Consider the following 88,841-nt stretch of genomic DNA (forward strand, 5'->3'; position numbering starts at 1 on the left):
CAGATGCCACTACCAACGCCGAGGCCACCACCCCCACATGCGGTTGCAGTACTAAGCACCTGGCCATCGCCGTCTCGACCACCACGGGCCCCAAAGCCCCCGACGGCCACACCGCCCAGACGATCACCCAGCGAATCGCCGCCGCCCTGGTCCCGGACCACCCGATTCCCGACTTCGGCTGAGCCGCACCTCATGGCCTCCGTCACTGCATGAAGTAGTGGCCGATGCAGCGACAGCAGCTGCCGCTCCATAAGAAAGACGATCCGGCCGGTCGACCCTTCGAACCGCTCATCCACTTTCCTGACTCGAGTGAGCCTCCCACCCCTGGCCGGGGCGGGAGGCTCACTCGCGGTTGGCGATCCTGTGACGGTCCGGAGGCCTGCGCTGATCAAAAAGCGGCAACATGCGCCAGGGCGGCGTGTGGTGCCCCACGTAGCGGGCCCGCCTTGATCCGGAGGACATACTCTGGGCCCGTGCCGGCCGGTGCCGGCCCCAACCCAGCCAGGAAGGCACGCCATGTTCGACCCCGCCCGGAAGTACCCGTTTCCCGATGCCTTGGGACCGGACGAAGCGCCGGCGCCACACGCACTGCTCGCCCCGGTGAGCGGGCTGCTGGGGACCTGGGCCGGCCGGGGCCGCGGCGGGTATCCCACGATCGGCGAGGAGTTCGAGTACGCGCAGGAGGTCACCTTCAGCCATGACGGGCGGCCCTTCCTCCACTACGAGTCGCGTGCCTGGCTGCTCGACGCGGACGGCGCCCCGCTGCGTCCGTCAGCCCGGGAGAGCGGGTGGTGGCGCATCCAGCCCGAGGGGCGCGTCGAGGCGCTGATCACCCAGCCCACCGGCATCGCGGAGATCTCGGTCGGCAGCGCGGCCGCAGGTGTGATCGACCTCGCCAGCGATCAGGTGGCCCTCGCCCCCACCGCCAAGAAGGTCACCGCCACCCGCCGTCGCTACACCCTGGTCGACGAGGACACCCTCGACTTCGTCCACGACCTCGCGGCGGTCGGCCAACCGCTCCAGCACCACCTCGCGGCCCGGCTCCGTCGCGAGCGCGCCGAGTAGCCCCGAGACCGCCAGCGATCCCGCAGCACCGCCGCCGCTCTCACGGCCTTGCTGTACCTGTGACGGTCCGTCATCAACGCAGCGCTGCACGGCAATTCGCGCGTTCGCGGCGCGGTACCGGCCCGACGAGGGGCTGGTGCTTTCGGCGATCGGCCTGCGCCCCGGGGCGGGATCGGCCAGGATACTCACGGGTTCGACGGCGCCGACGAACCGGGGGGTGGGGGCGATGACTGCTGCACGGCCAGGCCTGGCCGTGTTCCTCGCCGCGAAGGCGGCGTCGGACACCGGGTACGCGCTGGACTTCGTCTGCCTGTCGGTGTTCGTCTGGGAGCGGACCGGCTCCGCGCTGGCCACCGGGTTGGTCAGCGTCGCGCTCTACGCCGGGGCGATCCTCGGCGGACAGGCGGGCAACCGCTACGGGCGCGCCTGGAACCGGCGCGGGGTGATGATCGGCGCGGACGCCGTCCGGATGGCGGTCCTGGTGCTGCTCGCCGTGCTGCCGGCCGGGGCGCAGTTGGCGTGGCTGTACCCGGTGGTGTTCTTCCTGGGGGTCGGCCGCTCGGTCTTCGAGGCCACGTTGTCGGCGGCGACGCCGGTGCTGGCCGGCGATCGGGTGCAAACCGTCAACAGCGTGCTGGCCGGGCTCAAGGGGATCGCGTTCGTGGTGGGGATGGGCGCGGCCACGGTCGTCGTGCCGGTCCTCGGCTTCCGGGGCGTGTTCGCGCTCGACGCGGGCACGTATGCGCTGTCCGGGGTCGTGCTCATCGCGTTGCGGCTGCCGCTGCGGGAGGCGGCCGCCGTGCCGGTGCCGGCCGGCGCCGGGGCGGCGGGCCGGGATGTCGGTCGGCCGACGTGGCCGCTGTTGGTGCTGACCGGGGTGGCGTCGCTGGTGGTGCTGCGCGGGTTCGACGCGTTCGGCAGCGCCTCGCAGCAGGTGGGCCTGCCCATTCTGGGCAGCCGGTTGCGGCCGGACGAGCCGGCGCTGTTCGCCGGCACGATGTGGAGCGTCTGGGCGATCGGGCTGTTCGTGGCCGGGTTCCTGCTGCGGCCGATGGCCACCCAGATCGTGGCGCGGGCTCCCGCGCTGGTGTTCTGCCTGTCGACCATCGTGATGTCGCTCGGGTTCATCGGGGTGTTCTGGCTGCCGGGTTGGTGGCCGCGGCTGCTGGCGGCGCTGGTCGCCGGGGTGGGCGACGCGTTCAGCGAGATCACCTTCAAACAGGCCCTGCAGCAGCTGCCGGACGAGGAGCGAGGGCAGGCGTTCGGGTTCTGCCAGATCGTCGTCAACGGCGGTCTGATGGCGGGGCTGGCGGTGACGAGCGTGGTCCTGACCCCCGACCTGGCGGCCCGCTGGGTGCTGCTGCTGCACGGCCTGCCGATCGTGCTGGCCGGCTGGCTCGTGCTGACCTCCCGGCGGTCGCGCCGGGTTCAGGAGCAGCCCACATGACCGCCGCCGACGGGCGTGACCAGGCGCCGCGCGCCTACCTCGACCACGCCGGGCTCGGCCGGGTCCGCGCTCCGGCCGCCGACGCGATGCGCAGCGCCCTGTACGAGGTCTATCCGCACGGCAGCGCCCGGATGGGGCGGATCTTCCCGGCCCGGGCCGCGGCCCGGGCGACCGCGGCCGCTCTGTTGGAGTGCTCCCCGGACGAGGTGGCTCTGGTGCCCAACACCTCCACCGGCCTGCATCTGGTGGCCGATGGGCTGCGCTGGGCGCCCGGCGACGAGGTCGTGGTCTTCGATCGGGACTTCCCGGCCAATGTGCACCCCTGGCGGGCCCTGGAGGAGCGTTGGGGAGTGCGGTTGCGGTGGGTGGCGATGCGCCACGGCGGCTATGAGCCGGACGACATCGCCGCCGCGATCGGGCCGTCGACCCGGCTGATCGCGGCCAGCCACGTGAACTTCGCGACCGGTTTCCGGCTCGACCTCGACCTGCTGTGTGCTCTGGCCGCCCCGGTGGGCGCGCTGGTCTGTGTGGACGCGGTGCAGGGGTTGGGCGCGCTGCCGCTGTCGACGGCCCGTACCCCGGTGGATTTCGTCGCCGCCGGGGCGCACAAGTGGCTGGGCGGCCCGCCGGGCACCGGCCTGTTCTACTGCCGGGCCGGGCGGCTGCCACTGTTGCGCTCGGTTCCCGCGGGCTGGTTCGGCTACGACGGGGCCAACGACATGCTCAGCAAGGGCCCCGGTCACTTCCGGTACGACCTGCCGCTGCGGTCCGGCGCCGGCCGCGTGGAGGGGGGCATGTACGACGTGCTGGGCATGGTGGGGCTGTCGGCCGCACTGGACGAACTGGCGGCGGTGGGCGCCCGAGCGGTGGCGGAGCGGATCGAGTCGCTGACGGGGCGGTTGCGCGAGGGGCTGGCCGCAGGGGGCTATCGGGTCGAGTCCCCGGCGGGCGCGGGCGCGTGGTCGGGCATCGTCAGCTTCACCGATCCGCGAAGGGACGGTGGGCGGTTGGTTCAGGAGCTGGTGGCGCGCGGCATCCATGTGTCGTACCCGGACGGCATGATCCGGGTCTCGCCGCACTACTGGACGGACGGGGCCGAGGTCGAGCTGTTGCTCGACGCCTTGGCCGGACCCATGGCGGGCTCCGATGCCCGCCTCTGAAGGGGCAATCGGCGTGGCAGCAACTGCCCAATGTCTTGCGGCCGTTGGCTCGCCGTGCGACAAAGGACGCGTACCCGCACAGACATGTGCGGGTCTTGCTGCGACGGAGGGGATTCCCGATGGAAAAGGAATACGAGAGCTGGGAGCAGCTCGAGGACGAGGTCGAGATCACGACCGGTGCCGCTGACTGCTGGACCTGTCTGATCGACAGCGGCGCCTGACCGTCGCCCCGCACACCACGCTCCCCGCGGTCGCGCCCTGTGCGCGGCCGCGGGGAGACCTTTTCTCACCCGGGAGCTGCGGATGGAACGGTGGCGGTTCAGCCACGGCGTGGTCGGTGTCAACGCCCCCAGCTGGTTGACGTTCGAGGTGCACCGGCCGTATCTCGACGGCGCCGATTCGCCGTTGGCCGAGATCCAGGCCCGCGCCCCGCTGCTGGCCGCCCGCCGGTTCGACCAGCGCGCAGCGACCGCCCTGCGGTTCGGGATGAACATGCCCACCAGCTACCGCCGGCTGCTGATCGAGGAGTCGCGGCTGCGCGAATACCGGGCCGTGGTCCCCACCGACCTCCCGGCGCACTTGGCTTCGGCGTCCTGGACCCGGCTGACGCAGGCGTACATCCGCCGCGCGGAGCTCGACCCCGTCGACCGGGCCACGTTGGCCCAGTGGCTGGTGGCGGTGTGCCTGCCGGCGGCGGTGCTGGAGGTCGTGCCGGACGATCTGGACCGGTTGCGCTGCCGCGACGAGGTCGAGGCCACCGCGCAGGCCGCACGGGCCGCCGCGCTGTTCCAGGCCGAGGGGCTGTCCGCGCGCACCGCCGCGGCCTTTCAGGTTCTGGTCGAGGACCCGCCGGACACCTTGTGCCACGCCCAGGCCGCCGGTTCCTGGGGCTACCTGCTGGCCCGGCACGCCGGCGACGACGCGGCAGCACCCGATCTGGCCCGCCAGGCCCGGGAGCTGCTGGCGCGAGCGGCCGGCGGGCGCACCGCGTTCGAGTGCGCGATCGCGGCGGTCCGGCTGGACCTGCGCGAGGTCATGCGCGCCGAGCGCGAGGAGGACTTCGACGGCGCCGCGACGCTGCTGGCCGCGGCGGCCGCTTCGCTGGAGCCGCTCACCCCGGCCGGCCCGGATGACGAGTTGCTCCTGCTGGAGGCACGGCGGCGGCTGATCGACCGCCGGCTGGAGATCGCGGTGCGCCGCGAGGACGCCGCAGGCGAGCAGCAAGCGCTGGCCGAAGGCATCGCCCTGGACCCCTACTCGGTCAAGATCCGGATGCAGGCCGCGCAGGCGCAGCAGCGGCTGGGCCGGCCCGATCGGGCACTGGCCGGCTATCTGCACGCCGCCCGGCTCGGTCCGCTCGGCACCGGTTTCGCGCTGGTGGCAGCCGCCGAGTGCGCCCGGCAGGCCGGCCACGAGGAGTTCGCGTTGCTGCTCGCGGAGCGGGCCTTTCGGGCCGCGCCGCGCTCAGCCAGGACCAAACAGCTGCTCGTCGACGGCTACGCCCGGGTCGGTGAGGAGGCGCTGGCGAAGGTGGCGCGCCGGGCCGGCCGCCGCACGTGCCGGCCGCCCGGGTACGAGAACAACTGGCACTACCAGATGTACGCGTCCTACTTCAATCTGGGCCGGTCCCGGTCACCGAACCTGTACGCCGAACTGCCCACGCTCGCCTACCGGCACGCAGCGGCGGGCACCGCCCCGGAGATCACCTACCAGCGCCTGATGCCACCGGCCTTCCGCGGCAACCTGGTGCGCGAGTCCGGGCTCGCGGAGTTCGCCGTCGCGCATCCGGCGGAGCTGCCCCAGCACCTGCGCACCCCCGCCTGGGAGCACCTGTGCGAGTGGGTCGACGGCTTCGAGAAGGCGGACCCGGACCGGCAGCTGCTCACCTCCGCGCTGCTGTTCCGGCTCGGCTTCGGCCGGCTGGTGCTCGACCTCATCCCGCAGCGCCCCGCCGCTGAACTGTCCGGTCCGGCCGAGTTACGGCTGCACCACTGGCGCGACCTGGTGCGCTATGTGGGTTCGGTCGGCGGCGGCCGGCAGCAGGTGGCCGCCCCCACCACCTCCTTCGACGTCGCCCGGCACCCCGACTGCCCACTGCGGCTGCGGTTCGTGATCGCGGTGTTCGCCGTGGTCTTCCACGCTCGGGAGACGAAGTCGCTGGACGAGGCGCTGGCCTGGCGGGCCATAGCCGAGCAGGCGCTGACCGAACTGCTCGCGGACCCCGACTGCACACCGCTGGACCGGCTGATGCTGGAGAGCCGGTTCTACCGCAGCGTCACCTACGTGCCGTTCCTGCAGCGCGACGAGGCGCGGTTGACCGCCGAGATGGACCGGGCCGAGGAACTGGCCAGGGCGATCACGTCGGCCACCCCGTACGAGGAGTTCCTGCGGCGGGAGAACCTGCGCGCCTGTTTGGAGAGCCGCTCCAAGGAGGCGCTGGGGTTCGGCCGCGAAGACCTCGCCCACCGGCGGATCACGGAAGTGATCGCCCTCGACCCGTACGAGCCCAAGAGCCATATCGAGCTCGCCGAGTCCCTGGTGCGCCAGGGCCTGCACCGGGAGGCCGCCGACGCCTACCTGCGCGCCGCCCGGCTCGGGCCCACCTCGACCGCGATGAGCTACGGCCTGGCCGGCGAGTGCCTGGCCAAGGCCGGACTGCCGGAACTGGCCGAGGACTGCTTCATCCAGTCCCTGCGCATCGACCCGTACGCCGTCTCGTCCGCCCGCGGTTGGGCCAGAACCGGCCGCGATGACGGCATGGGGGCGCTGGGCCGGGAGTACCGCGACGGTCTGGAGGCGTGGGCCGCGACGCGACGCGCGGCCAGGACCGAGGCCCGCAAGGGGACGACGGCGGGCGGGGGTACCGCGGCGCACGCGGTGACGGCGGACGGGGGCGCCACTGCGCACGAGGTGACTGCGGTCGGCGCCACGGGATCGGCGGACGCGGGCCAGGGGAACCGGTCCTGATGCGCTGGTCGCTCGCGGAGAAGTCCCGGCCCGGCACCGACGCGGTGGTCGTGCCCGCTTTCACGGACCGGCCGGGGCAGGTGCCCTCCGCCGGGTTCGTGGCGGCCTGCGGCTTCACCGGGCGGCCCGGTGAAGTGCTCCGGCTGCCCGGAGAGGCGGGCGGTCCGGCGCAGGTGCTGCTCGGCTTCGGGGCCGGCGCCACCCTGGACGACGACACGGTCCGGTCCGCGGTCGCCGAACTGGCCCGGGCGGTAAGCGGGTTCGGACGGCTGGGCCTACCGCTGCCCGCGCCCGGCGGACGGGCGCCCGGCCCGTCGGCGGTGCGCGCCGCCGTCGAGGGGTTCCTGCTCGGCGGCTACCGCTTCACCCGCCACAAGTCCGCCGCGAGCGGCTCGTGCGGGCCCGACCACGTCGACCTGCTCCTGCCGGGCGGCGGCGGGGCGGCCGAGCGCACCGCACTGGACGAGGGCCAGCGGCTGGCCGCCGCCACCCTGCTGGCCCGGGACCTGGTCAACGAGCCCGGCCAGGACCTGACGCCCGCACTGTTCGCCGAGCAGGCGGCGAAGGTCGCGGCCGACAGCGGGCTGCGATGCGAGGTGTGGGACGAGGAGCGCATCGCCGCCGAACGCCTCGGCGGCCTGCTCGCGGTCGGCCGCGGCTCGCTGCGCCCGCCCCGCCTGGTCCGGCTGACCTACCGGCCGGACCGGCCGGTGGGCCGGTACGCGCTGATCGGCAAGGGCGTCACCTTCGACGCTGGCGGACTGTCCCTCAAGCCCAGCGCCGAGATGCTCACCATGAAGGCCGACATGGCGGGAGCCGCGGCCGTGCTCGGCGCGATGTCGGTACTGACCGGGCTGGGGTGCGGCACGCAGGTCGACGCCTGGCTGCCCCTGACGGAGAACATGCCCAACGGCGACCCGGTACGCATCGGCGATGTGCTGCGGATGCGCGGCGGCCGCACGGTCGAGGTGCGCAACGCCGACGCCGAGGGACGGCTCATCCTGGCCGATGCCCTGACCCTGGCCGGCGAGTGCGCGCCGGACGCGATGATCGACGTGGCCACCTTGACGGACGCCGCCCCCATCGCCCTGGGCCGGAAGATCGCCGCTGTGATGGGCACCGACGACGTCCTGGTGGACCGCATCCGACAGGCCGCCGGGCGGGCCGGCGAGCCGGTCTGGCCGCTGCCGCTGTCCGACCGCTACCGCTGGCAGTTGGAGTCACCGGTCGCCGACCTGGTCAACTACACCATCGGCAACCGGCACGGCACCGCGCTGCTGGCCGGCCTGTTCCTGCGGGAGTTCGTCCCTGCCGGCGTCCCCTGGGCCCACCTGGACATCCAGGGCACCGCGTTGTGCGACGCCGAGGACGGCGAGTGGGTGCACGGCGCCACCGGCTTCGGCGTGCGCACCCTGGCCGCGCTGGTCCGCGAACCGCCGGCGACCTGACACCCACGTTCCGGCACCACCGTGGGCAGCACCGGCCGGACTGGCGGCGCGCCGTCGTCACCGGTCCTCTGATCCGTCGCTCCGGCACGGTACCCGCCGCGCCCGGTAGCAGTTCCGCACGGCGTGCGGGGCCTCTCCGAGCGGCGGGGAGCAGAACGGAGAGGCCCTCGATCCTCCTCAGTGACCGAAGTCGAACCAGTTGACATCGACGTAGTCGGCCGGCTGGCCGCTGGTGAAGGTGAGATACACGTTGTGCGTGCCCGTCACGGCGGAGATGTTCGCCGGCACCGTCTTCCAGGCCTGCCGGCCGCCGGAGTTGGCGACGGACAAGCTGCCGATCGGGGCGGCGGTCTGGCTGTCCAGCCGGACTTCGACCAGGCCGCTGACGCCGCCGGCCGCGCCGCTGGCGACCCGCGCCCGTCAGTCGACGGGCCCCCTCTGCCGGGGTATCCGCGCGGGAATGCCGTACGAGATGAACAGGTCGATGACCGTCGTCGCCCGTTCCCGCGCAGCATCCGCGTCGAGGCCGTCGCTGTCGGGATGGAAGCGCCAGATACCGGGAGCCGGGACGCTGACGGCCCCGGTGGCCGCGATGGTGGCCAACGCCGTGAGCACCATGCCGTCCGTCAGGTTCGTGTGCCGAGCCACCCACTCCCGGTCGGGGATGGGGAACTCCCCCTCCACCAGACCCGCGGGCCGCGGCCCGCTCATGATCCACTCACAGAGCGCCTCATGTACCCGGTCCACGTTCGCCAGCACGATGTCAAAGAGCTGCTCGCGTTCACGGCCGATTCCGAACGGACTCACGCAGATCCCCCCTCCGAGTCCGCGGGCGCGGGCCTCCACCAGTTGCAATGCGGTGGCCCACCCCTTCCGTTGCAGCCCGCGCGACTTCAGGCCGAAATGGCTGCCGGAGCCTCCCCCGTCACCCGCTCGCGGGCGGCTGCGTCACCGTCTTCCCGCCCCACTCCTCCGGCGCCACATCGGCCAGCGTCTGCGAGAACGTCCATTGATGCCCCGCTGGGTCCTCCACCGCGTACTGCCGCTCCCCGTACTCGAAGTCCGTCGGCTCCATGACGATCCGCGCCCCCGCCGCGCGAGCCCGCTCGCAATGCGCCCGGACGTCCTCCACCCGCACCATCACCGCGTGCGTCACTTCTCCCGCCCGCGGCGGCCGGCGATCCTGGCGCACGTCGCCGACGATCACGGCTCCCTCCCCGAAAGCCAGCTGCGCCCGGTGGTCCTCACCGATACGGACGCGCTCCACGAACCCGAAAGCCGCACCGAGCCACCCGACGGCCGCACGGACATCGGGATAGATCAGGACGGGGACCACCGTGGCCGCGGGAATGGAACGGTTGGCCTTCATACCGGGCTCCAGACGTTCAACTGGCCTCGCTCGAACCGCCACACTAAACGCAAACAGGTGCCGCCACCGCTCACCCTCGCCGCGTCAGGGGGCGTCGATTTCACGGACACCGCACGTGGGAGCCCGGCCCCCTTCGGGCGCCGCAAGGTGGGAGACGATCAGCCGAAGCGGCGGAAGAGCTCCTCAAGGTAGTCCTCCAGCCTGCTGGCGAGCAGGTCCGGAGTCAGGTCATCGCGTCCCACTTCCCGCCAGGGCACCGCGACCTTCTCGGCGTCCGGCGCGAAGGCGAGCGCATCCAGGACGCGCCAGTACAGGTGAGCTGCCGGGTCCTCGTCCAGCGTGCCTCCGGATGCCAGATACCGATCGGCCAGCCGCATTCCCTTCTGGGCGCCGTGCAGGAGAGCCAGGGCCGTGGAACAGTGCGCCACGTCCAGATCGGCAGGGCCCCAGGACGTCTCCACCCAGTCGACGACGCCGGTGATCTCCAAACGGGCGCCCTGCCCGGTGAAGAGCACGTTGCCGGGGTGGAAATCCCGGTGCAGGAAACAGGGCCGGTAGTCAGGGGGATCGCGCCGGATGACGTCCACAGCGCGCTGCCACAACTCCAGCCGCTCGGTGGATTCGGGCAGCCGCACCCGATCGGGCGACGTCCAGGCCTGGTACACGCGCGGTCGGGACGCGACCGGGAGCCGTACCTGGTGAATGGCGACGAGTTGGCGGGCCAGGAGCTCGGACCGCAGCCCCGCTTCTTCCCCACCCAACCGCACACTGCCGGGCAGCAGCGACATCAGCAACGACGGGTGGTCGCAGTACGCCGCCGTCGCGTCGACCCCGTGGAATTCCGCCACTGGCACATCGGTATCGCTGAGCAGGCGCAGGATGTCCGCTTCGCGAGTGAGCAACCCCTCGGCGTGCTGCACGAAGAACGGCTTCACGAACGACCCCAGCACCAGCCACTGCGGCTCTCCCGTTCCGCTGATGCGCACCCCGCCGCATTTCCGAAGTCCATCCGCCACGCAACCGTTCGGCGGCGTCGACGCGGCACCCCGCGCCGACACGCTCTTCCACCCAGGCCCGCGTGGCGGACCATCCCTGGTCATCAACATCCGCCCCTGCAAAGGCCTCACCCTCTTTCGCGACCATGCGAACAACCTACCGATCACCGCAGGCGCGGTCCCCGTCGACTCGATGTGGGGCTCGTCATGCCATAGGGCGTTCCGCGGTGACCGTGAAGTAGTCGAGGGTGCCTTCGTGGAAGGCATGCAGGAAGTTGCGCGGCCAAGTGCCCGGCTCCCAGGTTCGCGCCAGCCAGCGGTCCCAACCGGGCCACACCGACGCCCCGATCGAGGCGACACGCACCTCGGCCAGGCCGGCCCCTTCAAGGCTGCCGACCAGCAACGGGATGGTGTGCGCGACATCCAGACCGTTCGCGAACGTTTCGAGCAACTCGGCCAGCCGACCGGCGCCGGCGGGATCGGCGCCGGGGACGAAGAAGCTGGCGACGACGACGCGGCCACCGGGCCTCAGCACGCGTGCGGTCTCTCGGGCGAACGCGCCGAGGTCGCGGAAGTGCTGGGCGGCTTCGACGCTGTACAGGCAGTCGAACTCGCCATCACCGAACGGCATCTCCTCGGCCGCGCCCTGTGCGAAGCGCAGCTGCTCGGGGTCACGGGCCAGCAGATCGGCGTTGACCCGCCCGGCGCGCTCGAGCTGCTGTGGATGGATGTCCATACCGGTGACATGCGCCAAGCCGCACTCCTCGAGCGCCACCCCAGCACCGACCCCCAGCCCACAGCCCACCTCCAGAGCCCGTAGTCCCTCCGTGGGCGCCAAGGTACTGAGCACATGGCGGTACAGGGCCTGCTGACTGCTGATCCGGTCGTGTTCGGTCAGCGGCCGGTCCAGGTCGATGCCCTGCCAGTAACCGAAATTGATGAACCCTCCGCCGAACAGCGACAGCGAACTGAGATCGGCCGGACCGTACGTCTCCTGGACCGCGGGCGGGATCGAGGGCTGCGTCGCCCCGGAACGCTGCGTCATCTGCGCCACCTCCATGCTGAAGAGCACCCCGCCCCTCGGCGGACCGCACCCTCAGGTATCGGCGCATTCCGGTGCCGGCACAACCCCCGTGGCGGGTGATGTTGCCATCCTCGCCGATCGGCAACGCAGCGGGCCGCCTCCTGATGGGGCCGTCGCAGGGGCAGCCTTGGGCTCCCGCAAGTCCACCGGGAATGCGTCACCGCTGTGGGGTCACCGCGGCCGGGGAGTTGGCGTCGTGGATGAGGAGGCGGGGGGCGCCGCTGCCGTCGGCGGGGGCGGACCAGACGTCCCAGCCTCCTCCGTGGCGGGGCAGTCCGTACATCACGGTGTGGTCGTCGAGCCAGGCGGCCTGGTCGTCGACGCTGTGCTCCTCCGCCAGCGGGGTCTCCTTCATGGTGGCCAGGTCCAGGACGTAGAGGCGCCAGGGCCTGTTGGCGCTGGCGTTGACCCGCTTCTTGAACACGATGCGGGTGTTGTCGGGCGACAGGGAGGGGCATTCGACGTTGGTGCGCAGGGTGTGGGCGGTCCACTTCCGGAGGTCGCCCTGGATCAGGTAGGTGCGGCCCGAGGTGCGTGCCGTGGCGTAGAAGGTGTTGTCGTCGGAGGCGAAGGTGACGCCCCAGTAGTTCAGGTCCGCGGCGTGGTACGGCTTTCCGTCGAGGGTCAGCGAGATCTGCTCGATGCTGTTGACCAGGTGTCCGGTCCTGGTGTCGAGGATCGAGGTACGGGTCGAGAAGTCGTCCCGGAGGTAGGAGTCGCCCTGGACGAAGGTCGTCCAGGAGAGCATGGCTCCGCTGGCCGAGACCCGGGCCCGGTTGGGGAAACCCTCGGTCTTGACCTGCCGTACCTGGTGCAGGTCGCGGTCGAGCACCGTGACGTGGGTGGAGGGGACCGGGCCCTTGCGCTGCATGCAGATGCCGGTGCCGTGGGCGGCGTAGAGCCGGTCGCACAGCACGGTGCCGGTGGTCCGTGCCGCGTCGGGGCGGTCGCGGGGTACCGAGGCGATCCGGCCGAACGAGGCGCCCGGCGAGGTGTCGCGGAAGAGGATCTGCCCGGACATGTCCAGCCGTACGATCCCGCTCGCACCGCCGGCGGCGCTGTCGGCACGCGACCGGAGCACGTACCCGGTGACGGTGGTGGCCGCGACCAGGGCCGTCACCAACAGGATCAGAAGCCGGTTCCTGCCACTCATGCCGTGCTCTCCTCACGCAGGGGAAGGGTCATCAGGGCCGCGGCGATCGCGACGGCCAGGACGGTGAGGGCCACCGCGAGTGCGGTGTGCAGGCCCCACGCCGACCAGGCGGCGCCGAACAGCACCGAGGACGCCAGCGTGGCCAGTGACTGGCCGGTCTGGATCAGCGACATCCCGGCGGCCCGCAGGTGTTCGGGCACCATCGGACCGATGGCCGCCATGAGAACCCCGTCGGTGGCCGCGTAGAACAGCCCGTGCAGCACGAGAGTGGTGATCACCAGCACGGGGCCGCCCACCGGGCCGAACAGCGCCAGGTAGGCGAGGAGCAGTGCCCCGTAGCCGGCGACGAACACGCGCAAACGCCCCAGCCGGTCGGCGAGTTGCCCGAGCGGCATCGCCATCAGCAGGTACACGCCGGTGGTGCCCAGGGGCAGCAGTGGGAAGTACTCGGCGGAGATGTCCAGGCGCTGCTGGATGAGGAGGTAGACGAACGAGTCGCTGAGCGTCACCGCGCCGAGCAGCAGCACGCCGATGCCCACCCGGCGGAATCCGGGCCGGAGCAGCAGGCCGAGCACGTCGCGTACGGTCGCCCGCTCGTGCTGTTCCAGCGGCTGTCGCCGGTCGCGGACGAACAGTGCCAGGATCACGCACGCGAACGCGGCGATGCAGAAGCTGGCCACGAACACCGTGTCGTACCGGCCTGGCGTCGCCAGCAGCAGTGCGAAGGCCGCCAGCGGTCCGAGGAAGGCGCCGGTGGTGTCCAGCGCCCGGTGCGCGCCGAAGGAGCGGCCCAGTGTCTCCGGGGTGCTGCTCAGCGAGATCAGCGCGTCGCGGGGGCCGGTGCGCAGGCCCTTGCCCGTACGGTCGGCCGCGATGACCGCGCCGAGCGCCGGTACGGAGGAGCCGGCCGCGAGCAGGCCCAGCTTGCACAGTGCCGACAGCGCATACCCGCTGCCCGCCACCAGCTTGCGGCGCTGCCAGCGGTCCGCGGCGTGACCTCCGGCGACGCGGACCAGGGCGGTCACCCCGAAGTACATGCCGTTGAGCGCACCGAACTGCAGGGGGCTGAGACCGAGGGTGAAGATGACGTACATCGGCAGCACCGCGGTGATCATCTCGGAGGAGATGTCCGTGACCAGGCTGACCGATCCGAGCGCGAGCACATTGGAGTCCACGCCGGCCCACGCCCGGCGCCGGCCGGAGGTGACAGGGGCGGCAGGGACAACAGGAGCGGCAGGAGCGGCAGGAGCCTCGGAGGATGGAGGACGCGCGGCCCGGCTCGTCGAGATGTACATGACTGTCCTCTCTTGCAGGAGCCTTCACGGGGCGGGGGGCCGCCGGCCGGACCGTTCCGGCCGGCGGGCCCGTGAGCAGGAGATGGATCAGTCGTTGATCGTGTACGGGTCGCCGTAGACCTTCCACTGCAGCGGCGGATTCAGGTTGAGGTTGCCGTTGTTGAGGAAGACCCGCTGTTCGGTGTCGACCCGGCTGGTGTCGCTGTGCGCCTCCTCGGTCTTCATCGCCGCCGCGCGGGCGTCGAGGAAGGCATTCAGGTAGGTGGTCTCGTTGCCGCCCTGGGCCGGGGTCTTGGCCTTCTTCATGGCGGTCTTGCGGATCCCGCCGAAGCTGGTCGCGTCGTCGCCGGGGCCGTGCATCACGATGGCGTCGTAGTAGGCGAACTGGCCGAGTGCGTGCAGGCCGTCGGTCATGGCCTGGCTGACGGCCGGGTTGAAGTACACCCGGTCGCGTTCGTCGTTCTGCGCCCGCTGGAACACGGTGTCCTTGGCCGCGGTGTGCCAGGCGGCCTCGAAGTTCGGGTCGAGTCCGGTGTGCGAGGCGCTGCCGTTGACCTTCTCCAGCGCGGGGAGGTACGCGGCCAGGACGTTCCCGGGCTTGAGGTCGGTGTAGTGCCGGACCAGGTCGAGCATGTCCCCGGTGCCGGAGCAGAAGCCGACGATCCCGGCGGTGTAGCCGCGGCCGTCACCGATGTCCTCGATGTACGTGTACTGCGACTTCCAGTCCAGCGAGGAGTTCTCCGCGCTGGAGACGAGCTCCATCGCGATTTCCTTCTTGTGCGGGTCCGTCAGATCGGCGCTCGACCCCCCGGGCGGGGTGGTGGGAGGTGTGGTCGGCGGCGTGGTAGGAGGAGTCGTGGGCGGCGTCGTCGGGGGCGCGGTGGTGCTCCCGGCGCCGTACACCTCGAACTCGTACAGCGAGTAGCCGTAGGCGGTGCCGCGCTGGCTGGCGGACATCCGCACGTAGCGGCCGTGACCGCTGATGGCCAGGTCGTCGGTGCCACCGTTGCCGGTGGTCGTGGAGTAGGCCGTCGTCCAGGTGCTGCCGTCCGTCGAGGTCTGGATCTTGTACGACTTCCCGTACGCCGATTCCCAGGTCAACTTGACGCGGCTGAGCGCGGTGTCGGCGCCGAGGTCCACCGATATCCACTGCGCGTCGGAGCCCTCCTTGCTGGCCCATCGCGTGGTGGCGCTGCCGTCCACGGCCTTGGCGCCGGAGTACGACGTGCTCTCGGTGGACGAGGTGCTGGTCGGCTTCCCCCGAGCCAGGTTCACCGACCCGGAGGGCGGTGTGGTGGGCGGGGTGGTGGGAGGAGTCGTGGGCGGGGTGGTGGGCGGCGTGCCCGTCACGTCCCAGATGTCGGTGATCGGCTTCGCCGTTGCCGCGCTGCCCAGGGCGGGCAGCCCGTACATGTCCTCCAGCGTGCGCAGGATCGAGTAGTGGTTGTACTTGGTGCTGGAGGTGACGCCCTTCTTGACGTTCGCACCGACGACCATGGTGGCGATCTTGTTGTCGGAGTCGTCGCCGTCGTCCTCGTCCCAGGTCAGGATGAGTGCGCTGTTGTGCGTCTTGGCCCACTGGACGTAGCCGTCGAAGTTCTTCTTCAGCCAGGCGTCGCCCTGCTTGACGGTGCCGTCGTGCATGTCGTTGTCGAGGTTCGGCGTCACGAACGACACGTCGGGGAGCTTGCTGTAGTCCGTGGGGAAGCGGCTGTAGCGCAGGTTCGAGGTCGCCGGGACGTTGGTGAAGTTGACCCAGCCGTTGTGCTTGCGGGCGTAGCCGTTGCTTCCGTCGTCGCCGCAGTCCTTCGATCCGTCGGCCGGCAGGTCCTCGGAGTAGCCGACGAAGGAGTGCCCGCTCGTCAGGAGCTGGTTGCCGAGGTTGTCCGACGTGTAGTCGTGCGGACAGTCGTCGTCGTTGACGCCGTGCGTGGAACCCGAGAAGAGCGCGATGTAGTTGCCCTGGCTGGGGTGCGTCGTCCCGTGCATGTTGGAGAACGACGCGCCCTGAGCGGCAAGGGAGTTGATGTACGGGGCGTTGGAGCTGCCGACGACGTCCTCGTAGAACTTGTTCTCCTCCGTCACGACCACGACGTGGTCGAACTGGGGGATCCCGTTGGCGGTCACAGCCGCCGGGGACGCCGTCGCGCCCTTCGTGCCGGCGGAGGACGCCATGGCCGTCGCGGTCAGACCGAGCAGGCCCACAGCCACACTCATGCCGGCGGCGATGAGGGCGCGCCGCGACCGCTCGCCGCGCCGCGCGTGTGCCCCGTGCCCCCCGGGTGGGGGTTCGGTGCGCCGGGAGCGCAGGGGAGGGTAGGGAGGCGTCATGCTGATCTCCTTGAACAGGCGGAAGTGCTGTCGGTGCGATGGACCGACCTGAGCAGCGCCTGGGCGACATCCGGCAGGGCGGCGAGCCGGCACGCGCGGCATGGTGAACGCGTGCGGGACAGACGGCACTGCGGCAACAGGCATGGCGGGATACGACCGCGACGGCCGGGTCAGCTGCATGTCCACGCATGCAGGTGAGCGCGTCAAGTTCGGAACGTCCGCGCCGAGCCGCTGACCGGATTCTTACGCGGCTCGACGATGCCCTGTCAAGCGGTCCGGTTCGACTTGGCGCAGCCTCTTGACGAGGTATCGCAAGCGCTGATAATTCTTCCGGATAGGAAAGTTAACTAACAGATGTCTCCCGAGGGGAACCACGGAACACGGCGAGGTCAGGGCACGCGGCGACCGTGACCCCGGCCGCGCACACCCCCCGGAGCGACCGAAAACCGGCATGCCCGACCGCGGTGGCGAGGTGCTCCAGCCCGCAGCATCGGCGCCTCCCCTGGGCAGGCCGAGTTCGCCGTGGAACAGGTCGTATTCGCCGTGGGGCGGGCCGTGTTCGCCGTGTTCACCGAAGCCGATCCGGCGGCCGGGGACCGGAAGCAAGCCCGTTCCGTAACTCACCCGCACCGTTCGCAGCCCGCTCAGCCCCTGGACGCCGGCATGCCCGAAGCTTCGCCGGGAGCGCGAGCGCGCTTCCCCCTGCCCGACTCCTGAAAAGAGACCGGCCACCTTGCGTACACACTGGCACACACAAGCCCGCAACACCGCCGCCGCCCTGACCGTCCTCGGGCTCGCCCTTGGCCTGTCCGGCGCGCCGGCCTCGGCGCAAGCCCAGTCCACGGTCCGCATCAACGAGGTCGAGTCCAACGGCGGCAGCCCCGGCGACTGGATCGAACTCGTCAACACCGGCACCGCCGCGGTCGACGTGTCCAAGTGGATCGTCAAGGACAACGACAACTCCCACTCCTACAAGATCCCCTCCGGCACATCACTGGCCCCGCATGCTTACCTCGCGCTGAACGTCGAGTCGTCGTTCGGCCTGGGCAGCTCGGATGCGGCACGGCTGTTCAAGGCGGACGGCTCCACCGTGGTGGACTCCTACACGTGGACCTCCCACGCCACCACCACCTACGGACGCTGTCCGGACGGCACCGGCGCGTTCACCACCACCACCGCCCCGACCAAGGGCGCGGCGAACGCCTGCGGCGGGGGCGGACAGCCGTCCGACACCGTGTGGCCGGGCGGCGCGGGGGTCACCATCGCCGACACCTCGAACGCCTTCGGGGAGAACCTCAGCGGTCTGTCCTTCGAAAGCCCCGGTGTGCTGTGGGCGGTGAACAACGGCCCGGGCAAGCTCTACCGACTGGTCCCCAACGGCACGACGTGGCGTCCCGACACGGCCGGCGGCTGGTCCTCGGGCAAAGCCCTGCACTACGCGGGCGGCAGCGGTGACCCCGACGCCGAGGGCGTGGTCGTCACCCCCGACGGAATCTTCGTCGCCACCGAACGCGACGGCAGCCACGATTCCACCAGCCTGCCGAAGATCCTGCGCTTCGACGCCTCCTCCACCGCGTCCTCACTGAACGCGACCGCCGAGTGGAACCTCACTTCCGACCTGCCCTCCCTGCCGGCCAACTCCGGCCCCGAGGGCATCTCCTGGATCCCGGACACCTTCCTGACCGCGCACGGCTTCCACGACGAACAGGCTGGCGCCACCTACAACCCGGCCGCCTACCCCGGCCACGGCAGCGGCCTGTTCTTCGCCGGCGTCGAGGACAACGGCACCGCCTACGCCTACGCCCTGAACCTGTCAGGCGGCGGTTACACCCGCATCGCCACCTTCGCCAGCGGCTTCCCGAGCGTGATGGACCTGGAGTTCGAGCCCGCCACCGGACACCTGTGGGCGGCCTGCGACGACACGTGCCAGGGCCGCACCTCGACCCTCGACATCAACGCCCAGGGCAAGTTCGCCGTCACCCACACCTACAACCGCCCCACGGGAATGGCCAACTACAACAACGAAGGCTTCGCCATCGCCCCCCAGACGACCTGCACCGCCGGCCACAAGCCGGTCCTCTGGTCCGACGACAGCAACGACGGCGGCCACGCACTGCGCGCCGGCACCCTGAACTGCACCCCCTGACACCCACCGGACGGGACGGGGCGGCCGTCAACCGCCCCGCCCCGGTGCCGGAGGTGCCGGAGGTGCCGGAGCTCCGACGGAGGCCGTGATCCACAAGGACCACGGCCTTCGTGATGTCCCCCAAGACGCTGCTCCCCCATCTGCTGTCGGCGGATTGGCATCGGCGGCGCGAACGCGGGGGTCGTCGAGGACGTGACCCGGGCCCGCCACAGCGCGGGCCGGCCAGGGCATACGGAGTCGCGGCCTCCATCGGAGCGGTCTTCCGGTTGCGTTCGGCTGGTCTCATCGTGGGTCCGGATCGGCATACCCGGCTCCTGTCTTCCCGAAGGGACGTCCGCTCCGGAGACTGGAACGCGGGCGACAGCCACGCCATCACCCCCAAGGCGCTCTTCATCAGCAGCGGCTGGATCTGCCAGAACACCACGACCCAGGCCGCGATCCAGAGCTACGGCTTCCTCCCGTCGGCCTCCTGCGGCGTCTTCTGACGGGAGCGCGCGACCGGCGAACAAGGTGAAGGACTCCCCCGAACTCGCCACGCTCAGGCGCGACTTGCGGTTCGGTTTCCGAGCCGGAGTTTCAGCTGCTGACCAAGGTGCGGTCGAGGAGGGCGAGCAGGCCGTCCCAGTGGCGCTGCAAGGCGGAGGGGTTGAAGGCGTCGGTGTCGGACATGGTGAAGCCGTGGACGGTGCCGGGGTGGATCTCGGAGGTGTAGCCGAGACCCGCGGCATTCAGCGTCTGGTCGAGCTCGCTGATGGCCTCGGACGTCATGTCGTGCTCGGCGTGGCCGAGGTGGACCTGGGCGGCGATCTTGGGGACGAGGCGGTGCGGACTGTCGGGCGCGGCAGTGACCAGGTTGCCGCAGTGGAACCCGGCGACGGCGGCCACCTGGTCGGGGCGGGCCGCTGCGGTGCGCAGCGCCAGGACGCCGCCCATGCAGTAGCCGATCACGCCGACCGGTCTGGCACTGACCTCGGGCCGGCTGGTGAGGAACGCGAGGTAGGCGTCGGCGTCGCGCAGAGCACGTTCGGTGGTGTGCGCCTCGACCAGGGGCATCAGCTGGGCGACGACGGCGGGCCGGATCTCGTGTCCGATGTGCGCGGGGAGTTCCATCACCGGTGCCGGGCCGTGCCGGTAGTAGAGGTTGGGGACGAGCACGTAGTACCCGTGCCGGGCCAGTTCGCGGGCCCTCTCCTCCAGCTCGGGCCGCACGCCGAAGACGTCCGTGTACAACAGCACCCCTGGGTGCCGCTCGCCATGGTCGGGGAAGGCGGCGAAAGCGTCGGCCTGGCCGTCCGGGGTGGGAATCCGCAGTGTTCTGGTGGGCAAAATCTTCCGTCCTTGGAGTTCACTCAGACAACGTTTGTTGCACTAACGGTTGTGGCGCGAATGAACGTATATCGCTAGTCGAACTAACGCAACGGGTAGGATGGGCGCCATGAGCAACGCCGAAACAGCCGACATGCCCGACGACGGCGCGCCCAAGACGCCCGACAGGCTGCGTCGACGGGCGAGCCGACTGTTGTCGCAGCTGTCCACGCGGTCGGACCGGCTGATAACCGAGGGACTGGCCCAGGCCGACGCCCGCAAGTGGCACTACGCCGCGCTCGCTTCACTGCAGGAGTACGGGCCGGCCAGCCAAGCGGCGCTGAGCAGGCGCACCGGCATCTTCAGCAGCGACATGGTCGGCGTGCTCAACGAACTGGTCGAGCGTGACCTCGTCGAGCGGGGGCCGGACCCCGACGACCGGCGCCGCAACATCATCACGATCTCCGCCCAGGGGCGCCTTCACCTGCTGCGCCTCGACAAGGTCCTGGACGGCCTCCACGACGAACTGCTCGCGCCGCTGAGTCCGGCCGAACGCGACCAGTTCGTGGAACTTCTCAACCGCTTGCTGGACCACCACACCCGGAGCTCCTGACCCCGAGGGGCCTCCGACTCCCCTCCCCGCACACCGGCCGGACGAGCGCGGCATGCGGACGTCGGCTCCGCGACGACATTTGTACAAGACGGGTGGTCCGCGGCCCATGCATCATCCGTTGCATGAGTCAGGACGACGTTGAGTACAACGCGCACGGAATGCATGTGGTCCACAACGGCCCGCGGCACGCGCCGCCGCTGTTGCTCATCCACGGATCAGGCGCCTCGGGCGCCTCGTGGAGTCCCTTGGTCCCGGCACTGGCCAGCCACCATCACGTCATCCGGGTCGACCTCCCCGGGTGCGGCCAGTCCCCGCCCGCATCGTCATACGACGTGCCCGTGCAGGCGAGCCGGGTTGCGGCGCTGCTCGACGATTCCGGTCTTCGTCGCGTCAATGTGGTCGGGCACTCCAGCGGCGGCTACGTCGCCACCGCGCTCGCGGAGCAGCGCCCCGATCTGGTGGGGTCGCTCGCGCTGATCAGCACCGGCCCGAGCATCGATGCGTTCCTTCCGCAGCCGCTCATCCTGCGGGTCATGTTGACCCCGCCCTTCGGGCCGTTCGTGTGGTCGCGGCGTTCGGACGCGATGATCCGCAAAGGGATCAACTCGACGCTCGCCCGCCCGGTCGACATCCCGGACGCTGTGGTCGCCGACCTACAAGGCATCACGTACCGAGCGTTCAGGACGGTGCTGCGCCGGAACCTCGCGTACATCACCGAACGGAACGTACCCGAGCGTCTGACCACCCTCGATGTCCCCGTGCTGGCGGTCTTCGGCGCCGCCGATCCCCGCTGGGAGCCGTCCTCGGCCCATCAGTACGACGCGGTGCCGACCGCGCGGGTCGAGCTGCTGCCGGGCGTCGGCCACATACCCATGTGGGAGGCGCCCGAGACGACCGGCCGACTGCTGCTGGGCTTCGCTGCGGAGGGCGCCGACACCCCCTCCGCGATCCCCTCAAAGGATTAGGCTGGTTGCGTGTTATCGACCGGGGTTGCCTTCGACTGGGCGAGCGTGGACGTCACGGTCCCCCGCCCCTCTGATCGGCTGCCGGGAATCAGCATGGCCGGCTTCGGCCAGCGTGTCCCCACCTTCGTGGACATCGCCATGGTCGCGCACCCGTCCGTCACCCTGCTCGTCGATCTCAGCGAGGGAGACGGCCTCGTCTACGGCACCGCTGGTCGGCATGGGCGCGGCAGTGTCATCGTGGGGCTCCTCCCCGGAGATCTTCGGGCCTCCGGCCGGGTGGGCGAGTGCCTCCAGATCCGGCTGGACCCGGTCGCGGCGGCCGCGGTGCTCGGCTCGTCGACGGAGTTCTGCGGGACGGTGGAGTCCCTCAGGGATGTCTGGGGCCACGACGCCGAGCGGGCCGAGGACCGACTGCGCGCCGCCGCCTCGTGGGACGAGCGCTTCGCGATCGCGGTGGAATTCCTCGGCCGACGGATGACGGACCGCCGCCCATCGGTCGATGCGGAGGTCGCCCACACCTGGCGGCGGACGCTCACCAGCCGGGGGCGTATGCGGGTGGACGGCCTGGCGGACGAGGCCGGCTGGAGCCGCAAGCGCCTGTCGGCCCGCTTCCGGTCCCAGCTCGGCATCACACCCAAGCGAGCCGCCCGGCTGGTCCGGTTCGACCATGCCGCTCACCTCCTCGCGGCGGGCTTCGCCCCTGCGAGCGTCGCCTCCGCCAGCGGCTACGTCGACCAGTCCCACCTCCACCACGAGGTCAAGGCCTTCACCGGGCTCACCCCCACAGCCGTGGCCGCCGCACCGTGGCTCGCCATCGACGACGTCGCATGGCCGGGGTCATCGCCGACCAATCAACGCAGTACGGCCGCCCTCTACGGCTGTGGCCCGGAACGGCGGGTACCGGAAGCCGGGACCGAACGTGGCGGCCGCGGGGCCGGAGCGCGGTGACGTCCACGTGCCGCGGCAGGGGCCGGTGGTGCCCAACGTTGCTACGCCCGCCCCCGGGGCACGTCACCCGCCCGCGGCATCCTCGGCCTCCCAGCGCAGCAGGTCGCCCGGCTGGCACTTGAGCACTTCGCAGAGCGCGGCGAGCGTGGCGAAGCGTACCGCCCTGGCGCGGCCGTTCTTGAGTACCGCCAGGTTGGCGGGAGTGATCCCTACGCGCTCCGCGAGCTCGCCCACGGACATCTTCCGCCTGGCCAGCATCACGTCGATGTCGACGGTGATCGGCATCAGATCACCTCGTCCAGCTCGGCCTGCATCTGCGCCGCTTCGACGTCGCGCACCACGGCCTGGGCGAGCAGCATTCGCAGCACGAGCACGATGAGCGCGACCCCCAGGATGGCCACGCCGATCCCGGCCATGATCACGGTGACACCTGGGTCCTCCCGCTGGCCCGGCGCGTTGATGGCCGTGACCGCGAACCACACGAGGGCAGCCCCCACGATCGCGCCGATCACGCCGTCCACGTAGCGGAAGGCGGCGTGGGAGAACACGGTTCCGCGTCGCACCATCGCCACCAGCCGCCATACACAGACCAGGGCGACCTGGGCCGACACCATCCCCAGGATCGTGATCACGCGCAGTGGGGTCAGCGGGATCGATCCGTCCTCCGGGTCGTTCCCGCTGATCAACGTCCACAGCATCAACACCTGTACGAGCGCGGTGCCGGTGATCACCACCACGAGCACGGCGCGCAGCGCACCCACTGCCAGCTTTCCCATGACCCATCCATCCATCGAGCTACGATGGGAATCTATCGATTTTCGATAGGTCAGGCAAGTCCTGGACCGGAGGTCGGGCGGCGGTTTCACCTCGCGGCGGGAGCCGACCGTTCCGCCACCCGCGCCGACCGGCCACCTACGCCCATCTCATGGCGGCAAGGACGAGAGAGGCGACGGCCCCAGAAAAGTAGGCGCATCGCCCTCGCTCCCGAATCCGCCGCCCGCCTATACGCCCGCCCCGGCGTCACCTACCGACCCGTCAGCGGCGTCAGCCCGAGTCAGGTCGGCGTCGCTTGGGCACCCGCCGACGACACCAATCCCGTCATCCAGGACTTCGTCCACTGCTGCCTGGACACCAGACCCCCAACGACGTGAAAGTGCCCAGCCCCTTTCCCGCTCAACGGGCCGGCTTCGCGGCACTGGCCTCGCGCCACTAGAACGGGCGGGCGTACGGCTGCGCGCTCACGTCGTCGTAGATCCGGTGCAACCAGGGCTGACGGACGACGGGCAGCCGGGCCAGCGTGCTGCGGAAGACTCCCGAGTCGGGCCGGAACGGCCCCCATGGGTGGAGCGGCAGGGGATCATCGCGCAAGACACCGTCGGGCAGTCGACCACTCGCGGGAACCAGCAACTGTTCGCTGTGGAAAGCCAGATACGCCCACACCTCGGCGGCCAATGGCACGGTATCCGCGGTGCCGGACGGCTGCCATGCCCTCCCCGTCTGCGGATGCCGCGGAACCAGGACGATGGCGGCGGCGGGGTCCGGGGCCTGCAGGCCCGGTCCGGCCAGGACGGCTGTCTTCGCCGTCGGCCCGGACGGAAGCAGCGCGTCGAGCGAACGTCGGAAGATGTCCGCGACAGGGCCGTCGGGGACGGACACCGCTGTGCCCGCCGAGGCCGCCACCAGGTGGGCCAGCGCCGTGCCGACCGCCGCCGCCCATCGAGGGCTCCAGACCCCGGACGGCTCGACCGGCGGTGTGCCCTCCCGGTCGTTCGCCAGTGCCTCCCAACCGATCCACTGGGTCTCGGGGCCGTCAGTGGGAAGCCGGTGTACTGCCTTCGGGTCGAGCCACACCGCCTGCCAGCGCGAGCAGTCGTCGATGCGGGTCGCCACCGCCCGCCCGCACCCCTCGCATGCCAGATTCGGGCCGTCCCTCCCGTCCAGCCCGCAGCAGCCGCCATCACACTGCTCGAGCATCAGGACGGTACCGCGGGTGTCACCGGGGCTGACGAGGATCGCTCCGGGCGCCCCGAGGGACAGGGCAGAGACCGGCGCGAACACACCGCGGGTCTCCGCCTCCCCCTCACCGACCTCGTCCCACAACCGCCACGGTGGCCCGGAGGGCTCCGGATCGACGGCGTACGTCCCCGGGTCCATCAGCACGGGGAACAGCCCGTATCCATAACTCTGGTGAGCATGGTCGGGAAGCGCCACCCGCGACAGAGGAGCAGTCAGCACGGCGCCGCACCCCACACACGCGAACACTCCGGCCATACGCACTCCCCCGCCCCTGGAAAGCCGGATTATCCCGGCCCGACGATCGACCGCCAACACCTTTTGTGACCGCGCGGGGCTCAGGACGGGGCCGGCACCCGCCGACCAGATGATCGGGGGTCGGCCCGGGCCCTGTGCTCCCCCACGAGCCGCACCCTTCCCGATCACGGCAGATGCCCCCTCCCCCCGCCCGATCGAGCTGGCCGGCGCGGACCGTTCAGCTGTGCGCGAGTTCGGCCAGGGCATCGAGACGAGTGGGCGTCCAGCCGAGCTCGCGTTGGGCGCGGGCGCCGGTGAGTTGCTGGTCGAGTGCGAACACCTCGGCGATCGGACCCATCTGCTGCAGAGCCTCGTCCAAGGTCAGCGACCGGACGCTGCCGGGGCATCCGGCGGCGCGGACGGTCCGGAGATGGCTCCGGGCGTTGCGCGGTGCCACCCGCGAAGACAGCCGCAACCGGGAGGTCAGTGGTCGTGGGGGACCGAGCGGTGGACGGGTCCGTGGGAGTCGTCGCAGTGCGGGTCCTCGTCACCGCCGGGCGGCGTGGTGATCTGCAACAGGTCCGAATTGTCCTCCTCGCCGACGTGGTCGACCTGCAGGGTCGCGTGCTCGATGCGGTACTCGTCCTGGAGCAACTGCCGCAGCGTGCGGCGTACGGCGTGGCAGTCCTTGCCGGGCTGGACCAGCACGTGGGCGGACAGGGCGTTCTGGCCGGAGGTGATCTGCCAGACGTGCAGGTCGTGGATCTCCACGACGGTGTCCTGCGCGGCGAGGCGGTCGCCGAGGGCGTCGGGGTCCACTCCGACGGGCGCGGCTTCGAGGAAGATCCGCGCCGAGTCACGGATCAGTCCGTACCCGGCCTTGAGCATCAGCGCGACGACGAGAAGGGAGGCGATGGCGTCCGCGCGCTCGAACCCGGTGGTCAGCACGATCGCTCCGGCGACCGCGGTCGCGATGAAGCCGAACAGGTCGGTGAGGATGTGCTGGTAGGCGCCCTCGACGTTCAGCGAGGTGCGGTTGGCCTTGGAGATCGACCAGGTCGCGACGAGGTTGACCGCCACGCCGACCAGGGCGGTGATCAGGACGAGGCCGCCGGTGACGGCGGGCGGCGAGATCAGCCGCTGGACGGCCTCGTAGGCCAGCCACACCGACAGGAGCAGCAGCGTCAAGCCGTTGGCCTGTGCGGAAAGGATCTCCACGCGCTTGAGACCGTAGGTGTAGTGCCCCTTCGCCGGCCTGGCCGCCAGGCGCATCGCGACCAGTGCCAGCACGATCGAGACGACGTCCGTGAGCATGTGCGCGGCGTCCGAGATCAGCGCGAGGGAGTTCGCGGCCACCCCGACGACAACCTCGGCGCACATGAACACGCCGATCAGCACCAGGGCGATCGTCAGCCACCGCCGGTCCGCATCCGCGGCCACCCCGTGCGAGTGCCCCGCATGACCGCCCCCACCGCCGTCGGGTCCGGCGGCGTGATCATGCCCGTGGTCACTCACAAGGACCTCCAAGGTGTGCGGACGGATGCGGCTGGGGTCAAGTGAACCGCAGCAACGCCGCTTCCACCAAAGGTTGTAATGGGGACCGTTACCACTGTCACCTGCGGCGATGTGGCAGTACTCGCGGCGCACCGGCCGGCTCGACGGGTTTCGCCCGGGTGGCCGCGACGGAGCGGGCACCCGGGACGGACCTTCGCCGTCCGTCGCCCACGTCCGTTGTCATTGCGCCGCCGCCTCTCCCACAGGGAGCGTGGGCAAGTGGCGTAGGTGGTCGTCAGGGTCCAGGTCGCGGCCCTGCTGGAAGGCGGTGGCGAACGCGTCCATGCCCAGGGCCTCGGTCGCGCGCGCGGTGGCGCGGGCGACGTCGCCGCGTTCGGCCGGGGGAAGCGGGGTGCCGACCGACTCCCGGAGGGCGGCGGCCGTGCCGAGCAGGCCGGCGGCGGGGGTGGATCGGCTCGCCAGTGCCTGAGCGCCGGCCAGCCCTTCGAGTGCGAGCGCGACCGCCCGGGGATCGCCTGTCCTGCGTGCCGCGGTCAAGCCCTCCAGGTGCAGTACGTACGCCTGCTGGGCGTCGCCGCGCTGCTCGGCGACGAAGCCGAGCTGCGCGAGGATCAGCGCCATTCCGGAATGCACACCCATCCTGCGGTTCCAGTCCAGCCAGGGCCGCAGGTGCTTCTCCGCCGCATCGAGGTCGCCCTGCCGACGGGCTCCGAGGGCGAGTCCGGTCTCAGCGAACTGCTCGGCGGGTCGGTGGGACTGCTCGGCGGCCAGCCGTCGGGCCCGTTCGTGGAGCTCTGCGGCGGACCCGTACTCCGCGGTGAGCAGTGCGATCCTGCCCAATCTGGACAACCGGAACGAGACATCCGTCCACAGCTGGAGTTCCTCCGCGATGCGCACGCCGTCGCGGTGCAGACGCGCGGCCTCGTCGTAGTCGCCGGCGATCTCGGCCAGGATCCCCAGTTGTTCGGCGGACTGCAGTTGGCCCCATCGGTCGCCGAGTTCGGCGAACCGGGCCGCACTGTCGACGGCGTGCTCTCTGAGGGCTGTCAGGTCGCCCCGGTAGATGGCTTCCGTGGCGCGGGTGCTGTGCGCCGCCGCGATACCCCAGGAGTCGCCGGCGGCGTGGAACTCGGCCAGCAGTTCTGCCGTCGGAACCCCATCGGACGGAACCCCATCCGACGGAACCCCATCCGACGGGATCTCATCGGACGGACCGGCGAAGCCGCACCGGGCGTGGGCCAGGAACCATCGCGCCCTGGGGTCGGCCGCGTCGTACTCCCCGCCGTTCGGCTGCTTCGGTTGCGCGTGGTCGCCGGCCAGCAGCTCGAACCCGGCCTGCCGCGCCAGCGCGCTGCTGCGGCCCGCGGAACCCCGGTCGAGGGCAGGGACGTCGTCACCGAGGGCGCCGCAGCCCCCGCAACCCAGTGCCAGGTCGAACGATCGCCTGGCCTCACCCATGCGGCCGCGCAGGAACCAGTACCAGGCCAGCGCGTTGACCTGCCGCACCGCCAGATCCGCATCCCCGTCGGCGCCCCCGTCCGGCCTGGACCCGGATGTGGCATCGGCCAGCGCGCTGCGCAGATTGGCGCTGTCGCTGTCGAGCCGACGCAGCCAGCGGCGCTGGTCGGGGCCGTACAGCCACGGTTCGGCGCGTTCGGCCAGCTCGGTGTAGTGGATCCGGTGCCGTCGGCGGGCGGGCCGGGTCTCACCGGCCTCGTCGAGCCGTTCAAGACTGTAGGCGGCGATCGACTCCAGCATCCGGTAGCGGGGGCCGTCCTCGCTGTTCAGCACGGTGACCAGCGAGCGGTCCACCAGCCGGGTCACGACGTCGAGGACGTCGTCGGCGGGTACGTCCTGCGCGGCGCAGACCTCTTCGGCTGCGGGCAGCGTGCATCCACCGGCGAAGACCGCCAGGCGGCTCAGAACGGAGCGCTCGGAGTTCGTCAGCAGCCCCCAGCTCCAGTCGATGACCGCGCGCAGGGTCTGGTGGCGCGCCGGTGCGTCGCGGCGCCCCGCGTTCAGCAGGCGGAAGCGGTCTCTCAGGCGCTCGGCCAGCTCGTGGACGCCCAGGGCGCGCACCCGGGCGGCCGCGAGTTCCAGCGCCAGGGGCATGCCGTCGAGACGCTCGCAGACCAGTGCCACCGCGTCGGCGTTGGCAGGGCCGAGGGCGAATCCCGGGGCGGCAGCCGCCGCCCGTGCAGCGAACAGCTGCACGGCGTCGGACTCCCGCAGCGGCTCGACCGCGTGCAGTGTCTCGCCGGAGATCGCCAGCGGCTCCCGGCTGGTGGCCAGGATGCGCAGTCCGGGAGCGTGCCGCAGCAGGGACTCGGCCAGGTCGGCGACCGGCTGGACCAGGTGTTCGCAGTTGTCCAGGACGAGCAGGAGGCGTCGGGTGCCGAGCGCGTGGGCGAGCCGGTCTTCGGTCCGCGAGGACGGCGGGTCACCGGCGGCGTGATCGCGGATGCCCAGCACGTCGGCCACGGCAGTGGCCACGTCGGCGGTACCTCCGGTCCGTACGGTCTCGGCCGCGAGTTCGATCAGCCAGGTCCCGTCGGGAAAGGCGTCGCGGGCCGCTTCAGCGGCCGCCAGTGCGAGCCGGGTCTTGCCGACGCCACCGGGCCCGGTCAGGGTGACCAGGCGACCCGAGGCGAGCAACCCGCGCACCTGGACGACATCCTGGCCTCGTCCGATCAGGTCGGTCGATGCGGCTGGCAGGTTGGTGCGGGGCGCAGCGTCGGCGACGTCCGGGCCGGGCATCCGAGCCGCGTGGACGGAGGGGGCAGTAGGAGTCGGGTCGGGCACCAGGTCCGGGTCCTGCCGCAGGATCGCCCCGTGGAGGGCGACCAACTCGGGGCCGGGATCGAGCCCCAGCTCATCGGCCAGGTGTTCCGTCAACTCGCGATAGCTCTCCAGTGCCTCGGCCTGCCGGCCCGAGCGGTACAGCGACTGCATGTGGACGGCCCGCAGCCTGTCCCGTAGCGGATGCTCACGGACGAGGTCGCCCAACTCATCGGCCAGCGAACGGTGTTCGCCGAGCTCCAGGCGTATCCCGGCCAGCTCCTCCACCGCCGTCAGCCGTTGCTCGTCCAGCCTGATGGCGGCCGGCTGCGCGAAGGCGTGGTCGCGGAACTCCGCGAACGCCGGCCCGCGCCACAGCGCCAGAGCCTCCCGCAGCAGCGGCACCCGGCCGTGCGCGTCCGGCATCCGGCGGGCCTGCAGCGTGAGCGCGGCGAACCGACCGGAATCCAGCGCGCCGTCCGGTATCTGCAGCAGGTAGCCGGCCGGCCGGTGGACGACCAGCTCCCGGCCGCCGGGCTCGGCGAGCTCCAGCGCGCGCCGCAGTTGCGAGACCGACTTCGGGTACGACGCCGCCATCGACTACCGCGCGGGCTCGCTGGAGGAACAACTCGCCCAGGCCGCCCCGGAAGGGATCGACGTCTACCTCGACAGTGTCGGCGGTGACCACCTGCGGGCAGCCATCGGCGCGATGCGCACCGGCGGCCGGATCGCCCTGGTCGGCGCGATCAGCCAGTACAACGCCACCATGCCGGCCGCCGGTCCCGACAATCTGTTCCAGGCGGCAGCCAAGGAGCTGACCCTGCGCGGCATGCTGGTCAGCAGCTACTTCGACCTCTTCCCCGAGTGGATCGGGCGCGCCGCGGGGTGGCTGGCCGACGGCACCCTGCGCACCGAGGAGACCGTGTTCGAGGGCATCGACCAGGCCCCGGCCGCCTTCCTCGGCATGATGCGCGGCGCCAACACCGGCAAGATGCTCGTCCGGCTGGACGGCTGACGGCCATGACACAACACGCCCTGCTGGTGCTCGCCCACCCGCGCAGTGACTCCCTCACCGCGCAGATCGCCCACCGCACCCGCGAACGCCTGATCGCCGACGGATACACCGTCGACCTGCTCGACCTGTACGCCGAGGGCTTCGATCCCCGCACCGGCCCTGAGGACGAGCCGGACTGGGCAGACCGTGACAAGCACTACTCCCCCGAGGTCCGGGCCCACATGGCACGGATCGACACCGCCGACGTCATCGTCGTGGTCTTCCCGCTCTGGTGGTTCGCCCTCCCCGCCATTCTCAAGGGCTGGATCGACCGGGTGTGGAACTACGGCTTCGCGTACGGCCGCAGCCGTCCTCGTCTGGGCGCCAAAAGAATGCTCTGGATCGGGCTCTCCAGCTACCCGCGCGAACAGTTCACGGAGCGCGGCTGGGACTCCGTCATCGACCGCCAACCCCGGTTGGGCATATCCGAGTTCTGCGGCATCAAGGACGCCACGGTGGAGTTCGTCCACGACTCCCTGAGCGCCGGCCCCCTCGCGCTCACCGCGGCCGACGCCGCCCTCACCGCCTTCCTCGGCGCGCCTGCCCATGCTGTCGAACCTGTCGCACCTGTTCAATGACCGTGCGGGCGACGCCAGGACACCTGACGACACGTACCACCACCGCGGCACCGCCGCACAACCCACAATCGAAGGAGCCACCACACATGAGCGACAACCGCACCCTCACCAACCCTGCCGGACTGCACGATCCCACCCCGTTCGGATACAGCCATGCCGCCTCCGCACCCGGCGAGTCGGTGTTCATCGGCGGTCAGTACGCCTCCGACGAAAGCGGCCAGGTCGTTCCCGGCGACTTCGCCGCCCAGGTCGAACGCTCCGTCGCCAACCTGCGCATCGCGCTCGCCGGCGTCGGTCTCGGCCTGGAACATGTCGTACGACTCGGCTCGTACATCGTCGACCACGACCTGGAGAAGCTGGAGATCCTCGGCAAGGCGCTGCACGGCGCCTGGGCCGACCGGCTGCCCGCCCAGACACTCGTCGGGGTCGCCGCGCTCGCGCTGCCCGGGATGCTCTTCGAGATCGACGCGGTCGCGGTCCGCCCGATCGAGAAGACCGACGCCTGATCCGGGACGGGATCCTGATGGACGGGCACGTCAGTCGGTGACGACCGCCGTGTTCTGGCCGACGGTCAGCAGCCAGCGGCCGTCGGCCTGCCGGGAGACGACGTACAGCGGAGCGCCCTCGCTCTCCTCCCCCGCGGCCAGGTAACGCTGACGGACCTTGACCGCCGCGACATCGGGGCGGATGAAGAACACGTGGATCACCTCGTAGGTGACCTTGCCGTCCCAGTTCGCCGCAGGGAGCACCTCGCGGGTGAACTCCGAGATCGCGTCGAGTCCGATGAGGACCTTGCCGTGGGCCGTCGTCCATACCGCGTCCGGGTGGAAGAGGCCGAGGAACTCCTCGGGGTCCTTGTTCCGCTGGGAGCGCTCGACGGTGGCGACGAGTTCGGTGATTGCTTCGATGGCTGCCGCGTGGGCCGTGGATTCCGTGGTCATGTGGATCATCGTTGTACTTCAAGTGGGGTTCAAGTCAAGCGGGTGATCGCATCGCAATGCGAGCACCGGACGGCATGGGCAGGTCTTCGAACCGCCCAGCGCACTCGCCGCGTTCCGCCCGCTCAATGGCCGCCGTTGTTCGAATCCGGCCGGAGCTGTGGCAAGATTGTTGTCTTACGACAACAGATCACTTGGAGCGACCGTGGAATCCATGTTCGCCCCCGTTCCACGGGGCGCCCGCCTGACGGTTTCCCTCACCCTGGGCGAACCCAGTGTCGTCACGGTCGCCGGAGAAGTCGACCTCGACGGGGTCGGTCCCGTGCGGGACGCGGTGGATCGCGCCCTGGACCATCACCCGCATCTGGTCTTCGACCTGGCCGGCGTGAGCTTCGGCGACTCCACCTTCCTCAGCACCCTTCTGCAGGCCCGCCTCCACGCGCTGGAGCGCTCCGGGAGCGTGATCCTGCTGGCTCCCAGCACCCCGGTTCTGCGTGTCCTGACCATCACCGGCGCCCTGGAGTTGTTCCCGGTCATGAACCAGGAAGAACGCCGACAGGCGGAACCCCGCCGGGACCTCGGCGTCAGCTAGCCGGGTGCGCTTGTCGCCGCGCGTGTTCGATCTCGTTGATGTGATTCTCCGTCCACTCGCGGAGCGCACTGATGGGCTCGGCCAGGCTGCGGCCGAGCGATGTGAGGTCGTAGTCGACCCGGGGCGGGATGGTGGGATGGATCGTGCGGGTGACGAACCCGTCGGCCTCGAGACTGCGCAGGGTTTGGGTCAGCATCTTCTGCGAGACGCCCTCGATGCGTCGACTCAGGTCGGTGTGTCGCATGGTGCCCCCAATGAGGGCGTCCACGACCAGGATCGTCCACTTGCCTGCGATGTGGTCGAGCACCTGGCGGGTCGGGCACTTCGCCGAGAAGGCGTCGGCCGGCAGTCCTGAGGACTCCACGATGGTCTTCATGAAGGGAGAGTAGGGCACTAATTAGTGCCCTCTTCCCGTTGGAGAGCCGCTCTCCAATAGTGACTCACATGACGCATCCCACCATGTCCGTTGCCGAAGCGATCCTCACCCGCCGCACCGTCCGCCACTACCGGCCCGATCCGGTCCCTGCCGCCGCCCTCGACCGACTGGTTGCTCTCGCCATAGAAGCGCCCACCAGTTGGAACCTTCAGGATCGATCGATCGTCGCCGTCACCAGCGACGAGGTCCGCAAGGGTCTGGCCCTGGCCACCGGCGGTCAGCCCCAACCGCAGGAGGCGCCACTCCTGCTGGTCTTCGTGGCCGAGCCCGCGTCCTGGCGCGACGACCACAGCGATGTCCATGAACAGGCGCTCCGCAATGGAGCGTGGAGCGCTGAGTTCGCCACGATGTTCGCCGGGGCATCACACGCATTCCAGGAGGACCTCGAGGAACGTGGCCTGCTGCGTGAGTACGCGGTCAAGGACGCCATGATCGCAGCCACCTACGTCATGCTCGCCGCCACAGAGATGGGACTGGCCACCTCCCCGATGAACGGCTGGGACGAGCTCCAGGTGAAGCAGGCGATCGGCATCGGTGATCGCGACGACCTGGCGATCGCGCTGCTCGTATCCGTCGGATATCCGGCGGAGGAACGACGCCACCCCGGCCGCCGTGGCCGGGAACGCAACGTCTTCCACGAGTCGTACGGATCGCCCAGGGAAACCGCGCGGGCCGAATAGCACCGCGTCCCGGGGCGAGCTTCAGATCCGGCCTGGCCCCGCGAAGTGCGGGGCCAGGCCGGAGGGTTCATCGGCGCCATGCGGTGGTCACCGTCGTGCGGTCACCGCACAGGGACGGGTGCTCTTCGTCCGGCACGCACTGCCCGGTGAGAGATGGCGACGTGAGCAGGCGCGCACGGCGGGTCGTCGGTCGGGGTACCAGGGCGGTGGGGCGGGGCCAGTGTCTTCTACCCCACGACGCATGCGGCGCGCACCACCCCGCCGCGCCGTACATGCTGCCCCGGGCGGCGGCGCACTTCGACGCGGTGACCGCCAACGACTACCTCGGGATGAACCTGCCGACCGGCCTGGTCACGCCGGCGGGGTGTCGTAGCCGGTCCACGCGTGGAGCTTGTCCAGGTTCACCACCAGCCACACGTGCGTGATCAGACCGTCGCACACCTCCAGGGCGAGGACCGCGACGGTGGTACCGGCCACGCGCACCGCCACGCCGGGAGTGCCGTTCACCTCGTCCTCGACGAGATCGACTTCAGGTTCCTTGCGCATGAGACCGAGGAAGAGGCGGGCCACCTTGTCCCGGCCGACGACCGGGCGCAGAGCCGCCCGGACCTTGCCGCCGCCATCGCTGCGCGACTCGACATCGGGATCGAGCAGGGCGACGAGGGTGTCGAGGTCGCCGGTCTCGCACGCCTCGCGGAACGCGGAGACGACCTGGCGGTGTTCCCGCGCCGTGCTGGGGCCGGGTCGTCGCTCGGCAAGCCGTCGGCGGGCGGACGAGGCGAGCTGGCGGCAGGCCGCAGGGGTGCGGCCCACCGTCTCGGCGATCTCGGCGAACGGCATGCCGAAGACGTCGTGGAGGACGAACGCGACGCGTTCCGCGGGCGTCACCGAGTCCAGGACCACCAGCATCCCCATGCCGACCGATTCGTCGAGCGTGATCCGGTCCGCCGGATCGTCCGCCCCCGCTCCCCCGGTGCTGGTCCAGGTGGCGCTGTGCCGGACGGGCTCGGGCAGCCATTCACCCGTGTAGCGCTCACGGCGGACCCGCGCCGAGGCGAGCTGGTCGAGGCAGATCCGCGAGGCGACCCGGGTCATCCAGGCCAGCGGTACCGCGATCGCCCGCTGCTCCTCCTCGGACAGGGCGTACCAGCGGGCGTACGTCTCCTGCACGACGTCCTCGGCGTCCTGCACGGAACCGAGCATCCGGTAGCCGAGGTTCAGCAGCCCGCGCCGCTCGGCCATGAGGGAGCCGAGCGTGGGGTTCTGGACCGAACCGGGTGGGGTGGGCACGGCGTCGTCATCCTTCCTGGGTGACGTACTGGGTGAGCCATTCGTCGAAGGTCCGAGTGCCCCGAGGGCCCGGCCCGTTCGGCAGCTGACCGCCCCCGGTCATGGCCGCACCGGTGGCACCGGGCATCTTCACCGGCAGCAGCAGACGCCGCTGATTCCTGGCTCGCAGCAGCCTGCGCGCCATGTCGACGAGCTGCTCGACGCGCGGCCCGGCGAGATCGGGGGCCATACCCTGCGCCGGGGCCAGAGTGAGTTGCACGAGGTGCTGTGCCACTTCCCGGGCCGCGACCGGCTGGGTCTGCATCCGGGGCACCACCGCGAAGGGGCCCGGAACCCGATCGAGAATCTGCCCCGCGAACTCGTGGAACTGCGTGGCCCGCAGCACCGTCCACGGCGTCGACCCCTCCTTCAACACCTCCTCCTGACGGAGTTTGCCCTGGTAGTAGCCGAGGCCGACCCGGTCGATGCCGACGATCGACAGCACCACGTGGTGCCGTACGCCGGCCCGTACGCCCGCGTCCAGGAGGTTGCGGCCGACGGTGTCGAAGAACGCGACCGCCTTCTTGGCACTCGTGGTCGTCACGTTGCTCACGTCGACGACCGCCTCCACCCCTTCCAGCACGGCGTCGAGCCCCGCCCCGCCCGCGAAAAGGTCCACACCTCGTGACCGGGCCAGCACCACAGGATCGTGCCCTGCCGCGGTCAGCTCCTCGACCACGTACCGTCCGACGAGTCCCGTTCCGCCTGCCACTGCCACTCGCATGCCGGGCCCCTTCTTCGCGCTCACGCTTCCGTCGTTCATCGTGCATCACCCTGCCGCGCGGGGAGGATCGGTACCAGCAGCAGCAGCGCCGCCGACAAAACCAGCGCGGCCAGGAAGACGACATTGAGTACCTGGTCCCGCGTCCCGTACATGTCGAGGTGCTGTACCTGATAGCTGAAGTGCAGCACGTTGAAGACCAGCCACGCCGCACCCGCCGTCTGCACCAGCCGGTTGTTCCGCACCTGGCCCAGCGCGATGAGCGTCAGCACGGACAGCGCCAGGAACATGGCCCCGCGTCCTTGGCGAGGTGCTCGTTGTACGGGCCCAGCTGCGGCAGCCAGCTCAGCCCGAAGCCGGGGAAGTTCCTGTACCACCCGGTCGGGGAGCAATAGGCCCAGACCCCTGTGTACAGGCCGACCACGGCCAGGAGGCCGAGACTGGCGTACCGGAATTTTGTGTTCATACCTCTATGACGGCACAGCCCCCGCCGATGTGAGGTGAGCCGCCCGCGACGGTGGGAAGCCGGCCGCGTCTCGCCCCCGGACCCCGGTGTCGACCTGCCCGGGAGCCCGGCCCCCCGTTCGGCCACCGCACCAGCAGTTCGTCCTCGCCCGCGACACGGGAAGCAACGCCGTTCCTCCTGCGCGTCCGCCTGGTGCCGACCGGGGCCGGCGGTCGGTGGGGAGACCCGGACTACTGGGGAGGAAGCCCACCCCACTGCGGCGACGGTGCGATGCCGGGCACCCCCAGGCCGTACGGTCGGGTCATGCGCATCGTCTCCCTGCTCCCCGCGGCCACCGACATCGTGGCCGAACTCGGTCTGGCCGCGGAACTCGTGGGCCGCACGCACGAGTGCGACTGGCCGCCGGCACAGATCTCGTCCGTGCCGGTCGTCACCTCGGCCGGATTCTCCTCCGAGGAACTGAGCAGTCGGGAGATCTCGGCCGCCGTCGGCGGGAGCGCGCACAGCGGGTCCTCGCTCTACACCCTCGACGTCGACGCGCTGGCCGCCGTGGCTCCCGACGTCGTACTCACCCAGGACCTCTGCGACGTGTGCGCGGTGTCGTACAGCAGCGTGGTCGAAGCGGTGCGGGTGCTGAACGGGGACGAGGGCGGGGACGGGCCCAAGGTCCTGAGTCTGGAACCCCGCACGCTGGACGACGTATTGGACTGTCTCGTACGCGTGGGGGATCTGCTGGGCGTCCGCGGGATCGCTCTGGAACGCCGGGCCGAGCTGCGGGGACGCCTCGCCACCGTGCGGTCACTGGTGGCGGGACGACCCCGGCCGCGCACGGTCGCCATCGAATGGCTGGACCCGCTGTGGCCCGCCGGCCACTGGGTTCCTGAGCAGATCACCAGTGCGGGAGGCGAACCGCTCCTCGCGTCGCCGGGCGAGCACACCAAGCCGATGGAGTGGCAGGCGGTGCGCGCCGCACAGCCCGAAGTCCTTCTGCTGCTGCCGTGCGGCTTCCACCCGGACCGCACCGAACGCGAGCGCGAGCTGCTCACCGGGCTGCCGGGCTGGGACGAACTGCCCGCCGTACGCAGCGGCCAGGTGTGGGTCCTGGACGGTCCGGCGTACTTCAACCGGCCGGGCCCGCGTGTCGTCCGCGGTGTGGAGGTGCTCGCACATGTCCTTCATGGCGTGCCGGCGGGGGAACCGGTAGGGGCACACGAGGCGAGGCGCCTGAGCTGAGAGGTGGCTCGAACCCAGCGAGCCCCTTTCGGACGACGGCCGAAGAGAGGCAGACACGTGCCGCGTGCGGAGCATGTCACCAGGGGCCGTGGTAGGCCAGGTTCACCGTCAGGGCTGCCACCGCGGTGACGAAGAAGACGGCCCATCCTTGGAGCTGACGGGAGCCCACCCGCAGGTGGGCGATGAGTGCGCCGGTGAAGTACAGCACGAGGCCGGTTGCGGCGAGCGTGCCCAGCAGTGGCACCGCGAACCCGGCGAGCAGCCCCAAGGATCCCATCGCCAGCAACGTGCCCAACCGTGGTACCCAGGACCGGGGCACACGCTTCATGTCCGCCTGGGCCTTGGGGTAGTCGTGGCCGATCAGGTAAGTGACGGCGGCTATGCCGTTGAAGACCGCGCCGAGGATGGTGACCGTGACGTAGGCGGCGAACATGAACTCTCCTTGTCCGTGGGGATCATGCGGGTGAATGCTCGCTCGACGACGGGTCAGCCGTGGGACTCCGATGCCGCGGTCGAGGCGAGGAATTCCAGGATCCGGGTGTCCACTTCTTCCGCCTCGGTCATCGGGAGGCCGTGGTGGGAGACCCCGGGAATGATGGCCACCGTGGCGTTGCCCAGCAGCATGCGGGCAACGGCGGCCGCCTTGTGACTGTCGTGCGCGCGGCTGTTCTCCGCGAACAGGGCCAGGGTCGGTACGTCGAGCGCCCGTAGCCCGGCGGGCTGGGGGCGGCCGCCGGTGACGATGCGGCCGCGCGGGAATTCTGCGGCCCGGCCGTACAGCTGGAGCCACGCGTCGCTGAATGCGGCACCGCCGGTCTCCCATGCGAGGAACGCGCGGGCGCGCCGTGCCGTGGGCCGCGCGAGCATCGGGAGTGCGTGGAGGAGGTAGCCGGGCTTGAACCCGGCGAAGCTCTGCGTCGGGTCGAGCAGTATCAGGCGGCGCACTCGCTCAGGGGATTGGAGGGCGTGGTTGAGCGCGATCCAGGCCCCGTACGAGTGCCCGCAGACGTCGGTGCGTTCCAGGCCGAGGCCGTCGAGGGTTGCGTCGAGCCAGTCGCACAGGTCCGTCGTGGTGCGGATGCTCTGCCCGCCGCGCACGCTGAGTCCGGGCTCGCCGATCCGGTCGATGGCGTACAGGCGCCGGGTGCGGCTCAGTCGGGCCGCATTCGCGTACCAGCTCGCGGCCGTCGTCCCGCCTCCGTGGAGCAGCACCAGAGGTTCGCCGTCCTGCGGTCCGCAGGTGTTCACGTGGGTGACGCCGTACGGGGAGGTGAGCGCGAGCGGTTCGACCAGCATTCCCCAGTCGGCAAGAACCGCATGGTACGCAGCGTCGAACCGCGCGCTGTCGCCGCGCGTCGGGCTGCCTGTCATCGGACCTCCTCCAGCACACCCCAAACGTCTCTCGTTCGACGAGATACTCGTTTGGCGAGATACTATGCACCGACGTCGATCAGGGGAAGGCCGGTGGCATGGGCGAGGCAGACGACCCCCGGATGCAGACGGTGCATCTGCTGCGCGCGATCACCGTTGAACTGCATTTGTCCGCCGGTGGGTTCGCCGAACGCAATGGCCTGCACCCCACGGACCTGCGGGCGTTGATCTCCCTGCTGGACGCCGCGCGCGCGGGCACGCCGGCGACTCCGGGGTGGCTGGGCGCCCAACTGGGCCTCAACTCGGCCGGAACGACGGCACTGGTCGACCGACTGGAGCGGCTGGGACATGTGCGGCGCACGCGGGACGGGCAGGACCGACGACGCGTGCTGATCGAGGTATCCGATGCGGCGGCCGCCCTCGGGCGGTCGTTCTTCGGACCGCTGATCGAAAACGTGCTGGGCGTGGCCGATGCGTTCGATGCCACCGAACTCGCCACCATCGACCGCTTCCTGCGCGGCGTCACGGAAGCGGTGGCCTCGCCGAGGACCCGTGGGTAGTCGGACCGAGGCCTGTTTGCATGTGTTCGCAATTTCGGTCGGTTGTGTTGACAGGTGTTCAGGTCCTCCCCTTTGCTGGGCCTCGACCCCGCCGCCCTGGTCACGTCTGACAACGTTGTCAATGGGTTGTGGACGGCAGAGCGACCACGAAGCGAAGCGCCTCATGAACTCCTCCTCCCCCACTGAAGGAAGTCAACGATGAGACACCTGTGGAGACTCGCACCCCTGTGGGTGCTGGCGCTGCTGGCCACCGTGCTGGCCGTGAGCAGTGAGCCGGCGCAGGCCGCGACCACGTCGATCAGCGTGGACGGCAGCCAGGGCGGGCGGACCTTCGACGGCATCGGCGCGATCAGCGGAGGCGGCGGCAACTCACGGCTGCTGACCGACTATCCGGCCGCGCAGCAGTCGCAGATCCTGGACTACATGTTCAAGCCGGGCTACGGCGCGAACCTGCAGTTGCTGAAAGTGGAGATCGGCGGGGACGCGAACTCCACCGACGGGTCGGAACCGTCGATCGAGCACTCCCGCGGCACCGTCAACTGCAACGCCGGGTACGAGTTCTGGCTGGCCGAGCAGGCCAAGGCTCGCAACCCCGACATCGGGCTGTACGGTCTGGCCTGGGCCGCACCGGGGTGGATCAACGGCGGTTTCTGGTCCACCGACACCGTCAACTATCTGATCTCCTGGCTGGACTGCGCCAAGCAGCACAACCTGACCATCAAGTACCTCGGCGGCTGGAACGAGCGCGGGCATGACGCCAACTGGTTCGTCCAGCTGCGCTCCGCGCTCAACTCGCACGGCTACAGCGGCGTCCAGCTGGTCGCCGACGACAGCGGCTGGGGCGTCGCCGACGACATGGCGAACAACTCCGCGTTCAACAACGCCGTCTCGATCATCGGCGCGCACTACTCGTGCGAGGGCGGTGACGGCGGCAACGCCCACACCTGCTCCAGCACCACGGCGGCGAAGAACAACGGTAAGCCGCTGTGGGACAGCGAGAACGGCTCGCAGGACATGAACACCGGGGCCCCGGCCCTCATCCGTTCCATCACCCGCGGCTACATCGACGCGAAGATGACCAGCTACTTCAACTGGCCGCTGATCGCCGCGATCTACCCCAACCTGCCCTACAACACCGTCGGGCTGGCCACCGCCGGCTCCCCCTGGTCGGGCAACTACACCATCGGGGCCAGCACCTGGGCCACCGCGCAGGTCACCCAGTTCACCAAGCCTGGCTGGAAGTTCATCGACTCCGCGTCGGGGTACCTCGGCGGCACCGAGTCCAACGGCACCTACGTGACCGTCAAGTCCAACACGAGCGCGGACTACTCGACCATCCTGGAGACCACGACCTCCGGCTCCTCGCAGACCGCGAACTTCACCGTCAAGGGCGGCCTGTCCACGGGCACCGTCCACGTGTGGGCCACCGACGTCAACAGCCCCAGCAGCGCGTCGTCGTTCGTGCACACCCAGGACATCACACCGAACAACGGGTCGTATTCGCTGACCATGCAGCCGGGCTATGTCTACACGGTGAGCACCCTGGGCGGCCAGGGCAAGGGCACCGCGACCGCGCCGGCCGCCCATGCCCTGGCGCTGCCGTACAGCGACACCTTCGACGGCAACGGCAGTGGCACCGAGGCGAAGTACCTCTCGGACATGCAGGGCTCCTTCGAGGTCCAGCCCTGCACCGGCCGATCCGGCCAGTGCGTGCAGCAGATGGCTCCGGTCAAGCCGATCGAGTGGCAGGACGACTCCGACTCCTACGCGCTGATCGGCGATCCCACCTGGTCGAACTACACCGTCAGCTCCGATGTCTACCTGCGCGGCGCGGGAACGACCGAACTGCTGGGGCGCGCCAACACCCAGCAGCGGCCGCAGTCGCACATGAACGCGTACTACCTGCGGATCCGTGACACCGGCCGGTGGTGGATCGAGAAGATGTACACCGACGGATCCAACCACACCCTGGCCACCGGGACGACGACCGCGCTGGGCACCGGGCAGTGGCACAACCTGTCGTTCACCTTCCAGGGCTCGCAGATCAGCGCCAAGCTCGACGGCAACCAGTTCGGGTCGGTGACCGACTCCTCCTTCCAGACCGGACAGGCCGGTCTCGGTATCCAGGGCTACCGCACCGACCAGTTCGACAACCTGTCCATCACCCCCGGCACCGGAGGCAGCACCGGAACCGGCCAGGTCAGCTCGGTGCTCAATGCCGCCAAGTGCCTGGACGACTACACCGCCTCGACCACCCCGGGCGCCGTCGTCGACCTCTGGGACTGCAACAGCTCCTCCGCCCAGCAGTGGACCATCAGCAACGGATCCGTGCGCGCCGCCGGCCTGTGCCTCGACGTGATCGGCGGGGCCACCGCCAACGGATCGCTCGTGAACCTATGGACCTGCAACGGCGGCGCAAACCAGCAATGGACGGTCAGCAACGGCACGCTGGTCAACCCCGCGAGCGGCCGCTGCCTCGACATCCCCGGCTTCACCACCACCAACGGCACCCAGCTCGAGATCTGGGACTGCAACAACGGATCCAACCAGAAGTGGAACCTGCCTCTGTGATCCGGCCGTGACGCGACTCGGGCGGGGGCCGGCGACGGTTCCCGCCCGAGCTGCTCTCCGACCCCGTGTCCGTGGCGTGCACTCTGCCGGGAAATACTCCGGGCACGGATGAGCGAGCGCGGGTGGACGGAGCGCGGACCGCGCCCTACCTCGCGCCGCACCATCAGGGCCGGGGCCTTGGATCGGCCGTCCTGCACGCGGTATTCGCCCGCACCGACGCTCAGGGTACGACCGTCCGCCTGAACGTCCTGCAGGGCAGCGCCGCCCGACGGTTGTACGAACGCCACGGATTCGTGGTGGAAGCCCAGGACCCGATCGATGTCTTCATGGTGCGCCTCCCGGAGGCGGGCACCGACCTGTCCGGCTGACCGGCACCGACCTGAGGGCCGGCAGCCGCGCCGTCGGGCCCCGGACCCGCGGGCGGAGTGCTTCCGCGAGCGGATCCGGGGCCCGACCGTAGCGAGGAAAGGCATCCGCGAGGGCGTGAACGGGGGTGTCAGCCGTCGCGCGGGCCGGTTACGGCCACGGGTTCGGATTGTCCGGGCATTCCTTCCAGGCGAGGCGATAGATGGTGTTGACGCTGCCGTCCGTCGAGTCCATCGTCATGAAACTCGTGGTCTTCTTGTCCGAGCTCCCGAGATTGACCCGCAACTCCGTGTTGATGTTGAAGTTGCGAATCTCCCCGCAGGGGGCCCAGACCAGCGCGCCGACGTCGGTCACGTCCGAGGTCTGCCAGTTGTCGCTGTACGGGCCGCGGAACGAGTGGACCTTGCGGTCCGTCTGCGACGAGCCCTGGAAGTAGTAGCCGGCCCGTTCCTCGCTGCTGGCCCCTCGCTCCAGGGACGCGAAGCCGCGGTAATCGGCCTGGGCAATCGCGTAGGTGAAGCCCTGGGGCACGAAGACCCGCAGGTTGAGCTGGCAGTTCTTGCGGAAGTCGGTCGGCAGGGCCCCGGCGCCCACCTGAGCGAGGTAATCGCTGTAGGTGACGGTGAAGGCGGTGTTGTCGGGAGAGACGGCGATGGCGGCCGTCCCTTCACGACAGCCGGAGCCGTTGACGGTCGCGACCTTGATCACGATCTTGTCGGGCGGCGGTTCCGCTGCCGACGCCTGCTGGGGGGAGACGGTCGCGGCCATGAGGGCCACGATGGCTCCGCCTGCGGCAAGGAATCCGGACATGAATTCTCCAATCGGCCGTGTTCACGTCGTGGAGGCTGGGTGAGCCTCCAGTGAAGGCCGTGTACATGCCAGCACCTCGGGGGCCTTGCTGAACAGAGCGAGAACCGGCCGCGGATAGCCGCCCGGAATTCGACCGCAGAGATACCGGCCACAATCGCTTCGACCGGAAAGAGCATTGCTGCGGGCGACCGGACGGAATCGAATTCACGTGCCCGACGGAAATCAGAAATCGGAAACCACCCGGCGGGGCGCTGCCGGCAGGTGTTCGTCCCCTCGGCCCGGCCACCCGGACGGACCACGGGTGCCCGCCTGGCCGACGGCGGCGCCGCCCGGGGTGTTGCTCCGCACTCCGGACGGCTGGCGGATCGAGCGCCTCATCCAACATCGCAGCTGGGAGTACGGCAACAAGACCTCGGTTGCCGAAGCGATCGCCCGCTCGGAGCGGGTCTGAGAACATCAACTGCCGGGTTGGCACCGCCGCCGAGCAGCGACCCGCCCCGAGGCCCTGGGGATGCACTCAATGAGGCAGCAGGACGAGCTCCATCTCGTATGCCGTGATCACGAGTTGAACCCGGTCCCGGGCGCCCAGTTTGGCCATCAGTCGTGATACGTGCGACTTGGCGGTGGCCACCGTGATGAAGAGATCGTCCGCGATCTCGTGGTTCGTCCGGCCGAGTCCGATGAGGGTCAGGACCTCCCGTTCCCGCTCGGTGATGCCCTCGACGGGTCGTGGGGAGCGCTTCGGGGCGGTACCGGGGCGCCCGACGAAGTCGGCGATCAGTCGGCGTGTCACACCTGGCGCGATCAGCGCATCGCCGGCGGCGACCACGCGGATCGCCGCGAGGATGTCGTTCAGCGCCATGTCCTTCACCACGAAGCCGCTCGCGCCGGCCCGGAGCGCGCCGTAGACGAGGTCGTCCTCGTCGAAGGTGGTCAGGACGAGGACCCGGGTCGTTGCCGGGCCGGCGGTGATCAGGCGAGTGGCCTCGATGCCGTCCATGCCCGGCATCCGGATGTCCATCACCACGACGTCGGGGCTGATGTCCCGCACCAGTTGGACCGCCTCGATGCCGGTGGCGGCTTCGCCGACGACCGCCAGGTCGGGATGATCGGCCATGATCATGCGCAGACCGGACCGCACCAGCGGCTGGTCGTCGGCGAGTACGACGCGAACGGTCATCGGGCCTCCACGGGGGCGGCGACAAGTTCGGGCAGCGGCAGCCGGGCCGTCACCCGGAAGCCGCCTTCGGGACGCGGCCCGGCGCTGAGGTGACCGCGCAGCAGGCCGGCCCGCTCCCGCATGCCCACGATGCCGAAGCCGTGGGCCGAGCCGTTCGTAGCGGTGCCGCGCCCGTCGTCGACGACCTCCACGGACAGCTCCTCGTCCCCGTAGTCGATGAGCACCCGGCAACGTCCGATGCCCGCGTGGCGGACCACGTTGGTCAGCGACTCCTGGACGATACGGTAGGCGGACAGGTCGATGTCAGCCGGCAAGGAACGCTGTGCCCCACTGCGGTGCACGTCGACACGCACCCCCGCCTCGGCTGTGGCCGCTGCCAGCCGTTCGATGTCTGCCAGACCCTGTGAGGGCGCGAGCGGTGCCTGCCCCGAGGCCGCCGCGTCGAGGTCGGCCTGACGGAGCGCCACCAGGGTGCGCCGCAGGCCCGACAAGGTCTCTCTGCTGGTGGCCTCGATGGCCCGCAGCGCCTCACCGGCCTCCGCGGGCCGGGTCTGGACGACCTGGCTTCCCGCGCCGGCCTGGATGGCGATGATGGCGATGCTGTGTGCGACCATGTCGTGCAGTTCCCGTGCAATCCGCAGCCGTTCGGCGGTCACGGCCTCGGCCACTTCCTGCGAACGCAGCGCCACCGCGTGCTCGCGGCGCTCGCGACTGAGCAGACCGACCGTGCAGGCTGCGGCCATCGCCAGGAGGGCGATCACGACGTTGACGGTCACGTTGTCGCCGTGAGCGAAGCCGCCGATGACCAGGAGCTGCACGGCGAACGACACGGCCACGCCTGCGATCGCAGCTCGCCGGGTGCAGGTGGCGACGATGAAGCCCAGGACGAGGTCCACCGCCAGATACGACAGGAACTGGCCCTGGTATCCCACGGCCCGGTTCACATGGACGGAGCTCGGAGTGCCCACCACCACGGCGGTGGATCCGACGAGCGCCATGGCCAGAGCCGGCAGCGGCATCCGTCGCAGCACCCCGACGAGCAGGCTCACGGCCAGCATCGCACCGACAGCGTGGAGCGTGCCCGAAGCCTGGCTCGCACCCCCGATCAGCAGACCCACCACCAGGACGTAGAGGACGCCCCCCACCCAGGCCATGGCCTTCGTTCTCGTCATCGGCGGTGTGCTCGGTCGACAGGGAGACCGCGATGCGCAAGGCACACGGACAACAGGGTGGTCGGTATGGCGTCCATGCCGCGACATTAACCTGTCGCCGCCCGCCCGGCATTGGCCCGTGGACGTACGTCCCTGGGTGGAACCGGCCGTGCGATTGCCGTCCCTGGCCGCATGACCGGGGGTGGGTGTCCCGGCAGGGTTGCTCCTGTGATCGAAGTCAACGAACTCACCAAGCGCTACGGCGGCAAGACCGCCGTCGACCAACTGTCCTTCGCCGTGCGGCCTGGTCAGGTGACCGGGTTTCTCGGCCCCAACGGAGCGGGCAAGACCACCACCCTGCGGATCATCCTCGGCCTGGACGCGCCGACCGGCGGCACCGCCACCGTCAGCGGCGTCCCCTTCCGCAGCCACTCGCGCGGACTGCGGCACGTCGGTGCCCTCCTCGACGCCGGCCAGGTCCACGGTGGACGCAGCGCGGTGGCCCACCTGTCCGCCATCGCCCGCAGCAACGGCATCCCGCTGCGCCGGGTGGACAACGTGCTGCAGGAAGTGGGGCTGGCCGACGTGGCGACCCGCCGCATCGGCGGGTTCTCGCTCGGCATGAAGCAGCGACTGGGGATCGCCACCGCCCTCCTCGGCGACCCACCGGTGTTGATGTTCGACGAGCCGGTCAACGGTATGGACCCGGAGGGCGTGCTCTGGATGCGCCGCCTCTTCCGGCGCCTGGCCGCCGAAGGCCGCACGGTCTTCCTCTCCAGCCACCTGATGTCGGAGATGGAGAACACCGCCGACCAACTCGTCGTCGTCGGCCGGGGCCGGCTCATCGCTGCCGAGTCGGTACGGGACTTCGCGGCCCGCAGCACCCGCCTCAGCGTCGTGGTGAGCACCCCGCGCACCGCCGAGCTGGCGGCGGTACTGACCGCCGCAGGCGCGTCGGTCGAGGTGGAGGGCGCACCGGACGCCGACAAGCTCGCCGTGACCGGGTTGCCGGCGGACCGGATCGGGGCACTCGCCTTCGACAACCGGATCCTGCTGAACGAGCTGACCACCCGGACCGCCTCGCTGGAGGAGGCCTTCATGGAACTCACCGCCGACAGCGTCGAATACCTGGCAGGACAGCCCCGATGACCACACTCACCACCGTCCCCCCGACCACCTCGGCCGCACCCCTCGCCGAGCCGCCCGCCCACTTCCGCGACCTGCTCGCCTCCGAGTGGATCAAAATACGGTCCCTGCGCTCGACCCCGTGGACGCTCGCACTCACCACCCTGTTCGTCATCGGGTCCGCCGCCGTCGCCGCCCTGGCGGAGAACAACACCCTGAAGAAAATGAGCCCGGCGGCCAGGACCGACCAGGGGTTCATGGTGTTCGACGCGTTCCCGCCGGCCGGCTACATGACGCTGATGCTCGTCGCCGGAAGCATCGGTGCCCTCACCGTCGTGAGCGAATACAGCAGCGGCCTCATCCGCACCACCACCATGGCCGTACCGGCCCGCGGCACGGTGGTGCTGGCCAAGACGGTCGTCACCGCCGCGCTCTGGACCGCGGTCGGTACGGTCATCTCCACCGGTGGTTTCCTGGTCTCCCAAGCCATCCTGAACACGAACCACGCCGGGGTCCCCCTCACTCACCCGGGTGTATTCCGGGCGCTGGCCGCATCCGCGCTGCTGGCCCCGGTCTGCGCACTGATCGGCCTCGGCTTCGGCGCCCTGATCCGGCACAGCGCCGCCACCGTGGTCACCAGCGTCTTCACGCTCCTGATGCTGCCTCCGATCTTCTCGCAGAGCGCCCACTGGTCCGCCGCCGTCAGCCACGCGATGCCGGTCACCGCCTGGAAGCGCCTGGTCCAGAACTGGCCCCCGGATCCGCACTCCCTCGCCTACAGCGCCACAGTCCCCGGTTCCTGGACCGTGTACGCGCTCTGGCCGCTGATCGCAGTCGTCCTCGCGGTGACCGCCGTGCGACACCGCGACGTGTGACCGTACCGCCGGGGCACGCGGACCGGCCGGTGGGGCAGGGTCCCGGTGCCACAGGACCCGAGTGGCGCAGGGGCCCCAGTGGCACAGGGGCAAGGCCTCGAAGCTCTCCGCAGGCGGCTCCCCGCGCACAAAGAGCTACTCTTCGCATGCATGGCGTAACTTCATCTTGCAGTGTCATTGAGCAGAGAGGAGAGCAACGATGCACGCCTCAAAAGGGGACCGCCTCGTCATGCACGGGCGCGTCGTAGGCCAGCACGACCGAGTCGTCGAGATCGTCGAGGTACTCGGCCCGGACGGAACGCCGCCCTACCGGGTGAGGGCCGAGAACGGCCATGAAACCATCATGACCCCCGGGCCCGACACCATGGTCGACCATCAAGAGTCGTCCGACTGAGCCTGCCCGATTCACGCCGCACCACCCCGAGGGGCCCGTCACCGGCGGGCCCTTTCTCGCATGTCCCCGAGCGCTCACGGATGGCCGCCGCCCATGCCCGAGGGTCAGTACATGCAGCGGCTCACCCCGGCCCATCCACGCGAGCTAGAAAAGATCGGCCGGCGATGTCGAGATCCTGTGTCCGGCTCCGTCCCCGCGGTGAAGGCGACCACAATGGTCGCACCAGTACCGAGGAGAACCACGATGGCCAAGTACCTGCTGCTGAAGCACTACCGAGGCGCCCCGGCGTCGGTCAACGACGTGCCCATGGACCAGTGGACGCCCGAGGAGATCTCGGCACACGTGCAGTACATGAAGGACTTCGCGGCTCGGCTGGTGAAGACCGGCGAGTTCGTCGACAGCCAGGCGCTCGCCCCCGAGGGAGCGTGGGTCCGCTACGACGGCGAGGGGCGCCCGCCGGTCACCGACGGCCCGTTCGCCGAGACGAAGGACCTCATCGCGGGGTGGATGGTGATCGACGTCGACAGCTACGAGCGCGCCGTCGAGCTGGCCGGGGAACTGTCGGCCGAGCCTGGCGCGGGCGGGAAGCCGATCCACGAGTGGCTGGAACTGCGCCCGTTCATGAGCGCCGAGCAGCACACCATCACGGAGTGACCACAACGATGGACGAGGCCCTGCTCCGGAGCCTCACACCGAGCGTGCTCGGGATCCTCGTCCGCCGCGGAGCAGATTTCGCGGCGGCCGAGGACGCCGTGCAGGACGCGCTGGTCAAGGCCATGAGCGTCTGGCCGGCCGACCCGCCGCGGGACCCGAAGGGCTGGCTGATCACCGCGGCCTGGCACCGGTTCCTCGACGCGACGCGGGCGGACGCCGCCCGCCGGCGGCGTGAGGACGTCGTCGACGAGGAACCGGCGCCGGGACCCGCACCCGCGGTGGACGACACGCTCCAGCTCTACTTCCTGTGCGCCCACCCCTCGCTCACGCCGTCGTCGGCGGTCGCGCTCACGCTGCGCGCCGTCGGCGGGCTGACCACCCGCCAGATCGCCCAGGCCTACCTGGTGCCCGAGGCGACCATGGCTCAGCGCATCAGCCGGGCCAAGCGCACCGTCTCCGGCGTGCGGTTCGACCAGCCCGGCGACGTCGCCACCGTGCTGCGCGTCCTCTACCTGGTCTTCAACGAGGGCTACTCCGGCGACGTCGACCTCGCCGCGGAAGCCATCCGGCTCACCCGGCAGCTCGCCGCCGCGATCGACCACCCCGAGGTGGCGGGACTGCTCGCCCTCATGTTGCTCCACCACGCCCGGAGCGCCGCCCGGACCGCGCCCGACGGCAGCCTGGTACCGCTCGCCGAGCAGGACCGCGGCCGGTGGGACACCCGGTCGATCGCCGAAGGCGTCGCGATCCTGCAGGCGGCCCTCGTCCGCGACCGGCTGGGCGAGTTCCAGGCCCAGGCGGCCATCGCGGCGCTCCACGCCGACGCGCCCACCGCCGAGGAGACCGACTGGGTGCAGATCGTCGAGTGGTACGACGAACTCGCGCGCCTGACCGACAGCCCGATCGTCCGGCTCAACCGCGCGGTGGCCGTCGGCGAGGCCGACGGACCGCGCGCCGGCCTGGCGGCGCTCGTCGCACTGGACGACTCCCTGCCCCGCCACACCGCGGTGGCGGCCTACCTCCATGAGCGCGACGGCGATCTGACAACCGCGGCACGGCTGTACGCCGAGGCGGCCCTCAAGGCACCCAACCTCGCCGAGCGGGACCATCTGACGCGCCAGGCCGCCCGGCTCAACACCCACCGGCGGGACTGACGGGTCGGCCTCGGATTCGCCCCGCCGGCCCGGGCAGCGCTGCGCCTACGTCGCCGGCTCGGGGGATCACGTGCAGCCGGTCGGCCGCCGCGTCGTACGCGATCGGGTCGCCAGGCTGCTGGAAGTGGACGGCAAGTCCGCCGCCCATCCGATAGGCGTCGAGGCCGGCCCGGCAGTAGGCCACCATCGGCGCCGCCAGGGCATCGAACGGGTACCAGTCCATCGCGTCGCACACGGCGGGTTCCCTGACCCGGGGTGTTCCCTGCCAGCGCCGGACTTCGAAGAAGAGGCCGATGCGGGCGCTCCCGCCGGGGCTGCGGTGGTGCACGGTGACGGTGGCGCGGACGTCGACAGGATCGATGAGTACACCGGTCTCCTCCTCCGACTCGCGGATCAGCGCGGTGACGACGTCCTCGTGCGGTCCGTCCAGGTGGCCTGACGGGAGGTGCCAGAGTCCGGCCGCGTACACCGTCCCGGCCCTGCGGGACAGCAGCACCTCCGGCCCGCCCTCTCTGTCGCGGCGCAGGATCAGGTGGACGTCGAGTGGCTCGGTGTGCCGCTCCCCCGCGCTCACTTCTCACCTCCGGGCAGGCAGTCCCGCTTCGCGAAGCGTTCCACAGCCTTGATCGACCGCGCTGGCGTTCGTCACCTCTGTCACCCTTCCAGCAGCGGACGCAGCTGGGCATAGGCCCAACCGTTGAGCTGGGTGGGGGTCGTGGTGACCAGGTCGCGGGGCTGCTCCGGCACCAGGTCGCGTGATCCGGCGGCCATCCCCACGATGCCCTCCACCGCCGACGGAGGCAGGCCGGCCGAGCGCATCGCGTCCCGCGCCGCGTCGTCGGTGACGGGGTTGATGTGGACCGGGTGCCCGAGCGCCTCGGTGAGGATCTGTGCGACCTGGTTGAAGGTGAGGTCCTCCGGCCCGTGAACGGCCTGCACCACCCGGCCCTGCCATGTGTCGGTGAGCAGCCGGGCCGCGATCACGTCGCCGATGTCGCGCGGATCGACCCACGGCATCGGGTGGTCGGGGTCGAACGCCGTGGTCAGAACGCCCTTCGAGAGCCCTTCGAGGTCGAGCAGCAGGTTGGTGAAGAAGTACGCGCACCGCAGATGCAGTACATCCGCTCCGGTGGCATCGAGTTGTTCCTCGATCGCGGCCAGGGCGTCGATGTGTCCGGCCCCGTGCCGCTTCTCCGCCCCGATACTGCTCAGCAGCACCACCCGCGCCACATCACCCACCTGGGCGGCCTCCACCAACGGCGTCGCGGTGCGCACCGAGACCTCGATCGGATCCTCCACCGCGTGAGGAGTGGGATCCACCCACAACACCGAACGCGCGCCCGCCACCGCCTCACGGACGAACCCGGCGTCCGTCAGATCACCCTGGCGCACGTCGACCCGCGCTCGGGTCTCCTCATCCAGGCGGGCAGGGTCACGGACCAGAACGCGCGGACGAACGCCCGCCTGCAGCAGTAACCGCACCACGCGCGATCCCACGTGTCCGGTCGGTGTGGTGACCACGATGCTCATCGAAATGCCCCTTTCCTGCACAAAAAATTGCGATCGATACACTCAGCTCCGTGTGACCGCAGTCGCCTCACGGGGCAAGCCCGCACCCGCGAACCGGCCCCTTGCGCACACGGACCTCCAGCGGTGGGAGCCTGCCCGCCAGACGCGCATCCATGACCGGCGTTCGGAACCTCGGGGCGAAAGTGCGGCCATACGCGCCCAACCGGGCTCGGCTGATAGGACGCGGGTGACGGCCCTTGTTCAGGGCCGGTTCGGGTCAGGGTGCAGCACCACGAAGAGCGACCAGGCGGGCGCGGTCGGGTCGTCCGGGCGGCCGGCGAACTCGTCGAGGAGTGCGTGGAGCCGGGCCTGGAACTGCTCCATCTCCGCCGGCGGCAGGCGCAGCCCCAGCCGGGTGCTGTCGACGTCGGCCGCGGGGGCCAGGGCCAGCTCCTCCAGGAACGCGTCGAGCATCGACCCGTCCTGCGCGGCCGCATCGAGCCGCCAGGACTTCTGCGTCGCCAGATACGGGATCTCCCGCGCGCCGCGCGCGCCGCGCCGCTCCTCCTGGGCCTCCAGGAAACCGGTGCGCACCAACGTCCTGGTGTGGTGCAGCACGCTGGCGGGATCGCGGCCGAGAATCGCCGCGATCTCCTTGTTGGTGCGCGCCCCGCCGAGGCAGATGCGCAGGATGCGCAGGCGGAGGGCGGAAGCGAGCGCCTTCGCCTCCTCGTCGGTGGCCGGCCGGCGTTCGGTCATGGTCGACATCCTACTGAGACGCCGGAAGAATAAGTGATTGACAAACCTCAATCACTTCTTTCAAGGTGGTCCCCATGACCGCTCCCGAGACCAGTCCCGGCCGGCCGCCCAACCGGGGCGGACTGTGGCGGCACGCCGACTTCCGCCGGCTGTGGGCCGGCGAGACCGTCAGTCAGTTCGGGACGATGGTCAGCCAGTTGGCCCTTCCGTTGGTCGCCATCCTGGCGCTGCACGCCAGCACCTGGCAGGTCGGGGTGCTGACGGCGTGCGAGACCGCGGCGTTCGTCGTGGTGGGCCTGCCGGCCGGCGCGTGGGTGGAGCGGATGCGCTTCCGCTCGGTACTGATCGTCAACGACCTGCTCCGGGCCGCCGTCCTGGCCTGGGTCCCGGTGGCACAGCTCCTCGGGGTGCTGACGATCGAGCAGCTGTACGTGGTCGCGCTCACCACCGGGGTCTGCACGGTCTTCTTCGACGTGGCCTACCAGTCCTACCTGCCCCAACTGGTCGACCGGGAGCTGCTGGTCGAGGGCAACGCGAAGCTCCAGGCCAGCGAATCGGTCAGTCACATCGCAGGCCCGAGCCTCGGCGGCGCGCTGATCCAGGCGCTCACAGCGCCGTACGCGGTACTCGTCGACGCGGTGAGCTTTCTGTGGTCGGCCGCGTGGGTGACCCGGATCAAGGTCCGGCCACCGCGCCCCGAGCGCAGCCCCGACGCCCACTTGCTCCGCGAGATCCGCGACGGCCTGCGGTTCGTGCTCAGCAACCGGATGCTCCGCGCCATCGCCATGTGCACCAGCTCGGCCAACCTGTTCGGCTCGGTGATCTCCGCCGCCTTCTACGTGTTCCTCGCCCGCCAACTGCGGCTCTCGCCGGGAGTCATCGGCCTGCTCACCTCGACCGCGGCGGTCGGCGGCCTGATCGGCGCGCTGGTGGCCGGACGGTTCGCCGCGAAGGTCGGCCAGGGCCCGGCCATCTGGATCGCGAGCACGGTCGCCGGACCCTGCGCGCTGGTCACCCCGTTCGTACAGCGTGACTGGACGGTGGGGCTGCTCGCGGTCGCGCAGATCGCGATGTGGATGGGCATCGTGGTCTACAACATCAACCAGGTCAGCTTCCGGCAAGCGCTGTGCCCGCCGGGGCTGCTCGGCCGGATGAACGCGACGATGCGGTTCCTGGTCTGGGGCACGATGCCCTTCGGGGCGCTGCTCGGCGGCCTGCTCGGCTCGACGATCGGCGTCCGCGGCACGCTGCTGGCCGGAGCGATCGGCCAGTCGCTCACCTTCCTGCCCGTCTTCCTGTCACCGCTGCGCCGCATGCGCGAACTGCCGTCCTACGGGGAGGAGCCGGCGACCGAGGGTGGCACTGCCGCCGGCTCGTTGGTGCCGAGCAAGCCCTGAGGAGAAGGTGAGTACCTGTCTCGGCACCACCAGCGCGGCCGCCGCCCGGTGCGCCGATGACCTGTGGTCGCCCTCCGGTATCCACGGCGCCAGGATGTGAGAGCTGGCGAACGTCGAGCTGTCCTCGACGACGTCCATCACCGGGACCGGGTCGATCTCCGTTCAGCAGCACGAGCCGCCGAATATCCGGTCCGGCGCGGCCGCTCCTCCGGGGAACATTTCCTTCGGCCGAAATGCCCATAACCCGTAGCCCGTACTGGCTGTGGACGGAGGAACGGCACGCCCTGAGATCCGTCCAGGTCAGCCGACGCGCTCGATCCGGGCCTTACGGATGAGGAACTTGCCGGGCTCGCGGACCTGCTCGAAGGCCGCGTTGTTGAGCAGGGCGCAACTGCCGGACGTGGAAGCGACCTTGATGGTCGTCGACTTCTGGTTGTCGAGGTTGGTCACCTTGAGCGTGGTGCCGACCGGGAACTGATTGCTGGATGCGGCGGGGACGCCACCCTCACCGGAGAGGGTCACCGTCGATCCGACGCAGACGACGTCACCCACGTTGGTCTGGTCACCACCGGCCTGGTCAGCGCCGGAAGGCTGTTCCTCGGCGGGCGGCTCTTCCGCGGCCGGAGGCTGCGCCTCCGCCGGCGGCTGCTCCTGGGCCGGCGGCGCGGCAGCTTCGCCGCCTCCTGTGACCTCGCACCCGGAAGCCGCCTGCATGCGGTTGATCTGCTGGATGACGGCCTGCCGGTTGGCGATGCGCGCCTCGGACTGGGCATCGGGTTGGGCGCGCTGACCTGCGATGAACTGCTCGTTGTTCTGGAGGGCGGTGGTCAGCCCGTCGCAGACACCCGATGCCTGGCTGGTGCCGGTCATCACCACTGCCGTACCGCCGATCGCTACGGCGGTCCCGATGAGCAGAGCGATCTTCTTCTTCGTGGTGAGCGTCTTCTTGCGTGACACGTGGGACTCCTGTGGGGTCGGTTCCGTGTGACGCTAAGTACGAGTAGCGGTTCCGGTTCTTCTCAGCCGACTCACCACAACTTCCTTAACTTTCCTTAAGGTTGTGGTGCCCCCGATGCGAATGCGCTCACACAACGGCGCGCCCCTACGACCTTCGGGCGGCGAGGCCGCTGGCTTCCTCCCGGTTCCTCGGTCAGTTCTCGGGGAGCGGCGGTTGCACGGGTTTCAGTCCGTCCAGGGTGAGGTCGAGGAGGCGTTCGGCCTGCTCTCGCTGCTCGGGCCTGGCCGAGGTGAGGGCGATGCCGGCGAGGGCAGCGAACATGTCGGTCGGGCTGATGTCGGCCCGGATCGCTCCGGCAGCAGTGCCGGCGTCCATGAGGGCGGTCAGGGCGGCTTGCATCATCTCGTGACTGTCGGCACAGGGATTGGTTCCCGAGGCGACGACGGCTCGCAGGGCGTCCGCCATGCCGAACTTGGCAGTCGCGTAGTCGATGAAGCGGCGGGTCCACGCACGCAGAGCCTCGGGCGGCGACATCTCCGAGAGGCGACCAGGGACGGCGTCGCACAGCCGGGCCACTTCATTGCGGTACGCCGCCTCGATCAGTGCCTCCCGGGTCGGGAAGTTGCGGTAGAGGGTGCCGGTTCCCACGGCGACAAGTTCGAGTGCTGCCGGAGCGTGCGTGCGCAGGAGGTCGGGGGCCCAACGGGAGACGTCACCGATGTTGTAGCCCGTCAGAGCGCGATTGTTCTTCCACAGCCCCAGGATCGGCAGGTTCAGGTCGGAGTGGCGAGCGGCTTCACCGTAGACGGCGACGCGACCGAAGGGAGCCAGTGTGTCCAGGCTGGCCAGGCTGGCCAGGCGCGTGGGTCCGCCGACCGGATCGAGAATCACGTCCACGCCCCGCCCGCCGGTCGTGTCCCGCACCGCGTCGGGAAAGCCGTCGCGCCGGAACACCGCGTCGTAGCCGCGACGCTTCGCGTACTCGGCCTTGTCGATGCTGCTGACCGTGCCGTACACCGTGGCCGCGCCGAGGGCACGTGCGATCTGGGCGGCGACGGAACCCACGCCTCCTGCCGCCGCACGGACCAGGACGGAGTCGCCGGCGCGGAGCCGCGCCGCCTCGGCGAGAATGCCGTAGGCCGTGGGCAGGACGAGTGCGGCTCCGCCTGCGGTCTTCAGGTCGATCTCGCTCCCGCAGGCGTGCTCAGCGGAAAGGCGAAGCGGGCTGGGGCGACCGCGTATTCGGCGTAGCCCCCGCCTTCGGGAAGGTACACGGCGACGGGGTCCCCGACGGCGAGTCCGGTGACACCCGCGCCGACCGCGGCTATGTGCCCGGACGCCTCCATACCGGGGATGTCGAGCGGGTCGGCGGGCCGAAGTCACCGAGGCGGTGCTGCACTTCGGCGTAGTTCACTCCTGCGTAGGCCACGCGGACGAGCACTTCTCAAGGGCCGGCTTCCGGGGTCGGCACCTCGATGGTGCGCAGAACCTCGGGCCCGCCGTTGACTTCGCATCCGATTGCCCGCACGGCATGTCCTCCTGTGATCGTCCTGCCCGTGGCAACCCGGGCTCGGATCTCCGGTTTTCCCACGGTTACCGCTGCTCCCGCGGGTCTTGCTGTGGAGGTTCAGGGAGATCCGTTGAGCTGTCCGGCCGGAGGCGGCCGGCCGCCACGTGCCGTTGGAGTCTCTGACTGATGAGCAAGCGGCGGCGTGCTGACGGCACCTGGAGGAGTCGACGGGGCCTGGGGAGCAGATGGGGAGCACAAACATCTGCGGTTCGCGCTCATGACGCCCGCAATACGATGATCCTGGCGGGGAACGATCCTGGTAGGAACCGAGAGATCTGGTAGGGGCATGGGCACGATGCACGCGGACGAAGCGGAGACCGACGCCGACCTGGTTCGGCGCCTGCTGCGTGCGCAGTTCCCCCAGTGGGCGGACCTGCCGATCACCCGACTCGCCTCCGGAGGCACCGTCAATGCCATCTACCGGCTCGGTGAGGACCTGACCGTACGGCTGCCACTGCGCCCCGGCGGCGGCGAGGCCATCGCGATGGAGGCGCGGCTACTCCCCCGGCTGGCACCGCTGCTGCCACTGCCGATCCCGGAAGTAGTGGCGACCGGCACCCCGGGCGAGGGATACCCCCTGCCCTGGGCGGTACACCGGTGGATCGACGGCCGTAACCCGGCCGAAGGTGACCTGGCCGAGCCCGAGCTCGTGGCCCGCTCCCTCGCGGAGTTCGCAGTCGCCATTCGCACGATCGATCTCCCCGACGGCCCGCCCGCGCACCGGGGCGAACCGCTGATCGCCGAAGACCAAGAGATGCGGGCGGCGATCGAGGCGCTGCGCCGCACCGACGAACCCTTCGACGCCGACGAGATCGCCGCGGCCTGGGAGAAGGCACTCGCGGCACCGCTGTGGACTGGCGCGGCCTGCTGGACGCACTCCGACCTCATGCCGAGCAATCTGCTGCTCGCCGGCGACCGCGTCTCGGCAGTCATCGACTTCGGCACCGTGGGCATGGGCGAACCGGCCACCGACCTCATCCCCGCCTGGAACCTGCTGCCCGCCTCCGCGCGGCGGGTGTATCGCGAAACGGTGGACGTGGACGACGCGACCTGGGCTCGCAGCCGGGGCTGGGCGCTCTCCATGGCAGTCATCCAACTGCCCTACTACCGGACGACCAATCCGATCATTTCAGCCAACGCCCGACACGTCATCCGGGAGATCCTCGCGACCTCCGCATAGCCGCCGACCACCTTCCCGCGCACGACATCGCTGCCCTCAGCGCGCCCCGACGCCGTCTGCACCGCACCGTCGCATTCTCCAACGAACCACGCTGTCGCCGGGATCTCCGGGAGCAGCCAAATCCCCGTGCACGATGCCCTGCCCGGGTCTCACACTGCGAGCATGGATGCAGATGCTCTCAGCCCCTCCGTCGTCCCGCCTTCTCTTCAGTCGAGTGAGTTGCTGGGGTTTCCGCCTGATGCCCGACTGCTGATCGTCAACTGCGATGACTTCGGGATGTACCCCGAAATCAACACCGCGGTCGTCGAGTCGATCGAGCAGGGAATCGCCAGTTCCTGCAGTCTGATGGCCCTGTGCCCGTCGGCACCGCACGCCATGCAACTTCTCGGCCGACGACCCGGGATGGCATTCGGCATCCACCTCACCTTGGTCTGCGAGGTGACCCACTCCCGGTGGGCACCGATCACCGCGCGAGAGAAGGTGCCCTCCCTGCTGAACAAGGAAGGGGAGCTGTTCGCACCGACGCCCGCCGGACGGGCGACCCTGCTCGGCCAAGCCCGGCTTGACGAAGTCGAACTCGAGTTCCGCGCACAGATCAATGCCGTCGCCGACCGAGGACTCACGCCGACCCATCTCGATTTCCATTGCCTGGCCGACGGAGGTCGCGATGACATTCTCGACCTGACCGTAGGACTGGCTGCCGAGTACGGCCTTGCGGTGCGGGTCTGGCTTGCTCCCGGGCGTCGGACGGTACGGAGCCTAGGCCGGCCGGTGATCGACAACGACTTTCTGGACAGCTTTTCCCTCGACATCGCGGGAAAGGCCGCCCGATACGAACAGTTGCTGCACGATCTGCCGGCCGGCCTCAATGAATGGGCGGTGCATCCCGGCCTCGGCGGCCAGGAGTCACAAGCGGTGGATGACGGCTGGCTGGTGCGCCGAACGGATCATGAGTTCCTGACATCGCCACAGGCCTATGAAGTTCTCCGCGAGGAGGGAATTGTGGTGATCGACTACAGAGCGATCCAGCAGGTCTGGTCCCGGAACACCGGCCCTTGATGCGCTGACTCGCTCTGCCGCCCGGGAGGACGGGCCCATGGAAGTGAGTGCGGTTCACTTGGTCCCTTTCTGAGGCAGCGTCAGCCCTGGGACCGGGGATGTTGCGCCGCCCGTGGAGTGTCGCCGGGCCGCTCGTGCGCGCTGTGCAGTTCTGCTCCCGTGGTCATTGGTTCGGCCACGTTCCGAGTGCGTGGGCGAGCAGGTCGCCCTGGTCTCGGTTTCTGAGCGGCATTGCGGATTCCGAAGTCAGGATTCCGAAGGAGGAGAAGTGCTCTCGGACGAGGGCCGGAAACAGCTCGCCCGCGATCTACGTAGCCGCTGACCCGGCAAATTCGGCGGCCTCATCCGATGCCGGGTGTGAGCCTGCCGGCGACCTGCTCCGCCGTACGGATCGACGTGGACGGCAGGTGCTTTTGTCCCACTCTGGCGGACAGAAGGGCAATCGCCGAGCCCAGTGTGAGCCTCGTCATATGACGCACGCCACATACGACTCCGGATAGTGGTCGATTCTTCCAGTACGCCTGGCGAGGATATGGCGGGAATCGGTTGCGGTTTCAGCGGCCAACGATGCCGATTAGTAGCAAGGGTGGTTGCTGAGTCGTTTTACCTGACGCTAGACATCTCCCCCAACCGAAGAGTGCGCCCGCAGAACTTCCGTCCCATTTCTGCCCGTTGAGGCCACTCGCACACCCGGAGAGATGGGGTCAGTCATGGGCAAACACGCCCGGAAACGACCGAATCGGACTCGCGTTGCCGTCGTTGCCACCGCGTCGGCTGCCGCTGTGACGGCGACCATCGCCTGCACCGTGCTGCCAGGAACTCCGGAGGCCGATGCGCAGAACGCGTCCGCTTCGGATGCCGCGCTCGGGCGCGACCTGGTGCCCGCGAACCACGTCATGGCTCAGCAGGCCGGCATCGCCCGGCAGAATCTGCAGACGGCCGAGAACGAAGCCAGGGCCCGCTCGCAGGCGCAGGCGGCCGCACGGTCGCAGGCTGAGGGCCGCAAGAAGGCCGAGGCCATCAGAAAGGCCGAGGGCGCCAGAAAAGCGGAGGCCCGGGCCAAGGCCGAGGCTCGCAAGCGTGCCGAGGAGGCCGCGCAGAAGCGTCAGGACTCCGCAGAGCGCGCCGCGCGATCGCAGACGCCGAAGCCCACTGCCAGTGCGAAGCCGACCGCCGGCGCGTCGGCCACACCCTCGGCCGGCAACTACACCGACGACCTCGACGGCTGGATCAAGGAATCGCTGGCCGTCATGGCCGCCCACGGCATACCCGGCACCTACGACGGCATCTACCGCAACATCATCCGCGAGTCCTCGGGCAACCCGCAGGCCATCAACCTGACCGACTCCAACGCCGCGGCCGGCACCCCGTCCAAGGGCCTGCTCCAGGTCATCGACCCGACCTTCCAGGCCTACCACGTCGAGGGAACCTCGATGGACATCTACGACCCGGTCGCCAACATCACCGCCGCGTGCAACTACGCGGCCGCCAACTACGGCTCGATCGACAACGTCGACTCGGCGTACTGAGCCCGGCGCATTCGCACCCCCCGGGCTCGGGCCGCACGGCGGTTGCTGTGTGGCCCGGGGTCGTACGGGATGGGGCGCCCTGGCGCTTCATGCGGGACTGCCCGGCCATGGGATCCGGGTCAGGCGGCGGACCAGGAACCTTCGTCGTCAAGGGCCCGGTTGGAGGCTTCCGTGAAGGTGCGGAAGGCGGTGTGGAATCCGGTTTCGATCGACGCGTAGTCCGAGGTCCGGAGCGACTGCCGCGAGACGCCGGCGATCCGTAGGGGCATCTCCATCCAGATGTGGACGCGGTCACCGACGGCTTCGGCCGCCGCGATGACGTCGTCGGGGCCTTCGATCGATATGACCGAGCGGGCGCGCAGTAGCTGAGCATGCGCGGCGGCGGCCTCGCCGTGAATGAGGGCGAGGGCCGCTCGCGTGTCGCCCGTCTCGGCGATCTCATGGATGCGAGCCACGATCTCCATGAAGGTGTAGAAGCACGCGGCGTACGCCGCGTACGCACCCCTGCGGGAGTCCCGGCGGACCCGCACGTGGTCCGCGAGTCCTTGCTGTTCGAACTGCGCCCGCTGCTGCTGCAGTTGGGTCAGCACGCCACGGAGGCTCAAGCGCACCGTGACGAGGGCCGCCGCGGCAGCACCCGCCGCACCGATGACCGCGCCGACGAGTGCGGCGACCCCCTGATCCATGCAGGCAGTCTGACCCACCGGGCATTGCTCCGTCAGGGGCATCGAGGAGAAGCCCGACATCCGCTCCGCCCCACCACTCTCGCAGTGAAACCCCCTCGACCTGATGGCCTCCTTGACGAGACCCTGGGGCATGGAGTTCTTCTGCTACCACCGCGACCGGCCCGACTCCGTAGCGCTGCGCGACGAGCTGCTGGAAGAGCACTGGTCCTATATGGACCGGTACGCGAAGGAGCTGATCGCCCGCGGCCCGACTCTCGACGGCGACGGCGACACACCCACCGGCAGCATGCACATCGTCGACCTTCCCGATCCCGCCGCCGCCCGCGCGTTCGCCTTCGACGAGCCCGGCTACCAGGCGGGCGTGTACCGGGATGTGCTGCTGCGACGGTGGCGCAACGCGCTGGGGCGCACCATGTGGGACTTCCCCGGCGGCCGGACCGGTGGCAACCGGTACCTGGTGCTCGGTCTTGGCACGGGGCCTGCCGCCGACCTCGCCGTACCGACCGACCAGGACGAGCTGATCGCCTACGGGCCACTGCTGTCCGACGACGGCGACACCTGGTTGGGCACGGCGGCATTGGTCCGGGCACCGGACCCGGACACGGCCCGCGCCGTCCTGACCCAGGACCGGTACGCCGATATCGAGGTGCACAACTGGCAGTTCGGCGGACGGTCGTCCTGACCCGGGGACGGCCAAGGGCGCCGGGTGTGTTCAGTGACCGCTGAAAGGTGTTAGTGATTCAGCTTCGAGAACACCAGGTTGAAGCGAATTCCCGTATCCGTACGTGGTTGGGGTTTCCTGCACCGTCGGCCGTGCCCGTCAACGGTGCTCGAGCCACGGTCGTGTCCGCGACCGGATCCGGGAAGACCTACACGGCCGCGGCTGCCGCACTGGACTGCTTCCGGGACGGCCGGATCCTGGTCATGGTCCCCACGCTGGACCTGCTGGTGCAGACCGCCGCCGCGTGGCGCACCATCGGCCACCGCGGCCCGATGGTCGCGGTGTGCTCGCTGGAGTCGGACGAGGTTCTGGAGCGGCTCGGGGTGCGCGGCACCACGAATCCGGTCCGGCTGGCCTTGTGGGTGGGATCCGGTCCTGTCGTCGTGTTCGCCACGTACGCGTCCCTGGTGGACCGGGAGAGCCCGACGGACCCCGAGGGCCTTCGGAAGGCGCGAGGGCCCTGGAGCTGGAACTGGCGCTGGCAGGTGGCGAGTTGTTGTACGGGCAGGCCATGGCCCCCTTCGACCTCACGGTCGTCGACGAGGCCCACGGAACCGCGGGGGATCTGGGGCGGCCGCGGGCGGCGATCCATGACCAGAGCCGTATCCCGGCCGACTTCCGTCTCTACCTGATGGGCATAGCCGGGGACAAGCCAGCTCTCGTCCGTCCCGAACCGAAGGTCCCGCTCAGCTGGGCGCCCAGCTGGACGATCAACCGAGGATGAGCGGAAGTCTCGCGGCCAGCTCGCCCAGTTCGGCCTTCTCCTCGTCGGTCGGGGCACGCCGTCCGGTGCCGACCAGCAGCGCGTCCGTGTCGCAGAACGACGCGGGGAACGCGGCCCCGGCGATCTTCTCCAGCATCTCGCGGGACCGTGCGAGCCCCTCCGCGGGCGGTTCCGCCGCGTCAGAGAGGTGCGCGACGAGGTCGAGATGGTGCACCGTCCATTCCAGGACGTAGACGGAAAGGTAGTCCGCCACGGTGAGGACCTGGTCGCGGGTCGCGACCCGAAGGCCCAGGTCGGCGAGTTCCGCGGCGCGGCCGGCGGCGGAGCCGACGTCGTCGAGATGGAACTTGAGCAGCCACGGCTCCCCGTACGCGGCGGCCAGCCGCACGGTCAGCGCGTCGAGCGGGTCGTCGCCGGTCGGCGGGGTATCGGCGACGTCCCAGTAGGTCACCGCGTCGCGGGTCGGCTCTGTTTCGGCGGGGGTGACGAGGGTGATCAGAACGTCCTGGGCGTCGATGACCAGATGGCACACCAGGTCCTGTACGAGCCAGCCGGTACAACCGGACGGCAGTGCGAACGCCTCGTCCGGGAGTTCGGCGACCGCCGTGCGCAACGCCGCCCAGGAGCGTGAGAAGAGATCCACATAGGCACGGTAGTGGGGTGCCGCAGTGGCGGACAAGGGCATTTCTGCCTGTCGTCGCCGCGTGGAATGGGTGGTGCGTTTCACGCGCTATCCGTCGCCGGTGCCGAGGAGCCGACAGTGACCTCGGATGGTCGGCCCGCGGTGGGCAACGGCAAGGACCGGCTTGACCCTGACGTGCGGGTCAGGGGTTAGCGTCACCGCGCCCCGGCTGCGGACGCTTCACGTTCCGCTGCCCCGACCTGCCCACGGAGCTCGACCATGACCGCATCCCTCCCCCGCACCGCTCGCGAAGTCCGCCTCGCCGCCGTCCCTGAGGGACTGCCCACGCGAGAACACTTCACCGTCGCCACGACGCCGCTGTCCCAGCCCGGTCCGGACCAAGTCCTCGTCAGGAACCGGCACTTCCTGGTCTTCCCGGGCCTGCGCACCCTCATCGGCGCAGACGGTGACGACCTGCCCCTCCCGCCGCTGCGCAGCGGAGACACGCTCTTCGGTCCCGCCGTTGGCGAGGTGGTGGCCGCTCCGGCCGACAGCCCGCTGCGCACCGGCGATGCCGTTGTCCATATGCTCGGTTGGCGGGATTACGCGCTGGTGAGCGCAACCGACTGCACCCCTGTGGACGACACGCTTCCCGATCCCGTCGCGTACCTCTCCCCCGGATCGGCCGCCTACGGAGCACTGACCCGGCTCGCCGACGTCCGCGCGGGGGACATCGTCCTCGTCACCGGAGCAGCTGGGGCACCGGCTCGACCCCGACCTTCTTCGGCCCTGGCACGGGCACCGACTACCTGACCATCGTCGACAACGCCGCGCCGACCGTGAGTCTGCTGGTCTACCGGGCGGCCACCGGAGAACCGGTCTGCTCGGTGCCCGTGCTCAAGGCGGGCGGCAGCGGCAGCGAGAACTCCCCCATCGCCGCCGGCAACTCCGTCTTCGTCGCCGGCACCTACGGCTACCCCTACCCGAAACTCCCCGCCGACGCGGGCGCCGGCGTGCCCGCCTCCGACACCTTCTACGGCGGCTTCTCCCGCGTCGACGTCCGGGCGGACGGCTCGGGCTGCGACCTCACATGGGACAACAAGGTGCGCTCAGCAGCGGTGCCGCGCCTGTCGACCAGCGACGGGATGATCCACACGGTCATCCGGAACCCCGTCATCCCCGGTACCAACGGAACCTCGATCCTCGACCCCTACTACTACGGCGAGATCGACCCGGAAACCGGCAAGGTGGTGCGCACCAAGTACCTGGGCGCAGGCTTCATCTTCGACACCCTCCAGATGGCCGGAACCATCGCACCGGGCCGGGTGGTGCTCCAGGGGACGACCACAGGGGTGCTGCGGATCACTGCGCAGTAGAGCGTCGCGAAGCGTCCGCCGGCAGGCAACCGGAGCGGCGCCGGCCGTTGATGTCCATGCCCACGATCAGCCGCGGTCGAAGCAGTGCGATTGGCCGATGGCCGTGAAGCCGTGGCGCTCGTACCAATGACGCGGCCAGTCCACCGCGTCGGCGGTCAGGAACCGCGTATCGCAGTCCGCGTCGGCGGCCCGGCGCAGGGCGGTGGCCAGGACCGCGTTCGCGTATCCGCGCCCGAGGTGGGCTTCCGAGGAGATCAGGTCCTCGATCTGGGCGACGCCTGATGCCGGATCCAGATAGAGATCTGCCCAGGAGGCGACCTCTCCTCCCTCCATGCGGGCACCGATGAACTGCACGACGTCGGCGCCACGGCGGCGGGCCTCGCGTCGGTCGACGAGGTGGCGGATGACCTCGTCGTCGACGTCCGGCAGGAAGCCCCGCCAGCGCCGGGTGAGCGGCAGGCGAAGTGCGTCGAGGTCCACCTCCTCCGCCCGGCCGTCGGCCGGCACCGAGCCGGTGTGCAGCATGACCAGATGGGTGGACTGGGTGTATCCGGCCCGGAGCAGCGGCTCTGCGCACGCTGTCCCGACCGCGTCGTCGAGCACGGAGATCATGCGGTGCGGCAGATGCGCCAGCGCCTCGTCGGCGATGGCGGGCAGCGCCTCGGGGTCGACCGACGACTGGTCGATGACGACCTGGTTGTTCGCGCGGGAGTGTGCGAAAGCGTCGTCCAGTACGGCGAAGCCTCCCGGGAGGGAGACGGTGCGCGCAGCCTGACGCCGGGCGAAGTCCGACAAAAAGGCGTTGATCCGCCGTAGTTCTGAGCTTGCCATGGGGGGAGCCTACGCAGCCGGGGTCCATGACCACCTCCGAATTATCTCGGCCGGCGGGCTCCCGCCCCACCCGAGCCCCCTGGCCCAGGCCGACTGCGAGGCGACGGAAGGCCGCTGGACGCTGGTCTTCACCCGCGACCTGCGCCACCCCACCGAGAAGGTGTGGGCCGCGCTGACCGAGCCCGGGCAACTCGCCGCCTGGGCGCCCTACACCGCCGACCGCGATCTCTCGGAGACGGGCGGCGCCACGATCACGATGATCGACGACGAGAATCCGCAGGACATGGCGGCCGAGGTCGTGCGCGCCGAACCGCCGGCGCTGCTGGAGTAGACCCTCGGCGCCGAGCCAGCAGCAGGGCGCAGGCAACAGTGCCGAGCGCCACCGTGGCGAGTCCTGAGCCGCCGAGCGTCGCTCGCGGGCCCAGCGCTGTCGTGAGCGGTCCGCCGAGTGCTGTGCCGAGCGGCGATGCGGTGAGCAGCGCCGCGCTCCGGGCCGCGAGCATCGCGGTGAGGTTCTGCGGGGGCGACTTCTCCTGCATGAGCGTCACCGAGAGGGCCACGAACGGTCCGTAGACAGCGCCGCCGAGCGTGAAGCACGCGACGGTGACGGCCGTCGGCACGTCGAACCCGAACGGCAGCAGGCAGAGCCCCCAGGCCACCACGATAGACACGGTCACAGGCCACAGTGGTAGCCGGCGCAGCGCGCCGACCGTGAGCCCGCCGAGCAGCGCGCCGATGCCGAACAGCATCCAGTAGAGGCCGAGGAGCGTTCCCGGTGCGTGCAGGTCGGCAGTGACGTGGAGCGGCAGGGCGACCTCGACGGGACCGTACAGGAGGTTGAAGAACCAGGTGAGCGTCAGCAGCCCGAGCAGTTCGGGGTACGACCGCAGCACCGCGAGCCCACCGCGGGCGGCCGCCTGGTCGACGGGGGAAACGTGCCCCGACGGCGGCAGCCGGGTGCGGACGACGAGCACGGCGAGGAACACGTAGGTGAGAGCGTCCAGGCCGAGCACGAGCGCGGAGCTGACGTACGCCACCAGCACACCGGCGATCGCCGGCCCGGCGATCGTGGCGGCGAAGCCGAGCGAGCTGACGAGGGTGTTCGCGGCGAGTCGCTGCTCGTCGGGGAGCAGCTCGGCCAGCAGGGTGTACTTTCCCGCGCTCCCCCACGCGTGCAGCAGCGACGAGACGGCGAGCAGCCCGAGGTAGAGCGGCAGCGTCAGCAGCCCGGCGAGCCACGCCAGCGGTACGGCGCCGAGGAACACACCGCGCACCACGTTGTCGGCGAGCAGCAGCCGTTTGGCCGGCATCCGGCGCAGACGGCGACCGAACGCCAGGGCGCCGATCACGCCGGGCAGGGTGTAGGCGGCCACCGCGCCGCCGACCCACAGCCCCGCGGTCGCCTGCGGCGCGAGTTCGATGGCGAGCCACGCGACCGCGACGAAGCTCATCCCGTCCCCGAGATACGAGACCGCGAAGCCGAGGATCAGTCGCCGGAACACCTGGTGGGCGAGGACCGGCCGGTAGGCGTGGGGGACGAGGCGTCGGAGCGCCAGGGGCACCTTGTGAGGTCGCACCGGAGATCGGTCTCGTCTCAGCGGATCTCGTTGATGCGGATCAGGTTGCCCGCGGGATCGCGGACGGCGCAGTCGCGCACCCCGTACGGCTGCTCGGTCGGCTCCTGGACGACTTCGGCATCGGCCTGCAGCCGTTCGAAGGTGGCGTCGAGGTCGGCGGTGGCCAGGGTGATGATGGCGTAGGTGCCCTTGGCCATCATCTCGGTGATGGTGCGCCGCTCGTCGTCGGTGACCCCGGGGTCCGCGGCCGGCGGGTGCAGGACGATGGACGTGCCGGGCTGGTCGGCGGGCCCGACGGTGATCCAGCGCAATCCGCCGTATCCGACGTCGTTGCGGACCTCGAAGCCGAGGATGTCGCGATAGAACGCCAGGGCGGCGTCCGGGTCGTCGTGCGGGAGGAACGTCGAGTGAATGGTGATGTCCATGACGCTCACGCTAGTTGCGGTCCGGTGGGCGGCGCTTCTCGATTCCTGATCGGTCCGGTCGCCCGATCCGACCACAACCGTCCACGGTTGCTGAGCAGTTGTCCTGCCCCGTAATCGGGCCGCATCGCATGTGTGGTGCGCGGCCCGGGTCAGGCCGATGCGGCATCCCATGCGAAGCCGTCCGGGTCGGTGAAAGGCTCGCCATCGGTGCCGATCATGAGCCGGTGCGAGCCGGTGCCGTCCACGGGGACGCCCGCGTCCTTGGCGAGGGCACGGCGCCCGTACAGCGCGAGCTTGACGGGACTCGACGGGGTGGCGAACTCGACGTACTTGCGGCCGAAGCTCTTCGCCACGGTCAGGCCGCGGTCGAGGTAGAACCGCTTGCTCGCGACCATGTCCGTGACTCCCAGCAGGAGCACGATGTCGTCGATCTCCCGGGTGGCCGGGCCGGTGTCCTTCTTCGCCGAGGTGGCGACCTTCCAGATCGTCCCGTCCGGGGCCCGTACGACGCCGCCGTGGCCCCAGAGGGACTTCGTGACCGGCTTCAGCGGCGTGGCACCGGCTTCGACGGCGGCGTCGATGAGGCTGTTGACGTTGGCCGGCTGGGACACGGTGAGCGACAGTGTGAACCCGCGGAAGCCGGTCGTGGGTGCCTCCGAGGCCCGCAGGCGCACCTGGGTGTCCAGGCCGAAGGCGGCGGTGTAGAAGTGGGTGGCGGCCTTGGGGTCGGCCACGTCAAGGGTGATGGATTCGATGGAGGACATGGCTTCACGCTAGGCGTGGCGGTGCGGCCGGCGCTTCTCGATTCCTGACCGGTTCCGTCACCTGCGCCGCCGTGCACGGCGACGCCCCCAGCGCGGCGCCCGTCGGCCAGGGGGTGCAGTTGTGGGCGACGGTGTCGGCGAAGGTGCGGGCCAGCGGGCTCAGGGCGTCCCAGCGGCGCACGGCCCATCCGGCGGACAGGGCGCGTAGTACGGGGATCGGGATGAGCCGGAGTCCGGGGTGGCTGGGCCCGCTCCAGCCGGGAAGGGCGGGCACGACGGCATGGCCGAGCCCCAGTTCCGCGAGGAGGATCGCGGTGTCCCAGTCGGCGACACTGGTGTCGGACGCCAGCTGGATCCCCAACTCGGCGAAGCAGGTGTCGAGATGGGCGCGCGAGGTCGAGTTCTCGGGGAGCCGGATGAGCTGGACGGACGCCAGATCGGCGGGCTCGATGCGGTTCTTGGCTGCCAGCGGATCGTCGGCTTTGACGGCCAGCACCCAGGGCAGTTCGACGACGGGACGTTGTTCGATGCCGCGGACGGTGGCACCGATGGTGATCCAGGCAAGGTCCAGGTCGTTGGCGGCGAGTGCGTCGAAGCAACTGCGGCTGGAGGTCTCGGTCTGGAATTCCAGGCTCACCTGGGGAAAGCGCTGCCTGAAAGCGACGACGGCCTCGGACATGAAGTGCCGGACGGTCGTGGCACCGGTCGTGATCCGTACTGATCCGCCGTCCCCACGTGCAAGGTCCCGCAGTCGGCGCAGTGCCAGGTCGATGCCGCCGATTCCGTCGCAGGCCGCCTCGTGGAGGATGCGTCCGGCAGCGGTGGGTGCGACACCTCGGGGATGCCGTTCCAGCAGGCTGAGGCCCAGTTCCCGTTCCAGTCGCCTGACGTGCTGGCTCACCGCCGACTGCGTGCACGAAAGGTCCCGGGCGACGGCGCTGAGATTGCCTGTTCTGCACACCGCGACGAAGACACGGAGGTCGTCAAGAGTCACGCGATTCAAGGTATCGCTTGGGGAGTTGCAAGCAAATCAGAGGATTGACTTGGGTCTTGTCGCGGACGACGATCGCTTCCGGTACCAGGGCGGCAACCCGCCCAGCGGTTGGGCGAGGGTCCGGACCCTCGCCCGGGCGCTGGAAGGGTGCCGACCCGACCGTCCGAAGGGAGCTGTCGATGGAGAACGCAGCATCAGCGCCGACCGGACACGGTCCGGCGCGGGACAACGCCGTAAGTGATGCCGTCGCATTCATGCGCACCTTGGGTGCGGCAGAGATCGAGCATCCCGGAGGGACGCTGCTGAAGCATCTCCTACGGGTCAGCCGGCTGCTGAAGGCATGGGGCGCCCGGCGCGATCTGCAACTGGCCGGCCTGTGCCACGCCTTCTACGGAACCGACGGATTCGCAACGGCGTTGTTGCCGCTGGAGTCCCGAGGCGAGTTGGTCCGACGCATCGGAGCGGGCGCGGAGGAGCTCGTGTACTTCTACGCCAGCTGCGACCGGAAGGCCTCCTACCGCACCCTCACCAGCGAGAGCGGGACGTTCCGCGACAGGTTCACCGGGCGCACCTTCCTCCCTGGCCCGCACCAACGGCGGGACTTCGCCGAACTCACCGCGGCGAACGAACTGGACCTTGCCGCCATCAACCCGGCCTTCCCCGCAGAATCGGGAGACGACCTGCTGGGTCTGCTCACCCGGCTGCGGCCGCTACTGAGCGACCACGCCTGGGAACACACCCAAAAGGTCCTGACCTGACCTGACGTCCGCTCCGAAGTGGGCCGGCCCGGGCCGGCAAGGCCTTGACCGGGTCCCGCACCTGGAACAGGTGGTCGCCGAGCCCACCCGGAAGGGCGTTCCCATCAGGCCGCGTGACGCGCTCAGGCGGGAAGGAAGAACCCGGTCACGTCGGCGAGGCGGTCATTACGGTGCACCGCGCTGCTCACGCCTGACATGAAAGCCCCGCCGTCCGGTCCGATCTGGGTCCAGCGGGCCAGCGACCGGTCGTGGTGGTCGAAGACCTCGTCGATGCGGAAGCGATGTCCGGGGAACGCCCCGGCGAAGCCGTTCATGTAGGCGTCCAGTTCGGCCAGACCGCCGACCTCGGTTCCCGGGTCCCGGTAGGCGACGTCGTCCACCGCGACCGCGCCGAGCGCGGTGAGCCGTATCGCGGGGTCGGCCGACCAGCACGCGGCGTAGTCGTTCCAGAGCTGCTGTTGATCACTCATCGTTGTTCCTCATTCTTGATGCGCTGGCTTGCTGGGGTGCCTTGGCCTGCCCGGCGCCGATCGAGGCCAGGGCCCCGTCGGTGATGGCGTGCAGTTTGGCGGCGGCCGTACCGGAGCGGACGAGGACCAGGAGGCCTTGGTAGAGGGTCAGGAGCTGGACGGCCGACACCTCGACGTCGAGTTCCGCCGGCAGGAGCTGCTGGGCGCGGGCGCGCGTCAGTGCGTCGGCGAAACCCGACTCGATCGTCTCCAGCCCCCGGCGTACGCCTTCCGAGGCCTGCGGAACGGTGTAGGACTCCACCGCGGTGTTGGTGAGCAGGCACCCCGGATCGGGTTCCGGGCCGGGGTTCGCGTCGAACGCCGAGGTGAAGAACGAGCGGATGCCGGCCACCGGGTCCTGCGTGTCGAGCAGGTGGACGCGGACTCTGCCCTCGACCACCTGATCGTTGTAGGCGTCCAGTGCGGCACTGAACAACCCCTCCTTGCTCTGGAACGCGCGGTACAAGCTGCCCGGGTGCATCCCGGTCGCTTCTTCGAGGTCGCGCAGCGAGGCGCCGAGGTATCCACGACGACGGAACAGCCCCATGGCGGAGGCCAGTACCTCCCCCCGGTCCCACACTTGTTGACGACCCATCACCGCTCCTCGTAGTTGAACGATCGCTCACAAAATAGCATGCGCGACGCCGCGACCGACGCAGAAGCTGTCGTCAGACCCTCCGTCTGAGCGCTCACACCTCGGATAACATCCCATACCCGAGGCGACAAACCGGATATGACGCCCTGTCGGACCGGCGCCCGTGACCGAGGGGAACCGCTGCACGTGACCGAGCCCGCCGAGTCTGCCGAGCCCGCAGAACCCGAGCGCACCCTGCACTACGCCGACGACATCTCCGCCGCCGACGTGGACGCCCTGGCCGCCTTCCTCGACGACCGGCTCAAGGCCCTGGCCAGCCGGCACCGGGGCCAGCCCGAGGAGCAGCGCGCCACCCTGGGGCTGGTCAACGTGACGCACCATCTGATGTCGTCGCTGCGTCACCATCTGGAGCAGCGTTCGGCCCGGCCCGGCGAGGCGGCCGCCGAGGCCCTCGACCGCAGCCTGGACATTCAGCGGGACTGGAACCTGCTGTGCGAAGCGGTGTCCCCCTGGCGCGATGCCGAGGGCTACGACACCGCGCGCTGGCACCACCTGCAGCACCTGGACGCCGCGGCCCGTACCCGGTCCAGCCACTGCTGAATCGGGCACGACGGGCACGACGGGCACGCCGAGCCCGATGACGCGGCTAGCGCGGCGCGGTGTCGTCGGACGTGAACGGGCCACCATGGCCGGGCACGATCAGGTCCGCGGCGGCCAGGACCCTGAGCCGGGAGGCGCGCAGTACGTCGCGGTCCGGGGCCACCGGGTCGTCCGCCGGGCCTTCCGAGTGCCACCACAGGTCGCCCGCGAACGCCACCACTCCCGAATCCGTGCCCGCCAGCAGCGTGATGTCCTCGGGGCTGTGTCCCGGCGTGCGGATCAGCCGCAGCGACGGGGTGAGTTCGTAGCCCTCCGCGTCCCGGTTCGTCCACTGGTCACCCAGGTACTCCACCTTGTGGTCATGGACCCGGGCTCGTCCGAACAGGCCCACGTTCATGGTGTTGTCCGGGTGGTGGTGGCTGAGCACCACGTCGGTGATGTCGTCCGGGCCGAGGCCCAGCTCCGCGAGCGGGTCGAGGATACGGTCGCGGCTCGCCACCATGCCCGGGTCGAAGATCACATGCCGTTCGCCGTCGGTGATGTAGGAGACGGTGGCGGCGACTCCGGGGCCCGTGGAGCCGACGTAGCCGGTGGTCAGGATCGTGTACACGGCGCTGCGGCCGAGCGGTGCGTCTGTCATGCCCCCAATCCTTCCGGGCCGGCCGGCCGCTCACGAGTGGCACTGCTGCCCCTGATCACAGGATTCGTGCCACAGATGCGACACTGCTCCTGTGCCGCCTTTCGTGACTGTCGCCGCGTACGTCCCGCCGGGTGTCGGCATGCTCGCCCTCGGCATCGTCACGGAGGTGTTCGGCCCGCACGGGGAGGGGCTGCCCGGCTTCGACTTCGCCCTGTGCAGCGACCGGCCGGGGCCGGTTCCCACCGACCTCCGCGTGCCGCTCCTGATCGAGCACGGCCTGGACCGCCTGGCCGCGGCCGATCTCGTCATCGCCCTGCCGTGGGCCGGTTTCCGCACGCCGCTCGAACCCGCGGTGCTCGACGCGCTGTCGGCCGCGCACGAGAACGGCGCGCTGGTCGCGGCCCACTGCGTCGGCACGTTCGCGCTCGCCGCCGCCGGACTGCTCGACGGCCGACGGGCCACCACGCACTGGCGGTTCGCCGAACTGCTGGCCCGCCGCTACCCGGATGTCGCCGTCGAACCCGACGCCCTGTACATCGACGAAGAGCGGATCACCACGGGTGCGGGAGCGGCCGCGGGCTTCGACCTGTGCCTGCATCTACTGCGGCGGGAGTACGGGGCCGCGATGGCCAACGCCGTCGCGCGGGACATGGTGCTGCCCTCCCACCGGGACGGCGGGCAGGCCCAGTACCTGGCAGCCCCCGTCCCCGAGGACTGCCAGGACGAACGCCTCACCGAGGTGATCGCCTGGGCCCGCGAACACCTCCACGAGCCGCTTCCCGTCGCGGAACTGGCCCGGCGCGCCGTGATGAGCAAACGATCCTTCGCCCGCCGCTTCGCCGCCGCGACCGGTACCACCCCGCACGCCTGGCTGCGGAGCCTGCGACTGAGCAGCGCCGAGGAGCTCCTGGAGACCACGGACCTGCCGGTCGAGGAGATCGCCCACCGGGTCGGTTACGGCAGCGCCGCCGTACTGCGTGAACAGTTCGTGCGCCGCCGGGGTGTGCCACCCCGCTCCTACCGCCGCTCCTTCACCCGCGTGCCGTAGCGAACAGCCCGCGGTCGCCGCTCGCGGACTCCCCCGACGCCGAGCTCCTCACGCACCACACGTTGCGGCAGCGGACTGCGGGACGCAGTCGAGGACCACGTGGCCGAGTGGTGTCGTGCGGACGCCCGCGACATGCAGCCCGCTGCCGGCCGCCAGGGCCGAGTACTCGTCGACGCTCCGCTCCCGGCCGCCCGCGAACACCAGCATGCGCAGGTCCATCTCCGCGAAGCCCGCCGGATCGTCGCCGGACGTACCGTGCCCCTCGATGACGACGACCCGGCCGCGCTCCCCGGCCGCCTCCGCGCACCTGCGCAGGACGGCGCGGGCCCGCGCGTCGTCCCAGTCGTGCACCACCCGTCGAAGGACGTAGACATCGGAACCGGCCGGCAGCGGGTCGAAGAAGCTCTGCCCGACGACCTCGCACCGGTCCGTCAGCCCGCGCGTGGCGAGGAACTCCCGGCCCCGCTCGGCGGTCGCCGGAAGGTCGACCAGAGTGGCCCGCAAGTCCGGGTGGGTTTCGAGCAGCTCGGCGAGCAGGGCGCCGGTGCCCCCGCCGACATCGGTCACATGCCGGACCGCGGACCAGTCGTAGCCTCCCGCCTCGTCCGTCACGAAAGCGGCGCTGGACGACATGTTGGCGTCGAAGGAGGCGCCCATCCGCGGATTGGCCGCCAGATAAGGCCAGAACGGGGCGCCGAAGACCGTCTCCCAGGCAGGCTCCCCGGTGCGGACGGTGTGCAGCAGGCCGACGAACGCCAGATCCATCGTGCCGCCGAAACCGTCGAGGTCGAGCCCGCGCCGCAGTTCCGCCGGATGCCCGGAGCGCAACAGCTCCGCGATCTCGTTGACCGCGAAGTGCCCTGGCTCCGGCTCGGTGAAGACGCCATGGCACACCAGGTGCCGCAGCATCCGGCCGAGCGCGTCCGGATCGGCCTCCGAGCGCCGGGCGAGTTCGTCGATCTGCCCGGAGCCGTCGGCGATCAGGTCGGCGAGGCGCAGCGTGGCGGCTGCCCGCAGGGCCATGGGGGTGATCAGATCCATCAGCGGCGCGATGGTCCGCCAGGCGCGCAGCACGCTGTCACCCTCGTCCGCGTCCTCCGGGGCCGTCCGGTCCATGGTCGTCTCCCTGCGTCGGGCGGCCCGCCGGTGCTCGCGGTGGGCCGCGATGCGTTGTCCGCGGAACCGGACTTCGTTGCCCGTATCAGACCAGACGGAAGCCGGCTGCTCCAGCCAACAGGCGCACCACGGACCAGGACCAGCCGACCGTCACCGAGTTCATGGGCTTCAGCCGCTGTTTCCAGGGAACCGGGCGATGAATCCCCAGGTCAGGAGCCCCAAGGAGATCCTCGCGACACGTCACCGGCCCCGCGTGACCGCAGCGCCGCCCGCCCCGGAGGAGGGGCCCTCACCCTCGTCGGACACCCACTGTCGCAGAGCGGCTCATACCGTTGATCGGTAGTGTCGGAAGGGATCGCCGCTCGCTTCCCACGCCCGGAGCGCGGACCGGGGCGGCCGAGCGGAGGGAGGCAGGCTGTCATGACCGTGATCTCCCTGAAGTCCGCCGTGGTGCGGGGAGGCGTCACCCTGCCCTACGCCGAGGCGGGCTATCCCGGTGGCACACCGGTGGTCTTCGTGCACGGGCTCTCCGACTCCTGGTGGTCCTTCGAGCCCCTGCTGCAACGCCTCCCGGCGTCCCTGCACGGTTACGCGCCGACCCAGCGCGGCCACGGCGACGCCGACCGTCCCCCCGACGGATACACACCGGAGGATTTCGCGTCGGACCTGGTGTCCTTCCTCGACACCGTAGGCATCGAGCGCACTCTTCTCGTCGGATCCTCGACCGGCGGGGTCACCGCCCGGATCGTCGCCGGCAGCCACCCCGACCGGATTTCCGGACTGGTCCTCATCGGCGTCCCGGCCACGCTCGCGGACAAACCCACCACGGCCGAAATGAACGAGACGGTCCAAAGCCTCTCCGACCCTGTCCCCCGCGCATTCGTCGAGACCCCCCTGTCCGGCATCATGGCCCGCCCCGTTGCCAGAGGACTCATCGAGACCATGATCGACGAGCGTCTCAAGGTCCCCGCCCGCGTCTGGAAGGACACCCTGCACGGACTGCTCGAAGCCGACCTCGCCGCGACCCTCGCAGGCATCCTGGTGCCGACGCTCGTCATCTGGGGCGACCAGGACGACTTTCTCCCGCGCAGCGACCAGCAGGCCATCCTGGACGCCATCCACGGCACACGTCTGCTCACCTACGAAGGCGCGGGCAACGTCGTCCACTGGGAACAGCCCGGGCGCGTCGTCGCCGACATCGCCGCATTCGCCACCGGCCTCGCGCGCCCCGGCGGTTCCAACACACCGTGAGTTCCGGGCCGGCGCCGGTCGGACCGGACGTCCGGCCCGAGTTGGCCGGACGTCCGGCGCCCTGAAGGGTGGTGCTCCGTGGGGTGGGCGCGGATCCTGTGTGGATGGCTGACACGCGAACCGTGGTGTTCCGCTGGCAGGCGCCGTACAAGAAGCCGTGGGTCTTCGAGGAAGGAGCCGTCACCGTCTGCGTGTTGCTCCCGCTGACGGTGTTGTTCTCGTTCGTCCTGCCGGTGGTGGCCTTCCTGCTCGTGCTCTGCGTCATCTACGGGATCGGGTGTTCGGGACGCGAATGGGTGCGTACCTGGAGGTCGGTGGTCGATGTGTGGGTGGAGACGGGTGCCCGGCGACGGCTGTTGCTGCGGCAGCGGTACGGGCGCACCCGCTCCTACCCGCTGGACGCGGTGACTACGGTGCGGCAGGTGGGAAGCGTCTCAAGGGTCATGGTGGACGCGGGAGAGGACGACGAGCGGGAGGAGACCGACGAGATGGCGCTGCTCCTGGAGGTGGGCAAGGTGTCCCACACCACGTACAAGGCACCCCACCTCTCCACGGCCACCATGTGGCCGTTGGTGGAGGAACTGCGACGCGGGTGCCCTCACATCGTCGTGGCGCCGACCGAGTACCGGATGCGCTACTTCGTCGACGTGGAACGGGGCATGTCCCCCGGCTGAGCGCGGCATGCCTACCGCTTCGTTGCGCGAGTGCCTGACGATGGTGACACCTTCGCTACTGGCGAGTAGGGTCAGGCTCCGACGAATGGAGTTCCCATGGCCCGCACGTTCACCGTGTCGCGCAGCATCCTGATCGAGGCCGCCGCGTCGACCGTGTACGAACAGGTCAGCCGGCCCGCGCAGATGGGACGGTGGAGCCCCGAGAACCTCGGCGCGACCCTCTCCGGCGAGGACGAGTGCGCGCCGGTCGGTCTCGTCTTCGACGGGCACAACAAGCGCGGCCCGTTCCGCTGGACCACCCGCTGCACGGTGACCGCCTCCGATCCCGGCCGCCGTTTCGCCTTTCGCGTCCATGCGATCGGGCTGCGCCGTCCCCGTCTGTCCGCCCCCATCGCCTCCTGGGAGTACCGCCTGGAGGACTCCGGAACCGGCACCAAGGTGACGGAGACCTGGACGGACGACCGCCGCTCGTGGCCCACCTTCGTGGCCAACGCCTTCGACCGCGTCGCCACCGGCGGCCACACCTTCGCCGCGTTCCAGGTCCGCAACATCGACAGGACGCTCCGCAACCTGAAGCGCGATCTGGACGCCTCGACGAACGCCTGACCACGGTCGGCTCTGTCGTCGGGGCGCGGTAAGCACCCACGTCGGCAAAGAGCGCGCCTCAAGGGATCGGCACGATGGGCTCCCGTTCCCGGTGGACGAATCCGGTCACACCCTCTGACGCGTTCCGGTCTTCTTCCTGTGGTCTTCGGCGGGAGAACGCTGGTCCTGGAACGGCTCCACGTGGCGAGGCCCGGGGCCGGAACCGTCCCCTGGTGAACCTGCCGCGCGACCGCTCCGCGAGGGGTATCCGACGTGCACCACTCCGGGACGTCTGGATCCGGTCAGCCGGCCGCATCACAGCACGCCGGTTGCCGAGCACCCATTGCTCCGCGATGAGCAGGAGTCGACCTTCGTCCTCGACCACACCCCACCCCCACAACCGCCCCCGGGTTGGCTGCTGCGGTCCTGGTTCTTCCCGGACACCGGCACCTTCCACTGCTCGCAGGAGGCGGCCCCGTCGGGTCGTCTGCGGGTACGGACCCCGCGCACCGCGGACCGAGAGCGGGCAGCGGCGCTCCTGTCGGCCTGGCGGGCAGTGACCGCCGAACTGGACGCCCAGCCCGGTCTGACGCCCGACGCCCTGACCGTCCCGCCCCGCGCCTTCGTCTTCGCCCACCGCTCCCCGGTCCGCGACTGACCACCGGCAGGTCCGGAACGTGGCGCATGGCTTCTGAAGGCCACAGCCCCTGGCCGCCGCGCTTCACCGACGTTTCTTCGCGCCCTTCGGACGGTACTTCCGGACCTATCGGCCGACCAGCGGCAGCGCTGGGAAGGTGTGGTCCTGCCAGATCAGGCGGGAGGTCTCCTCCGGGTAGGCGGTGACGGCCGGGCTTGTGTCGAAGAGCTGCACGAGGCGTTGCTCGGTGTCGTACGCGGGCCAGCCGGGGTCGCCGTGGGTGGCGAATGCCGTCCACGCGGCGCGCATGTGGGCGGACAGCGCCTCTGCCTCCGGGGACGGGCTCTCGCCGATCAGCAGGGCGGGCTGGCCGCGGTCCAGGTTGCCGAAGACGAGCGGCACGTCGAGTCCGTGGCAGGCGCCGAACGCACCGCCCATGCCCGGGGCGGACCAGGTCAGCTCGTAGACGTGGGCACGGCCGCCGCCGGCGGTCTGGGCCTGGGCCAGATGGAGGGTCGGCATACGGAACAGCCAGTCGGAGTGGACCAGTTCGTACAGCTCGTCCGGGCCGGCCGCCGGGAACCCGTCACGGTATCGGCGTGCGCCGTCCCCGTCCGGGGCGAAGATCTGCAGGGCAGCGGCCGCCTGATCCGGCGTCACCTGGCCGAGCAGGCCTTCGAGCGCGGTGAGCAGCCGCTGCTCGTCGCGGGTGTGGCCGACGAGGAGTTCGATGTCCCGGGCGGCGCCGGCGGCCAGGGCCTGCCATGGCGTGACCGGCAGCGTGTCTCCGTCGACGACCGGCGAATACGGGATCGACCGGTGCGCGACCTGACCCCAGCGTTCCACCCACTGGGCCATCTTGGCGCCGACCGCATCGCCGGCGGCGGACAGCCGGGCCGGGGCCACCGTGGACAGATCCGCCACCGTGGGCCGCAGCCCCAGTTCGGTGGCGCAGGCGGTGGCGATGTCGGCGGCGAGCTCCGGCGAGAAGAACGTGCCCGGCACGCTCTGCGCGACGGCCCGGTCGAAGAGCCCGGCCGCACGCGGCATCGCCAGGAGCGCGGCGACGGATCCGCCGCCGGCCGACTCGCCGAAGACGGTGACGCGGTCCGGGTCGCCGCCGAAGGCCCGAATGTTGTCGCGCACCCACTCCAGAGCGGCGACCTGGTCCAGCAGGCCCCGGTTGGCGGGCGCCCCTTCGATCTGGCCGAACCCTTCAAGGCCCACACGGTAGTTGAACGTCACCACGACAACGGCACCGTCACGCGCCAGGCGGCCGCCGTCGTACTCGGGAAGACCGGACATGCCGACCGTGTAGGCGCCGCCCTGGATCCACACCATCACCGGCAGCCCCGCACCGGGGCCCGGCTCCGGTGACCAGACGTTGACCGTCAGCCAGTCGTCGCCCACCGCGTCCCGCGCCAGCGCGGCCATGCCCAAAGCGCCGCCCTGAGGGGGCGGCGGGCCGTACGACACAGCCGGCCGCACGCCGTCCCATCCCGGCACGGGCCGCGGCGCCGCGAACCGCAGCGAGCCGACCGGCGGCTCGGCGAACGGGATCCCGCGGAAGACCGCGACGCCCTCTTCCCGGCTGCCGCGCAGCGCCCCGGCCGCAGCGCGGACTTCGGGCTGGGACCCGGACGGCTCGGACGCGACAACATTCATCACAATTCCCTCGCTGGGCAGGTGGGGCGCGATCACAGCGGTTCGCCTCGGCCCGGGCACCAGGAATTCGCGTCGGCCCGGACACTCGGATCATCCCGCTGCACCACGATGCCCGCCAGCCATTTACGGACGGCCCGGACTTCCGGACCGGTCGACAGGGCTGCCATGCCGTAGAGGAATATCTGCGAGGCCACCCTGTCCGGACGGCGCTGTCGCCAGGCGGTCGTCGCCAGTGCGCGGTGCGCGGCCAGGTGATGCGCCAGGACGTCGTGACGACGTTGTGGGCCTGGCCGAAGTGCCGGTAGGCCGAGCGGAAGTCCCGCGCGGTCAGGGCCTGGTGCCCCTGCCGCATCGCGGACTCGTAGTTCGATTCGGACATGATTCCCCGTATTCCCCGTATTCCCCGTATTCCCCGTATTCCCCGTTTCTCCTGTGAACGCAGGGGATGACGGACCGCCGGACCGGGTCGGGTCACAGCCCCGCGATGAGCATGTCGAAGGCCTCGTCGAGAAGGTCGTCCAGATCGCGCGGGTCCACCCGGCCGTGGTTCTCCGCTGCCTGCAGTGCGGCGAAGGCCGCGCCGATCAGCAGCGAGGGGTACATGCCGGCGGACGGTGGCGGGCCGACGCGCTCGGCCACCTCCGCGGCCAGGGCCGCGATGGTGGCGTCCACCTGGTCCAGCCGCATCCGGGAGAACAGCTCCGGATGACGCCGGTAGAGCTCCTGCAGCAGCTCCCACTCCTCGGCCAGGTGCGCGAAGTCCGCCGCGCGCACCACCGCCTTGACGGTCTCGCGCACCGACACGGCCACTGCAAATCGGTATGGGTCCGCGCGGACCGACACTGACGGGCCGACGCATCACCCCGGCTCTCCGATGCGGGTTCCGGCGCCGGTCCGGCTGCTCCATGTAGCGAGCCGCGCACGAATCGGCTAACTTTCCTGCTAGTAGTCGTGGATCCGAAGTCTCAGCGCCCGCGGTTCGCACCGTGGGCGTCGTGCTGTGCGGCAATGTCCGAGGACCAGGGCGATCACCTCAACACGGGGGCACTGACAAGACAGTGCCCCGAGATCCTGGACAAGGGGACAAACATGGCCACCGGTATCGTGAAGTGGTTCAACGCGGAAAAGGGCTTCGGCTTCATCGAGCAGGACGGCGGCGGCCCGGACGTCTTCGCCCACTACTCCAACATCGCCGCCCAGGGCTTCCGTGAGCTCTTCGAGGGCCAGAAGGTCCAGTTCGACGTCACTCAGGGCCAGAAGGGCCCGCAGGCGGAGAACATCGTAGGAATCTGACCCACGTCTCGGCGCCCCGCACCGGTTCTCCTTTCCGGTGCGGGGCGCCCTGCCCCACCGATCCGGTGGGCAGCGCGCTGGGCAAGATCATGCGCGTGCTCCCGGAGCTGGTCGCCAACCCGGCGCAGGCCGTAAGAACGGTCACCGCGCTGGGCCCGGACTCCCAACCGGGCGGCCCCCAGCCCCGAAACCACGGCCGCGCTCGTCGAGTCCCGCGCCGCGCACCGCAGGCTGCGGCTCGGCTACCGGATGGGCCCCGACCGGGAACGGGTCATGGACGTCGACCCGTGGGCGGTCGTCGTGCGCCATGGCCGCTGGTATCTGCTGTGCTGGTCACACACGAAGAACGCGCGACGGGTCCTCCGCGTGGACCGGATCATCACCGTCGACGCCCTCGGCTCCGCCGGCGCCCCTCCGGACGGCCTCGACCCGGCGGAGGCGCTCGAGGAACATCTGGCCGAGGGCTGGAAGTACGAGGCGGAGCCGGGACCCAGCACGCCGCGCAGCTGCGCGGCTTCCTGCGGCGAGGCGACCACACCATGGCACCCGGCCCGGTCGGCCAGCCCTGTAGAAACGGCACTGGTCGCCCAGCCGGTCGACGATCTCCTCAGCTGCTCGGCGGCTGTCGAAATCCAGGGCAACGATGATCGGGTCGCTTGGCTGCACCGCGCCATTGTCGCCGGTCGCGCCGGTCGTCCCGCAGTCGGTCGTCTGCCGTGGGTCTCGTGCCCTGGATCTCGGCCGCGTGGGCCTGGACCTCCCGCCGTCAGCCCCTGGCGGGAGGTCCGTCATGCGCTGCCTGTCGTGTCAGGGCTGGGACGGCTTGCCCGCCGTACCGATCCACGTGTGGAACAACCTGTCCAGGTTCTTGCCGGACTGCCGCTCCGCGAGACGGATGAACCGCGCGGTGGTTCCGTGACCGTCGCGGTTGTCGGTTGCCCAGGTACGCAGGATCCGGAGGAACGTCTTGTCACCGACCGCATGGCGCAGCTTCTGCAGCGCCATGGCGCCGCGCGAGTACACGGGTGCTTCGAAGATGTGCTCCCCGCTGCCGGGGTCGGCGGGCGGGAACGACCACAGTTCGTCGTCCGCGGGAGTGGCGTACAGGTCGTCGAAGGTCTTCTGCGCGCTCTGGCCGCCGTGCTGCTCGTCGTAGAGCCATTCGGCGTAGGTCGCAAAGCCCTCGTTGAGCCAGATGTCCTTCCACGTGGTGAGGGAGACGGAGTCACCGAACCACTGGTGCGCGCTCTCATGGACCAGGGTGCTCAGGTCCGGCGCCCGGTCGTACACCGGCCGGGTCTGGGTCTCCAGCGCGTATCCGACCTTCGGCGCGTGGTCCACGATGGCTCCGGCGGCCCGGAAGGGATAGGGGCCGAAGACCTTGCTCTCCCAGTCCAGAACCGACGGAAGCTTCTTGAGTACGGGTGCCGAGGCGGCCGCCTCACGAGGGTCGACGGCGTTGTAGACCTTGAGGCCGCCCGGGGTGGTGTACTGCTCGACCTTGAACGTGCCCACGGTCGCGGTGGCCAGGTACGCGGCCATCGGCTCCGACTGCCGCCAGCGGAACGTGGTGCGTCCGCCGGAGGTCGTCTGCCCGAGGAAGACACCGTTGGCGACAGCGCTGCGCCCCTGAGGGACGGTGACGGTGAAGTCGTAGCTCGCCTTGTCCTTCGGGTGGTTGTTGGCGGGGAACCACGTCATGGCGCCCTGCGGCTCCCCGGCGACGAACGCTCCGTCGTCCGTGGGGATCCACCCGTCCAGGGAACCGTCCGGGTCGGTGACCGGCTCGGGTATGCCGGCGTACGTGACGACGGCACGGAACTCCCGGTCCTTGGCGATGGACTTCCTCGGGGTGACCACGAGTTCCTGTCCGTCACGGGAGAAGGCCGCGGTGGCCTGATCGACCGTGATGCTCGTGACCTTCAACCCGTTCAGATCCAGATTGAAGCGGCTCAGCTGTTGGGTGGAACGCGCGGTGATGACTGCCCGCCCGTCGAGATGGCGGGTCCCGGGGTCGTAGCCGAGGGTGAGGTCGTAGTGCTTCACGTGGTAGCCCCCGTTGCCCGCCAACGGGAAGTACGGGTCGTTCACACCGGGCGAGCCGGCGGTGCCGGCCGCCGCGGGCCCGGCAGCGGAGGCAAGGAGCGCCACGACGGCGATGGGGAGGCCTGCCGCGACAAGGGCTCCTCTCCGGCTGATGGCCGAGCGCCTGGTGGGCTGCTGCAGGGATGGCGTCACAAGTGCTCCTCTGAACGTGCCGGGATGACGGCGGTGTGCGGTGGCGAACCTCGTCTGGCCGTTACTGCGTTTGCTTCGTTCCGCAGGTGTCGCCACCTGTTAGTGATCAGTGTTGAGGGAAAGTCCCACGGGCACCAGCGAGCCCAGCAGACTGGCCCGCCCCCGGCCCCTCGACCCTGGCCCTGGCCCTGGCTCCGCCCGCCAAGGAACCACCCCTTGGCCGGTGTTCCGTCCGGCTCCCCAGCACTCCACCTGGCCATCGCCGAGGTGCGTGTGCCTGGTCGCTGGTCCCTTCGGGTGAGGCAACCCCCAACACGGCGCCTCCCACCACGCCTGCGGCAGCTCCTATCGGCCCCCGGTTCCTCGTCGATTCCCCGTAGGCCACGTGAGGGAACGCGCCCCGGCCCAGGGTGGGAGCCAACTCCCGGCGAGGGTTTCGCGGCCGCTATGCGTGCACCGGGAAGGACGCTTGGAAGGCGAATCGGCCGTCGGCGCCGTTGCCGATGTCCTCCAGCAGCCCTTCAAGCGCGAGGTACTCGTCCCAGCGCGGGCTGCCGGTTGCTCGGACCAGCCGCGAGATGATGAGGTCTTCGAGGTCTGGGACGCGCTTGTTCTTCCAGACCTTGTCGGCTGCGCTCACCAACAGGTCCTCGAGCGTGATATCGGGATCCGACCATGCCGCGTGCGTGCCGGCGAAGCGGGCTCGCTCCGGGACGAACCCGTGCGCCAAGAGCAGTTCCCTCCCCGCCTCTTCGTGCGACGAGCCGGGCCCGGACAGCTCAGCTATGTGCACCGTTTTGCCGATGTCATGCGTCGCCGCCCCGAAGAGAACAGCTTCGCGGTCGAGGGCGAGGCCGGGGCAGCGATGAACCACCCACTCGACCAGCTGACCTGCGACATCGTGGACAGCACGCAAATGGGCAGCCAACCGCGGCGGAGCGTTCAGGGACAGAAGCAGGTCTGCCACCGGCGGCGGGAGCGGTCGCAGTGGCGGGTCGGCAGAGTCGTGAAGAGTTCGGGAGAGGATGTCTGATGGTGCCATCGGGGCAGACTACTGAGATTCGAACGGACGGCGCCCCGTCCACAGGTCATATCCGGTTGACGGTGATCAGGGTGGTTGCTGTACTTCGCTGCTGTACCGACGACCGGAGCGGAGGGGTTCATGAGCGGCGGACTGCCCGAAAGCGTGGACCACGACATCGCCGAGGGCCGAACCATCGTCGCCATCAAGGGAATCTGCGACTCCCTGGGATGCTCCATCCGTGAGGCCGTGGACATCTACGCGGCAAGGCACGAGGAACTTCTGCGCGACCGCCCGACGATTTCACCGTCGGACCGGACGAACAGCTCACCCTGCCCGGAGTCTTCTCACCGACCGAACGCGAACAACTCGTCGCGGCAGCGGTCGACCGGATCGTGACGCCGTAACCCCTCGCCGGGAATGCGTCGGCCCGCCGGACTTGGTCCGGCGGGCCGAGGGTCGGGAACTCATCCCCGCGAGTGGCCTCTCCTCCTGGAGAGGCCACTCGCGGGTTCTGTTACTCCGGGGCTGTCACGTCCGATACCGCTTGGACGAGGCTCAAGGCCAGGGCGTCGAAGTTCTCCCGATGGAAACTCAACTTCACGTGGAAGTTCTCCGCCGCGAAGTATGTCCTGTCGATGAGGAAGACGGTGGCTGCCGCCGTGAGTGCCGCATGGATGGCGTGCAGCTCCCGCAGATCCAGGACGTAGTCGCGGGTGGCCTTGTGATCACCCGCGAGCCTGGTCGGCACCCTCACCGGAACGGCACCCGCGGACGGCGCCGCCGCCGACCGCCTGGCCCGGGCGCTTCGGCCGTCGTCCCCGTCCTCGCACACGTGAGACCGCCCTCCGCACCGCCGACCAGCACGACGTTCCCGAGTAACCTTGCGCCGTGACGATGCACAGAACTGCCGACGCGAGTGTTGAAGCGATGCTCGAGGACCTCAGGACACTCGTCGAAATCGAGTCTCCATCGCGCGACCTCAACGCCCTGACGGCATCGGCCAAAGCTGTCGCCGCCGTCATCGAGAGCCGCCTCGGCGGGGCGGCCGTCCTTGTCGAGAGCGAAGCGGGACCGCACGTCCACTGGTCGGCCGGCGGGGATCCCAAAGTGCTGATCCTCGGTCACCATGACACGGTGTTTCCGCTCGGCACCCTTGAACGCCGCCCGTTCAGGGTCGAAGACGGACACGCGACCGGCCCCGGAGTCTTCGACATGCTGGGCGGTCTGGTGCAGGCCGTTCACGGCCTGGCGACGCTCGATGACCGTTCAGGCGTCGAGATCCTGATGACCGCCGACGAAGAGGTCGGCTCCCGCTCCTCGCGCGCCCTCCTCGAAGAACGAGCCATCGCCTGCGGCGCCGTGCTGGTGCTCGAGGGCGCCGCTGACGGCGGCGCTCTGAAGACCGGCCGCAAAGGCTGCGGCACGTTCCACGTCACCATCACGGGACGGGCGTCGCACGCGGGCCTTGAGCCCGAAGCCGGCGTCAACGCCCTGATCGAAGCCTCCCACCAGGTCCTGGACATCGCGGCGCTCGGCCGACCCGGCATCGGCACGACCGTCACCCCGACCGTCGCTTCCGCGGGAACCCAGGACAACGTCGTTCCCGCGGAAGCGACCGTCCTCGTCGACGTCCGCGTCGAGTCGGCCGATGAGAAGGAACGCATCGAATCCGCCTTCGCGGCCCTCGCTCCGCATCTCGAAGGGGCCCGGATCACCGTTCAGGGAGCCGTCGGCCGACCCCCGATGCCCGAGTCGGCATCGACGCAGCTCTTCGCGCTGGCACAGCAGCTGCTTCCCGACCTCGTAGGCACGGCGGTCGGCGGCGGAAGCGACGGCAACTTCACCGCGGCCCTGGGCGTGCCGACACTCGACGGCCTCGGAGCAGTCGGCGGCGGCGCCCACGCCGACCACGAGTACCTGGTGATCGAAGCGATGGCCGAGCGGGCGCATCTTGTCGCCGGCCTGGTGAACGCGATCCAGAACGCGTAGAGGGGCATGCGGAGTGCGCGACCTGCCGCGGATCACGCGATCCGCGCGGGTCGCCGCTCGGAAGCATGAGGCGCGCTCACCCCCGCGGCAGCGGAACTGGGCGGCGCGGCCAGCGGCCTGCTCACCGCCGGCCCCGTCGCGCGCCATCTTCATGAGCTCGCCACCGCACTCCGCAACGCACCATGACGCCACGTTGACTCCCGTGACTGCCGTGACTCCCGATCGCCGGGCGAGTGCCGCATTCCAGAGATCGGGCCCATGGCCATGAATTGAAACGATATCGGCGGAGTGTGTCGACACGGTGGAGTACGCCCGATCGCACGGAAGCAAGCGCAGGCGAACGGTGGCAGTTGGGCCGCGTTCCGAGAACAGGGCCGGCAGGCGCAGGTCTCTGGACAACAACAACCATCTAGATTACGGGTGTTGACCCTGCCGATCGACCCGTAGGGATCAGGCCACCAGCCCATTCGACCCCGGGTTGCCGGGCTCAGGTCCCGCCGTGAGAGCGGCTGTCGAATCCCTGGACGGCATGGGGGTGGACGCCGTAGCATCCCGCCGAATGAATCGATTCATTCCTACGTGGGAGTAGCCATGCCGCTGGACGAGCCGTCCCCCTCCGGGCACGACCGACGCATGATTCTGAAATGGGGGCTCGGCGGAGCCGCACTCGCCGCGGCGGGATTCCCCGCTCTGACGGCCGCCTCCGCGAGCGCCGCACCGGCCGCAGGAACCGTGCTGCCCGTCGCCCTCACCGGTGCGCACTGGGTGTGGTTCCCGGAGGGCAGCCCGGCGAGTTCCGCCCCGACCGGTGACCGGTACTTCCGCCGGACGTTCACCATCCCGGCGGGCCCTGTCACCGAGGCGCAGTTCGTCGTCACCGGCGACGACACCGTGGACGTCTGGCTCAACGGCACTCCCCTGGCCTCCTCTCCCCGGGCCGCCGACTCCTGGGCCCAGGCGCTGTACGTCGACCTCCAGTCCGCACTGCTCCCGGGGGCGAACACCCTCGCGGTCGTGGCCCGCAACACCTCCACCGGTCCGGCCGGCCTCATCGGGCGGGTGCACGTCGTGGCCGGTGGCACCGGCGTCGACCTCGTCACGGACGGGGCCTGGAAGGCGTCGCAGACCCCGGCGGGTGACTGGGAGCAGCCCGGGTTCAACGACGCGTCCTGGCCTGCCGCCGCCGACCTCGGGGCCTATGGGTCGGGTCCGTGGGGAAGCCGCGTCACCGCGCCCGACCCGGCGGCCGCCTCACCGCTGGGCGTCGCCTCGGCCACCACCGAGCGCCGCACCGACCCGCTCGGACTGGACGCCGCGCGGCCCAGGTTCGGTTGGAAACTCACCGGGGCCGGTGGGCAGGCGCAGGGCGCCTACCAGGTCATCGTCGCCACTTCCGGTGCGTTGGCCGATGCCGGTACCGGCGACGTCTGGGACAGCGGCCGCGCACCGAGCGGGCAGTCCGTCGACGTCGTGTACGGCGGCCCGACGCTGGCCTCGCGGACCCGCTACTACTGGCGGGTCAAGATATGGGACACCCAGGGACGCGTCAGCGCGTGGGGTGCCGTCCGGACCTTCGAGACCGGTCTGCTCGCCCCGGCCGCCGAGTGGAAGGGCGCTTTCATCGGGCAGCCGCTGTCCACCGCCGGGCTCAGCGGCGCCACCTGGATCTGGTACCCGGAGGGCGACCCGGCCTCCGGTGTCCCGGCCGGGACCCGCTACTTCCGCAGGACCGTCAGCTTCACGGCCGCCCCGTCGTCCGCCACCCTCGTCGTCTCCGGCGACGACACCGCCACCGTGTGGGTCAACGGCACCCAGGTCAGTTCCGCCACCGCGTGGCAGCAGGCCTCCGTCGTCGACGTCACGAGCCGGCTGCACGCCGGATCCAACACCATCGCGGTGTCGACGCAGAACACCAGCCAGTCGCCGGCGGGCATGATCGCCCAACTGACCGCGACCGGCAGCCCGGTCGTCAACACCGACGCCACCTGGAAGGCCGCGCAGACGGGACCGGCCGGCTGGGAGCAGCCCGGCTTCAACGACTCCGCCTGGGTGCAGGCGAAAGCGGTGGCGGTGTATGGGGGCGGGCCCTGGGGATCCGGTGTGGCGATACCGCAGGCCAAGCCGTCCCCGCTGCTTCGCAAGGCGTTCACGGTCTCCAAGCCGGTGGCCACGGCGCGGCTGTTCACGACGGCCCTGGGCCTGCACGAGACGCGGCTCAACGGTGCCAAGGTCGGCAACGACGCGCTCGCACCCGGTTGGACGGACTACTCCAAGCGCGTGCAGTACAAGGAGTACGACGTGACCGCCCAGATCGCGCAGGGCGCCAACGCGCTCGGCGCGTGGCTGGGCAACGGCTGGTACACCGGCCATATCGGCTGGCACGGGCCCCAGTTCTACGGTGCGCAGCCCTGGTACTCGGCGCAACTGCACCTGACCTACACCGACGGAACGACCTCGCTGGTGGCCACCGACAGCAGTTGGAAGTACGCGCCCGGCCCGATCCGGGTCGACGACCTGCAGATGGGTGAGGAGTACGACGCCCGGGCGGCCGTGGCGGGTTGGGACGGCGCCGGGTTCAACGACGCGGCCTGGAGCGCCGTCACGGTGCGCTCGGGTGCGCTCCCGAACCTGGTGTCGCAGGTCGACGAGGGGGTCCGGGTGCAGTACGACCGCGTCCCTGTCGCCCTCACCCAGCCGAAACCCGGTGTGTGGATCTTCGATCTCGGGCAGAACGCCACGGGCTGGGACCGGTTGCGGGTGTCGGGGCCCGCGGGCACCGTCGTGACGCTGCGGCACGGCGAGATCCTCAACGCGGACGGCACGCTCTACACCGACAACCTGCGGGTGGCGGGCCTGGGAACCGACCGGTACACCCTCGCGGGCACCGGGACGGAGACCTACGAGCCGCGGTTCACCCTGCACGGGTACCGGTACGTCGAAGTGACCGGCTTCCCCGGCACCCCGACGACGTCCGCCCTCACCGGTCGCACCGCCTGGACGTCCGCCGCTCAACTGGGCACTCTGACCACGTCCAACGCGCTGCTCAACCAGGTGCAGCAGGCGATCGTATGGGGACAGCGGTCCAACATGCTCGCGGTCCCCACCGACTGCCCGAGCCGTAACGAACGGCTCGGCTGGACCGGTGACATCGCGGCCTTCGTCGATACCTCGACGTACAACATCGACATGTCGTCGTTCCTCAACAAGTACACCGACGACCTGACGGACGCCCAGCACGCCGACGGATCGTTCACGAACACCGCACCGGACACCCAGGACGGCTCGGGCGTCGCCGGCTGGGGGGACGCGGGCGTCATCGTCCCGTACACCCTGTGGCAGCGCACGGGTGATGTACGCGTCGTCGACGAGCACTTCGCCGCGATGGTCCGGTGGGTGGAGTACCTCCGGTCGACCGCCGACGCGAATCTGATCCGTGACCAGGGCGGTTTCGGGGACTGGCTCAACGTCAACGACGACACCGCCCGCAACGTCATCTCCACGGCGTTCTTCGCCTGGGCGGCTCGGCTGGTGTCGAGGATGGCGCGGGCCACCGGGCGCACCGCGGAGGCCACCACCTACGGCACCCTCGCGGACCAGGTCGCCGCCGCTTTCACCAACTACTTCGTCGCGGCCAACGGAACGGTGTCCGGCAACACCCAGACCGGGTACGTGCTGGCGCTGGCCTTCGGACTGGTCCCGGAGAACCGGGTGCAGTCGCTGGTCGACCGGCTGGTCTCGAAGGTCGCCGCTTCCGGCGGGCATCTGTCCGTCGGATTCCTCGGGGTCAAGGACCTGCTGCCGGTCCTCACCGACCGCGGCCGCGCCGACATCGCTTACCAGATCCTGCTCCAGCCCGGGTACCCCGGCTGGGGGTACATGATCAGCAGGGGCGCGACCACCATCTGGGAGCGCTGGGACGGCATCCGGACCGACGGCAGCCTCCAGGACGCCGGGATGAACTCGTTCAACCACTACGGGCTCGGCTCGGTCGGCGACTTCCTCTACCGCCAGGTCGGCGGCCTCGGCCCGGCGTCCCCCGGCTACCGGGCGCTGCTCGTCGCACCCCGGCCCGGCGGAGGGCTGACCTCTGCACGTGCCGCGTACGAGACGCCGTACGGTCAGGCGGTCAGGCGGTCAGCGACTGGTCCGTCTCCGGCGGGGTGTTCACCCTCAAGGTCACCGTGCCCGCCGGTACGTCGGCGACCGTCCGGGTGCCGGCCGGCTCGGCAGCCGCGGTGACCGCACCCGCCCAGGCGGTGCCTTTCGGCTACGCCCAGGGCGCCGCGGCCTTCCGGCTTCCCGCCGGGAACCACACCTTCACCGCTCCGGCCTGAGTCCTGGTGTGAAGTCCTGGCACGAGCCCGGGCCTGAGCGCCGACGCGATGGGCGGAGGGACCTGTCCGGCGGCGCCTAGTGCTGAATTCCTCAACTTATGGGTATACACGGTGTGTTGAGGAGTGCGCTGG

At 70.2% G+C, this 88,841-nt stretch carries 90 protein-coding genes and 10 pseudogenes; 49 read left to right on the plus strand and 51 right to left on the minus strand.

Going from position 1 to position 88,841, the window contains the following annotated elements; translation table 11 throughout:
* The 6 genes and pseudogenes from C6N31_RS44365 to C6N31_RS31870 all read left to right on the plus strand — a co-directional run.
* Positions 1-182, plus strand: a pseudogene (locus tag C6N31_RS44365) (hypothetical protein); the annotation flags it as partial.
* 334 nt (positions 183-516) lie between these two features.
* Positions 517-1,065: a nitrobindin family protein gene (locus C6N31_RS31850; protein ID WP_164293170.1), complete on the plus strand. Its 549-nt coding sequence runs from the start codon at positions 517-519 to the stop codon at positions 1,063-1,065.
* A gap of 226 nt (positions 1,066-1,291) precedes the next feature.
* Positions 1,292-2,512, plus strand: a complete 1,221-nt coding sequence (locus C6N31_RS31855) for an MFS transporter (protein ID WP_138352003.1) — start codon at positions 1,292-1,294, stop codon at positions 2,510-2,512.
* Positions 2,509-3,672 carry an aminotransferase class V-fold PLP-dependent enzyme gene (locus C6N31_RS31860; protein ID WP_138352004.1) on the plus strand — a complete coding sequence of 388 codons (1,164 nt, stop codon included), beginning with the start codon at positions 2,509-2,511 and terminating at the stop codon, positions 3,670-3,672. Before C6N31_RS31855 ends, C6N31_RS31860 begins: the two co-directional genes overlap by 4 nt.
* A 303-nt stretch (positions 3,673-3,975) precedes the next feature.
* The gene (locus tag C6N31_RS31865) at positions 3,976-6,639 is read left to right on the plus strand and encodes a tetratricopeptide repeat protein (RefSeq protein ID WP_198358770.1); all 2,664 of its coding nucleotides are present in this window, start codon (positions 3,976-3,978) and stop codon (positions 6,637-6,639) included.
* On the plus strand, positions 6,639-8,087 hold the full coding sequence (locus C6N31_RS31870; RefSeq protein ID WP_198358772.1) for a leucyl aminopeptidase: 1,449 nt from the start codon (positions 6,639-6,641) through the stop codon (positions 8,085-8,087). The genes C6N31_RS31865 and C6N31_RS31870 overlap by 1 nt, the downstream gene beginning before the upstream one ends.
* 177 nt (positions 8,088-8,264) lie before the next feature.
* On the opposite strand, the pseudogene C6N31_RS31875 reads toward C6N31_RS31870, so the two are convergent.
* The 9 genes and pseudogenes from C6N31_RS31875 to C6N31_RS44375 form a co-directional block, all read right to left on the minus strand.
* Positions 8,265-8,504: pseudogene (locus tag C6N31_RS31875) on the minus strand (carbohydrate-binding protein); the annotation flags it as partial.
* Positions 8,505-8,507: 3 nt separating this feature from the next.
* Positions 8,508-8,894 (minus strand): hypothetical protein, encoded by a 387-nt coding sequence (locus tag C6N31_RS31880; RefSeq protein WP_198358774.1) that lies wholly within the window; start codon positions 8,892-8,894, stop codon positions 8,508-8,510.
* Positions 8,895-9,012: 118 nt separating this feature from the next.
* Entirely contained in the window at positions 9,013-9,456 is a 444-nt protein-coding gene (locus C6N31_RS31885; protein WP_198358776.1) for a VOC family protein, read from the minus strand.
* Positions 9,457-9,614: 158 nt separating this feature from the next.
* Positions 9,615-10,599 (minus strand): annotated as a pseudogene (locus C6N31_RS31890) (phosphotransferase family protein).
* A 57-nt stretch (positions 10,600-10,656) separates the two neighbouring features.
* Positions 10,657-11,511 (minus strand): class I SAM-dependent methyltransferase, encoded by an 855-nt coding sequence (locus tag C6N31_RS31895; protein ID WP_232485909.1) that lies wholly within the window; start codon positions 11,509-11,511, stop codon positions 10,657-10,659.
* 181 nt (positions 11,512-11,692) lie between these two features.
* Positions 11,693-12,688, minus strand: coding sequence for a TolB family protein (locus C6N31_RS31900; protein ID WP_198358778.1), 996 nt, complete (start codon positions 12,686-12,688; stop codon positions 11,693-11,695).
* Positions 12,685-13,863 (minus strand): MFS transporter, encoded by a 1,179-nt coding sequence (locus C6N31_RS31905; RefSeq protein WP_307811566.1) that lies wholly within the window; start codon positions 13,861-13,863, stop codon positions 12,685-12,687. The genes C6N31_RS31900 and C6N31_RS31905 overlap by 4 nt, the downstream gene beginning before the upstream one ends.
* A gap of 207 nt (positions 13,864-14,070) precedes the next feature.
* Positions 14,071-14,886 carry a chitosanase gene (locus tag C6N31_RS44370; protein WP_381586653.1) on the minus strand — a complete coding sequence of 272 codons (816 nt, stop codon included), beginning with the start codon at positions 14,884-14,886 and terminating at the stop codon, positions 14,071-14,073.
* Between the two features lie 66 nt (positions 14,887-14,952).
* Positions 14,953-16,494, minus strand: a pseudogene (locus tag C6N31_RS44375) (alkaline phosphatase family protein); the annotation flags it as partial.
* Between the two features lie 553 nt (positions 16,495-17,047).
* Between C6N31_RS44375 and C6N31_RS31915 the strand changes: the two are divergent.
* On the plus strand, positions 17,048-18,460 hold the full coding sequence (locus tag C6N31_RS31915; protein ID WP_232485910.1) for a lamin tail domain-containing protein: 1,413 nt from the start codon (positions 17,048-17,050) through the stop codon (positions 18,458-18,460).
* Between the two features lie 287 nt (positions 18,461-18,747).
* Positions 18,748-18,945: a hypothetical protein gene (locus tag C6N31_RS31920; protein WP_138352010.1), complete on the plus strand. Its 198-nt coding sequence runs from the start codon at positions 18,748-18,750 to the stop codon at positions 18,943-18,945.
* A gap of 91 nt (positions 18,946-19,036) precedes the next feature.
* Here C6N31_RS31920 and C6N31_RS31925 read toward each other — a convergent pair whose 3' ends face one another.
* Positions 19,037-19,786 (minus strand): dienelactone hydrolase family protein, encoded by a 750-nt coding sequence (locus C6N31_RS31925; RefSeq protein WP_138352011.1) that lies wholly within the window; start codon positions 19,784-19,786, stop codon positions 19,037-19,039.
* 109 nt (positions 19,787-19,895) lie between these two features.
* Between C6N31_RS31925 and C6N31_RS31930 the strand changes: the two genes are divergently transcribed.
* From C6N31_RS31930 to C6N31_RS31940, 3 genes are all read left to right on the plus strand, one after another.
* On the plus strand, positions 19,896-20,378 hold the full coding sequence (locus C6N31_RS31930; RefSeq protein ID WP_138352012.1) for a MarR family winged helix-turn-helix transcriptional regulator: 483 nt from the start codon (positions 19,896-19,898) through the stop codon (positions 20,376-20,378).
* A 122-nt stretch (positions 20,379-20,500) separates the two neighbouring features.
* Positions 20,501-21,343 (plus strand): alpha/beta fold hydrolase, encoded by an 843-nt coding sequence (locus C6N31_RS31935; RefSeq protein ID WP_198358783.1) that lies wholly within the window; start codon positions 20,501-20,503, stop codon positions 21,341-21,343.
* 93 nt (positions 21,344-21,436) lie between these two features.
* Positions 21,437-22,291, plus strand: a complete 855-nt coding sequence (locus C6N31_RS31940; protein WP_138352097.1) for a helix-turn-helix domain-containing protein — start codon at positions 21,437-21,439, stop codon at positions 22,289-22,291.
* A 63-nt stretch (positions 22,292-22,354) separates the two neighbouring features.
* Here C6N31_RS31940 and C6N31_RS31945 read toward each other — a convergent pair whose 3' ends face one another.
* The 6 genes from C6N31_RS31945 to C6N31_RS31970 form a co-directional block, all read right to left on the minus strand.
* Positions 22,355-22,576: a helix-turn-helix domain-containing protein gene (locus C6N31_RS31945; protein WP_138352014.1), complete on the minus strand. Its 222-nt coding sequence runs from the start codon at positions 22,574-22,576 to the stop codon at positions 22,355-22,357.
* A complete protein-coding gene (locus C6N31_RS31950; RefSeq protein ID WP_138352015.1) occupies positions 22,576-23,067 on the minus strand; it encodes a DUF2975 domain-containing protein in 492 nt (163 codons plus the stop codon). The genes C6N31_RS31945 and C6N31_RS31950 overlap by 1 nt, the downstream gene beginning before the upstream one ends.
* Positions 23,068-23,500: 433 nt before the next feature.
* Positions 23,501-24,526, minus strand: coding sequence for a hypothetical protein (locus C6N31_RS31955; RefSeq protein ID WP_307811567.1), 1,026 nt, complete (start codon positions 24,524-24,526; stop codon positions 23,501-23,503).
* Positions 24,527-24,779: 253 nt separating this feature from the next.
* Positions 24,780-24,920, minus strand: a complete 141-nt coding sequence (locus C6N31_RS31960; protein WP_187145181.1) for a hypothetical protein — start codon at positions 24,918-24,920, stop codon at positions 24,780-24,782.
* A 104-nt stretch (positions 24,921-25,024) separates the two neighbouring features.
* Positions 25,025-26,056 carry a cation diffusion facilitator family transporter gene (locus C6N31_RS31965; RefSeq protein ID WP_187145180.1) on the minus strand — a complete coding sequence of 344 codons (1,032 nt, stop codon included), beginning with the start codon at positions 26,054-26,056 and terminating at the stop codon, positions 25,025-25,027.
* A gap of 219 nt (positions 26,057-26,275) precedes the next feature.
* Positions 26,276-29,431: an ATP-binding protein gene (locus C6N31_RS31970; protein ID WP_138352017.1), complete on the minus strand. Its 3,156-nt coding sequence runs from the start codon at positions 29,429-29,431 to the stop codon at positions 26,276-26,278.
* Here C6N31_RS31970 and C6N31_RS31975 point away from each other — a divergent pair.
* The 3 genes from C6N31_RS31975 (at position 29,430) to C6N31_RS31985 (ending at position 30,972) form a co-directional block, all read left to right on the plus strand.
* Positions 29,430-29,849, plus strand: coding sequence for a zinc-binding dehydrogenase (locus C6N31_RS31975; RefSeq protein WP_244809931.1), 420 nt, complete (start codon positions 29,430-29,432; stop codon positions 29,847-29,849). The two genes, C6N31_RS31970 and C6N31_RS31975, sit on opposite strands and share 2 nt — an antisense overlap.
* A gap of 5 nt (positions 29,850-29,854) precedes the next feature.
* Positions 29,855-30,466: an NAD(P)H oxidoreductase gene (locus C6N31_RS31980; RefSeq protein ID WP_138352018.1), complete on the plus strand. Its 612-nt coding sequence runs from the start codon at positions 29,855-29,857 to the stop codon at positions 30,464-30,466.
* A gap of 86 nt (positions 30,467-30,552) precedes the next feature.
* On the plus strand, positions 30,553-30,972 hold the full coding sequence (locus tag C6N31_RS31985; RefSeq protein ID WP_138352019.1) for a RidA family protein: 420 nt from the start codon (positions 30,553-30,555) through the stop codon (positions 30,970-30,972).
* 30 nt (positions 30,973-31,002) lie between these two features.
* Here the strand turns inward: C6N31_RS31985 and C6N31_RS31990 are convergent, their stop codons facing one another.
* Complete coding sequence (locus C6N31_RS31990) at positions 31,003-31,416, minus strand: SgcJ/EcaC family oxidoreductase (RefSeq protein WP_187145179.1); 414 nt, start codon at positions 31,414-31,416, stop codon at positions 31,003-31,005.
* Positions 31,417-31,618: 202 nt separating this feature from the next.
* Here C6N31_RS31990 and C6N31_RS31995 point away from each other — a divergent pair, with 202 nt between their 5' ends.
* Positions 31,619-31,996, plus strand: coding sequence for an STAS domain-containing protein (locus tag C6N31_RS31995; RefSeq protein ID WP_138352021.1), 378 nt, complete (start codon positions 31,619-31,621; stop codon positions 31,994-31,996).
* On the opposite strand, the gene C6N31_RS32000 is transcribed toward C6N31_RS31995, so the two are convergent.
* Positions 31,989-32,372 carry a winged helix-turn-helix transcriptional regulator gene (locus C6N31_RS32000; RefSeq protein ID WP_138352022.1) on the minus strand — a complete coding sequence of 128 codons (384 nt, stop codon included), beginning with the start codon at positions 32,370-32,372 and terminating at the stop codon, positions 31,989-31,991. The two genes, C6N31_RS31995 and C6N31_RS32000, sit on opposite strands and share 8 nt — an antisense overlap.
* Positions 32,373-32,440: 68 nt before the next feature.
* On the opposite strand from C6N31_RS32000, the gene C6N31_RS32005 reads away from it, so the two are divergent.
* Positions 32,441-33,112, plus strand: coding sequence for a nitroreductase family protein (locus C6N31_RS32005; RefSeq protein WP_187145178.1), 672 nt, complete (start codon positions 32,441-32,443; stop codon positions 33,110-33,112).
* 351 nt (positions 33,113-33,463) lie between these two features.
* Here C6N31_RS32005 and sigJ read toward each other — a convergent pair whose 3' ends face one another.
* Genes sigJ through C6N31_RS44390 form a run of 4 tightly spaced genes read right to left on the minus strand, consistent with a single transcriptional unit; the run spans position 33,464 to position 35,628 of the window.
* A complete protein-coding gene (gene sigJ, locus C6N31_RS32010; protein ID WP_138352101.1) occupies positions 33,464-34,354 on the minus strand; it encodes an RNA polymerase sigma factor SigJ in 891 nt (296 codons plus the stop codon).
* Between the two features lie 55 nt (positions 34,355-34,409).
* Positions 34,410-35,204, minus strand: a complete 795-nt coding sequence (locus tag C6N31_RS32015) for an SDR family oxidoreductase (protein WP_232485911.1) — start codon at positions 35,202-35,204, stop codon at positions 34,410-34,412.
* Positions 35,201-35,452 (minus strand): hypothetical protein, encoded by a 252-nt coding sequence (locus C6N31_RS44385; RefSeq protein WP_232485912.1) that lies wholly within the window; start codon positions 35,450-35,452, stop codon positions 35,201-35,203. The genes C6N31_RS32015 and C6N31_RS44385 overlap by 4 nt, the downstream gene beginning before the upstream one ends.
* The gene (locus C6N31_RS44390; protein WP_232485913.1) at positions 35,428-35,628 is read right to left on the minus strand and encodes a hypothetical protein; all 201 of its coding nucleotides are present in this window, start codon (positions 35,626-35,628) and stop codon (positions 35,428-35,430) included. The genes C6N31_RS44385 and C6N31_RS44390 overlap by 25 nt, the downstream gene beginning before the upstream one ends.
* Positions 35,629-35,931: 303 nt before the next feature.
* Between C6N31_RS44390 and C6N31_RS32025 the strand changes: the two genes are divergently transcribed.
* Complete coding sequence (locus C6N31_RS32025; RefSeq protein WP_138352025.1) at positions 35,932-36,861, plus strand: cobalamin-binding protein; 930 nt, start codon at positions 35,932-35,934, stop codon at positions 36,859-36,861.
* A gap of 76 nt (positions 36,862-36,937) precedes the next feature.
* Here C6N31_RS32025 and C6N31_RS32030 read toward each other — a convergent pair whose 3' ends face one another.
* Together C6N31_RS32030 and C6N31_RS32035 are read right to left on the minus strand one after the other, a co-directional pair.
* Entirely contained in the window at positions 36,938-37,294 is a 357-nt protein-coding gene (locus C6N31_RS32030) for a DoxX family protein (protein ID WP_138352026.1), read from the minus strand.
* Between the two features lie 53 nt (positions 37,295-37,347).
* Positions 37,348-38,232, minus strand: coding sequence for an alpha/beta fold hydrolase (locus tag C6N31_RS32035; protein WP_138352027.1), 885 nt, complete (start codon positions 38,230-38,232; stop codon positions 37,348-37,350).
* A 98-nt stretch (positions 38,233-38,330) separates the two neighbouring features.
* Here C6N31_RS32035 and C6N31_RS32040 point away from each other — a divergent pair, with 98 nt between their 5' ends.
* From C6N31_RS32040 to C6N31_RS32050, 3 genes and pseudogenes are all read left to right on the plus strand, one after another.
* A complete protein-coding gene (locus tag C6N31_RS32040; RefSeq protein ID WP_232485914.1) occupies positions 38,331-38,792 on the plus strand; it encodes a MarR family winged helix-turn-helix transcriptional regulator in 462 nt (153 codons plus the stop codon).
* 198 nt (positions 38,793-38,990) lie between these two features.
* Positions 38,991-41,363 (plus strand): RICIN domain-containing protein, encoded by a 2,373-nt coding sequence (locus C6N31_RS32045; RefSeq protein ID WP_138352028.1) that lies wholly within the window; start codon positions 38,991-38,993, stop codon positions 41,361-41,363.
* 146 nt (positions 41,364-41,509) lie between these two features.
* Positions 41,510-41,731 (plus strand): annotated as a pseudogene (locus C6N31_RS32050) (GNAT family N-acetyltransferase); the annotation flags it as partial.
* Between the two features lie 148 nt (positions 41,732-41,879).
* On the opposite strand, the gene C6N31_RS32055 reads toward C6N31_RS32050, so the two are convergent.
* Positions 41,880-42,539, minus strand: a complete 660-nt coding sequence (locus tag C6N31_RS32055) for a DUF4360 domain-containing protein (protein ID WP_138352029.1) — start codon at positions 42,537-42,539, stop codon at positions 41,880-41,882.
* 301 nt (positions 42,540-42,840) lie between these two features.
* Here C6N31_RS32055 and C6N31_RS32060 point away from each other — a divergent pair, with 301 nt between their 5' ends.
* Positions 42,841-42,990, plus strand: coding sequence for a hypothetical protein (locus C6N31_RS32060; RefSeq protein WP_164293149.1), 150 nt, complete (start codon positions 42,841-42,843; stop codon positions 42,988-42,990).
* Positions 42,991-43,056: 66 nt separating this feature from the next.
* Here the strand turns inward: C6N31_RS32060 and C6N31_RS32065 are convergent, their stop codons facing one another.
* Both C6N31_RS32065 and C6N31_RS32070 read right to left on the minus strand, forming a co-directional pair.
* Positions 43,057-43,719, minus strand: coding sequence for a response regulator (locus C6N31_RS32065; protein ID WP_138352030.1), 663 nt, complete (start codon positions 43,717-43,719; stop codon positions 43,057-43,059).
* On the minus strand, positions 43,716-44,891 hold the full coding sequence (locus C6N31_RS32070) for a sensor histidine kinase (RefSeq protein ID WP_138352031.1): 1,176 nt from the start codon (positions 44,889-44,891) through the stop codon (positions 43,716-43,718). Before C6N31_RS32070 ends, C6N31_RS32065 begins: the two co-directional genes overlap by 4 nt.
* 207 nt (positions 44,892-45,098) lie before the next feature.
* Between C6N31_RS32070 and C6N31_RS32075 the strand changes: the two genes are divergently transcribed.
* The 5 genes from C6N31_RS32075 (at position 45,099) to C6N31_RS32095 (ending at position 49,072) form a co-directional block, all read left to right on the plus strand.
* Entirely contained in the window at positions 45,099-46,019 is a 921-nt protein-coding gene (locus tag C6N31_RS32075) for an ABC transporter ATP-binding protein (protein ID WP_187145177.1), read from the plus strand.
* Positions 46,016-46,870, plus strand: coding sequence for an ABC transporter permease subunit (locus tag C6N31_RS32080; protein ID WP_138352033.1), 855 nt, complete (start codon positions 46,016-46,018; stop codon positions 46,868-46,870). Before C6N31_RS32075 ends, C6N31_RS32080 begins: the two co-directional genes overlap by 4 nt.
* Before the next feature lie 199 nt (positions 46,871-47,069).
* Positions 47,070-47,264 carry a DUF1918 domain-containing protein gene (locus tag C6N31_RS32085; protein ID WP_138352034.1) on the plus strand — a complete coding sequence of 65 codons (195 nt, stop codon included), beginning with the start codon at positions 47,070-47,072 and terminating at the stop codon, positions 47,262-47,264.
* 243 nt (positions 47,265-47,507) lie between these two features.
* Entirely contained in the window at positions 47,508-47,918 is a 411-nt protein-coding gene (locus tag C6N31_RS32090) for a YciI family protein (protein ID WP_138352035.1), read from the plus strand.
* Positions 47,919-47,926: 8 nt separating this feature from the next.
* Positions 47,927-49,072: an RNA polymerase sigma factor gene (locus C6N31_RS32095; protein WP_138352103.1), complete on the plus strand. Its 1,146-nt coding sequence runs from the start codon at positions 47,927-47,929 to the stop codon at positions 49,070-49,072.
* On the opposite strand, the gene C6N31_RS32100 is transcribed toward C6N31_RS32095, so the two are convergent.
* The 3 genes from C6N31_RS32100 to C6N31_RS32110 form a co-directional block, all read right to left on the minus strand.
* Positions 49,050-49,646, minus strand: coding sequence for an NUDIX hydrolase (locus tag C6N31_RS32100; RefSeq protein WP_138352036.1), 597 nt, complete (start codon positions 49,644-49,646; stop codon positions 49,050-49,052). The two genes, C6N31_RS32095 and C6N31_RS32100, sit on opposite strands and share 23 nt — an antisense overlap.
* 80 nt (positions 49,647-49,726) lie before the next feature.
* Positions 49,727-50,602: an NmrA family NAD(P)-binding protein gene (locus tag C6N31_RS32105; RefSeq protein ID WP_138352104.1), complete on the minus strand. Its 876-nt coding sequence runs from the start codon at positions 50,600-50,602 to the stop codon at positions 49,727-49,729.
* A 240-nt stretch (positions 50,603-50,842) separates the two neighbouring features.
* Entirely contained in the window at positions 50,843-51,340 is a 498-nt protein-coding gene (locus C6N31_RS32110; RefSeq protein WP_138352037.1) for an ArsR/SmtB family transcription factor, read from the minus strand.
* 74 nt (positions 51,341-51,414) lie between these two features.
* On the opposite strand from C6N31_RS32110, the gene C6N31_RS32115 reads away from it, so the two are divergent.
* On the plus strand, positions 51,415-52,737 hold the full coding sequence (locus C6N31_RS32115; protein WP_138352038.1) for an MFS transporter: 1,323 nt from the start codon (positions 51,415-51,417) through the stop codon (positions 52,735-52,737).
* Between the two features lie 300 nt (positions 52,738-53,037).
* Here the strand turns inward: C6N31_RS32115 and C6N31_RS32120 are convergent, their stop codons facing one another.
* From C6N31_RS32120 to C6N31_RS46195, 4 genes and pseudogenes are all read right to left on the minus strand, one after another.
* Complete coding sequence (locus tag C6N31_RS32120; protein WP_138352039.1) at positions 53,038-53,694, minus strand: SCO2207 family protein; 657 nt, start codon at positions 53,692-53,694, stop codon at positions 53,038-53,040.
* 193 nt (positions 53,695-53,887) lie between these two features.
* Entirely contained in the window at positions 53,888-54,457 is a 570-nt protein-coding gene (locus tag C6N31_RS32125) for a TetR/AcrR family transcriptional regulator (protein ID WP_381586654.1), read from the minus strand.
* Positions 54,449-54,760, minus strand: a pseudogene (locus C6N31_RS46190) (zinc-binding dehydrogenase); the annotation flags it as partial. The gene C6N31_RS32125 and the pseudogene C6N31_RS46190, both read right to left, overlap by 9 nt.
* 110 nt (positions 54,761-54,870) lie before the next feature.
* Complete coding sequence (locus C6N31_RS46195) at positions 54,871-55,041, minus strand: alcohol dehydrogenase catalytic domain-containing protein (RefSeq protein ID WP_244809700.1); 171 nt, start codon at positions 55,039-55,041, stop codon at positions 54,871-54,873.
* Positions 55,042-55,560: 519 nt separating this feature from the next.
* On the opposite strand from C6N31_RS46195, the gene C6N31_RS32135 reads away from it, so the two are divergent.
* The 3 genes from C6N31_RS32135 (at position 55,561) to C6N31_RS32145 (ending at position 59,033) form a co-directional block, all read left to right on the plus strand.
* Positions 55,561-56,445 carry an aminoglycoside phosphotransferase family protein gene (locus C6N31_RS32135; protein ID WP_198358797.1) on the plus strand — a complete coding sequence of 295 codons (885 nt, stop codon included), beginning with the start codon at positions 55,561-55,563 and terminating at the stop codon, positions 56,443-56,445.
* A 162-nt stretch (positions 56,446-56,607) separates the two neighbouring features.
* Positions 56,608-57,504: a polysaccharide deacetylase family protein gene (locus tag C6N31_RS32140; RefSeq protein WP_138352041.1), complete on the plus strand. Its 897-nt coding sequence runs from the start codon at positions 56,608-56,610 to the stop codon at positions 57,502-57,504.
* 710 nt (positions 57,505-58,214) lie between these two features.
* Positions 58,215-59,033, plus strand: a complete 819-nt coding sequence (locus C6N31_RS32145; RefSeq protein ID WP_138352042.1) for a transglycosylase SLT domain-containing protein — start codon at positions 58,215-58,217, stop codon at positions 59,031-59,033.
* Positions 59,034-59,152: 119 nt separating this feature from the next.
* On the opposite strand, the gene C6N31_RS32150 is transcribed toward C6N31_RS32145, so the two are convergent.
* Positions 59,153-59,719 (minus strand): hypothetical protein, encoded by a 567-nt coding sequence (locus C6N31_RS32150; protein WP_138352043.1) that lies wholly within the window; start codon positions 59,717-59,719, stop codon positions 59,153-59,155.
* A 130-nt stretch (positions 59,720-59,849) separates the two neighbouring features.
* On the opposite strand from C6N31_RS32150, the gene C6N31_RS32155 reads away from it, so the two are divergent.
* Together C6N31_RS32155 and C6N31_RS47025 are read left to right on the plus strand one after the other, a co-directional pair.
* Positions 59,850-60,401 carry a YciI family protein gene (locus C6N31_RS32155; protein WP_138352105.1) on the plus strand — a complete coding sequence of 184 codons (552 nt, stop codon included), beginning with the start codon at positions 59,850-59,852 and terminating at the stop codon, positions 60,399-60,401.
* 53 nt (positions 60,402-60,454) lie between these two features.
* Positions 60,455-60,685 (plus strand): annotated as a pseudogene (locus C6N31_RS47025) (DEAD/DEAH box helicase family protein); the annotation flags it as partial.
* Here the strand turns inward: C6N31_RS47025 and C6N31_RS47030 are convergent.
* On the minus strand, positions 60,589-60,834 hold the full coding sequence (locus C6N31_RS47030) for a hypothetical protein (RefSeq protein WP_381586657.1): 246 nt from the start codon (positions 60,832-60,834) through the stop codon (positions 60,589-60,591). The pseudogene C6N31_RS47025 and the gene C6N31_RS47030 sit on opposite strands and share 97 nt — an antisense overlap.
* A gap of 117 nt (positions 60,835-60,951) precedes the next feature.
* Here C6N31_RS47030 and C6N31_RS47035 point away from each other — a divergent pair, with 117 nt between their 5' ends.
* Positions 60,952-61,164: a hypothetical protein gene (locus tag C6N31_RS47035; protein ID WP_381586659.1), complete on the plus strand. Its 213-nt coding sequence runs from the start codon at positions 60,952-60,954 to the stop codon at positions 61,162-61,164.
* Here the strand turns inward: C6N31_RS47035 and C6N31_RS32165 are convergent.
* A complete protein-coding gene (locus tag C6N31_RS32165) occupies positions 61,151-61,807 on the minus strand; it encodes a maleylpyruvate isomerase N-terminal domain-containing protein (RefSeq protein ID WP_138352044.1) in 657 nt (218 codons plus the stop codon). The genes C6N31_RS47035 and C6N31_RS32165 overlap by 14 nt on opposite strands.
* 258 nt (positions 61,808-62,065) lie before the next feature.
* Here C6N31_RS32165 and C6N31_RS32170 point away from each other — a divergent pair.
* Both C6N31_RS32170 and C6N31_RS32175 read left to right on the plus strand, forming a co-directional pair.
* Positions 62,066-62,548 (plus strand): annotated as a pseudogene (locus tag C6N31_RS32170) (NADP-dependent oxidoreductase); the annotation flags it as partial.
* Positions 62,509-63,162: pseudogene (locus C6N31_RS32175) on the plus strand (hypothetical protein); the annotation flags it as partial. The pseudogenes C6N31_RS32170 and C6N31_RS32175, both read left to right, overlap by 40 nt.
* Positions 63,163-63,228: 66 nt before the next feature.
* Here the strand turns inward: C6N31_RS32175 and C6N31_RS32180 are convergent.
* Complete coding sequence (locus C6N31_RS32180) at positions 63,229-63,993, minus strand: GNAT family N-acetyltransferase (RefSeq protein WP_138352045.1); 765 nt, start codon at positions 63,991-63,993, stop codon at positions 63,229-63,231.
* Between C6N31_RS32180 and C6N31_RS32185 the strand changes: the two genes are divergently transcribed.
* Positions 63,992-64,324, plus strand: a complete 333-nt coding sequence (locus C6N31_RS32185) for an SRPBCC domain-containing protein (protein WP_138352046.1) — start codon at positions 63,992-63,994, stop codon at positions 64,322-64,324. The two genes, C6N31_RS32180 and C6N31_RS32185, sit on opposite strands and share 2 nt — an antisense overlap.
* Here the strand turns inward: C6N31_RS32185 and C6N31_RS32190 are convergent.
* From C6N31_RS32190 to C6N31_RS32205, 4 genes are all read right to left on the minus strand, one after another.
* Positions 64,245-65,570, minus strand: a complete 1,326-nt coding sequence (locus C6N31_RS32190) for an MFS transporter (protein WP_244809696.1) — start codon at positions 65,568-65,570, stop codon at positions 64,245-64,247. The two genes, C6N31_RS32185 and C6N31_RS32190, sit on opposite strands and share 80 nt — an antisense overlap.
* A 17-nt stretch (positions 65,571-65,587) precedes the next feature.
* Positions 65,588-65,995, minus strand: coding sequence for a VOC family protein (locus C6N31_RS32195; RefSeq protein ID WP_138352047.1), 408 nt, complete (start codon positions 65,993-65,995; stop codon positions 65,588-65,590).
* A gap of 149 nt (positions 65,996-66,144) precedes the next feature.
* Positions 66,145-66,759: a VOC family protein gene (locus C6N31_RS32200; protein ID WP_138352048.1), complete on the minus strand. Its 615-nt coding sequence runs from the start codon at positions 66,757-66,759 to the stop codon at positions 66,145-66,147.
* Positions 66,760-66,763: 4 nt separating this feature from the next.
* Positions 66,764-67,753 carry a LysR family transcriptional regulator gene (locus C6N31_RS32205; RefSeq protein WP_138352049.1) on the minus strand — a complete coding sequence of 330 codons (990 nt, stop codon included), beginning with the start codon at positions 67,751-67,753 and terminating at the stop codon, positions 66,764-66,766.
* 254 nt (positions 67,754-68,007) lie between these two features.
* Between C6N31_RS32205 and C6N31_RS32210 the strand changes: the two genes are divergently transcribed.
* Positions 68,008-68,511: a DUF6817 domain-containing protein gene (locus C6N31_RS32210; protein WP_138352050.1), complete on the plus strand. Its 504-nt coding sequence runs from the start codon at positions 68,008-68,010 to the stop codon at positions 68,509-68,511.
* A 122-nt stretch (positions 68,512-68,633) separates the two neighbouring features.
* On the opposite strand, the gene C6N31_RS32215 is transcribed toward C6N31_RS32210, so the two are convergent.
* Together C6N31_RS32215 and C6N31_RS32220 are read right to left on the minus strand one after the other, a co-directional pair.
* Positions 68,634-68,981 (minus strand): nuclear transport factor 2 family protein, encoded by a 348-nt coding sequence (locus C6N31_RS32215; RefSeq protein ID WP_138352051.1) that lies wholly within the window; start codon positions 68,979-68,981, stop codon positions 68,634-68,636.
* Positions 68,974-69,615, minus strand: a complete 642-nt coding sequence (locus tag C6N31_RS32220) for a TetR/AcrR family transcriptional regulator (RefSeq protein ID WP_198358785.1) — start codon at positions 69,613-69,615, stop codon at positions 68,974-68,976. The genes C6N31_RS32215 and C6N31_RS32220 overlap by 8 nt, the downstream gene beginning before the upstream one ends.
* A gap of 186 nt (positions 69,616-69,801) precedes the next feature.
* On the opposite strand from C6N31_RS32220, the gene C6N31_RS32225 reads away from it, so the two are divergent.
* The gene (locus C6N31_RS32225; protein WP_198358787.1) at positions 69,802-70,215 is read left to right on the plus strand and encodes a hypothetical protein; all 414 of its coding nucleotides are present in this window, start codon (positions 69,802-69,804) and stop codon (positions 70,213-70,215) included.
* 46 nt (positions 70,216-70,261) lie between these two features.
* Here the strand turns inward: C6N31_RS32225 and C6N31_RS32230 are convergent, their stop codons facing one another.
* Entirely contained in the window at positions 70,262-70,855 is a 594-nt protein-coding gene (locus tag C6N31_RS32230) for an MBL fold metallo-hydrolase (protein ID WP_138352054.1), read from the minus strand.
* Between the two features lie 139 nt (positions 70,856-70,994).
* Between C6N31_RS32230 and C6N31_RS32235 the strand changes: the two genes are divergently transcribed.
* On the plus strand, positions 70,995-71,903 hold the full coding sequence (locus C6N31_RS32235; RefSeq protein WP_198358799.1) for a GlxA family transcriptional regulator: 909 nt from the start codon (positions 70,995-70,997) through the stop codon (positions 71,901-71,903).
* A 48-nt stretch (positions 71,904-71,951) separates the two neighbouring features.
* Here the strand turns inward: C6N31_RS32235 and C6N31_RS32240 are convergent, their stop codons facing one another.
* Positions 71,952-73,019 carry a methyltransferase gene (locus C6N31_RS32240; protein ID WP_232485916.1) on the minus strand — a complete coding sequence of 356 codons (1,068 nt, stop codon included), beginning with the start codon at positions 73,017-73,019 and terminating at the stop codon, positions 71,952-71,954.
* A gap of 420 nt (positions 73,020-73,439) precedes the next feature.
* Between C6N31_RS32240 and C6N31_RS32245 the strand changes: the two genes are divergently transcribed.
* From C6N31_RS32245 to C6N31_RS32260, 4 genes are all read left to right on the plus strand, one after another.
* Entirely contained in the window at positions 73,440-74,270 is an 831-nt protein-coding gene (locus C6N31_RS32245; protein ID WP_138352056.1) for an alpha/beta fold hydrolase, read from the plus strand.
* 104 nt (positions 74,271-74,374) lie between these two features.
* Positions 74,375-74,944: a hypothetical protein gene (locus C6N31_RS32250; protein ID WP_138352057.1), complete on the plus strand. Its 570-nt coding sequence runs from the start codon at positions 74,375-74,377 to the stop codon at positions 74,942-74,944.
* Between the two features lie 96 nt (positions 74,945-75,040).
* Complete coding sequence (locus C6N31_RS32255; RefSeq protein WP_138352058.1) at positions 75,041-75,550, plus strand: SRPBCC family protein; 510 nt, start codon at positions 75,041-75,043, stop codon at positions 75,548-75,550.
* A gap of 322 nt (positions 75,551-75,872) precedes the next feature.
* Positions 75,873-76,187, plus strand: a complete 315-nt coding sequence (locus C6N31_RS32260; RefSeq protein WP_138352059.1) for a hypothetical protein — start codon at positions 75,873-75,875, stop codon at positions 76,185-76,187.
* A gap of 105 nt (positions 76,188-76,292) precedes the next feature.
* Here C6N31_RS32260 and C6N31_RS32265 read toward each other — a convergent pair whose 3' ends face one another.
* Together C6N31_RS32265 and C6N31_RS32270 are read right to left on the minus strand one after the other, a co-directional pair.
* Entirely contained in the window at positions 76,293-77,831 is a 1,539-nt protein-coding gene (locus C6N31_RS32265) for a carboxylesterase/lipase family protein (RefSeq protein WP_138352060.1), read from the minus strand.
* A gap of 471 nt (positions 77,832-78,302) precedes the next feature.
* Positions 78,303-78,641 carry an acyl-CoA-like ligand-binding transcription factor gene (locus tag C6N31_RS32270; protein WP_138352061.1) on the minus strand — a complete coding sequence of 113 codons (339 nt, stop codon included), beginning with the start codon at positions 78,639-78,641 and terminating at the stop codon, positions 78,303-78,305.
* A gap of 279 nt (positions 78,642-78,920) precedes the next feature.
* On the opposite strand from C6N31_RS32270, the gene C6N31_RS32275 reads away from it, so the two are divergent.
* Together C6N31_RS32275 and C6N31_RS46205 are read left to right on the plus strand one after the other, a co-directional pair.
* Positions 78,921-79,124, plus strand: a complete 204-nt coding sequence (locus C6N31_RS32275) for a cold-shock protein (protein ID WP_138352062.1) — start codon at positions 78,921-78,923, stop codon at positions 79,122-79,124.
* Positions 79,125-79,328: 204 nt separating this feature from the next.
* Positions 79,329-79,499: pseudogene (locus C6N31_RS46205) on the plus strand (WYL domain-containing protein); the annotation flags it as partial.
* Positions 79,500-79,931: 432 nt separating this feature from the next.
* Here C6N31_RS46205 and C6N31_RS32285 read toward each other — a convergent pair.
* Complete coding sequence (locus C6N31_RS32285) at positions 79,932-81,362, minus strand: M1 family metallopeptidase (protein ID WP_138352063.1); 1,431 nt, start codon at positions 81,360-81,362, stop codon at positions 79,932-79,934.
* 445 nt (positions 81,363-81,807) lie between these two features.
* On the minus strand, positions 81,808-82,404 hold the full coding sequence (locus tag C6N31_RS32290; RefSeq protein WP_198358789.1) for an HD domain-containing protein: 597 nt from the start codon (positions 82,402-82,404) through the stop codon (positions 81,808-81,810).
* Positions 82,405-82,524: 120 nt separating this feature from the next.
* On the opposite strand from C6N31_RS32290, the gene C6N31_RS47040 reads away from it, so the two are divergent.
* A complete protein-coding gene (locus C6N31_RS47040; RefSeq protein ID WP_164293109.1) occupies positions 82,525-82,782 on the plus strand; it encodes a hypothetical protein in 258 nt (85 codons plus the stop codon).
* Positions 82,783-82,900: 118 nt separating this feature from the next.
* Here the strand turns inward: C6N31_RS47040 and C6N31_RS32300 are convergent, their stop codons facing one another.
* Positions 82,901-83,140: a hypothetical protein gene (locus tag C6N31_RS32300; RefSeq protein ID WP_138352065.1), complete on the minus strand. Its 240-nt coding sequence runs from the start codon at positions 83,138-83,140 to the stop codon at positions 82,901-82,903.
* A gap of 140 nt (positions 83,141-83,280) precedes the next feature.
* Between C6N31_RS32300 and C6N31_RS32305 the strand changes: the two genes are divergently transcribed.
* The 3 genes from C6N31_RS32305 to C6N31_RS45285 all read left to right on the plus strand — a co-directional run bounded on the left by C6N31_RS32305 (position 83,281) and on the right by C6N31_RS45285 (position 88,709).
* Positions 83,281-84,375 carry a M20 family metallopeptidase gene (locus C6N31_RS32305; RefSeq protein WP_138352108.1) on the plus strand — a complete coding sequence of 365 codons (1,095 nt, stop codon included), beginning with the start codon at positions 83,281-83,283 and terminating at the stop codon, positions 84,373-84,375.
* Between the two features lie 633 nt (positions 84,376-85,008).
* Positions 85,009-88,614 carry a family 78 glycoside hydrolase catalytic domain gene (locus tag C6N31_RS45985; RefSeq protein WP_307811568.1) on the plus strand — a complete coding sequence of 1,202 codons (3,606 nt, stop codon included), beginning with the start codon at positions 85,009-85,011 and terminating at the stop codon, positions 88,612-88,614.
* Positions 88,536-88,709 (plus strand): hypothetical protein, encoded by a 174-nt coding sequence (locus C6N31_RS45285; RefSeq protein WP_307811569.1) that lies wholly within the window; start codon positions 88,536-88,538, stop codon positions 88,707-88,709. The genes C6N31_RS45985 and C6N31_RS45285 overlap by 79 nt, the downstream gene beginning before the upstream one ends.
* The last annotated feature ends 132 nt before the right edge of the window (positions 88,710-88,841 follow it).

Origin of the sequence: Streptomyces fildesensis (assembly GCF_016107395.1) — a bacterium.
Lineage (GTDB): Bacteria > Actinomycetota > Actinomycetes > Streptomycetales > Streptomycetaceae > Actinacidiphila > Actinacidiphila fildesensis.

What these genes read in the sequence shown, in the direction of transcription:
- C6N31_RS32135 (WP_198358797.1), top strand. Translation starts at nt 55,561, where the DNA reads ATGCACGCGGACGAAGCGGAGACCGACGCCGACCTGGTTCGGCGCCTG.
- C6N31_RS32085 (WP_138352034.1), top strand. Translation starts at nt 47,070, where the DNA reads ATGCACGCCTCAAAAGGGGACCGCCTCGTCATGCACGGGCGCGTCGTA.
- C6N31_RS31985 (WP_138352019.1), top strand. Translation starts at nt 30,553, where the DNA reads ATGAGCGACAACCGCACCCTCACCAACCCTGCCGGACTGCACGATCCC.
- C6N31_RS32035 (WP_138352027.1), bottom strand. Translation starts at nt 38,232, where the DNA reads ATGACAGGCAGCCCGACGCGCGGCGACAGCGCGCGGTTCGACGCTGCG.
- C6N31_RS46195 (WP_244809700.1), bottom strand. Translation starts at nt 55,041, where the DNA reads ATGGAGGCGTCCGGGCACATAGCCGCGGTCGGCGCGGGTGTCACCGGA.
- C6N31_RS32040 (WP_232485914.1), top strand. Translation starts at nt 38,331, where the DNA reads ATGGGCGAGGCAGACGACCCCCGGATGCAGACGGTGCATCTGCTGCGC.
- C6N31_RS32145 (WP_138352042.1), top strand. Translation starts at nt 58,215, where the DNA reads ATGGGCAAACACGCCCGGAAACGACCGAATCGGACTCGCGTTGCCGTC.
- C6N31_RS32000 (WP_138352022.1), bottom strand. Translation starts at nt 32,372, where the DNA reads ATGAAGACCATCGTGGAGTCCTCAGGACTGCCGGCCGACGCCTTCTCG.
- C6N31_RS31980 (WP_138352018.1), top strand. Translation starts at nt 29,855, where the DNA reads ATGACACAACACGCCCTGCTGGTGCTCGCCCACCCGCGCAGTGACTCC.
- C6N31_RS31860 (WP_138352004.1), top strand. Translation starts at nt 2,509, where the DNA reads ATGACCGCCGCCGACGGGCGTGACCAGGCGCCGCGCGCCTACCTCGAC.
- C6N31_RS32215 (WP_138352051.1), bottom strand. Translation starts at nt 68,981, where the DNA reads ATGAGTGATCAACAGCAGCTCTGGAACGACTACGCCGCGTGCTGGTCG.
- C6N31_RS32240 (WP_232485916.1), bottom strand. Translation starts at nt 73,019, where the DNA reads ATGGACCGGACGGCCCCGGAGGACGCGGACGAGGGTGACAGCGTGCTG.
- C6N31_RS44390 (WP_232485913.1), bottom strand. Translation starts at nt 35,628, where the DNA reads ATGAACACAAAATTCCGGTACGCCAGTCTCGGCCTCCTGGCCGTGGTC.
- C6N31_RS31900 (WP_198358778.1), bottom strand. Translation starts at nt 12,688, where the DNA reads ATGAGTGGCAGGAACCGGCTTCTGATCCTGTTGGTGACGGCCCTGGTC.
- C6N31_RS31850 (WP_164293170.1), top strand. Translation starts at nt 517, where the DNA reads ATGTTCGACCCCGCCCGGAAGTACCCGTTTCCCGATGCCTTGGGACCG.
- C6N31_RS32235 (WP_198358799.1), top strand. Translation starts at nt 70,995, where the DNA reads ATGCTCGCCCTCGGCATCGTCACGGAGGTGTTCGGCCCGCACGGGGAG.
- C6N31_RS32110 (WP_138352037.1), bottom strand. Translation starts at nt 51,340, where the DNA reads ATGACCGAACGCCGGCCGGCCACCGACGAGGAGGCGAAGGCGCTCGCT.
- C6N31_RS32275 (WP_138352062.1), top strand. Translation starts at nt 78,921, where the DNA reads ATGGCCACCGGTATCGTGAAGTGGTTCAACGCGGAAAAGGGCTTCGGC.
- C6N31_RS32150 (WP_138352043.1), bottom strand. Translation starts at nt 59,719, where the DNA reads ATGGATCAGGGGGTCGCCGCACTCGTCGGCGCGGTCATCGGTGCGGCG.
- C6N31_RS32080 (WP_138352033.1), top strand. Translation starts at nt 46,016, where the DNA reads ATGACCACACTCACCACCGTCCCCCCGACCACCTCGGCCGCACCCCTC.
- C6N31_RS32105 (WP_138352104.1), bottom strand. Translation starts at nt 50,602, where the DNA reads ATGAGCATCGTGGTCACCACACCGACCGGACACGTGGGATCGCGCGTG.
- C6N31_RS32210 (WP_138352050.1), top strand. Translation starts at nt 68,008, where the DNA reads ATGCGCACCTTGGGTGCGGCAGAGATCGAGCATCCCGGAGGGACGCTG.
- C6N31_RS31930 (WP_138352012.1), top strand. Translation starts at nt 19,896, where the DNA reads ATGAGCAACGCCGAAACAGCCGACATGCCCGACGACGGCGCGCCCAAG.
- C6N31_RS32055 (WP_138352029.1), bottom strand. Translation starts at nt 42,539, where the DNA reads ATGTCCGGATTCCTTGCCGCAGGCGGAGCCATCGTGGCCCTCATGGCC.
- C6N31_RS47035 (WP_381586659.1), top strand. Translation starts at nt 60,952, where the DNA reads ATGGCCCCCTTCGACCTCACGGTCGTCGACGAGGCCCACGGAACCGCG.
- C6N31_RS32095 (WP_138352103.1), top strand. Translation starts at nt 47,927, where the DNA reads ATGGACGAGGCCCTGCTCCGGAGCCTCACACCGAGCGTGCTCGGGATC.
- C6N31_RS32230 (WP_138352054.1), bottom strand. Translation starts at nt 70,855, where the DNA reads ATGACAGACGCACCGCTCGGCCGCAGCGCCGTGTACACGATCCTGACC.
- C6N31_RS32140 (WP_138352041.1), top strand. Translation starts at nt 56,608, where the DNA reads ATGGATGCAGATGCTCTCAGCCCCTCCGTCGTCCCGCCTTCTCTTCAG.
- C6N31_RS32265 (WP_138352060.1), bottom strand. Translation starts at nt 77,831, where the DNA reads ATGAATGTTGTCGCGTCCGAGCCGTCCGGGTCCCAGCCCGAAGTCCGC.
- C6N31_RS32045 (WP_138352028.1), top strand. Translation starts at nt 38,991, where the DNA reads ATGAGACACCTGTGGAGACTCGCACCCCTGTGGGTGCTGGCGCTGCTG.
- C6N31_RS31935 (WP_198358783.1), top strand. Translation starts at nt 20,501, where the DNA reads ATGAGTCAGGACGACGTTGAGTACAACGCGCACGGAATGCATGTGGTC.
- sigJ (WP_138352101.1), bottom strand. Translation starts at nt 34,354, where the DNA reads ATGGCCGAGCGGCGCGGGCTGCTGAACCTCGGCTACCGGATGCTCGGT.
- C6N31_RS32015 (WP_232485911.1), bottom strand. Translation starts at nt 35,204, where the DNA reads ATGAACGACGGAAGCGTGAGCGCGAAGAAGGGGCCCGGCATGCGAGTG.
- C6N31_RS31870 (WP_198358772.1), top strand. Translation starts at nt 6,639, where the DNA reads ATGCGCTGGTCGCTCGCGGAGAAGTCCCGGCCCGGCACCGACGCGGTG.
- C6N31_RS32025 (WP_138352025.1), top strand. Translation starts at nt 35,932, where the DNA reads ATGCGCATCGTCTCCCTGCTCCCCGCGGCCACCGACATCGTGGCCGAA.
- C6N31_RS32255 (WP_138352058.1), top strand. Translation starts at nt 75,041, where the DNA reads ATGGCCCGCACGTTCACCGTGTCGCGCAGCATCCTGATCGAGGCCGCC.
- C6N31_RS32065 (WP_138352030.1), bottom strand. Translation starts at nt 43,719, where the DNA reads ATGACCGTTCGCGTCGTACTCGCCGACGACCAGCCGCTGGTGCGGTCC.
- C6N31_RS32070 (WP_138352031.1), bottom strand. Translation starts at nt 44,891, where the DNA reads ATGACGAGAACGAAGGCCATGGCCTGGGTGGGGGGCGTCCTCTACGTC.
- C6N31_RS44385 (WP_232485912.1), bottom strand. Translation starts at nt 35,452, where the DNA reads ATGTTCCTGGCGCTGTCCGTGCTGACGCTCATCGCGCTGGGCCAGGTG.
- C6N31_RS32180 (WP_138352045.1), bottom strand. Translation starts at nt 63,993, where the DNA reads ATGGCAAGCTCAGAACTACGGCGGATCAACGCCTTTTTGTCGGACTTC.
- C6N31_RS47040 (WP_164293109.1), top strand. Translation starts at nt 82,525, where the DNA reads ATGAGCGGCGGACTGCCCGAAAGCGTGGACCACGACATCGCCGAGGGC.
- C6N31_RS32250 (WP_138352057.1), top strand. Translation starts at nt 74,375, where the DNA reads ATGGCTGACACGCGAACCGTGGTGTTCCGCTGGCAGGCGCCGTACAAG.
- C6N31_RS32185 (WP_138352046.1), top strand. Translation starts at nt 63,992, where the DNA reads ATGGGGGGAGCCTACGCAGCCGGGGTCCATGACCACCTCCGAATTATC.
- C6N31_RS32305 (WP_138352108.1), top strand. Translation starts at nt 83,281, where the DNA reads ATGCACAGAACTGCCGACGCGAGTGTTGAAGCGATGCTCGAGGACCTC.
- C6N31_RS31895 (WP_232485909.1), bottom strand. Translation starts at nt 11,511, where the DNA reads ATGGAGGTGGCGCAGATGACGCAGCGTTCCGGGGCGACGCAGCCCTCG.
- C6N31_RS31950 (WP_138352015.1), bottom strand. Translation starts at nt 23,067, where the DNA reads ATGGGAAAGCTGGCAGTGGGTGCGCTGCGCGCCGTGCTCGTGGTGGTG.
- C6N31_RS32195 (WP_138352047.1), bottom strand. Translation starts at nt 65,995, where the DNA reads ATGGACATCACCATTCACTCGACGTTCCTCCCGCACGACGACCCGGAC.
- C6N31_RS32090 (WP_138352035.1), top strand. Translation starts at nt 47,508, where the DNA reads ATGGCCAAGTACCTGCTGCTGAAGCACTACCGAGGCGCCCCGGCGTCG.
- C6N31_RS31865 (WP_198358770.1), top strand. Translation starts at nt 3,976, where the DNA reads ATGGAACGGTGGCGGTTCAGCCACGGCGTGGTCGGTGTCAACGCCCCC.
- C6N31_RS32115 (WP_138352038.1), top strand. Translation starts at nt 51,415, where the DNA reads ATGACCGCTCCCGAGACCAGTCCCGGCCGGCCGCCCAACCGGGGCGGA.
- C6N31_RS32155 (WP_138352105.1), top strand. Translation starts at nt 59,850, where the DNA reads ATGGAGTTCTTCTGCTACCACCGCGACCGGCCCGACTCCGTAGCGCTG.
- C6N31_RS32030 (WP_138352026.1), bottom strand. Translation starts at nt 37,294, where the DNA reads ATGTTCGCCGCCTACGTCACGGTCACCATCCTCGGCGCGGTCTTCAAC.
- C6N31_RS31970 (WP_138352017.1), bottom strand. Translation starts at nt 29,431, where the DNA reads ATGGCGGCGTCGTACCCGAAGTCGGTCTCGCAACTGCGGCGCGCGCTG.
- C6N31_RS31945 (WP_138352014.1), bottom strand. Translation starts at nt 22,576, where the DNA reads ATGCCGATCACCGTCGACATCGACGTGATGCTGGCCAGGCGGAAGATG.
- C6N31_RS31885 (WP_198358776.1), bottom strand. Translation starts at nt 9,456, where the DNA reads ATGAAGGCCAACCGTTCCATTCCCGCGGCCACGGTGGTCCCCGTCCTG.
- C6N31_RS31990 (WP_187145179.1), bottom strand. Translation starts at nt 31,416, where the DNA reads ATGATCCACATGACCACGGAATCCACGGCCCACGCGGCAGCCATCGAA.
- C6N31_RS32220 (WP_198358785.1), bottom strand. Translation starts at nt 69,615, where the DNA reads ATGGGTCGTCAACAAGTGTGGGACCGGGGGGAGGTACTGGCCTCCGCC.
- C6N31_RS32245 (WP_138352056.1), top strand. Translation starts at nt 73,440, where the DNA reads ATGACCGTGATCTCCCTGAAGTCCGCCGTGGTGCGGGGAGGCGTCACC.
- C6N31_RS31855 (WP_138352003.1), top strand. Translation starts at nt 1,292, where the DNA reads ATGACTGCTGCACGGCCAGGCCTGGCCGTGTTCCTCGCCGCGAAGGCG.
- C6N31_RS31995 (WP_138352021.1), top strand. Translation starts at nt 31,619, where the DNA reads ATGTTCGCCCCCGTTCCACGGGGCGCCCGCCTGACGGTTTCCCTCACC.
- C6N31_RS32290 (WP_198358789.1), bottom strand. Translation starts at nt 82,404, where the DNA reads ATGGCACCATCAGACATCCTCTCCCGAACTCTTCACGACTCTGCCGAC.
- C6N31_RS32200 (WP_138352048.1), bottom strand. Translation starts at nt 66,759, where the DNA reads ATGTCCTCCATCGAATCCATCACCCTTGACGTGGCCGACCCCAAGGCC.
- C6N31_RS31940 (WP_138352097.1), top strand. Translation starts at nt 21,437, where the DNA reads ATGGCCGGCTTCGGCCAGCGTGTCCCCACCTTCGTGGACATCGCCATG.
- C6N31_RS32005 (WP_187145178.1), top strand. Translation starts at nt 32,441, where the DNA reads ATGACGCATCCCACCATGTCCGTTGCCGAAGCGATCCTCACCCGCCGC.
- C6N31_RS45985 (WP_307811568.1), top strand. Translation starts at nt 85,009, where the DNA reads ATGATTCTGAAATGGGGGCTCGGCGGAGCCGCACTCGCCGCGGCGGGA.